This is a genomic window from Deinococcus planocerae, from assembly GCF_002869765.1.
In the GTDB taxonomy this organism is placed as follows: domain Bacteria; phylum Deinococcota; class Deinococci; order Deinococcales; family Deinococcaceae; genus Deinococcus; species Deinococcus planocerae.
This window is the reverse complement of the sequence record NZ_PNOR01000003.1, coordinates 55390-166486: the sequence shown is the minus strand read 5'-3', so window position 1 is coordinate 166486 and position 111097 is coordinate 55390. Positions and strand designations below refer to the sequence as shown.

Annotated in this window: 115 protein-coding genes and 1 riboswitch (2 of these 116 running past the window's edge); of the genes, 66 read left to right on the top strand and 49 right to left on the bottom strand. The window is 71.3% G+C overall.

Annotated elements, in window-relative coordinates; translation table 11 throughout:
• The 3 genes in view from A7B18_RS02785 to A7B18_RS02775 are tightly spaced (at most 9 nt apart) and all read right to left on the bottom strand, a layout consistent with a single transcriptional unit that may run on beyond the window.
• A protein-coding gene (locus A7B18_RS02785; RefSeq protein WP_102125137.1) for a DUF1999 domain-containing protein crosses the window boundary here: on the bottom strand, positions 1–48 show its 5' portion. 474 nt of this gene lie to the left of the window's left edge; the window shows 48 of its 522 coding nt (coding positions 1–48); the start codon lies at positions 46–48; its stop codon lies beyond the left edge, outside the window.
• 9 nt (positions 49–57) lie between these two features.
• On the bottom strand, positions 58–945 hold the full coding sequence (locus tag A7B18_RS02780) for a ribokinase (protein ID WP_102125136.1): 888 nt from the start codon (positions 943–945) through the stop codon (positions 58–60).
• The gene (locus A7B18_RS02775; protein ID WP_102125135.1) at positions 942–1490 is read right to left on the bottom strand and encodes a nucleoside deaminase; all 549 of its coding nucleotides are present in this window, start codon (positions 1488–1490) and stop codon (positions 942–944) included. The genes A7B18_RS02780 and A7B18_RS02775 overlap by 4 nt, the downstream gene beginning before the upstream one ends.
• A gap of 205 nt (positions 1491–1695) precedes the next feature.
• Here A7B18_RS02775 and A7B18_RS02770 point away from each other — a divergent pair, with 205 nt between their 5' ends.
• The 11 genes from A7B18_RS02770 (at position 1696) to A7B18_RS02720 (ending at position 14284) form a co-directional block, all read left to right on the top strand.
• Positions 1696–3396, top strand: coding sequence for a long-chain-fatty-acid--CoA ligase (locus tag A7B18_RS02770; protein ID WP_102125134.1), 1701 nt, complete (start codon positions 1696–1698; stop codon positions 3394–3396).
• A 101-nt stretch (positions 3397–3497) separates the two neighbouring features.
• The gene (locus A7B18_RS02765) at positions 3498–5303 is read left to right on the top strand and encodes an Ig-like domain-containing protein (protein WP_102125133.1); all 1806 of its coding nucleotides are present in this window, start codon (positions 3498–3500) and stop codon (positions 5301–5303) included.
• Between the two features lie 222 nt (positions 5304–5525).
• Complete coding sequence (locus tag A7B18_RS02760; protein ID WP_146009437.1) at positions 5526–7238, top strand: Ig-like domain-containing protein; 1713 nt, start codon at positions 5526–5528, stop codon at positions 7236–7238.
• 103 nt (positions 7239–7341) lie between these two features.
• A complete protein-coding gene (locus A7B18_RS02755) occupies positions 7342–7746 on the top strand; it encodes a response regulator (RefSeq protein WP_102125131.1) in 405 nt (134 codons plus the stop codon).
• A 10-nt stretch (positions 7747–7756) separates the two neighbouring features.
• The gene (locus A7B18_RS02750) at positions 7757–10132 is read left to right on the top strand and encodes a transglycosylase domain-containing protein (protein ID WP_102125130.1); all 2376 of its coding nucleotides are present in this window, start codon (positions 7757–7759) and stop codon (positions 10130–10132) included.
• A gap of 93 nt (positions 10133–10225) precedes the next feature.
• A complete protein-coding gene (locus tag A7B18_RS02745; protein ID WP_102125129.1) occupies positions 10226–10618 on the top strand; it encodes a penicillin-binding protein in 393 nt (130 codons plus the stop codon).
• A 64-nt stretch (positions 10619–10682) separates the two neighbouring features.
• Positions 10683–11033, top strand: coding sequence for a hypothetical protein (locus tag A7B18_RS02740; RefSeq protein WP_102125128.1), 351 nt, complete (start codon positions 10683–10685; stop codon positions 11031–11033).
• Between the two features lie 106 nt (positions 11034–11139).
• Positions 11140–11823: a cytochrome c biogenesis CcdA family protein gene (locus A7B18_RS02735; protein ID WP_102125127.1), complete on the top strand. Its 684-nt coding sequence runs from the start codon at positions 11140–11142 to the stop codon at positions 11821–11823.
• A 23-nt stretch (positions 11824–11846) separates the two neighbouring features.
• Positions 11847–12551, top strand: coding sequence for an ABC transporter ATP-binding protein (locus A7B18_RS02730; protein WP_102125126.1), 705 nt, complete (start codon positions 11847–11849; stop codon positions 12549–12551).
• Positions 12541–13302, top strand: coding sequence for a heme exporter protein CcmB (locus A7B18_RS02725; protein ID WP_102125125.1), 762 nt, complete (start codon positions 12541–12543; stop codon positions 13300–13302). Before A7B18_RS02730 ends, A7B18_RS02725 begins: the two co-directional genes overlap by 11 nt.
• Positions 13303–13321: 19 nt before the next feature.
• Positions 13322–14284, top strand: coding sequence for a leucine-rich repeat domain-containing protein (locus A7B18_RS02720; protein ID WP_102125124.1), 963 nt, complete (start codon positions 13322–13324; stop codon positions 14282–14284).
• A 3-nt stretch (positions 14285–14287) separates the two neighbouring features.
• On the opposite strand, the gene A7B18_RS02715 is transcribed toward A7B18_RS02720, so the two are convergent.
• Positions 14288–15004, bottom strand: a complete 717-nt coding sequence (locus A7B18_RS02715) for a hypothetical protein (protein WP_102125123.1) — start codon at positions 15002–15004, stop codon at positions 14288–14290.
• A 217-nt stretch (positions 15005–15221) separates the two neighbouring features.
• Between A7B18_RS02715 and ccsA the strand changes: the two genes are divergently transcribed.
• The 11 genes from ccsA (at position 15222) to A7B18_RS02660 (ending at position 23316) form a co-directional block, all read left to right on the top strand.
• On the top strand, positions 15222–15932 hold the full coding sequence (gene ccsA, locus A7B18_RS02710; protein ID WP_102125122.1) for a cytochrome c biogenesis protein CcsA: 711 nt from the start codon (positions 15222–15224) through the stop codon (positions 15930–15932).
• Positions 15925–16041 carry a heme exporter protein CcmD gene (ccmD, locus tag A7B18_RS02705; RefSeq protein WP_102125121.1) on the top strand — a complete coding sequence of 39 codons (117 nt, stop codon included), beginning with the start codon at positions 15925–15927 and terminating at the stop codon, positions 16039–16041. The genes ccsA and ccmD overlap by 8 nt, the downstream gene beginning before the upstream one ends.
• Complete coding sequence (gene ccmE, locus A7B18_RS02700) at positions 16038–16496, top strand: cytochrome c maturation protein CcmE (protein WP_102125120.1); 459 nt, start codon at positions 16038–16040, stop codon at positions 16494–16496. The genes ccmD and ccmE overlap by 4 nt, the downstream gene beginning before the upstream one ends.
• Before the next feature lie 13 nt (positions 16497–16509).
• The gene (locus A7B18_RS02695) at positions 16510–18492 is read left to right on the top strand and encodes a heme lyase CcmF/NrfE family subunit (protein ID WP_102125119.1); all 1983 of its coding nucleotides are present in this window, start codon (positions 16510–16512) and stop codon (positions 18490–18492) included.
• Positions 18493–18694: 202 nt separating this feature from the next.
• Entirely contained in the window at positions 18695–19279 is a 585-nt protein-coding gene (locus tag A7B18_RS02690; protein ID WP_102125118.1) for a TlpA family protein disulfide reductase, read from the top strand.
• A complete protein-coding gene (locus tag A7B18_RS02685) occupies positions 19276–19782 on the top strand; it encodes a cytochrome c-type biogenesis protein (protein ID WP_245872715.1) in 507 nt (168 codons plus the stop codon). The genes A7B18_RS02690 and A7B18_RS02685 overlap by 4 nt, the downstream gene beginning before the upstream one ends.
• Positions 19779–20837, top strand: a complete 1059-nt coding sequence (locus A7B18_RS02680; protein ID WP_102125117.1) for a c-type cytochrome — start codon at positions 19779–19781, stop codon at positions 20835–20837. The genes A7B18_RS02685 and A7B18_RS02680 overlap by 4 nt, the downstream gene beginning before the upstream one ends.
• Positions 20834–21412, top strand: coding sequence for a Rieske 2Fe-2S domain-containing protein (locus A7B18_RS02675; protein WP_102125116.1), 579 nt, complete (start codon positions 20834–20836; stop codon positions 21410–21412). Before A7B18_RS02680 ends, A7B18_RS02675 begins: the two co-directional genes overlap by 4 nt.
• Before the next feature lie 10 nt (positions 21413–21422).
• A complete protein-coding gene (locus A7B18_RS02670) occupies positions 21423–21902 on the top strand; it encodes a GNAT family N-acetyltransferase (RefSeq protein WP_102125115.1) in 480 nt (159 codons plus the stop codon).
• Between the two features lie 83 nt (positions 21903–21985).
• Positions 21986–22849 carry an HpcH/HpaI aldolase/citrate lyase family protein gene (locus A7B18_RS02665; protein WP_102125114.1) on the top strand — a complete coding sequence of 288 codons (864 nt, stop codon included), beginning with the start codon at positions 21986–21988 and terminating at the stop codon, positions 22847–22849.
• Entirely contained in the window at positions 22846–23316 is a 471-nt protein-coding gene (locus tag A7B18_RS02660) for a MaoC family dehydratase (protein ID WP_102125113.1), read from the top strand. Before A7B18_RS02665 ends, A7B18_RS02660 begins: the two co-directional genes overlap by 4 nt.
• A gap of 59 nt (positions 23317–23375) precedes the next feature.
• On the opposite strand, the gene A7B18_RS02655 is transcribed toward A7B18_RS02660, so the two are convergent.
• Positions 23376–24743 carry an MATE family efflux transporter gene (locus A7B18_RS02655; protein WP_102125112.1) on the bottom strand — a complete coding sequence of 456 codons (1368 nt, stop codon included), beginning with the start codon at positions 24741–24743 and terminating at the stop codon, positions 23376–23378.
• Between the two features lie 174 nt (positions 24744–24917).
• Between A7B18_RS02655 and A7B18_RS02650 the strand changes: the two genes are divergently transcribed.
• Positions 24918–26051 carry a Gfo/Idh/MocA family oxidoreductase gene (locus A7B18_RS02650; RefSeq protein ID WP_102125111.1) on the top strand — a complete coding sequence of 378 codons (1134 nt, stop codon included), beginning with the start codon at positions 24918–24920 and terminating at the stop codon, positions 26049–26051.
• A 207-nt stretch (positions 26052–26258) separates the two neighbouring features.
• Here A7B18_RS02650 and A7B18_RS02645 read toward each other — a convergent pair whose 3' ends face one another.
• Positions 26259–27233, bottom strand: a complete 975-nt coding sequence (locus A7B18_RS02645; RefSeq protein WP_102125159.1) for an aldo/keto reductase — start codon at positions 27231–27233, stop codon at positions 26259–26261.
• Positions 27234–27410: 177 nt separating this feature from the next.
• Between A7B18_RS02645 and lysS the strand changes: the two genes are divergently transcribed.
• The 3 genes from lysS to A7B18_RS02630 are packed head-to-tail and all read left to right on the top strand — an operon-like array spanning position 27411 to position 30625.
• On the top strand, positions 27411–28580 hold the full coding sequence (lysS, locus tag A7B18_RS02640; protein ID WP_102125110.1) for a homocitrate synthase: 1170 nt from the start codon (positions 27411–27413) through the stop codon (positions 28578–28580).
• Positions 28581–28637: 57 nt separating this feature from the next.
• The gene (locus A7B18_RS02635) at positions 28638–29450 is read left to right on the top strand and encodes a PhzF family phenazine biosynthesis protein (RefSeq protein WP_102125158.1); all 813 of its coding nucleotides are present in this window, start codon (positions 28638–28640) and stop codon (positions 29448–29450) included.
• Positions 29447–30625, top strand: coding sequence for a benzoate/H(+) symporter BenE family transporter (locus A7B18_RS02630; protein WP_102125109.1), 1179 nt, complete (start codon positions 29447–29449; stop codon positions 30623–30625). The genes A7B18_RS02635 and A7B18_RS02630 overlap by 4 nt, the downstream gene beginning before the upstream one ends.
• Positions 30626–30632: 7 nt before the next feature.
• On the opposite strand, the gene A7B18_RS02625 is transcribed toward A7B18_RS02630, so the two are convergent.
• A complete protein-coding gene (locus tag A7B18_RS02625) occupies positions 30633–31097 on the bottom strand; it encodes a hypothetical protein (protein ID WP_102125108.1) in 465 nt (154 codons plus the stop codon).
• A gap of 69 nt (positions 31098–31166) precedes the next feature.
• Positions 31167–31250, bottom strand: a riboswitch (cyclic di-GMP riboswitch).
• A 353-nt stretch (positions 31251–31603) separates the two neighbouring features.
• Here A7B18_RS02625 and A7B18_RS02620 point away from each other — a divergent pair.
• The 6 genes from A7B18_RS02620 to A7B18_RS21805 all read left to right on the top strand — a co-directional run bounded on the left by A7B18_RS02620 (position 31604) and on the right by A7B18_RS21805 (position 37110).
• The gene (locus tag A7B18_RS02620; protein ID WP_102125107.1) at positions 31604–32002 is read left to right on the top strand and encodes a prepilin-type N-terminal cleavage/methylation domain-containing protein; all 399 of its coding nucleotides are present in this window, start codon (positions 31604–31606) and stop codon (positions 32000–32002) included.
• Positions 32003–32098: 96 nt separating this feature from the next.
• Complete coding sequence (locus A7B18_RS22805; RefSeq protein WP_102125106.1) at positions 32099–32578, top strand: hypothetical protein; 480 nt, start codon at positions 32099–32101, stop codon at positions 32576–32578.
• A 69-nt stretch (positions 32579–32647) separates the two neighbouring features.
• Positions 32648–33142 (top strand): hypothetical protein, encoded by a 495-nt coding sequence (locus A7B18_RS02610; protein ID WP_146009436.1) that lies wholly within the window; start codon positions 32648–32650, stop codon positions 33140–33142.
• A 29-nt stretch (positions 33143–33171) separates the two neighbouring features.
• Positions 33172–33666 (top strand): hypothetical protein, encoded by a 495-nt coding sequence (locus tag A7B18_RS02605; protein ID WP_146009435.1) that lies wholly within the window; start codon positions 33172–33174, stop codon positions 33664–33666.
• A 23-nt stretch (positions 33667–33689) separates the two neighbouring features.
• Positions 33690–34493, top strand: coding sequence for a hypothetical protein (locus A7B18_RS02600; protein WP_102125103.1), 804 nt, complete (start codon positions 33690–33692; stop codon positions 34491–34493).
• A gap of 31 nt (positions 34494–34524) precedes the next feature.
• Positions 34525–37110, top strand: coding sequence for a carboxypeptidase regulatory-like domain-containing protein (locus A7B18_RS21805; protein WP_102125102.1), 2586 nt, complete (start codon positions 34525–34527; stop codon positions 37108–37110).
• Between the two features lie 67 nt (positions 37111–37177).
• Here the strand turns inward: A7B18_RS21805 and A7B18_RS02590 are convergent, their stop codons facing one another.
• Entirely contained in the window at positions 37178–38251 is a 1074-nt protein-coding gene (locus A7B18_RS02590; protein ID WP_102125101.1) for a PhoH family protein, read from the bottom strand.
• A 224-nt stretch (positions 38252–38475) separates the two neighbouring features.
• Here A7B18_RS02590 and aroE point away from each other — a divergent pair, with 224 nt between their 5' ends.
• From aroE to A7B18_RS02570, 4 genes are all read left to right on the top strand, one after another.
• Positions 38476–39294, top strand: coding sequence for a shikimate dehydrogenase (gene aroE, locus A7B18_RS02585; protein ID WP_245872714.1), 819 nt, complete (start codon positions 38476–38478; stop codon positions 39292–39294).
• Positions 39291–42560, top strand: coding sequence for a PAS domain S-box protein (locus A7B18_RS02580; RefSeq protein WP_180969988.1), 3270 nt, complete (start codon positions 39291–39293; stop codon positions 42558–42560). The genes aroE and A7B18_RS02580 overlap by 4 nt, the downstream gene beginning before the upstream one ends.
• Positions 42557–43792, top strand: coding sequence for an ATP-binding response regulator (locus tag A7B18_RS02575; protein ID WP_180969987.1), 1236 nt, complete (start codon positions 42557–42559; stop codon positions 43790–43792). Before A7B18_RS02580 ends, A7B18_RS02575 begins: the two co-directional genes overlap by 4 nt.
• 62 nt (positions 43793–43854) lie before the next feature.
• Positions 43855–44253 carry an OsmC family protein gene (locus A7B18_RS02570; protein ID WP_180969992.1) on the top strand — a complete coding sequence of 133 codons (399 nt, stop codon included), beginning with the start codon at positions 43855–43857 and terminating at the stop codon, positions 44251–44253.
• Positions 44254–44616: 363 nt separating this feature from the next.
• Here A7B18_RS02570 and A7B18_RS02565 read toward each other — a convergent pair whose 3' ends face one another.
• The 5 genes from A7B18_RS02565 to deoC are packed head-to-tail and all read right to left on the bottom strand — an operon-like array spanning position 44617 to position 49273.
• Positions 44617–46680 (bottom strand): peptidoglycan D,D-transpeptidase FtsI family protein, encoded by a 2064-nt coding sequence (locus A7B18_RS02565; RefSeq protein ID WP_102125098.1) that lies wholly within the window; start codon positions 46678–46680, stop codon positions 44617–44619.
• The gene (locus tag A7B18_RS02560; RefSeq protein WP_245872713.1) at positions 46677–47225 is read right to left on the bottom strand and encodes a Rod shape-determining protein MreD; all 549 of its coding nucleotides are present in this window, start codon (positions 47223–47225) and stop codon (positions 46677–46679) included. The genes A7B18_RS02565 and A7B18_RS02560 overlap by 4 nt, the downstream gene beginning before the upstream one ends.
• Complete coding sequence (mreC, locus tag A7B18_RS02555; protein ID WP_102125097.1) at positions 47222–48004, bottom strand: rod shape-determining protein MreC; 783 nt, start codon at positions 48002–48004, stop codon at positions 47222–47224. Before mreC ends, A7B18_RS02560 begins: the two co-directional genes overlap by 4 nt.
• Positions 48001–48609 carry a Maf family nucleotide pyrophosphatase gene (locus A7B18_RS02550; protein ID WP_245872712.1) on the bottom strand — a complete coding sequence of 203 codons (609 nt, stop codon included), beginning with the start codon at positions 48607–48609 and terminating at the stop codon, positions 48001–48003. Before A7B18_RS02550 ends, mreC begins: the two co-directional genes overlap by 4 nt.
• A 1-nt stretch (position 48610) precedes the next feature.
• Positions 48611–49273, bottom strand: coding sequence for a deoxyribose-phosphate aldolase (gene deoC, locus A7B18_RS02545; protein ID WP_102125096.1), 663 nt, complete (start codon positions 49271–49273; stop codon positions 48611–48613).
• 87 nt (positions 49274–49360) lie between these two features.
• On the opposite strand from deoC, the gene prxQ reads away from it, so the two are divergent.
• From prxQ to A7B18_RS02530, 3 genes are read left to right on the top strand one after another with little or no spacing between them, the layout of a single operon-like run.
• On the top strand, positions 49361–49855 hold the full coding sequence (gene prxQ, locus A7B18_RS02540; protein ID WP_102125153.1) for a thioredoxin-dependent peroxiredoxin PrxQ: 495 nt from the start codon (positions 49361–49363) through the stop codon (positions 49853–49855).
• Positions 49848–50534 (top strand): ribose 5-phosphate isomerase A, encoded by a 687-nt coding sequence (rpiA, locus tag A7B18_RS02535; RefSeq protein WP_102125095.1) that lies wholly within the window; start codon positions 49848–49850, stop codon positions 50532–50534. The genes prxQ and rpiA overlap by 8 nt, the downstream gene beginning before the upstream one ends.
• Positions 50531–51499, top strand: a complete 969-nt coding sequence (locus tag A7B18_RS02530) for a PIG-L deacetylase family protein (protein ID WP_219722085.1) — start codon at positions 50531–50533, stop codon at positions 51497–51499. The genes rpiA and A7B18_RS02530 overlap by 4 nt, the downstream gene beginning before the upstream one ends.
• 318 nt (positions 51500–51817) lie before the next feature.
• Here A7B18_RS02530 and A7B18_RS02525 read toward each other — a convergent pair whose 3' ends face one another.
• Positions 51818–53896, bottom strand: a complete 2079-nt coding sequence (locus tag A7B18_RS02525) for a thioredoxin domain-containing protein (protein WP_102125094.1) — start codon at positions 53894–53896, stop codon at positions 51818–51820.
• A gap of 110 nt (positions 53897–54006) precedes the next feature.
• On the opposite strand from A7B18_RS02525, the gene A7B18_RS02520 reads away from it, so the two are divergent.
• Positions 54007–54915 (top strand): transglutaminase-like domain-containing protein, encoded by a 909-nt coding sequence (locus tag A7B18_RS02520; RefSeq protein WP_102125093.1) that lies wholly within the window; start codon positions 54007–54009, stop codon positions 54913–54915.
• Between the two features lie 19 nt (positions 54916–54934).
• Here the strand turns inward: A7B18_RS02520 and A7B18_RS02515 are convergent, their stop codons facing one another.
• Entirely contained in the window at positions 54935–56143 is a 1209-nt protein-coding gene (locus A7B18_RS02515; RefSeq protein WP_102125092.1) for a cysteine desulfurase-like protein, read from the bottom strand.
• A 224-nt stretch (positions 56144–56367) separates the two neighbouring features.
• Here A7B18_RS02515 and ybeY point away from each other — a divergent pair, with 224 nt between their 5' ends.
• The 6 genes from ybeY to A7B18_RS02485 all read left to right on the top strand — a co-directional run bounded on the left by ybeY (position 56368) and on the right by A7B18_RS02485 (position 59910).
• Positions 56368–56835 carry an rRNA maturation RNase YbeY gene (ybeY, locus tag A7B18_RS02510; protein WP_180969986.1) on the top strand — a complete coding sequence of 156 codons (468 nt, stop codon included), beginning with the start codon at positions 56368–56370 and terminating at the stop codon, positions 56833–56835.
• Positions 56832–57209: a diacylglycerol kinase gene (locus A7B18_RS02505; protein WP_102125091.1), complete on the top strand. Its 378-nt coding sequence runs from the start codon at positions 56832–56834 to the stop codon at positions 57207–57209. The genes ybeY and A7B18_RS02505 overlap by 4 nt, the downstream gene beginning before the upstream one ends.
• A gap of 238 nt (positions 57210–57447) precedes the next feature.
• On the top strand, positions 57448–58794 hold the full coding sequence (locus A7B18_RS02500; protein ID WP_102125090.1) for a hemolysin family protein: 1347 nt from the start codon (positions 57448–57450) through the stop codon (positions 58792–58794).
• Positions 58787–59221, top strand: a complete 435-nt coding sequence (gene cdd / locus A7B18_RS02495) for a cytidine deaminase (protein WP_102125089.1) — start codon at positions 58787–58789, stop codon at positions 59219–59221. The genes A7B18_RS02500 and cdd overlap by 8 nt, the downstream gene beginning before the upstream one ends.
• Positions 59222–59233: 12 nt before the next feature.
• Positions 59234–59497 (top strand): AbrB/MazE/SpoVT family DNA-binding domain-containing protein, encoded by a 264-nt coding sequence (locus tag A7B18_RS02490; RefSeq protein WP_102125088.1) that lies wholly within the window; start codon positions 59234–59236, stop codon positions 59495–59497.
• Positions 59494–59910 (top strand): type II toxin-antitoxin system VapC family toxin, encoded by a 417-nt coding sequence (locus tag A7B18_RS02485; protein WP_102125087.1) that lies wholly within the window; start codon positions 59494–59496, stop codon positions 59908–59910. Before A7B18_RS02490 ends, A7B18_RS02485 begins: the two co-directional genes overlap by 4 nt.
• A gap of 64 nt (positions 59911–59974) precedes the next feature.
• Here the strand turns inward: A7B18_RS02485 and aceA are convergent, their stop codons facing one another.
• From aceA to A7B18_RS02470, 3 genes are all read right to left on the bottom strand, one after another.
• Positions 59975–61285 carry an isocitrate lyase gene (gene aceA, locus A7B18_RS02480; RefSeq protein WP_102125086.1) on the bottom strand — a complete coding sequence of 437 codons (1311 nt, stop codon included), beginning with the start codon at positions 61283–61285 and terminating at the stop codon, positions 59975–59977.
• Positions 61286–61537: 252 nt separating this feature from the next.
• Complete coding sequence (locus A7B18_RS02475; protein ID WP_102125085.1) at positions 61538–62167, bottom strand: HAD family hydrolase; 630 nt, start codon at positions 62165–62167, stop codon at positions 61538–61540.
• A gap of 57 nt (positions 62168–62224) precedes the next feature.
• The gene (locus tag A7B18_RS02470; protein WP_102125084.1) at positions 62225–62890 is read right to left on the bottom strand and encodes a hypothetical protein; all 666 of its coding nucleotides are present in this window, start codon (positions 62888–62890) and stop codon (positions 62225–62227) included.
• 75 nt (positions 62891–62965) lie between these two features.
• Here A7B18_RS02470 and A7B18_RS02465 point away from each other — a divergent pair, with 75 nt between their 5' ends.
• Positions 62966–63973 carry a DHH family phosphoesterase gene (locus A7B18_RS02465; protein ID WP_102125083.1) on the top strand — a complete coding sequence of 336 codons (1008 nt, stop codon included), beginning with the start codon at positions 62966–62968 and terminating at the stop codon, positions 63971–63973.
• A gap of 62 nt (positions 63974–64035) precedes the next feature.
• On the opposite strand, the gene A7B18_RS02460 is transcribed toward A7B18_RS02465, so the two are convergent.
• Complete coding sequence (locus tag A7B18_RS02460; RefSeq protein WP_102125082.1) at positions 64036–65256, bottom strand: saccharopine dehydrogenase family protein; 1221 nt, start codon at positions 65254–65256, stop codon at positions 64036–64038.
• 188 nt (positions 65257–65444) lie between these two features.
• Between A7B18_RS02460 and A7B18_RS02455 the strand changes: the two genes are divergently transcribed.
• Genes A7B18_RS02455 through A7B18_RS02450 form a run of 3 tightly spaced genes read left to right on the top strand, consistent with a single transcriptional unit; the run spans position 65445 to position 67203 of the window.
• Positions 65445–65732: a hypothetical protein gene (locus A7B18_RS02455; RefSeq protein ID WP_102125081.1), complete on the top strand. Its 288-nt coding sequence runs from the start codon at positions 65445–65447 to the stop codon at positions 65730–65732.
• A 35-nt stretch (positions 65733–65767) separates the two neighbouring features.
• The gene (locus tag A7B18_RS21210) at positions 65768–66631 is read left to right on the top strand and encodes a hypothetical protein (RefSeq protein ID WP_146009434.1); all 864 of its coding nucleotides are present in this window, start codon (positions 65768–65770) and stop codon (positions 66629–66631) included.
• Positions 66628–67203 (top strand): DUF1572 family protein, encoded by a 576-nt coding sequence (locus A7B18_RS02450; protein ID WP_102125080.1) that lies wholly within the window; start codon positions 66628–66630, stop codon positions 67201–67203. The genes A7B18_RS21210 and A7B18_RS02450 overlap by 4 nt, the downstream gene beginning before the upstream one ends.
• Here A7B18_RS02450 and A7B18_RS21205 read toward each other — a convergent pair.
• On the bottom strand, positions 67171–67476 hold the full coding sequence (locus A7B18_RS21205) for a hypothetical protein (protein ID WP_146009433.1): 306 nt from the start codon (positions 67474–67476) through the stop codon (positions 67171–67173). The two genes, A7B18_RS02450 and A7B18_RS21205, sit on opposite strands and share 33 nt — an antisense overlap.
• Before the next feature lie 115 nt (positions 67477–67591).
• Here A7B18_RS21205 and aroA point away from each other — a divergent pair, with 115 nt between their 5' ends.
• Positions 67592–68917, top strand: coding sequence for a 3-phosphoshikimate 1-carboxyvinyltransferase (aroA, locus tag A7B18_RS02445; protein ID WP_102125079.1), 1326 nt, complete (start codon positions 67592–67594; stop codon positions 68915–68917).
• Between the two features lie 88 nt (positions 68918–69005).
• Here aroA and A7B18_RS21200 read toward each other — a convergent pair whose 3' ends face one another.
• Complete coding sequence (locus A7B18_RS21200) at positions 69006–69218, bottom strand: hypothetical protein (protein WP_146009432.1); 213 nt, start codon at positions 69216–69218, stop codon at positions 69006–69008.
• On the opposite strand from A7B18_RS21200, the gene A7B18_RS02440 reads away from it, so the two are divergent.
• The gene (locus tag A7B18_RS02440; RefSeq protein WP_102125078.1) at positions 69217–70317 is read left to right on the top strand and encodes a PQQ-dependent sugar dehydrogenase; all 1101 of its coding nucleotides are present in this window, start codon (positions 69217–69219) and stop codon (positions 70315–70317) included. The two genes, A7B18_RS21200 and A7B18_RS02440, sit on opposite strands and share 2 nt — an antisense overlap.
• Positions 70318–70422: 105 nt before the next feature.
• A complete protein-coding gene (locus tag A7B18_RS02435) occupies positions 70423–71268 on the top strand; it encodes a DegV family protein (RefSeq protein WP_102125077.1) in 846 nt (281 codons plus the stop codon).
• Between the two features lie 126 nt (positions 71269–71394).
• Here the strand turns inward: A7B18_RS02435 and A7B18_RS02430 are convergent, their stop codons facing one another.
• Entirely contained in the window at positions 71395–72423 is a 1029-nt protein-coding gene (locus A7B18_RS02430; RefSeq protein ID WP_102125076.1) for a PIN/TRAM domain-containing protein, read from the bottom strand.
• A 119-nt stretch (positions 72424–72542) separates the two neighbouring features.
• On the opposite strand from A7B18_RS02430, the gene A7B18_RS02425 reads away from it, so the two are divergent.
• The 4 genes from A7B18_RS02425 to dxs all read left to right on the top strand — a co-directional run bounded on the left by A7B18_RS02425 (position 72543) and on the right by dxs (position 76973).
• Complete coding sequence (locus A7B18_RS02425; protein WP_102125075.1) at positions 72543–73358, top strand: hypothetical protein; 816 nt, start codon at positions 72543–72545, stop codon at positions 73356–73358.
• A 157-nt stretch (positions 73359–73515) separates the two neighbouring features.
• The gene (locus A7B18_RS02420; protein WP_102125074.1) at positions 73516–74193 is read left to right on the top strand and encodes a PspA/IM30 family protein; all 678 of its coding nucleotides are present in this window, start codon (positions 73516–73518) and stop codon (positions 74191–74193) included.
• A 128-nt stretch (positions 74194–74321) separates the two neighbouring features.
• Positions 74322–74993, top strand: coding sequence for a hypothetical protein (locus tag A7B18_RS02415; protein WP_245872711.1), 672 nt, complete (start codon positions 74322–74324; stop codon positions 74991–74993).
• Between the two features lie 72 nt (positions 74994–75065).
• A complete protein-coding gene (dxs, locus tag A7B18_RS02410; protein WP_102125072.1) occupies positions 75066–76973 on the top strand; it encodes a 1-deoxy-D-xylulose-5-phosphate synthase in 1908 nt (635 codons plus the stop codon).
• Positions 76974–77034: 61 nt separating this feature from the next.
• Here the strand turns inward: dxs and A7B18_RS02405 are convergent, their stop codons facing one another.
• The 5 genes from A7B18_RS02405 to proB all read right to left on the bottom strand — a co-directional run bounded on the left by A7B18_RS02405 (position 77035) and on the right by proB (position 82294).
• Positions 77035–77892: an SDR family oxidoreductase gene (locus tag A7B18_RS02405; RefSeq protein WP_102125071.1), complete on the bottom strand. Its 858-nt coding sequence runs from the start codon at positions 77890–77892 to the stop codon at positions 77035–77037.
• Positions 77893–77901: 9 nt separating this feature from the next.
• Positions 77902–78525: an MBL fold metallo-hydrolase gene (locus tag A7B18_RS02400; protein WP_102125070.1), complete on the bottom strand. Its 624-nt coding sequence runs from the start codon at positions 78523–78525 to the stop codon at positions 77902–77904.
• A complete protein-coding gene (locus A7B18_RS02395) occupies positions 78518–79435 on the bottom strand; it encodes an SDR family oxidoreductase (RefSeq protein WP_102125069.1) in 918 nt (305 codons plus the stop codon). Before A7B18_RS02395 ends, A7B18_RS02400 begins: the two co-directional genes overlap by 8 nt.
• A gap of 381 nt (positions 79436–79816) precedes the next feature.
• The gene (locus A7B18_RS02390; RefSeq protein WP_102125068.1) at positions 79817–81100 is read right to left on the bottom strand and encodes a glutamate-5-semialdehyde dehydrogenase; all 1284 of its coding nucleotides are present in this window, start codon (positions 81098–81100) and stop codon (positions 79817–79819) included.
• A gap of 102 nt (positions 81101–81202) precedes the next feature.
• The gene (gene proB, locus A7B18_RS02385; RefSeq protein ID WP_102125067.1) at positions 81203–82294 is read right to left on the bottom strand and encodes a glutamate 5-kinase; all 1092 of its coding nucleotides are present in this window, start codon (positions 82292–82294) and stop codon (positions 81203–81205) included.
• A 208-nt stretch (positions 82295–82502) separates the two neighbouring features.
• Here proB and A7B18_RS02380 point away from each other — a divergent pair, with 208 nt between their 5' ends.
• The gene (locus A7B18_RS02380) at positions 82503–82811 is read left to right on the top strand and encodes a hypothetical protein (protein WP_102125066.1); all 309 of its coding nucleotides are present in this window, start codon (positions 82503–82505) and stop codon (positions 82809–82811) included.
• Between the two features lie 9 nt (positions 82812–82820).
• On the opposite strand, the gene tilS is transcribed toward A7B18_RS02380, so the two are convergent.
• Complete coding sequence (gene tilS / locus A7B18_RS02375) at positions 82821–84299, bottom strand: tRNA lysidine(34) synthetase TilS (RefSeq protein WP_245872718.1); 1479 nt, start codon at positions 84297–84299, stop codon at positions 82821–82823.
• A 153-nt stretch (positions 84300–84452) separates the two neighbouring features.
• On the opposite strand from tilS, the gene A7B18_RS02370 reads away from it, so the two are divergent.
• Positions 84453–84932: a peroxiredoxin gene (locus A7B18_RS02370; RefSeq protein WP_102125064.1), complete on the top strand. Its 480-nt coding sequence runs from the start codon at positions 84453–84455 to the stop codon at positions 84930–84932.
• Here the strand turns inward: A7B18_RS02370 and A7B18_RS22395 are convergent.
• From A7B18_RS22395 to kamA, 4 genes are all read right to left on the bottom strand, one after another.
• Complete coding sequence (locus A7B18_RS22395) at positions 84919–85353, bottom strand: hypothetical protein (RefSeq protein WP_245872710.1); 435 nt, start codon at positions 85351–85353, stop codon at positions 84919–84921. The two genes, A7B18_RS02370 and A7B18_RS22395, sit on opposite strands and share 14 nt — an antisense overlap.
• A gap of 10 nt (positions 85354–85363) precedes the next feature.
• A complete protein-coding gene (locus tag A7B18_RS02360) occupies positions 85364–85852 on the bottom strand; it encodes a Panacea domain-containing protein (RefSeq protein WP_102125063.1) in 489 nt (162 codons plus the stop codon).
• Positions 85853–85961: 109 nt separating this feature from the next.
• The gene (locus A7B18_RS02355) at positions 85962–87320 is read right to left on the bottom strand and encodes an acetyl ornithine aminotransferase family protein (RefSeq protein WP_102125062.1); all 1359 of its coding nucleotides are present in this window, start codon (positions 87318–87320) and stop codon (positions 85962–85964) included.
• A gap of 166 nt (positions 87321–87486) precedes the next feature.
• Positions 87487–88914, bottom strand: coding sequence for a lysine 2,3-aminomutase (gene kamA, locus A7B18_RS02350; RefSeq protein WP_102125061.1), 1428 nt, complete (start codon positions 88912–88914; stop codon positions 87487–87489).
• 159 nt (positions 88915–89073) lie between these two features.
• On the opposite strand from kamA, the gene A7B18_RS02345 reads away from it, so the two are divergent.
• Complete coding sequence (locus A7B18_RS02345; RefSeq protein ID WP_102125060.1) at positions 89074–89535, top strand: Lrp/AsnC family transcriptional regulator; 462 nt, start codon at positions 89074–89076, stop codon at positions 89533–89535.
• Between the two features lie 20 nt (positions 89536–89555).
• Here A7B18_RS02345 and A7B18_RS02340 read toward each other — a convergent pair whose 3' ends face one another.
• The 10 genes from A7B18_RS02340 to hisB form a co-directional block, all read right to left on the bottom strand.
• The gene (locus A7B18_RS02340) at positions 89556–89846 is read right to left on the bottom strand and encodes a hypothetical protein (RefSeq protein ID WP_146009431.1); all 291 of its coding nucleotides are present in this window, start codon (positions 89844–89846) and stop codon (positions 89556–89558) included.
• 145 nt (positions 89847–89991) lie between these two features.
• Positions 89992–90999 (bottom strand): anthranilate phosphoribosyltransferase, encoded by a 1008-nt coding sequence (trpD, locus tag A7B18_RS02335; RefSeq protein WP_102125058.1) that lies wholly within the window; start codon positions 90997–90999, stop codon positions 89992–89994.
• The gene (locus A7B18_RS02330; protein ID WP_102125057.1) at positions 90999–91640 is read right to left on the bottom strand and encodes an anthranilate synthase component II; all 642 of its coding nucleotides are present in this window, start codon (positions 91638–91640) and stop codon (positions 90999–91001) included. The genes trpD and A7B18_RS02330 overlap by 1 nt, the downstream gene beginning before the upstream one ends.
• Positions 91637–92020 (bottom strand): four helix bundle protein, encoded by a 384-nt coding sequence (locus A7B18_RS02325; protein ID WP_281260134.1) that lies wholly within the window; start codon positions 92018–92020, stop codon positions 91637–91639. Before A7B18_RS02325 ends, A7B18_RS02330 begins: the two co-directional genes overlap by 4 nt.
• 17 nt (positions 92021–92037) lie before the next feature.
• Complete coding sequence (trpE, locus tag A7B18_RS02320; RefSeq protein WP_102125055.1) at positions 92038–93480, bottom strand: anthranilate synthase component I; 1443 nt, start codon at positions 93478–93480, stop codon at positions 92038–92040.
• A gap of 462 nt (positions 93481–93942) precedes the next feature.
• Positions 93943–94212, bottom strand: a complete 270-nt coding sequence (locus tag A7B18_RS02310; RefSeq protein WP_102125054.1) for a hypothetical protein — start codon at positions 94210–94212, stop codon at positions 93943–93945.
• Positions 94209–96251 carry a 1,4-alpha-glucan branching enzyme gene (locus tag A7B18_RS02305; protein ID WP_102125053.1) on the bottom strand — a complete coding sequence of 681 codons (2043 nt, stop codon included), beginning with the start codon at positions 96249–96251 and terminating at the stop codon, positions 94209–94211. The genes A7B18_RS02310 and A7B18_RS02305 overlap by 4 nt, the downstream gene beginning before the upstream one ends.
• Before the next feature lie 94 nt (positions 96252–96345).
• The gene (locus A7B18_RS02300) at positions 96346–96585 is read right to left on the bottom strand and encodes a hypothetical protein (RefSeq protein WP_102125052.1); all 240 of its coding nucleotides are present in this window, start codon (positions 96583–96585) and stop codon (positions 96346–96348) included.
• Between the two features lie 21 nt (positions 96586–96606).
• Positions 96607–97245: an imidazole glycerol phosphate synthase subunit HisH gene (hisH, locus tag A7B18_RS02295; protein ID WP_102125051.1), complete on the bottom strand. Its 639-nt coding sequence runs from the start codon at positions 97243–97245 to the stop codon at positions 96607–96609.
• Complete coding sequence (gene hisB, locus A7B18_RS02290) at positions 97242–97829, bottom strand: imidazoleglycerol-phosphate dehydratase HisB (protein ID WP_102125050.1); 588 nt, start codon at positions 97827–97829, stop codon at positions 97242–97244. The genes hisH and hisB overlap by 4 nt, the downstream gene beginning before the upstream one ends.
• A gap of 172 nt (positions 97830–98001) precedes the next feature.
• On the opposite strand from hisB, the gene ddrA reads away from it, so the two are divergent.
• Positions 98002–98607 carry a single-stranded DNA-binding protein DdrA gene (gene ddrA, locus A7B18_RS02285; RefSeq protein ID WP_102125049.1) on the top strand — a complete coding sequence of 202 codons (606 nt, stop codon included), beginning with the start codon at positions 98002–98004 and terminating at the stop codon, positions 98605–98607.
• A gap of 140 nt (positions 98608–98747) precedes the next feature.
• Here the strand turns inward: ddrA and hrpB are convergent, their stop codons facing one another.
• From hrpB to A7B18_RS02255, 6 genes are read right to left on the bottom strand one after another with little or no spacing between them, the layout of a single operon-like run.
• A complete protein-coding gene (hrpB, locus tag A7B18_RS02280; protein ID WP_102125048.1) occupies positions 98748–101252 on the bottom strand; it encodes an ATP-dependent helicase HrpB in 2505 nt (834 codons plus the stop codon).
• Between the two features lie 30 nt (positions 101253–101282).
• Positions 101283–101918 (bottom strand): HAD family hydrolase, encoded by a 636-nt coding sequence (locus A7B18_RS02275; protein ID WP_102125047.1) that lies wholly within the window; start codon positions 101916–101918, stop codon positions 101283–101285.
• A complete protein-coding gene (locus A7B18_RS02270; RefSeq protein ID WP_102125046.1) occupies positions 101915–102853 on the bottom strand; it encodes an NAD(P)/FAD-dependent oxidoreductase in 939 nt (312 codons plus the stop codon). Before A7B18_RS02270 ends, A7B18_RS02275 begins: the two co-directional genes overlap by 4 nt.
• Positions 102854–102861: 8 nt before the next feature.
• The gene (locus A7B18_RS02265) at positions 102862–103554 is read right to left on the bottom strand and encodes an SDR family oxidoreductase (protein ID WP_102125045.1); all 693 of its coding nucleotides are present in this window, start codon (positions 103552–103554) and stop codon (positions 102862–102864) included.
• A 10-nt stretch (positions 103555–103564) separates the two neighbouring features.
• Positions 103565–103867 carry an inorganic diphosphatase gene (locus tag A7B18_RS02260; RefSeq protein ID WP_245872708.1) on the bottom strand — a complete coding sequence of 101 codons (303 nt, stop codon included), beginning with the start codon at positions 103865–103867 and terminating at the stop codon, positions 103565–103567.
• A 38-nt stretch (positions 103868–103905) separates the two neighbouring features.
• Entirely contained in the window at positions 103906–104463 is a 558-nt protein-coding gene (locus tag A7B18_RS02255) for a hypothetical protein (protein ID WP_245872707.1), read from the bottom strand.
• A gap of 85 nt (positions 104464–104548) precedes the next feature.
• On the opposite strand from A7B18_RS02255, the gene A7B18_RS02250 reads away from it, so the two are divergent.
• Positions 104549–105736: a class I SAM-dependent rRNA methyltransferase gene (locus A7B18_RS02250; RefSeq protein WP_180969985.1), complete on the top strand. Its 1188-nt coding sequence runs from the start codon at positions 104549–104551 to the stop codon at positions 105734–105736.
• Positions 105737–105798: 62 nt separating this feature from the next.
• Here the strand turns inward: A7B18_RS02250 and A7B18_RS02245 are convergent, their stop codons facing one another.
• Complete coding sequence (locus A7B18_RS02245; protein ID WP_102125043.1) at positions 105799–106491, bottom strand: Crp/Fnr family transcriptional regulator; 693 nt, start codon at positions 106489–106491, stop codon at positions 105799–105801.
• Positions 106492–106695: 204 nt separating this feature from the next.
• Between A7B18_RS02245 and A7B18_RS02240 the strand changes: the two genes are divergently transcribed.
• The 4 genes from A7B18_RS02240 to A7B18_RS02225 form a co-directional block, all read left to right on the top strand.
• Positions 106696–108009: a S8 family peptidase gene (locus A7B18_RS02240; protein WP_102125042.1), complete on the top strand. Its 1314-nt coding sequence runs from the start codon at positions 106696–106698 to the stop codon at positions 108007–108009.
• A gap of 84 nt (positions 108010–108093) precedes the next feature.
• A complete protein-coding gene (locus A7B18_RS02235; RefSeq protein ID WP_146009430.1) occupies positions 108094–110106 on the top strand; it encodes an HD domain-containing phosphohydrolase in 2013 nt (670 codons plus the stop codon).
• 41 nt (positions 110107–110147) lie between these two features.
• Positions 110148–110876 (top strand): ABC transporter ATP-binding protein, encoded by a 729-nt coding sequence (locus tag A7B18_RS02230; RefSeq protein WP_102125040.1) that lies wholly within the window; start codon positions 110148–110150, stop codon positions 110874–110876.
• Positions 110866–111097 carry the 5' portion of a hypothetical protein gene (locus A7B18_RS02225; protein WP_146009429.1) on the top strand. It continues 11 nt past the right edge of the window, so 232 of the gene's 243 nt are visible here — the first part of the coding sequence; it begins with the start codon at positions 110866–110868; its stop codon lies beyond the right edge, outside the window. The genes A7B18_RS02230 and A7B18_RS02225 overlap by 11 nt, the downstream gene beginning before the upstream one ends.

Genomic DNA, 111097 nt, shown 5'->3' with positions numbered 1-111097 from the left:
GGCCGCCAGGGCGTCGTAGTCGGGTTCGGCGAAGGTGCGGTACCGCATGGGGGCAGCCTAGCGCGCGTGGGCGAGGGCGGCCCCGATCTCGGCCCGGCCCGGCACCGCGTCCTGCGCCCCCGGGCGGGTGCAGGCGAGGGCGGCGGCGACGGTGGCGGCCTGGAGAGCCTCGGGGAGGGCTTGACCTTCGGCGAGCCACGCGACGAGCACCCCGCAGAAGGTGTCGCCCGCGCCCGTCGTGTCCACGGGGGTGACCCGGTGGGCGGGGAGGCGGTGGGTGGCGTCCGGCGTCACCGTCAGGCTGCCTTGAGAACCGAGCGTGACGGTGACTGCCCCCGGTCCACGTTCGAGGAGGGAACGGGCGGTCTCCTCCCCAGCCCCACCCGCCAGCACCGCGAGTTCGTGCTCGTTCACGATCAGGTGATGGGTGTGCGCGAGGAGGCCAGGATCGGGCTCGCGGGCGGGCGCGGCGTTGAGCACCACGGTCAACCCGGCGGCGTGGGCACGGCGGGCGGCCTCGCGGGTCACCCCGGGCGGCAACTCACCTTGCAGGAGGAGGTGGGTGAAGCCCTCCCACTTCTGCGGCAGATGGTCGGAGGTGACGTGCGCGTTCGCCCCGCTCGCCACCGTGATCGCGTTCTCGCCCTCCGGGGAGACGGTGATCAGGGCGAGACCGGTGGGCGCGGCGAGGGTGTGGAGGTGGTCGAGCCCCACGCCCGCCCGGGTCAGACCCCGCAGGGCCGCCTCCCGGAAAGCGTCCTGTCCGACCGCACCGCACAGGGCCACCTTTGCCCCGGCCAGCGCGGCGGCCACCGCCTGATTTGCCCCTTTGCCGCCGGGCGAGACGGTGGCGTCCCCGCCGAGGACCGTCTCGCCGGGGGCCGGGATGCGCCCTGCCCGCACGGTGAGGTCGGCGTTCACGCTCCCCACGACGAGGACGCTCACTCCACGCCCGCCGTTTCCTCCGGGTAGTGCTCGCGCCACAGGGCCCAGCCCTCGTCGGGGAAGGCGCGCCTCGCCTCGGGGGCGAAGAGGCGGGCGCCCTCGCGCTCCAGCTCGGGGTCGGGGGTCGGGACGACCTCGGTCTCCTGCATGGCGGGGTGGCTGCTCCAGGCGATCAACCGGCCCGAGCCGCCCCAGGGATCGTTCGTGGCCCACACCACCCGGCCCACGCCGAGCAGGGCGCTCGCCCCGCCGCACATCAGGCAGGGCTCCAGGCTGGTGTAGAGGGTCAGCTCCCCCGCATCTTTGACCTTGCCCACCGCGAAGAACACGTCCATCTCGGCGTGGGCCACGCTCGCGGCCCCGACGTGCTCGGGCGTCTGGGCCTCGCCGACCCGGTTGCGGCCCCGGGCGATCACCTCGCCCCCCGCGTTCACGAGCACGGCACCGACCGGGGCGCTGCCCGCCTCCTGCGCCTCGCGGGCCAGCCGCAGGGCTTCTTCGAGGTGGGGACGGTGGGCCGCAGGGTCCGGTGCAGGGGTCGTCATGGGGCCCATCTTGCACGAGCCGCCCGCCCCGCTCCGTGGGGTCGCGGACAGGTCGGGGCGGGTTTGTGGACCGGCCACCCCCCGAAGGCACCCGCTGGGGGAGTGCAACGGAAGAGCTTTTGTGCTTATACTGAGTCCAACTTCCAACCCCTCTCGCCCGCCCGGTGGCCGCCGAGGCGTGGTCCCTAGGAGTGTGACGCGCCGCATGGAAAGACCCTGGCTGGCCCACTACGAACCCGGCGTTCCGCGCGACTTCACGCCGAGTGGCGACGTGCTGCCCGACCTGCTGCGCCGCAGCGCCGAGCGCTACCCCGACCGGGCGGCGCTGACCTTCCTGGGCCGGACGACCACGTACGGGCGGCTGTGGCAGGACGCGGGGCGCTTCGCGGCGGCCCTTCAGGGGCTGGGGGTGCGGCCCGGCGAGCGGGTCAGCGTGATGCTGCCCAACTGCCCGCAGTTCGTGGTGGCGTTTTACGGGGCGCTGCTCGCGGGCGGGGCAGTGGTGAACACGAGCCCGCTGTACGTGGCCTCCGAACTCGAACACCAGCTTCTCGACAGCGGGAGCGAGACGCTGATCTTGCTCGACGCCTTCTACCCACGTTATCAGGAGATCGCCGCGCGCGTGCCCGTCAAGCGGGTGATCGTGACCGGCATCCAGGACGCGCTGCCCTTCCCGAAGAACGTGCTCTATCCGCTCAAGGCGCGGCGGGAGGGCACCTGGGTGGACGTGAAGGCGGGGGGGACGGTCTTCCACTTCGGGTCGCTCGTGCGCTCGCACGCCCCGGCCCCGCAGCCCGTGACGATTCGCCCGGACGACGTGGCCTTGCTCCAGTACACGGGCGGCACGACGGGCGTGCCCAAGGGGGCGATGCTCACCCACGGCAACCTCGTGGCGAACGCCGAGCAGGCGCGGGCGTGGATGACCGACCTGCGCGAGGGGCAGGAGGTCACGCTGGCGGCGATCCCCTTCTTCCACGTGTACGGGATGACGGTCGCCATGAACCTCAGCCTCCTGATCGGCGCGACCATTGCCCTGGTGCCCAACCCGCGCGACGTGCGGATGGTGCTCTCGCAGATCAGCGCGAGCAAGGCGACCCTCTTTCCGGGGGTGCCCACCCTCTACAACGCGATCAACAACCACCCCGACACGGCCAAACACGACCTGACGACCATCCGCGCGTGCATCAGCGGCAGCGCGCCCCTCCTGCTCGAAACCGCGCGGAGGTTCCGGGCGCTGACGGGCGGGGCGAATCTGGTGGAGGGCTACGGCCTGACAGAAGCCGCGCCCATCACCCACACCAACCCGATCTTCGGGGATCAGCGCGACGGCAGCATCGGCCTCCCGATGCCGGGGGTGGACGCCCTCGTGGCGGGCGAGGACGGCGAGCCCGTCCCGAGCGGCGAGGTGGGCGAGCTGTGGGTCGCCGGGCCGAACGTGATGAAGGGCTACTGGGGGCGCGAGGACGAGACCGCGAAGACGCTGCGGGAGGCGCACGGGCGCACCTGGCTGCTGACGGGCGACCTCGCGACAATGGACGAGGACGGGTACTTCCGGATCGTGGACCGCAAGAAGGACCTGATCATCGCGGGGGGCTACAACGTCTACCCGCGCGAGGTCGAGGAAGTCCTGATGACCCACCCCGCCGTGCTGGAGGCCGCCGCCGTGGGCCTCCCCGACGCCTACCGCGGCGAGAGCGTCCACGCCGCCGTGGTGCTCAGGCCCGGGGCGCGCGCCACCGAGGCCGAGATCGTCGCGCACTGCCGGGCGGGCCTGAGCCCCTACAAGGTGCCGCGCAGCGTGGAGTTCCGCGCCGAACTTCCCAAGACGGCGGTGGGCAAGGTGCTGCGGCGCCAGCTCGCCGGGGAGGCCCGGGAGCGGGCGCAGGCGACCCCGGCGGCGAGCTGAGCCCTGCCCCCGGCGTTGGTTCGGCGCCCGGACGCTCCTTCCCGCAGGGTGACCCGCAGATGTGGGGCGGGCGAGGAGGATGAGAGTCCCCGGCCCCGCGCGTGGTACGGTGGGCCGATCACGGCGGCCTGACAGACGCGGACGCGGGGAGTGTGGACCCCGGCGCCCGGCGGGCCGCGGCGAACGGGGGGATCAGGATGACCGAGCGCGAGGGGTGGAAGGCGGGGAGAGGGCGGGCGCCGCGGGGCCGGGGCGCCGGAGTGCTGCTGGCGCTGAGCCTGGGGCTGGTGGGCTGTAGCCGAACGGGGGTCCCGGCTCCCGGCGTGGCCGCCCACCCGGGCGCGGGCGTGCGGCTTCAGGCCGAGGCGGGCACCGTGCGGGCCCGCCAGGCAGCCCAGACGGTCGCCGACCCCCGCTCGGGCGGGCGGATCATCAACGACCCTGACGCGGGCGGGGGTCAGGCCGTAGCCCTGCTGGGGACGAACGACAACGTGGAGTTCGTGGTGCCGTCCACCCTGGCGGCGGGGCGTTACACCGTCTCGGTGCGCGGGCGGGGCGAGGCCCACCAGGGCTGGCCCACCGTGGACCTCAACGACGCGGAGCAGCGGCGGCTGGGGGAGGCGACCCTCGACTCGGGCGCTTACGCGACGCGCCCCTTCGGGGAGTTCGACCTGATCCCCGGCGCGGTGCTCCAGGTGTCCTACCTCAACGACCTGTACGAGGGGCCGGGCCAGGACCGCAACGCCATCGTCGATTACCTGCTGATCGAGCCCGTGGGGGGAACCCCGCCCGCCGACGGCGCGCCGACGGTGACCCTGCGCCCACCCGACAACGGGGACCTGACCGGACGGGGCGGCTCGACCTTCGAGGACGAGCACAACGTCGTGCTGGAGGCCAGCGCCTCGGACCCAGGCGGCGCGGTGACGCGGGTCGAGTTCTTCCGTGAGGGCGTCAAGATCGGCGAGGCCACCTCCGCCCCCTACCGCCTCGTGCACAGCGAGGAGCGCGACCAGCCCCTCACCGGGCCCACCCCGGTCTCCTACTCGGCGCGGGTCACCGACGACCGGGGGGCCGTGGGGACCTCCGCGCCCGTCACGGTCACCTCCCGCTCGCGGGCCGACGACCCGGCGAGCCCGCTGCCCCTGCGCGCGATCAACTTCGGGGGCCCGCGGGCGGCGGTGAACAAGTTCCGCTGTCCCTTCTGCCTCAACGGCGTGTTCTTCGACGCGGGAGACGCGGGGGGCTGGACCACCAACGGCACCGTCCGGACGGCGAGTGCCCCGCTGGTGCCTCCGGTCCTGAGCCCGGAGCGCGAGGAGATCGTCCGGAGTGCCGTGTCGCGCGCGGGCGGGTTGGAGGTGGGCGTTTCCGTGCCGAACGCCCCCTACGAGGTCTACCTGTGGGTGCGCGCCGAGGACACGACCCCCTACGACCTCCAGATGGAGGGCCGCAGCGTCGCGCGTTTCGCGCCCCCGGAGGCGGGCTTCTGGAGCAAGCTCGGGCCCTTCCCCGTCACGGTGGGAGACGGCGTGCTGAATATCGCGAGCACCGGCAGCGCCCCCGCGAGCTTCTCGGCCCTCGAGGTCTGGCGGGTCAGGCAGCCTGGAGAGACCGCGCCGAGCGTCGCCTTCGACCCCGTGCCCGAATACGCCCCCTATCCCGGCGCCGCCCTCCCGCTGACGGTCACGGCCTCCTCCCCGAACGGGGCCGTCGAGCGGGTCGAGTTCTACGCCAAGGGTCCTTCCCCGTCGAGCCGCGCCCTGCGCCTGGGAGCGGACACGGGCGCCCCCTTCGAGTTCGCGTGGGAGAACGCCCCCGCCGGGTACTACTCGCTGATCGCGCGGGCCACCGACAGCGGCGGCCTCTCCTCCACGGCAGAGACGAGGGTGATCATCCAAGCCCCGTAGCACCGCCCGGCGTCCCCGTGCAGCCCTTCGCTCCCCACATGGCCCCCACCCCGCGTGGGGGTTCGTCCTGTGAGTCCGGGAAGCTGACCGCGGCTTTCATGAAGCCCCGTTTCTGTGAAGTTCTTCTCTCTTAGTGTAAGGTGAGTCCAGTTCCACGATAGATGAGTCCATGAGGGAGACCACTCGCCCTGCTCGACTTGTGGAGCGCGAAAGGGGAAGAAGATGACCCACGGAAGAGAACGTTCTGGACTTCGGATGCGCCGCCACGCCGGGCTGGTGCTGCTCAGCCTGACGCTGGCGGCGTGCAGTCAACAGGCCTCCACGCCGACGGCCTCCAACGACTTGCAGTTCGAGGCCGAGGCCGGCACGATCCAGGCCTTCACCACCCCGCAGACCGTCGCCGATCCCCGCAACGGTGGCCGGATCATCAACGATCCCAATGCCTCCGGCGGCAAGGCCGTCATTCTGCTGGGCACCAACGACAACGTGCGTTTCGTCGTCCCGGGCAGCGTCAAAGCCGGACGGTACACCGTCTCGGTCCGCGGGAAGGGTGAGAACTACAAGGGTTGGCCGACCGTGGACCTCAACGACGCGGCCCAGCGACGGCTGGCGGTGGCGACGTTGGATTCGGCGACGTATGTCAACCGGAAGTTCGGGGAGTTCGATCTGAAGCCAGGGCAGGTGTTCAACCTGTCGTTCATCAACGATCTGTACGAGGGTCGGGGCAAGGACCGCAACGCCATCGTCGATTACCTTGTCATCGAACCCGTCGGGACGACGCCACCTCCACCTCCGCCCGTCAATCAGGCGCCGACCGTCACCCTGAGTGTCGAGAATGGGGTTCTGCCCGCATTCGAGTCTGACACTTCCGGTCTCGAAGAATTTGAGGACGACAACAACATTATTTTGAACGCCGACGCTTCTGATTCAGACGGCAAGATAGTAAGAGTTGAATTTTATGCCGACAACACCAAAATCGGCGAGGACACGACTGCACCCTACAGCCTCGTGTTTGCACGCAGCAGCGATGTCGACACCACTTCCTCCACGAGATTCACGGCTCGGGCCATTGACGATCAAGGGTCCGTCACCGCCTCCGATTCGCGTCTGGCTATCTTTTACTCCGGCAACTCCACCATTCTGGCGTCGCCTGCGATCAACTTCGGCGGACCGGACGTTCAAATCCAGAGCTACGAGGGGTTGTTCCTCGGCCCGAACTTCTCGGCGGGCGACAAGAGGGGGATCACGACGAACGGCACCCCGACCGTCCTGCCTGCCAGCGCGCCCCTCTCGCCCACCCCCGAGCCCGCCCGCGACGCCCTGGTCCGCAGCGCCCTCTCGCGGCAGGGTGGTCTGGAAGTGAACGTGCCGCTGCCCGAAGCCTCCTATGCGGTTTACCTCTGGGTACGTGCCGAGGACGCGACCGACTACGGCATCCAGATGGAGGGTCAGGACGTGGCACGCTTCGAGCCCGGTGAGGCGGGCCAGTGGAAGCGGCTGGGACCCATCAACATCAGCGTGAGTGACGGCACACTGAACGTCGCCAGCACAGGCACGGCGACCGCCAACTTCTCGGCCATCGAGATCTACCGCAAGTCACAGGCAGGGGACACCGCACCCAAGGTGAGCTTGACCCAGCCGTCCTCCTCCTCTTCCGTCACCCCAGTTCCTGCCGGTCAGCCGCTAACATTGGCGGCAGAGGCTTCGGACCCGGAGGGCATCGCGCGGGTCGAGTTCTTCGCCTTCCCCTTCGGTGGCGGCACTCCAGTCCAGAAGATCGGCGAGGCCACGAGCGCGCCCTACACCGTCGTGTGGCAGAACACCCCGACTACCGGCCTCTATAACATTCTGGCCGTCGCTACTGACAACACGGGTGTTTCCTCCTTGCAGACACCCACCAGGCAGGGCGTTGTGGTGGCCTTCTCCTCTCCGTAACTTCGTAGCCATCCTTCCCCGGCCCCCACCCCGCGTGGGGGTCTTCCCTTGCCTGCCCTTCCTGCACGGCGGCACAGACGCTCTCACCCCACGCTGCCCTATCATGGAGGGTATGGCGTATACCATCCTCGTCGCGGACGACGACGCGGCCATCCGCACCATGCTGGAGGTGATCTTGTCGGCGGACGGGCACACCATCACGGCGGTGGCCGACGGGCGGGCGGCGCTGGAGTACCTCCAGACCCACACGCCCGACGCGCTGCTGCTCGACGTGGACATGCCCATGATGGACGGCTTCGAGATCTGCTCGCGCGTCAAGCGGGTCAAGCGGCTGCGGGGCACGCCCGTGCTGCTGATGACGGCCCTCGACGACGACCACACCCGCGACCAGGCCAAGCTCGTCGGCGCGGACGACCTCGTGTACAAGCCCCTGAGCGGCAAGAACCTGCGCGGGAGGCTTTCGCACCTGATCGAGGCCCGGCGCCCGCGCGAAACGGGCACGCCCTAGGAGAAGTCACGTGTTCCTGAGATTTGTCAAACTCACCACCTCCCTGCTCCTCGCGGGCGGCGTCGCGGCGGCGGGCGTCGGCGCCACCTACGCGACGAAGTGGGCGCGCGAGCTGCCCGACTACCGCACCCTCGACACCTTCACCTTCGGGGCCGAGACGCGCGTCTACGCCCGCGACGGCACGCCGCTGGGCACCCTCGTCCCCAAAATCGGCGAGCAGGCGGTCAGCCGCACCCTCGTCCGCCTCGACGAGATCAGCCCCTTCATGACGGCGGCCCTGATCGCCAACGAGGACCGCAGGTTCTTCGAGCACTACGGCCTGGACCCCTACGGCATCGGGCGGCAGTTCCAGCGGGTCGCGCAGGGCGAGGACGTGCAGGGCGGCTCGACGCTGACCAACCAGCTCATCAAGAACACCCTGCTCTTCGACGAGTACAAGCAGGCGCGCACCCCCGACCGCAAGGTCAAGGAGTGGATGCTCTCGGTGCAGGTCGAGCGGGCCTTCACCAAGGAGGAAATCCTCCAGAACTACCTCAACGCGATCTACTGGGGAGACGGCGGGCCGGTCGAGCTCTACGGCATCTATTCGGCGGCGCAGGCGTACTTCCGCAAGACGCCCAAGCAGCTCAGCCTGGCGGAGAGCGCCTACCTCACGATCCTGGTGCCGACCGCCAACCGCTACTTCGACTACGCGGCGGTGCGGCCCCTGATGAAGGTGCTCCTCAACCGCATGGTGGAGGACGGCTGGGTGACCCGCGCCCAGGCGGACGCGGCGTGGCGCGAGAAGTTGCAGCCGCGCGGCTGGAAGGTCGCCTACGCCGCCGACGGGACCCTCAAGGGCGCCAAGCTGGTCGACCGCTCGGCCAAGGAACTCAAGGCGGTGACGAGCACCCGCGCGCAGCACTTCGTGAGTCAGGTCGAGCAGGAACTCGTTCGCCGCTTCGGGCGCGACAAGGTGTACGGCTCGGGCGGGCTGCGGGTGTACACGACCCTCGACCCCAAGCTTCAGGACGCGGTGGAGACGGCCAGCCGCGAGGCGACGTCGCTGTCGTACCGGGGTTTCCCGCCGGGCGCGACGCTGGGCGCCACGATCCTCGACCCCTACACGGGCGAGGTACTCGGGATGATCGGGCAGCGCATCGTGCCGGGGCAGCCGCTTCCCGACTGGAACAACGCGGCGCAGGGCCAGCGGCAGATCGGCTCCACGATCAAGCCGCTGCTGTACACGACGGCACTCTCGACGGGGCTCGACCAGACCCACCGCGAGGAGGACAAGCCCGTCACCTTCCCCTGCGCCATCGGGTGCAAGGACGGCGTGTACAAGCCCCAGAACTTCGAGGGCGCGACGACCTTCCGCAATATGACGATCCGGGAGGCGCTCGACCGCTCGCTCAACCTCGTGACGGTGCGGCTGGCCGACCGGATCGGGCTCCAGACCTTTTTCGGGAAGATCCGGGACCTGGGCATTCCGCCGAACGACGGCACCGGGCTCGCGGCGGCGCTGGGGGCGGTGGAGACCACCCCGGTCAAGATGGCCGCCGCGTACGCGCCCTTCGTGAACGGCGGGCTCTACCGCGCGCCGCGCTACATCACCCGGGTGACGACCGCGCGGGGCGAGGTGCTGTACGACGCGGCGAACGAGGTGATCAAGGCCAAGCGGGTCTGGACGCCGCAGGTCGCCTTCCTGGGCCTCGACATGATCCGCGGCGTGGTGAACGACCTCAGCGAGCGCCAGGGCGGCCTCGCCACGCGGGCGAAGTTCGGCGAGTGGCCGGTGGCGGGCAAGACCGGCACCTCGAACGGGCCCAAGGACTTCTGGTTCATCGGAACCACGCCGCTCTACACGGGCGCGGTGTGGGTCGGCAAGCAGCAGGGCGGCGAGATGCCCACCTACTACTACTCGGGGTACGTGAACGCGCCGATCTGGCGCCGGATGATGGAGATCGCGCACGCGGGCAAGACGCCGACCGCCTTCGTGGAGCCGCCCGGCATCCTCTACGCGGAGGCACCCGACCCCGGCTACCTGCCCGGCGTGAAGATCGCCCGCGTCGATCCCCGGTTCAACACCTCGACCACTGCCATCGAGCGCGACGCCCCGCCGCCCACCGTGTACCGCGAGGCGACGTGGCAGCCCGCCCGCGACTCGCGCACGACCGTCATCAGCGTGGACCGCACGACGGGCCGCCTCGCCACCGAGTTCACGCCCCCCGACCGGATCGAGCGGCGCCGGGTGTACCTCGAAGAACTCCCCGCCTACGCCCCCGACCCCAATCCGCAGCCCCTGCGCGACGAGAAGCCCGACCCCGAGGCGCTGAAGGTGGTGCGGACCAAGCAGAGCACGCCCAGCCCCAAGGCTGCCGAGCCGGACGACACGACGGCGCCCTGAGGACGAGACGGAGAGGAGGCTCCCCCGAGTGCGGCGGGAGCCCTCTGCCTTCTCACGCCCCTGTCACGCGGCGGTGAGGCTTGGGGCGGCATCATGCGGCCCATGAGACGCGCTCCCCTGCTCACGCTGCTGCTGGCCCTCGGGATTTCGGACGCCGGGGCGCGGGTGCGGCTGGGGGAGGTGCTGCCCCCCCACCCCTGGACCTCCGGCGAGCGCGAGGTCGTCGTCGTGTACTCGCACGACTGCGGCGACCTGGGCGAACTGTGGGGGGCGGTGCTCGCGGCGGGGCTGCCCGTGCGGGCGGTGAACGCGGAGGACGTGCCCGCCCCGGCGCCGAAGGGGGTCAACGTGTGGCGCGGCCCGGAGGCGACCGCCTTCGCCCGCGCGCTGCGGGTCGGTGCCTATCCCACGGTGCTCCTCGTGCGGGAGGGCCGGGTGCTGAACGCGTGGGAGGGGAACTTCGGGGGGAATCTAGGGCTGAAGTGAGAAGATTTCCTCACTTCTCATCCCATTTAGGGAAACGATCAGCTTTAGAACTTAAAGTAAGGTCATGACCCCGCAATCTGTGCGCGTCCTGCTGGCCGTGGCCAGCCTCATGGTCCTCGCTCCTACCCCACTGGCGAAGGGGCGGGATGACTCGTCCTCGGGCCGTTCGAGCGTCGAGGGCATCATCCGTGCCTGGAATCCCGCCGCCCGCACCTTCCGCGTCACCGACGAGGGCCGGACCTACCTCGTGCGCGTCACGCGGGCGACGGTCTACACGGCGGAGCACCGCGCCGCCCGGCTCGCCGCCGGGCAATTCTGGGCCAGCAACCGCAGCGGCCAGAAGGTCGACGTGACTCCCGGGCGTGCCCCGAACGGCACCACCGTCGTCGCCACCCATATCCGGCTTGACGACTGAGGCCCACACGCTCTCTTCGGCCCCTGTCCCGCGTGGGGGCGTTCGTGTGCCCGGCAGTCCGCCTGCGGGGACAGCCCGCCCTATGGCCCTGGGCTAGACTCGCCCCATGTTCGTCTCTCCCGGTGCCCCGTCCGTCACGGTGGCCTTTCTCGCGGGGCTGATCTCGTTCCTGAGCCCCTGCGTGCTGCCGCTCGTGCCGAGTTACCTCGGCGTGTTGGGCGGGGCGCGGGCGCCGCTGGGGCGGGCGCTGGGCTTCATCCTGGGCTTCGGGCTCGTCTTCATCGCGCTGGGGGCGACGGCGAGCAGCCTGGGGGCCCTCCTGGCACCGCACAAGATCTTGCTCGGGCGGGTCGCCGCCGCCTTGATCATCTTCTTCGGGCTGGTGATGCTCGGCGTGATCCGGTTGCCCGTGCTGATGCGGGACACGCGGGCGCTGGCGGGCGCGGGAGGCTACGGGCCGGTCGCGCTGGGGGCCGCTTTCGCCTTCGGGTGGAGTCCGTGCCTGGGTCCGGCGCTGGGCAGCATCCTGGGGCTGGCCGCGAGCAGCGCCAGCCTGAGTACCGGGGTGGGGCTCCTCGCCGCGTACACGCTGGGGCTCGCCGTGCCTTTCCTCCTCGCCGCGCTGCTGTGGGACCGGCTGAACCTGCGGCGGCTGAACCGTTACGCGGGCGTGTTCGAGAAGGTGGGCGGCGTCGTGCTCGTCCTCGTCGGCGTTCTCATGCTGACGGGGCAGTTCACGCGGCTGGCGACCTTCTTCTACGAGGTGATGCCGGCGTGGCTGAGGGTGTAGGGGGTCAAGGGGGTCGGTGGGAAGTGGTCAGTGGGAAGTGGGAAAAGACGGGCGACCCATCCACTGACCACTCACCACTCACCACTCCCCCGCCCGCCCTCCAGCTCCGCGACCTCTGGCTGAGGCTGGGCCGCGAGGTCATCCTGCGCGGCGTGACCCTCGACGTGCCCGCCGGGGAGGGCGTCACCCTGCTCGGCGAGAACGGGGCGGGCAAGACGACGCTGCTGCGGGTCCTCGCGTCGGGGCTGCGGCCCACCCGGGGGGAGGGGCGGGTGCTGGGGTTCGACCTGCGCGACGGGCGGGCGGTGCGCGAGTGCGTCCACCTGATGCCGGTAGACGGGGGACTGTACCCCGACCTGACGTGTGCGGAGAACCTCGACTTCGCGCTGCGGATGCACGGCCAGACGGGGGACGCGGTGGGGGAGCTGCGGCGGGTGGGGCTGGAGCGGGCGGCCACCCGCCGCGTCCGGTTCCTCTCGGCGGGGATGCGCAAGAGGCTCGCCCTCGCCCGCGCGCACCTGCTCGCCCGGCCCGTGACTCTGGTGGACGAGCCCTTCGCCAACCTCGACGAGGCAGGGCGGGAACTCACCCTTGAACTGCTCGGCGACCTCGCTTCTGGGGGCGTGACGCTGGTGATCGCCGCGCACGAGCCGCATCTCGCGCGGCGGGTGGCCCCCCGGGCCGTGCGGCTGGTGGGCGGCAAGGTGGAGGAGGACCGTGGAGCGTAGCGGGTGGAAGGTGGAACAGAAGGGCAGGCCGACCGCGCCCCACGCTCCACCCTCCACGGTCCGCTCGGCCCTCACCCTCGCCGCCAAGGACCTGCGGGTGGCGGGGCGCACGCGGGACACGCTGCTCGCCACCACCTTTTTCGCGGGGCTGGTGCTCCTCGTGCTGGGGCTGGCGCTCGGCGGGGACGCCACGGCGCGGACGGTCGAGCAGACCGCCGGAGTCGCGGCGGGCGCGGTGTGGACGGCCCTCGCGCTCTCGGCGGCGGTGGGGGCGCAGCGGGCCTTCGCGCAGGAGCAGGAGGCGGGGGCGCTGGAGCAGCTTCTCCTCTACCCGGGGGCACACGGGGCGCTGTACGTGGGCAAGCTGCTCGGGGTGCTGGGGCCGCTCTTCCTCGTCGCGGCGTTCACCCTTCCGGCGGGCCTGATCCTCTTCGGGGCGGCGGGGGCGGGGCGGGCGGTGCCGTGGGGGGCGCTCGCGCTCCTGACCGCGCTGGGTGTGGTCGGCTTCGCGGCGGGGACGACCTTCTACGGCTCGATCACGGTGAACCTGCGGGCACGCGAGGCGCTGCTGCCCGCCCTCGCCTTCCCGATCCTCGTGCCCGTGGTGATCGCCAGCGTGAAGGCGACCTCCCTCCTGCTCACGGGCGGGTGGACGCCGGAGGTCACGACCTGGGTGGTGTTCCTCGCGGCCTTCGACCTGGGGACGGTCATCCTGGCGACGCTGCTGTTCGGCTTCGCGGTCGAGGGGTAGGGGCCCGGTACAGTGGCCCATGCCCACCGACGAGGACAGCGTGGTCGCCGAAGGCTTGAACCACCAGCACACGACGGGACCGCGCGCACAGGACCTGCTTGCCGTCCTCGAACGCGACCCCTCCGCCCGACCCGACCACCTGAATCTCAATGGCTGCCGCCTTCAAACCCTGCCCGAGAGCCTGAGACGTTGCACGGACGCCCGGGTCCTGAGCGTGTACGACAACGAGTTGACAGGGGTGCCGGAGTGGGTGTGGGAGATGACGGGGCTGAGCACGCTCAACCTCTCGGCGAACCGGCTGACCGAACTCTCCCCGGGGCTGGGCAGGCTGACCGGGCTGGAGATGCTCGACCTCGGCCATAACGGGTTAAGCACGCTGCCGGACGTGTTCGCCGGGTTGCAAGAATTGAGATTCCTGTACCTCAGCAACAACCGCCTGACCACGCTGCCCGACTCCCTGCGTTACCTGGGCTCGCTCGTCTACCTCAATGTCACCGACAACGCCTTGACGGCCCTTCCTGACTGGCTGGGCGAGTTGGCGAACCTCGTCGAGTTCCGCGCATACAACAACGCCCTCACGTCCCTGCCGGAATCGGTCGGAGCATTGAGCGACCTGCGGGAACTGCACGTCATGAACAACCGCCTGACCAGCCTGCCGCCCGAGTTGGGGAACTGCACCCGCCTGGGCAAGCTGATGGCGCAGGGCAACGCCCTCACGACAATGCCCGAGGAGATCGGCAAGCTCGGCGCCCTCACCGAACTGGACTTGAGGTTCAACCACCTGACGGAACTGCCCGCCTCGCTGGCCGAGCTGGAACACCTGCGCTTCCTCGACCTGCGGGCGAACGGGCTGACGGCGCTGCCGGAAGGGCTGGCCTTTCTCCCGAACCTGGAGCGGCTGGACCTGCGCTGGAACCGCTTGACCTCCTTGCCCGCGGCGTTCCGGCGGCTGGAGGAGCGGGGGTGCCTGATCTATACCTGAGACTTACGGACCCCCCGCCACCAGCAGCACCGCCCGTCCGTCGTGGTCTCCGGTCGTCTCGGTCGGGGTGTCGAGGCGCGAGCCCATGTCCACGTATCCGGCCCGCCTGAACCCGGTGTGGGTATTGAGCTTGTCGGCGAGGTCCTCGCGGGCGACCTGGAAGGAGCGGTAGGGGTGGCCGGGGCGAGGAAACAGGCGAATGCCCTCCAGGCTGAAGGCCCCCGTGAAGACGTACCCGTTTTCCACGGGAACCGGCCCGAAGATGCGCCCGTGGTTGTTCGGCACGAAGAAGGGGTCGTCGCTGAACGCCTCGCCCGGTCCGGTGGGCAGCATGGGGTAGAGCCTCCCGCCGACCTCCCCGAAGTAGCCGGTGGAGTGCCCCCCCTTGGGGCCATACCCGGCGGCGTTCATCGCGGCCAGGAGGCGGCCCGTGGCTTCCTCCGGGCTCTTCGCCGCGCGGTCGATCAGGAGCACGTTGACCGGCTCACGCGGGGTGCGCCCGCCGAGCTTCTCGCCGAGCCAGGTGGCGGGCACGAGGTCTTTCGTGATCATCCAGCGCCCGACCTCGCCTACGCCGGGGACAGATACGGGCGCGCCCTCGGGGCGGTAGGTGGCCGGGTCGGGGAGGGGGGCGGCGGGGGGAGAGGCCGAGGGGGCACAGGCGGTCAGGGTCAGGGCGGCGAGGGCCAGGGCAACGGTCAGGGGGCGGGCAAACTTCATAGGGCACCTCTTGGCTTTGCAGCTCCACGACTCTGGGGGAGGGCGGCGGGTTGAGAGCCTCACCGTACCCTATCCGCAAGGACACTCCCTCTCCATGCGCCGGGGGGACACTCGCACTTGTCCCTCCCGCGCCAGGACGCGATTCTGTGGGCACGAGAGCACGCCGCACCCCCGGTCACGGTGACCCTCACGGGCGCGGCTCAGAATGAGGTTTGACATGAGACAAGATCGAGTCACGACGGGGCTGGGCGCCGCGACCCTCCTCGCCCTGGGGGCGGCGGTGGTGCTGGGCCTGAGCGCGCCCCTGGATGTGAATCAGGGCTCGCTCGTCCGCCTGATGTTCGTGCACGTGCCCACCGCGTGGCTGAGTTACCTCGCCTACGGGGGCACCGGCCTCTTCGGGCTGCTGTACCTGATCACCCGCCAGCGCCGCTTCGACCGCCTCGCCCTGAGCAGCGCGGAGATCGGCGTGCTGTTCACCGTGGCGACCATCGTGGGCGGGATGCTGTGGGCCAAGCCGACCTGGGGCGTGTACTGGGTCTGGGACGCGCGGCTGACGACCACCGCCCTGAGCCTCGTCGTGTACGGCGGCTACCTGCTGATTCGCAGCCTGATCGACGACCCGGACCGCCGGGCGCGGGTGGCGGCGGTCGTGGGGCTGGTGGGCACCCTCTACGTGCCGATCAACTACATGGCCGTGGAGTGGTGGCGGGGCGTGCACCAGACGCAGACCCTCAAGCTGCTCGGCAAGATCCGCTTCGACGCCGCGCCCGTGTACGGCTGGGTGCTGCTCGCGGCGACCGTCGCCTTTACCCTGCTGTACTTCTACCTGCTGCGCGTGCGGGCGACCCTGGCCGCCCGTGAGGAAGAGCGCGAGGAGCGCGAGCTGATGGCCGACCTGACCCCGCTGGAGGTCGCCCGTGGATAAGTACGCCGCCTACGTGATCGTGGTGTATGTGGTGACCCTGCTGCTGCTCGCGGCCTACCTCGGCTGGGTCTGGTTGCGGCTGCGCGCGAACCGCGAGGAGCGGCGATGACCCTGCCCTCTCCCCTGCCGCAGGCCCGGCGGCGTAAGCGCAGCCCGCTGCCCACCCTCCTGGGCGTCGTGGCCCTCGTCGCGCTGACGGCCTTCATCGCCTTCGGGAACCTGGGCAAGAGCCTGGAATACTTCGTCACGCCGACCGAGTACGTGCAGCAGCGCACGGAGCTGGAGGGGCGGCCCCTGCGCATCGGCGGCCTCGTGCGGGCGGTGCAGTACAACCCGCAGACGCTGGACCTGAAGTTCGACGTGACGGACGGCGGCGCGAGTTTCCCGGTGCGGTACCGCGGGGCGGTGAGCGACCTCTTCAAGGAGAACCAGGGGGTCGTCGTGCGCGGCGAGTTTCAGGGCAACACCTTCCACGCCTCCGAACTCGTGGTGAAACACTCCGAGGAATACAACGTGCCGCAGACGCAGGCCGAGCTCAAAGACCTGCTGCGGCAGAGCGAGTGAGGACTCGCGCCCGATGCTGAACCTGATTTCCTTCAACCAAAGCGCGCTCGGGGCGCTGGGGCAACTGGCGCTGCTGGCGGCGCTGGCCTTCACGCTGGGCGGCACCTGGCTCGCGGTGGTCGGCGGGCTCAAGGCCGACACCCGGGCGACCGAGGCGGCGCGGCGGGCGGTGTGGGCGGTCTTCGCCCTCGTCACCTTAGCCACGCTGACGCTGATGACCGCCCTGCTGGGCGACGACTTCTCGGTGCGCTACGTGGCCGAGCACTCCATGCGGGCCTCGCCGACCTGGGTGAAGGTGACGAGCCTGTGGGGGGCGCTGGAGGGCTCGATCCTGCTGTGGGCGTGGCTGCTCGCGGGCTTCGCCTTCGTGCTGAGCCTGACCTTGCGGCGCGACGCCCTGCGGCCCTGGGCCCTGGGCGCGATGTTCGTCAACCTGCTCTTCTTCGTGGGCGTGTGCGCGACCGTCGCCAGCCCCTTCACGCCGGTCTCGCAGGTGCTGGCCGACGGGCGCGGCCCCAACCCCGCCCTGCAAAACCACTGGATGATGGCCGTCCACCCGGTCCTGCTGTACCTGGGTTTCGTGGGCCTGGCCGTGCCCTTCGCGTACGCGGTCGCGGCGCTCGTCACCGGGCGGCTGTCTGACCACTGGGTCGTTGCCACCCGGCGCTGGACGCTGACCGCCTGGGCCTTCCTGACCGCCGCCATCGTCGCGGGCGGGTGGTGGAGCTACGAGACGCTGGGCTGGGGCGGTTACTGGGCGTGGGACCCGGTGGAGAACGCGTCGCTGATCCCCTGGCTGCTCGCGACGGCCTTCCTGCACTCCGTCCAGATTCAGGAGCGGCGCGGGCTGATGCGGGCGTGGAACGTGTGGCTGATCGTGCTGGCGTACGCCTCGACGGTGCTCGGCACCTTCCTCAACCGCTCCGGCATCGTGCAGAGTGTGCACGCCTTCGCGGGCGGGCCGGTGGGGCCGGTGTTCCTGGGCTTTCTCGCCTTCCTGCTCGTCGCGGGGATCGGGCTCGCTGCGTGGCGTGCGCCCCACCTGCGGGACGAGGGCGAGGCCCCGGCGCCGCTGAGCCGTGAGGGGGCGTTTCTGGCGGGCAACTGGCTTTTCCTCGTCTTCGCGGTGATGGTGCTCGTCGGCACCCTCTTCCCCACCTTCGTGGAGGCGGTGCAGGGGCGGCGGGACGCGTCGGTGGGGCCTGCCTTCTACAACGCCTTCGCCATTCCGCTGGGGCTGGGCCTGCTGCTCCTGATGGGGGTGGGGCCGCTGCTCCCGTGGCGGCGGGCGGAAGGGCAGGGGCTGTGGCGGGCGCTGCGTCCCCTCCTGATCGCGGGCGTCGGGGCGGGAGTCATCGCCTTCGCGCTCGGGGTGCGCAGCCCCGGCGTGCTGGGGACGATCGCGCTGTCGGCCTACAACCTCGTCGGCCTCGGGCTGCTCACGGTCCGGGCGATGCGGCAGCGGGGCGGGGGCCTGATGACCCTCGTGCGCGAGCAGCCCCGGCGGTACGGTGCCTACCTCGCGCACGTTGGGCTCGTGGTGATGGCGCTCGGCATCGCCTTTTCGGGGGCGTACCGGCAGGACGCGCAGACGACCCTGAATGTCGGCGCGGCCCCGAAGAGCCTCCTTCACGAGACGCTGGCGCTGCAAGGCATCCGGCGGGAGGTCAAGCCCTACGGGCAGTCGCAGGTGGCCCGCGTCCTGATCGACGGGCAACCCTTCGAGGCGCGGCTGAACACCTACGTGCAGGGCGGCGACTCCGCCTTCGCCGCGCCCGCCGTGCGTTACGGGCTGCTGGGCGACACCTACCTCGTGGTGACGGCCTTCGACGCGGACGCCAAGTGGGCGAGCGTGCGATTGATCGAGAGCCCGCTGGTGTCGTGGATCTGGTGGGGCACGCTGGTGGTGGTGCTGGGGGCGGGCCTGACGCTCGTGACGCCCCGGCGGGTGGCGGTGCGGGTGCCCGTGACGCGGGCGGCCCCGGCGACGGATTGATGGGAAGGTGGGGATTGAAGGCTGCCTTTGCTTGGAGGCTCTACTCGCTCACCCCCTCTGCTCCGCAGCTCTGCGAGCCCCAGCCTCCCCCCTCTCCTGCGGAGCTTTGCAAGTCAAGGGGGAGGAGCAACAAGAAACCTAACGCGTCGGTCTGATCGCCCTTTTGATCACCCACGCTCTCAAAGAAACGGGACGGTACGTTGTGACTGACCTCTCTACGAAGACAAATTCGACCACCAAGGCGCCCGCTCCCCTGTGGCGGCGGCTGTTGCCGCCCGTCCTGGCCGCTGGCCTCGTCGGGGTGCTCGGCGCGGCGCTGCTGAGCCCGGCGCGCAACGCCACGGACGGCGGTCCGCTCGTTGGGAAGGCGGCGCCGAACTTCACCCTGGAGAGCCTCGACGACACGCGGGTCAGCCTCGCCTCGCTCAGGGGCCGCCCCGTCGTCGTGAACTTCTGGGCGTCGTGGTGCGGGCCGTGCCGGGAGGAGGCGCCGCTCTTCCGGGAACTCAGCGAGCGGCAGGGGGCGGGGCAGGGGCTGGCGGTCGTCGGCGTGCTGTTCCAGGAGACGAACGAGCAGAATGCGCGCGACTTCATCCGCGAGTACGCCCTCGCCTACCCCTCGCTGCGGGACCCGGGCATCAAGACGGGCATCAACTACGGCGTGGCGGGCATTCCCGAGACGTTTTTCATCGACCGGGCGGGCGTGGTGCAGCACGTGGACCGGGGCGGCCTGGACCGCGAGCGGCTGAACGTGGGGCTGGAGAAGATCGGGGTGACGGGGCTGTGAGGCGGTCGGTGGTCCGTGGCTCGTGGTCGGTGGTGCGGGGGCTGCTCGCCCTCGTCCTGGGTCTGCTGCTGTCCGTGTCGCTCGCCCTGACGCCGGAGCAGGAGGCGCGGGCGAAGTCCGTCGGGTCGAACCTGCGTTGCCCGATCTGCACGGGGGTGCCGATCACGGAGAGCACGAACGACATCAGCCGGGAGATGCTGCGCGACGTGCGCGAGCAGGTGGCGGCGGGGCGCAGCGACCGGGACATCTACGCCTACTTCTCGGCGCGGTACGGGAACTTCGTGCTTCTCGACCCGCCCAAGGAGGGGGCAGGCGCGCTCCTGTGGGGGGCGCCGCTGCTCGCGCTGGCCGGGGGCGGCGTGGTGCTGTGGGCCTTCTTGCGGAAGAGGAACGCTGCGACCACGCCCGCCCCGGAGCCCGTCGCTGAGGAGCCCTTCGACCCCTTCCTCGCGCAGGTGAGGCGCGACACGCGGCGGGACGACCGGGCGGGAGGTGGGGCGTGATCCTCGGCCTGACCGTCTTCGCCCTCTTCGTGCTCGCCGCGCTGTGGCTGGTGTTGCAGCCGCTCAGGGCAGGGGCCCCCGCCGATCCTGACGCCCCTGAGCGCGAGCGGCTGACCGCTGAGCAGGGCCGCCTGTACGGGGAACTGGCGAACCTGACGGACGAGGCCCGGCGCCCCGACCTCGAACGCCGCGCGGCGCTGACCCTGCGCTCACTGGACGCCCTGCCGCCCGCCCCGCCCTCCCGGGAACGGAGCGGGCGGACGCGCACCCTCGCGCTGACGGGGCTGACCGTGGCCGCGCTCGTGACCGTCGCCGGGGCGGTGACCCTCGTGCCGCGCTGGCAGCTCGCCTCGCTGGGGGCGGGCGAGGCGCAGGACGTGCGGGACGTGCTCGCGCTGCCGGGCCTGAGGAAGAGGGCCGAGGCCAGCGGGCATAAGGCGGCGTACCTCGCCTGGGGGCGGGCCGCCTTCGACTCCGCCCGGTACGCGCAGGCCGTCCTCGCGTACGGGAACGCGCTGAGGCTCGATCCCCGGCAGCCCGAGGCGTTGCGGCGGCTGGGCATCCTGCTCCTGACGCGGCCCGATCAGCAGGGGCAGAACGCGCAAGACCCTACGCCCGAGGAGGCGCAGCAGGCTTTCCGCCTCATCCAGGCGGCGGCGCAGCTCGCCCCGCAGGAGCCCGAGTCGCAGCTTCTCCTCGGCTTCGCGCTCGCCCGCTTCGGGCAGGACGCAGACGCGTTGACGGCGCTCGAACGCTACCGGACCCTCGACCCCAAGGGCCGCGACGCGGACGAGCTGATCACCGCCATCCGCGCCCGGCAAAACGAGGACGACCCCGGCCTCAAGGTCTACGCCGCGAACTGCGCGAGCTGCCACGGCCCGAACGGTCAGGGGGGCCTGGGGCCCAACCTCCGCGTGTCCACCCTCTCCCGCGAGGCGCTTAGAAGCGTGACCGTCAACGGCAAGGGCGCCATGCCCGCCTACCCGAACCTGAAGCCCGAAGAATTGAATGCCCTGCTCGACGTGCTGGAGCGGTGGCAGAGAGAAGGCCAGTGAGCCCCGGCTCCAGAACACTGACCCGGCGCGGCCTGCTCGAACGCTGGTGGGTGGTGCCGGTGGCGGGCACGCTGGGGGCGTTCGGGTATATGGGCTGGTACGCCTCGCGCGTGACCTTCGGGAAGGAGGGGGCGGGCGAGCCGGACTTCCAGCCGGGGGAGACAGTGCGGGTGGCCTCCCGTGCGGAGCTGGAAGGCGAGTGGGCGGAGGTGAACTTCACCTATGCCGGTCGTCCCTGCGTCCTGCTGCGGGTGCCCGAGCCCGTGCCCGGCGGCCTGAGCGCGGACGGGGCGCATTATGTCGCCTACTCGCGGATTTGCACCCACCTGGGCTGCGCGGTGAACCTCGTGCGCGACACCGAGGTCCTCGCCTTCGCGTACAACTACCGCCCGCCCGCGGGGGACCGGCACCCGCAGCTCGGCTGCCCGTGCCACTACAGCGTGTTCGACCCGTTGAAGGCCGGGGAGGCCGTCTTCGGCAAGGCGAACGGCCCGCTGCCCCGGGTGCGGCTGGAGGCGCGTGGCGAGGACCTGCACGCGACGGGCATCGAGCCCGCCCCGGCGCTGGGGGGCTAGGCTCGGACCTATGGACCTCACCTTCACCCGGGGGGACGTGGAGGCCGCCTCGGGCGTGCTCACGGCGACCGCCGCCCACCTCGCCGCGCTGGGGAGGTCGCTGTGGCCCGTCTCCAGCCTGACGCCGCAGCGGCTGGAGCGGCAGTACCCGGCCCCGACGTGGCGCGTCGCGTGGTTGGGAACCCGGCCCGTCGGCACCTTCAGCCTCCTGCCCGAGGACCCGCTCTTCTGGCCGGAGGCGGCACCTGGAGAGGCGCTCTATCTGCACAAGCTTGGCGTTCACCCGGACGCGCAGGGCCAGGGCCTCGCTTCCCTGCTGCTGGAGGAGGCCGTGCGGGAGACGCGGGAGGCCGGGGTCCCCCTCCTGCGCCTCGACACCGCGGCGACCCGGCCCAAACTCCGCGCCCTGTACGAGGCGGCGGGCTTCGGGGCGGTGGACGAGCGGCACGTCCGGGGCTTTCACGTCGTGCGGTACGAGCTGGGCGTGTAGGGACCGCCCGCCTTCCCGCCGCCGACTATGCTGTTGGGCGTGCCCAGTCCAGAATTCGCCGTCCAGACCGGGGAGGGAGTCACTTGACCCTCTCTCCCACCCCGCGCCCCCGCAGCGTGCTCTTCGCGCCGGGCAACCGCGCCGAATTGATCGCCAAGCTGCCCCGCGCCGAGCCGGATGCCGTCGTCCTCGACTTGGAGGACGCCGTGCCCAGTGACCCCGAGGCCAAGGCGACGGCCCGGACCGTCACGCGGGACGCAGCGCGTGAGCTGATCGCCGCCCACCCCCACCTCGCGGTGTTCGTGCGGGTGAACGCCGTGCACTCGCCCTTTTTCGAGGACGACCTGGGCGTGCTCACCCCCGAACTCGCGGGCGTGGTCGTCCCCAAGCTGGAGTCGGCGGCGGACGTGCGGCTCGTGGCGGGGGCACTCTCGGAGCGGGGCCTGAGCCTGCCCGTCATGGCGGGGCTGGAGACGGGCGCGGGGGTGTGGAACGCGCGGGAGATTCTGGTGCCGCCCGTGGCGTGGGCGTACTTCGGGGCGGAGGACTATACGACCGACCTGGGGGGGCAGCGCACACCGGGAAACCTGGAGGTGCTGTACGCCCGCTCGCGGGTGGCCCTCGCCGCCCGGCTGGCGGGGGTGCCCGCCCTCGACATCGTGGTCACGCGGCTGGGGGACGAGGCCGCCTTCCGCGAGGACGCCGCGCAGGGCCGGGCGCTGGGGTACGCGGGGAAGCTGTGCATCCACCCGGCGCAGGTGCCCCTGGCCCACGCCTACTTCGGGTCCACCGACGCCGAGGCCGCGCGGGCCCGCCGTCTGCTGGGCGCCGCTCACGAGGCGGCCCAATCGGGGCGCGGCGCCTTCGCCTTCGAGGGGCAGATGGTGGACGAGCCGATGCTGGCGCGGGCGCGGGCGATCCTGCACGCGCGGGGGGAGCATTCGTGAACGAGGACCTGAACCGCCCCCAGGGCCGCTACTTCGAGGAACTGCCGGTCGGCACCCTGATCCGCCACCGGATCACGCGGACGGTGACGGAGGCGGATAACGTCTTTTTCACCACGCTGACGATGAACCCGCAGCCGCTGCACCTCGACCACGAGTACGCCGCCACGACCGAGTTCGGGCGCCCGCTGGTGAACAGCCTCCTGACGCTGAGCCTGCTCGTGGGCCTGAGCGTCCACGAACTCACGCTGGGCACCCTCGTCGCCAACCTGGGGCTGACGGACGTGGTATTCCCGAAACCCGTCTTCCACGGAGACACCCTGCGCGCGGAGTCGGAGGTGCTGGAGGTGAGGCACAGCCGCAGCCGACCGGACGCCGGGATCGTCACCGTCGAGCACCGGGCAATCAACCAGCGGGGCGAGGTGGTGGCGCGCTGCAAACGGACGGCGCTGATGCAGCGCAGGCCGTGAAAGGGAGGGGGCCAGGGGCGGCACCCTCGCCGTGAACCCCTGGCCCCCTTGCGCCGTCCTCAGTTCGAGGCCGACGCTACCCCCGCCTGCTCGGCGATCACGCGCGGCCACGCGAGCTTTTTTGCCCGCCACGCGAAGATCAGCACCTTGGCGACCTCCTCCGCCACCCGGGCGAGGAGCACACCCCACACGCCGAGCCCCAGCCCGAAGGCGAGCGCCCAAGCCAGCGGCAGCCCGACCGCGAAGGCGCCCACGGCGTCCCCGATCAGGACGCCGCGCGTGTCGCTCCCCGAGGGGAGGATGCCCCCGCCGCGCACGAGGTTGGAGACCTTCACGACCTGAATGGCGGCGTTGACGAGGATGGCGCTCAGGGCGACCTGCCTGACCTCCTCCCCCACCGCCGGGTACAGCGCGGGCAGGGCCAGGGCCGAGAGGGCGAACAGCACGCCGAAGGCCACCCCGGTCACCAGCCCGAAGCGCTCGACCACCTGCGCCCGCTCGCGCGCCAGCCGGGCGTTCCCCTGCCCCACCGCCTGACCGATCAGCGCGGTGGCGGCGGGCACCAGCCCGGCGGACGCCACGATGAAGATACCCTCCAGCGTGTTGGCGATCTGGACCCCGGCCAGCACCGCCGTGCCCAGCCGCGCGAGAAAGAGGGCGTAGAGCAGATTGCCCCCGCTCCACGCGAGCTGCGTGGCGGCCAGGGGAAGCGAGAGGTGCAGCAGCTCGCCAACGAGGGCGCGCCCCCTGGCTCCCAGCCCCGACCAGCCCCAGGGCACGAGCCCGCGCGGCCCGTATAGAAAGGCGCCCAGCAGCACGACCCGCAGCGTCTGCCCGGCGAGAGCGCCCCACGCGGCGCCCACCAGCCCGAGCCGGGGAAACCCGGCGACGCCCCGCACCAGCGCGTACCCCACCGCCACGTTCACCGCCGCCGCGACGAGGGTGGCGAACATGGGCACACGCGGCTGCTCCAGCGAGCGCAGCACGCTCCCCGCCACGACGCTCAGCACGATCAGGGGCACCCCGAGGAGGGCGACCTGGAAAAAGGGCGTGGCGGTCTGCGCCAAATCGGCGGGGGCCCCCAGCCCCCCCAGCACGGGCCGGGCGAAGACACTCAGGACGAGGACGAGCGCGAGCGTCACGGCGGCGGCGAGGAGCAGGGCGGTGCCGGTCGTCCGCGCGACCGCCTCCCGGTCCCCCGCCCCCCGCGCCCGCGCGACGAGGATGCCCGCGCCCGTCCCCAGGGTGGCGAGCGTGAAGATCGCGATCAGGGTGACGTTGTTGGAAAAGCCGACGGCGGCCACGGCGGCGGCGCCGAGCGAAGCGACGATCAGTTGGGCCAGAAAATTGAACAGCAGTTGGATCACGGCCTCCGCGCTCGCGGGCAGGGCCAACCGCAGGATGTCTCGTAAGTGAGGGCTGAACAAGGGAAAAACCTCCGCCGGGCACTCTACGGAGGGGGGCGTCGGGACAGGTCCGAGGCGTCTTAAGCGCGGACCAAGGCCCCGCTCCGCGTCCCGCCACCGGGGACGACCCGACAGGCGGCGGAACCTGAAGGGAAGGCCAGCCCCCCCGCGCGTCCCAGGGTGTATTCCTGGGCCATGCCTGAATCCCTGCGCGTCGCCATCGTGGGCACCGCCGCCCGCTCCGACTCCCTGTACGGGCCCATCGTGAAGGCGCTCCCGGGGCACGTCACCCTCGTCGGGGTGTGGGGGCGGAGCGAGGCGTCGGCGCGGCGGCTGGGGGAAAGCCTGGGGGTCCCCCACTTCACCGACCTCAACCACCTGATCCGGGAGACGGGGGCACAGCTTGGCATCGTCTCCGTCGCCTACGGGGCGAACGGGCAGGTCGGGCGGATGGCGGTGGAACACGGCCTCCACGTCCTGCTCGAAACGCCCATCGCGCACGACCTGCGGGAGGCGGACGCGATCATCGGGGCGGCGCTGGAGCGGGGTCTCAAGGTCGAGGTGGCCGAGCAGTTCCACCGCCGTCCCTTGGAACAGATCAAGCTCAAGTTGATCGAATCCGGCGTATTTGGGCGCGTCCACTCCTCCTTCAGCGACTTCGCGGGGCACGGCTACCACGGGGTGAGCGTGATGCGCAGCTACCTGGGCTTCGATACCCGGCCCGTGCGGGTGGTCGGAATGGTGCGAGACTACCGCCTCGCCCCCCACTGGTCCTTCCTGGCCGACACGCGCGGGGAGCGCACCGAGACGCAAGAACACGCCCTCGTCGAATTCGAGGACGGGCGGCTAGGCGTCTTCCACTGGACGAGCGTGGGCTACGACTCGCCTCTGCGCTGGTGGCGGAGCAGCCGCTTCCTGGCGGAAAAGGGCATGGGCCTCACGGTCGGCATGGCCCACAGCCAGGACGAGCGCCTGACCCTGCTGACCCCCGACGGCGAGGCGCCGCAGTTCATCACCCTGGAGCGGAGGCTGGAGCGCAACGACGGCGGTGCCCTGCGCTCCATCGTCGCCCACACCGGGGACCCCGAACACCCCACCGTCATCTGGGAGAACCCTTTCGTCACCGCCCGCAAGGGTCACAATCCCCAGTGGCACGACGATGAGATCGCGGTGGCGGGTTGCCTGCTGAGCCTCGTGGATGCGGTGCGAACCGGGGGCGAGCCGACCTACGGCGGGGAACAGGCGCGGCTCGACCAGGAGATCGTGTTGGCGATGCAGCGGTCGTCGCGCGAGGGCGGACAGCCGGTTGAGTTGCCGCTGGAGCGGTGAAGGGAGCTGCGTTCAAAGCCGCTTTCCTCGCCTCTCGCCTCCTCCCCTTGACTCGCGGGACGGCCTGCCGGGGGGGTGGACGAACAGGGCATCTGGGCAAGTGGGGAGCCACCCGGCCTGGGCCCATTGCCCCTCGCCTTCCCGAAGCCTCTTGAGACACGACGAGGGGCGGCGGGACCTTCCCCACGCCGCCCCCCACCCTGCCCTTCAGTCCGCCGGGTTGTACCAGTTGCGGTCCCAGCGGTGCCCGTAGAGCCGCGCGACCTGCTCGGCGGGGAGGCCGCGCCCGTCGGCCAGCGCCGCGTTGCGCTCCACGTTGCGCACGCTGCGCATCCCCACGATCACGGTGCTCACCGCCGGGTGGCTGAGGACGAAGCGCAGGGCCGTCTCGGGAAGCTGATTCGTCGTGATCCCCAGTTCCTGCTCGATGGCCCGCAGGTGCGGCTGCAACTCCACCTTGCGGTCGCCGCCGAAGTAGTTGTTCCGCCAGTCCCCCTCCGGAAAGCTGGTGCCGGGGGTAATGGTGCCCGTCAGACTCCCTTCGTCAAGCGCGACGCGGACGATCACACCCACCCCGTTCGCGCGGCAGGCGTCGAGCAGGCGGTCCTGCGGCGACTGGTCGAAGACGTTGTAGATGACCTGCACCGTCTCGACCACGCCCTCCTCGACGGCGCGGACGGCGTTGTCCGGCTGGTGGTCGTTGATGGAGATGCCGAAGTGGCGGATCTTGCCGTCGCGCTTGAGCTGCGCCACCGCGTCTTGCCAGTCGCCCTGCCCCAGCCACGAGTCGTTCCACACGTGGAGCTGCTGCACGTCGATGGTGGGCAGGCCCAGCCGCTCCAGGCTGGCCTCGGTGCAGCGGATCACGTGATCGGCGGAAAAAGCCTGCTCGGCGGTCGTCTCCGGGGCGGCGGGCCACTGCCCGTTTTTGGGGCTGATCTTGGTGGCGACGTACACGCCCTCGTGCTCGCGGGCCACCTGGCCGACCAGCCGCTCGCTGTGGCCGTCGCCGTAGCCCATCGCCGTGTCGATGAAGTTGCCGCCCAGCTCGACGTAGCGCCGCAGCGCCTCCAGGCTCTCGTCGTCCTGCGCGCCCTTCCACGCGTCGGCGCCGATGCCCCACGCGCCGTACCCGATCTCCGTGATTTGCAGGCCCGTGCGGCCCAACGAACGCTTGTGCATCGTCATAACCCGAACCCTACGCCGCACGGAGAGCAGGGGGCGTGAGGACGAGGTTCAGCAAAGGGTCACCGTGCCTGCACCCCGGTTCCCCAATACCTTTCAAACGTCAAGAAAAGCTCGGTGTTTGGTTGACACTCATCAAGTCCCGGGGCAGAATGCCCGGACGAGAGGCGTTCTATGACGACAGACTTCCCGGCTCCCCCCATCCCCGCCCGGTCCTGGGCCATCATCGACTCCACCCTGCGGGAGGGCGAGCAGTTCGCGCGCGGGAACTTCAATCGGGGCGACAAGATCGAGATCGCGCGGGCGCTCGACGCTTTCGGGGCCGAATTCATCGAGGTCACCACGCCGATGGTGAGCGAGCAGACGGCCCAAGACATCCGCCTGCTCGCCGGGCTGGGGCTGAGGTCGAAGATTCTGACGCACGTCCGCTGCCACATGGAGGACGTGCGGCGGGCGGTGGACCTCGGCGTGGACGGGCTCGACCTGCTCTTCGGCACGAGTTCCTTCCTGCGCGAGTTCAGCCACGGCAAGAGCATCGAGCAGATCATCGACACGGCGTCCGAGGTCATCGGCTGGATCAAGGAGAATCACCCGGGGCTCCAGATCCGTTTCAGCGCGGAGGACACCTTCCGCTCCCAGGAGGCGGACCTGATGGCCGTCTATCGGGCCGTCTCCGACCTCGGGGTTCACCGCGTCGGTCTGGCGGACACGGTGGGGGTCGCCACGCCCCGGCAGGTGTACACGCTCGTGCGCGAGGTGCGCAAGGTCATCCACGCCGAGTGCGGCATCGAGTTCCACGGGCACAACGATACGGGCTGCGCGGTGTCGAACGCCTACGAGGCCATCGAGGCGGGCGCGACGCACATCGACACGACCATCCTGGGGATCGGCGAGCGCAACGGGATCACGCCGCTGGGGGGCTTCCTCGCGCGGATGTTCACCTTCGACCCGCAGGGCCTGATCGACAAGTACAATCTCGACCTCCTGCCCGAACTCGACCGCATGATCGCGCGGATGGTGGAGTTGCCGATCCCCTGGAACAACTACCTGACGGGCGAATTCGCCTACAACCACAAGGCGGGGATGCACCTCAAGGCGATCTACCTCAACCCCGGCGCCTACGAGGCCATCCCGCCCGGCGTCTTCGGGGTGGGCCGCCGCATCCAGGCCGCGAGCAAGGTGACGGGCAAGCACGCCATCGCGTACCGGGCGCGCGAGCTGGGCCTGCACTACGGCGACGAGGCGCTGCGGCGAGTGACCGACCACATCAAGGCGCTGGCCGAGCACGGCGAGCTGGACGACGCACATCTGGAACAGGTGCTGCGGGAGTGGGTGAGCGCGTAGCCGCCGGGGCAGGCAAGGGAGCCGCCCGCCGCCGCGCCGGATGCTGAAATGGTGACCATGACGGTCACCTCCGCACCAGCCCTCTACCGTGTCCTCTCCCCGCCCGGCTCAGAGGGCGGCAGAACGGTCGCCGTCTTCTCTGACGCCTCAGACAACCTCCAGACGAGGGCCACGAGTTCCGGCGCCCCCCTCTCCGTCTTCGTCGGGGCGGCGGACGTGGCGGGCGTGTCGCTGCGGGTCTTCACCCCGGACAAGGAGAAGGGCACTTCGGACTCCGGAGCGCTCGCGGCCCTCGCCTTCCTGCAACCCCGGGGCGTGCTCCTCGACGTGGTGGACGTGACGATGGGCGGGGAGGTGATGCCCGCGCAACTGTGCGGCGGCGAGTGGCTGTTGCGCCAGGGGGACGTGACGGCGCGGGAGGTGGAGACGGACTTCTCCTCCCTGGGCGTGACTGGAAAAACCGCGTGGGTCGCCTCGGCGGGCCGCCCGAATCTGGTCATGGAGGTTGCGGACGCGGCGGCGCTCGAAGGCTTCACGCCGGACGCGGACGCCATCTCGTCCCTCAACCGAGAGACGGACACGACGGGGTTGATCCTCTTCACGATGGGCGGGCCCAACCGGGCGGACGTGAGTTTCCGGGCCTTCGGGCCCTTGAAGGGCTTTCTGGAGGACGGCGCGAGCAGTCACATGTTCGCCTGTCTCGTGGGGGTGCTGGGAGGGACGGGCCGCCTGCCGACGACCACGAACATGATCCGAGGGGCGCAGCGGATGCCGGGGGCGCCCTCGCGGCTGACGGCGCAGTTCACCCCCGCCCCGGACGGCGCGGCGGACGTGTGGGTGGGCGGACGGGCAGAGCGGGTCCAACCTTGACGGCCATCGCGGACCTGCGGCGCGACGGCTCGGGGTCGGCGGTCACGGCGGGCTTCGTGGCGGTGGTGGTCGGGGCGGCGAGCAGCATCGGGCTGCTGGTGGGGGCGGCGCGCGACTTCGGGCTGACGCACGGGCAGACGGTGAGCTGGGTGCTGAGCTGCTACCTGGCGATCAGCGTGTCGGGCGGGGTGCTGACCTGGAGGTACCGCGCCCCCGTCAAGATGGCCTGGACGACGCCGGGGCTGGCCCTCGTCGCCTCGGTGGCCGCCGCGCGGGGCCTGGGCTACCCCGAGGTGCTCGGCGCCTACGTGCTGAGCGCCCTGATCATGACCGGCCTGGGGGTGACGGGGGCCTTCGAGAGCGTGACCCGCCGCATTCCGCCCGCGCTGGCGAACGCCCTGCTCGCGGGCGTGCTGCTGCCCTTCGTGCTGGGGGCCTTCCGGGCGCTCCCCGCCGCGCCGCTGCCCGTGGGCGGGATGATCGCCGTCTTCCTGCTGGGCCGGGTGTGGTTCCCCCGCTGGGCGGTCCTGGCGGCGCTGCTGGCCGGGGCGGGGCTGTCGCTCGCCTCGGGGGCGGTGGGTCCTCTGACCGGGGGCGGGCTGGGCACCCTGGTCTGGACCACGCCGGAGTTCAGCGGGCGGGCCGTGCTGACCCTCGCGCTGCCCATGACGGTGCTCACGCTCGCCTCCCAGCAGCTCCCGGGGGTGGCGGTGCTGCGGGCGTGCGGATTTTCCCGGGTGCCGACCTCGCCGCTGATCACGTGGTCGGGGGTGGCGAGCCTGCTCTCGGCCCCCTTCGGGGCGCACACCACCAACCTCGCGGCGATCACGGCGGCCATCGCGGCGGGCGAGGAGGCTCACCCCGACCCGGAGCGGCGTTGGGTGGCGGGACTGAGCGCGGCCTTCTTCTACCTGATGCTCGGCGTGTTCGCGGGCTGGGTGGTCGGCGCGGTGGGGGCCGTCCCCGCGCCCGTGGTCGCCGCGCTCGCCGGGCTCGCCCTCGTCTCGACCACGCTGAGCAGCGCCGCCTCCGCGCTGGGCACGGAGGACGGGCGGGAGGCGGCCTTCCTCACCCTGGCGGTCACGGCCAGCGGCGTGGCCTTCCTGGGGGTGGGAAGCGCGGTGTGGGGGCTGGGGCTGGGGGGAGGCCTGTGGGCGCTGTCCCGGCGGAGGTGAGGCCCGCTCAGGGGTCGAGGATGGTGAACACCACGGGAACGGCGGCAGCGCCCTCGGGGGCCCCGCCCAGCACGTAATCGAGGGCGAGCGAGCGGGTGCCCCCGGGCAGGAGGGCGGAGACCACCAGATCACCGTGGGCGTCGCCGAGCCGCACCGCTTTCCCCTCCCCGCGTAACCGGACCTCCAGCAGCCACCCGGTCGGGAGGGTCTGGGCCGCGCCCACGACGAGGCGCATCTCCCCGGTGCGCGTGTAGCCCAGCGTCCCGACACCCTGCGCCCGCAGGGGGGACATCTGCCCCTGACCACGCAGGGTTGGGGTCAGGGCCACCTGGGCCGCCTCCGGCCCTCCGCGGGTAAAGGCGTCGATCTTCACCCTGATCGTCTGGGTCGCGCTGCCCCCCGCCTGGGCCGTGCCGAGCACCGCCGCGAGCAGCAGGGCGAGCCCGCACCCCCCTCGTCTGAATGTCTTCATCGTTCCCCCTGGATCAGGAGAAACCGCACAGGACGGACCCGACCGGACCTTGACCGTCCGGATCGCCTTCGCCGTGAGGTCGGTCGCACCACTCGCTCCGCTCCCCCCAAGGTGCCCGGATCAGGGGGGAGGTTCATCGCTTCCTCAGCCGGGATTGGCGTCCCGGTTGGGGCGACTCTAGCGGCCCGGGCCGCCTCCCGGCCTTGTGGCGAGCTTCATGACGCCCGGCCCAAGACCGCCGCGCCTCGAAACGTTAAATGTAAGCCTTTTGTGAAGTCTCATGAGTATGTTCAGGGGGACGAGCGAAGAAGCGTCTGGTGTATTCGGGCACCTGCCAGACGTGGAGCCAGTGGTGCGACCTCCGTCAGGCACGACCCGCCTCCCGCGGCGTGCCAGATCAGCGCAAGACCAAGTGTGGAGGGCAAGTGCGGCGCGTGGCGTCTTCACCCTTCCCGACCCGCCCGGCGACCTCCGCGGCGTTGGTTTCGGCGCCAAGGAGGAAGCGTATGCATCAGCCACTCACCCAAGGCTTCACGCTGCTGGAACTGCTGATCGTCATCGCCATCATCGGGGTGCTCGCGGCGGTCCTGATTCCCAACCTGCTGGGAGCCCGCCGCGCGGCGAACGACATGGCGGCGCAAACGACGGTGCGCCGGGCCATCTTGCAGGCGGAGAGCGTGCGCGACCTGGGGGTTTTCGCCCCGGGGGCAGACGCGGCCACGAACGCGCGCAACTGTGACGCGAGCGGCATCGACCTGACCCTCGGCAGCAGCGTCAACCGCTGCCGGCTCAGCCAGGACGCCTCGGGCTCGTACGCCTACACCCGGTCCGTCACGGGCAACTGGTTTTACTACGACGGCCTGTCCGTGCGCGGCATGGGCTCCACCTGGACCGTGCCCTGGTAGGGCCCTCTCCCCGGTCCCCTTCACCCCCTTCACCCGGCTTTCCGGCCCCCGCCAGACGGCGTGAGCCCAAGCAACTTTCCTCAGGAGGAACTTCAGATGCGTAACGTCACCACCCTGTCCGTGCTCGCCCTCGCCGCCCTCACCGCCACCGCCGCCGCCGCCCCCAAGGACACCCAGACCCTCAAGTTCACCATCCCCGCGATCCGCGAGATCAGCTTCGACCACAGCGGCGCGAACGCGAGCGGCGTGCTCTTCAGCTTCACGAGCGCCGACTTCACGTACGGCAGCAACACCTCGGTGGAAAAGACCGCCGCCGACACGCTCTCGATCATGTCGAACAAGGCCGGGTACGTCGAGTTCTCCGCGACCGCCCTGCCTGCCAGCCTGGAGTACCTCAAGTTCAGCGTCTCCGGGCAGACCTTCACCTTCACCAACGCCCAGGGCAACCCCTTCAACACCCTGACCGTCACCCCCGGCTCGACCGTCAGCGCCGCGAGCTGGGCGACCCAGGCCAACCTCTCCGCCCCCCTCACGAACGACACCGTGACCGTCACGGCCACCCTGCTGCACAACTGAGCCCAGTTCCGGGAACCCACCTGAGCCCCGGCGGTGGGTTCCCACCTCGCGGAGGAAGCGGAGGAAGACGTGAAGCGTTTCGGAGTGTGCCCTGCAAGGTTCGGTCGCAGAAGTCTCCTCGCCCCGGCGCTGCTGCTGACGGGCCTCGCCGGGGCCGCCCCGAGCGGCACCCACACCGTCACGCTGTCGGTCGGGAACGTCAAGCAGCTCGCCCTGAGCAACGCCGCCGTCACCTTCAGCTTCACGGCGGCGGACTGGGCGGCGGGCGACACGCTCTCGGCCTTCCGGGCGGCGACGGGCGGCACCCTCAGCTACTCCACGAACACGACCTCGCGGGTCACCGCCTCGGTCGGGGCCCTGCCCGCCCAGCTCGGCACCCTGCGGGTCCAGGTGGGCGCGGGTGGGTTCGCCGACGTGCCCGCGGGCGGCAGCGTGAACGTCCTGAGCAGCCTGCCCGCCGGGGCGGCGCGGGACCTCCCGCTGAACTGGCAGGCCCAGGCCAACCTGCAAGGCCCGGTGAGCGGGGTGCAGTCCACCGTCACCTTCACCATCGTGGACAACTGACCGTGCCCCGCAAGCCGTCCCTCCGCTCCTTGCCCCGCCGTCTCCTCGCCGGGGCGGCTCCCCTGCTGCTGGGCACGGCCCTCGCCGCCCCCCCCAGCGTGACGCTGCTCTCTGCCCCCACGCCCTTCACGGTCACCTCCTCGACCGTGCAGGCGGGGGCTCAGCTCACGGTGCTCGACGGCGGCACCTTCGACGTGCTCCTTGACCCGGGCCGGTGCGGCTCGACGACCTACGCGGTCAGCGTCTCGCGCAGCAACCTGAACTGGCCCCCCGGGCTCACGCTGCTGGTGCGTGCCGAGGGGCTGGCCCCCGACGCGGGCTGCAAGACGCCCCCGCCCGCCCTGGGTCCCTGGGCGACCTACAGCGCCGTGCCCGCCGGGGCGAGCCTGAACACGCTCATCGTCGGCGGGCCGGTGCGCGCGACGCGGCGCTACCGCCTCGACTTCACGGGGCTGCCCAACCCCCTGGCGACCGCGCCGGGCGTCTACACCACCGCCGTCACGTACACGATCACGGCCCCCTGACCCCTCCCGGAGGACCCCTGCCCATGCGCCTGCTGCTCTCCTGCCTCACCGCCCTGCTCGCCCTCGCCCCCGCCGCCGGGGCGCGGGTGAACGTGCAAAGTTCGCTCTCCGAGTCCTACGTCATCGCCCCCGGCCAGACCGTGCAGGGCAAGCTGATCCTCGGCAACGAGGACACGGTTCCCGCGAAGGCGCGGCTCTACCTCACCGACTACTTCTTCCAGGCGGGCGGCGAGGTGAAGTTCGGCACGCCGGGGGGCCTGCCGCGCTCGAACGCGGGCTGGGTGAGCCTGCCGGGCGAGGTCGTGACCGTGCCGCCGGGAGGACAGCTCGAGGTGCCCTACACGATCAAGGTGCCGGGCACCCTGCCCCTGCCGGGCAGCTACTGGAGCGTCCTGATGGTCGAGCCGCTCGAGGAGGACGACCCCCTGGCGGGAGCGAAGCCCCAGGCCGGGCTGAGCATCCGCCAGGTCGTGCGCTACGGGGTGCAGCTCATCACCGAGCTGGGGAGCGGGGGCCGCGCGGCGGTGGCCTTCGGGCAGCCCGACTTGCGCCGGGGCGACGACGGGCGCTTCGGGCTGGCGGTCAACCTCGCCAACGACGGCGAGCGCGCGGTGCGGCCCAAGGTGTACGCAGAGGTCTACGACGAGGCGGGCGCCCTGCTGGGGCGCGTGGACGGGACCGACACCCGGCTCTACCCCGGCACGAGCACCCGCCAGCGCTTCGCCTTCCCCACCCTGCCCGCCGGACGCTACCAGGTCGTCGTGATGGCGGACGGGGGCGGCCAGGACGTGTTCGCGGTGCGCTACAACTTCGACGTTCCCAAGTAACGCGGGGAGGAGCCAGGGTGAGGAGGGCGGCTTGAGGACGGGGCGGGGCAGGGGGCGCAGGGGGCCCGCCGCGCCGACCGCGTGGTGGCTGCTCGCGCTCGGGCTCGCCTGCCTGGGGGGAGGGGGGGCCGCGCCCTTCGAGATTTACCCCCGCGCGGCGGTGCAGGACCCGGCGCGCAAGACGATCACCCTGGGCTACCGGGTGCGCAACGTGGGCTCGGGGCGCGGGGAGTTCACGCCGCAGGTCACCCTGCCCGCCGGGTGGCGGCTGCTGTTGCCGCCGGGGCCACTGACCCTCGCGCCCGGGGAGGAGGGCGGGGGACTCGTCGTCCTCCTCCCCGACGAGCGGGCGGGGGCGGGCGAGTACGTGGTCACGCTCGCGGACGGGGAGGGCCGCGTCACCCGGGCCCCGGTGAACGTCGCCCCCCAGCCCCGGCTGAGCGCGGCGGTGGCGGACTCGCCCTCCGTGGTCGTGGGCGAGCCCTACACCGCGCGCTTCACGGTGGTGAACACCGGGAACGTCGCGCAGGAGGTCACCTTCACGGCCACGAACAGCGGCGCCCTGCCCGTGGAGGTGACGCCGGGCCGCGCCTCACTCGGTCCCGGGGAGCGGGCCGAGGTCGCGGTGCGGGTCCTCGTGCCGCCGGACCTCGCCGCGTCGCAGACGGTATACACGCAGCTTCTCGCGCGCGGGCGCTCGGACGCGGGCGCGAGCGGGGCGACGGAGGTGCTGCCCGGGCGGGTGCCCCTCTCCGCCACCCACGTCACCCTGCCGCTCACCCTGAGCGCGGAGGCGGACGGGCTCGGCGTCTCCTGGCGGGTCGCCGGGCAGACGCGCCTGCCGGGGGGCGAGCGGGTGACCCTCGACCTGGGGAGCGTCAGCCCCCTCGTCTCGCTGGAACGCGGCCCCCTGACCCTCTCGGCGGGACGGCAGTGGTACGGGCAGACCCCGCCCGGGGAGGACGCCCCGGCGCCCGGAGTGCGCGTTCTGTACCGCCGGGGCGGTTGGGCCGCCGAGGGCGAGGTCTACCGGGCGGACCGTGAGACGGAGGCGGCCCCGGGGCCCCTCGCCTTCGGGGTGGGGGTGGGGTGGACGCCCGTCCCCGGCGCGGCCCTGGCGCTCGACCTGCGGCGCGAGGGGGACGTCTTGCGCTGGGCCGGACACGCGGGGGCGCAGGGGGCCCCGGGTGAGGTCACGGCGGCGGGCACCCTGGAGCGCCGCTGGTGGTGGCAGGCGGCGGCGGACGCGCGGGGCAGCTTCCCGGGCGGGTGGCGGGCGGGGGCGAGCGCCGCCTTCGGGGTGCGCGGGGCGCAGGCGCTCCTCGCCTTCGGGCGCGAGGTGCAGGGAGACGCGGACGCGTGGCGGCTGAGCGCGGGCGGGTCGTGGGCGGGGCCCGCCGTCACCCTGGGGGTGCGCGCCGCCGTGGGCCGGAGCCTGAAGGAGACGGCCCCCGAGGCGGAACTCGGCGCCTCGCTCGGCCACGGCGGGGAGTGGGGGTACGCCTCGCTGAACTACGCCTACCGCAGCGCCCCCGGGGAGGACGACCCCAGACGGCACCGCGCCCAGCTCCTCGCCGAGACGTTCTCGCCCCTGCACACCACCCACGAACTCGTCCTCGACGCCGACCCCGGCGCCCGGCTGGGGTACGCGGGGACCGTCGCCCTGCCGACGGAGGTGGGCACCTTCCAGGCCGCCGCCCACGCGACCTACGACTTCGGGGCGCGGGCGGGCACCCTGGGCGGCGGCCTGGCCTGGGAGGCCACCTGGCAGGGCGTGACGACCCTGGGGCTGGGCGTGGACACGGACGACGCCCGGGGCGGGGTGTGGCACCTCCAGGCGAGCGCGGCCCGCGTCTGGCCGGGGGGCGGGCGGCTGAGCGGCGCCGCCGGGGTGCGGCTCGGGGGGGGTGAGGCACCCGCGACCACCTTCAAGCTCGGCGTGAGCTGGCCGCTGGAGGTGCCCCTAGCCGCGCGGCGCGACGTGGGTTCGCTCTCGGGCCGGGTGACCGACGAGGCGGGCGCCCCCGTCGCGGGGCTGCTGCTGCGGCTCGGCGCGCTCGCCACCCGCACCGACGAGCGGGGCCTGTACACCTTCGCCGCCGTGCCGCCGGGCGCCCACTACCTCACCGCCGACGCCGCCGGGCTGGGGACGGCGCGGATCGCCCTGCCCGCCCTGCCCGCCCGGGTGGAGGTGAGGGCCGCCGCCGCGTCCACCCGCGACCTGCGCCTCGTGCGCCCCGCCGCGGTGGTGGGCCGCGTGCGCGTAGAGGGCGGGGGCCCGCGCTTCGGCGCCTCCGCCGGGTCGAACCTCACGGGCGGCCTCCTGCTCGAACTGCGCGGCGAGGGCGGCGAGGTCTTGCGCACGCTGACGGACGAGCGCGGAGACTTCGCCTTTCCGGGCCTCGCCCCCGGGGGCTGGACGCTCGGCCTCGCCGACGGGCCGCTGGGCCGGGACGCCCCGCGCCTCGGGGGGTACGCCCCACCGGGGGCCGCCGCCCTGACCCTCGCCAGCGGTGAGCGCGTAACCACGACCCTTTCCCTCGTCCCGCGCTCCCGGAGGGTCAGCGTTCAGGACGGCGGCAGCCTCACCCCGTCACCGGAGCCCGCGCCGAAGTAGGGCCCACACAGGGCGGGGGGGCGGGCACCCCTTCCCGGAAGCGCCCACCCCCCCCCCGCGTCCACCCTCACTCCCGCGCGTCGAGGGTCTCCTCGGACACGCTGGCGAGTTCGCCCCGGCGCGCGCCCCGCTTGTCCTGCTCGGCGTCCTCGGCCTTCTCGTAGGCCTTGATGATCCGGCCCACCAGGGGATGACGCACCACGTCCACGTCGGTGAACTCGTGCCAGGCGATGCCCTCGATGCTGCCCAGCACCCGCTTGGCGACCGCCAGCCCGCTCGTGATATGGCGCGGCAGGTCGATCTGGGTCACGTCGCCCGTCACCACGACCCGGGAGGAAAAGCCCATGCGGGTGAGGAACATCTTCATCTGCTCGCCGGTGGTGTTCTGCGCCTCGTCGAGGATGATGAAGGCGTCGTTAAGGGTCCTTCCCCGCATAAACGCCAGCGGCGCCACCTCGATCACCCCGCTCGTGAGGTACGACTCGAACTTCTCCTGGTCGAGCATGTCGTACAGGGCGTCGTACAGCGGGCGCAGGTAGGGGTCGATCTTGGCCTGGAGGTCGCCGGGCAAAAACCCCAGCCGCTCGCCCGCCTCGACCGCCGGGCGGGTCAGGATGATGCGCTTGACTTTCTTGCCCTTGAGGGCCTGCACCGCCATCGCCACCGCGAGGTAGGTCTTGCCCGTTCCGGCGGGGCCGACCCCGAAGGTGATGTCGCTCTTCTCGATCTTGTCGAGGTACACCTTCTGGCCGGGGGTCTTGGGCTTGAGGCCGCGCGGCAGGCTCAGGCCCGACACCTGCGTCTCCTGGGCGAGGCTGCGGCCCTCGCCGCTGAGGCGCGCGGAGCGCAGCAGGCTCTCGGGGGTGAGTTCGCCGCCCGATCTCACGACGTCGAGGGCGCCCTGGACCATGCGCTCGGCGGCCTGCACGTCGGCGCTCTCCCCGGTGATGGTGACGGTCTCCCCCCGCGCGATGATCCTCGCAGGAGTCAGCTCGCGCATCCGGCGCAAGTTCGCGTCCCCGGCGCCCAGCAGCGCGAAGGCCTCACGCTGGTTGGCGAGGTGCAGGGTCGCGGACGCGCCGCCCGTCTCGTTCGGGGTGCCGGGGGTGGGGGTGGGCTGGCCTGGGGTGCGGTCGCTCAACGTGGCTCCTGTCTTTGTGGCGTGCGGCAAAGCGCACTCTCCCCCCAGCGTCTTCGTCGGGGGGAGTCGGGAAACGTGGGATCATTTCGGACGCCCGCATTGTCCGGCGCCCGGGCAGAGGCTGACGTGTGGCGACCCACAATCCACCCGCGACCTGAGCGAAAGCTCAACCTGCCCCCTTCCCGCCTCGCCGGGCTCAGAAACCGGGCGCTAGACTACCGGGCGTGAGTTCCCCCGACGTCCTGCGCGCCTTCTTGTACGCCGACCCGGCGGCGCATTCCTTATCACCCGCCATGCACCGCGCCGCCTTCCGGCACGCAGGGCTGAGGGGCGAGTACACGGCGCTGCGGGTGCCCGCCGGGGAACTCGGGGAGGCGCTGGAGCGGCTGCGTGAACCCGGCGTTCTGGGAGCGAACCTCAGCCTCCCGCACAAGGAGACGGCGCTGCCGTTTCTGGACGACCTGTCGGGGGCGGCGCGAATGGTCGGGGCCGTGAACACGGTGGTCAACCGGGAGGGGCGGCTCGTCGGGGAGAACACGGACGCGCCGGGGTTGGGCGCGGCGCTGGAGGCAGCGGGAGCGCCTTCAGGGGGCGTCGTCGTGGTCCTCGGGGCAGGCGGGGCGGCGCGGGCCGCCGTCTGGGCGCTGCGGTTGCGCGGGGACAACGTGCGGGTGGTGAACCGGACGTTCGAGAAGGCCCAGACGCTCGCCGCCGAGTTGGGGGGCCTCGCCCAGTTCCGCGAGGAAGTGCTGTGGGGGGAGGTCTCCCTCCTCGTCAATGCCTCCAGCGCCGGGCTCGATGCTCCCGACGAGACGCCGCTCCCGGGCTTCGACTTCACCTCCCTCGCCCCGGGGGCCCTCGTCTACGACATGGTGTACAAGCCGCGCGAGACCCGCCTGCTGCGCGAGGCCCGCGCCGCCGGGGTGCGGGCCGAAAATGGCCTGTCCATGCTCGCCCACCAGGCGCGGCTGGCCTTCCTGGCGTGGACGGGGGCGGACGTCTCAGCCTCCGTCTTCCTGGGGGCGCTGGAGGTCGCGCGTTGACGCGGCTCCTCGGGGGGCTGCCGCGCCAGCGCAGCATTCCGCTCGCGGTGCTCGTGCTCGTGCTGCTGCTCACGGTGGCGGCGTCGGCGCTGCTCAACCGCTTCGTGCTCGACCAGCAGCAGGCGCGCTTCGAGCGTGAGGCGGGGGCGTACACCTTCGGGCTGCGCGACCGCCTGAGCGACTACGAGAACTTGCTGCGCGCCACGCGGTCGTTCTGGCTGGTGGAGGGCCCGGATGGACCCAGCCCGGCGCAGTTCGGGGCGTACGTGGGCACCCTGGGGCTGGGGGGCCGCTACCCGGGGGTGCAGGCGGTGGGCTTCGTCCGCTGGACGGTGAACCAGAGCGGGGACGTGTCGACCCCCATCGCGCTGATCTCGCCCCTGAACGCCACCAACCGCCGGGCGCTTGGCTTCGACATGATGACCGAGCCCCGGCGCCGCGCGGCGATCTTGCGGGCACGCGAGCGGGGCGCGGTGCAGACCACCCGGCCCCTCGACCTGGTGCAGACCGACGCCTCGGGGCGGCCCCTGCCGGGGCTGCTGCTGCTGCTGCCGGTCGAGCAGGGCAGCGACCTGCGCGGCTTCGTGTACCTCGCCGTCCGCACCGACGAGTTTCTCCAGGGGGTGATCCCCCCGGGCGAGGCGGGCGCCCTGAGCGTGCGCCCGCTGCTCGACGGCACGCCCCTGCGCGGCCTGCCCCCCACCCTGGCGGGGCCGGTCGGCTTCCGCGACGTCTCGCGGCTGGAGGTGGCGGGCGCGACCTGGGAGCTGCGCTTCGCCGCGCCCTTCAGCTTCGGGCGGGACGCGGCGTCGGGCGTGCCCGTGGGGGTGCTCGTCGCGGGGCTCCTCGTGGCGGGGCTGGCCTTTCTCCTCACCCAGGCGCAGGTGCACGCCCGCGAGCGCGCGGAGGTGGCGAGCCGACGCCTCGCCCAGTCGCAGGAGCGGCTGGAGCGGTCGCGCGCCGAGTTCGAGGCGATCTTCCAGGCGATGCAGGACGCGGCGGCCTTCACCGACTCCGGGGGACGTATCCGGCTCGTCAACCCGGCCCTCGCGCGGCAGTTCGGGTACGTGCCGGACGATCTGGCGGGAGAACCCCTCGCCCGGCTGCACCTCGACCCCCGGCTGGAGGAGCGGCGCACCTTCCACGGGGTCACCACCCCCTACCGCCGCTCGGACGGGAGCGTCTTTTCCGGCGAGACCGGGCGCAGCGAGGTCGTCGGCCCGGGGGGCGAGGTGCTCGGCCTCCTGGAGGTCGTGCGCGACGTGACCGAGCGCCTGGAGGCCGAGCGGGCCCTCCAGGCCGGGGAGCGGCGCTACCGGGGGGTGCTCGACGCCATTCCCCACATCCTGTGGGTGAGCGACCCGCGCGGAGAGACGACCTACGTCAACGCCCAGCACCGCGAGCGGCTGGGGGGTGACCCCGTGCGCGCGCGCGTGCCCCCGGAAGACCGCCCCGCCTACGCCCGGCTGTGGGAGGAGGCGCAGGGGGGCGAGACGCGCACCCAGGCGGAGGTGCGGCTCGCACTCGCGGGCACCCACCGCTGGTTCGTGCTGCGGGTCTCCCCGGTGCGGGGCCGCCAGGGCGAGGTCACCGAGTGGGTGGCCTCGGCGACCGACATCCACGACCGGGTGAGCGCCGAGCGGCTCGCCCAGCGCAACGAGGAACGCTCGCGCGGGGTGCTCGAGGGGCTGCCGCAGATCGTGTGGCTCACCGACCCCGCGGGACAACCCACCTACTTCAACCGCCGCTGGGCGGAGTACGTGGGCCCGGCGCGCGCGGGAGACGGCTTCCTGACCCTGCTGCACCCGGGAGACCGCGCCGAGTACCAGGCCCGCTGGGGGGCGGCGGTGCGCGCCGGGCGCCCCTTCGAGGCCGAGCACCGCCTGCTGGGCCAGGAGGGCCGCTACCGCACCTTCGTCACCCGCGGCCTCCCGGTGCGGGACGCGGGCGGCGGGATCATCGAGTGGGTGGGCACGAGCACCGACGTGGACGACCAGGTGCACGCGGAAGCCGCCGCCCGGCTCCTCGCCGACGTGTCCGAGCGGCTCTCGGCGCGGGCGGAGGACCCGCTGGGGGCGAGGTCCGAGCACTACCGCGCGGCGCTCGACCGCATCACCCTGCAACTCGCCGAGAGCGCGGCGCTGTGGGGCTCGCCGCCGGGGGGCCGCACCCTCGCCACCTCGCGGGTGGGGCAGGCGTGGACCCGGCCCGAGGTGCAGGAGGCCCTGGGCGAATTGATCGCGGAGGCGGCGCAGGACGGCGAGGAGCGCCTGCTGCGCTCGCACCCCCTCCTCCACGACGTCGGCGCGAGCGGGGCCGGGCTCTACCCCCTGATCGGGCGCGACGGCTCGGTGCGCGGGGTGCTGGGGCTGACCTTCCGGCAAGAACCCCTCGACCGCGACCACGACCTCGCCTTAGAGCTCGCCAAACGCTTTGCCACCGCCCTCGACAACGACGCCCTGCGCGCCCAGGCGGAGGCCGCCCGCGCCGACCTGGAAGCCCTCAACCTCTCGCTGGAGGAGCGGGTGCGGCAGCGGACCCTGGAACTTCAGGAGGCCAACCGCGAGCTGGAGGCCTTTTCCTACTCGGTCTCGCACGACCTGCGCACGCCGCTGCGGCACATCGTGGGCTTCGGGGACCTGCTGCGCAAGGAGGTGGGAGAAGGCCTCTCGCCCAAGGGGGAGCGCTACCTCGGCGTGATCACCGACGCGGCGGCGCGGATGAGCCGCCTGATCGACGACCTGCTCGCCTTCTCGCGCATGGGGCGCCAGGAGCTGCGCCGGGGACCCGTGGACCTGAATGCGGTCCTCGCCGAGGTCTGGGCGGGGCTGGAGCCCGACCGCTCGGGGCGCGAGGTCTCGGCCCGCTTCGCGCCGCTGCCCACCGTGCAGGGGGACGGGGCGCTGCTCGCGCAGGTCTTTTCCAACCTGCTCGGCAACGCGCTGAAGTACACCCGCACCCGCGAGCGGGCGTTGGTCGAGGTGTCGAGCGAGGTGCAGGGCCGCGAACTCACCGTGACGGTGCGGGACAACGGGGTGGGCTTCGACCCCCGCTACACGGATAAACTGTTCGGCGTGTTCCAACGCCTGCACCGCGCCGAGGAGTTCGAGGGGACCGGCATCGGCCTCGCCAACGTCCGCCGCATCGTCACCCGCCACGGGGGCCGGGTCCGCGCCGAAGGGCAGCCCGGCGAGGGCGCGGCCTTCCACGTCACCCTCCCGCTGGAGGCCCCCGCCCCGGCGCCCGAACTGGAGCGCACCCCATGACGGCGCCCGACCGCTCGCTGCCCACCCCCGGCCAGCCGCTGAGAATCCTGCACCTGGAAGACAACGAACTCGACCACGAACTTGTGATCTTGCACCTGGAGGGCGACCTCCCCTGGCCGGTGGAGGTCGAGCGCGCCGAGGACGAGCCGGGCTTCTTGGAGGCGCTGCGCGGTCACCGCCCGCACCTCGTGCTCAGCGACTACGCCCTGCCGAGTTACGACGGCCTCTCGGCCTTCCACGCCACGCACGCCTTCGATCCGCACCTGCCCTTCATCATCGTGACGGGCGCGATGGGGGAAGAGGTCGCGGTGGACACCCTGCGGCAGGGGGTCACCGACTACATCCTCAAGCAGCGGCTCGAACGCCTCGCCCCGAGCGTGAAGCGCGCCATCGCCGAGGCCGACGCCCGCGAGCGCAGAGAGCGGGCCGAGCAGGAGGTCCGCGAACTCAACCTCTCCTTGCAGGCGCGGCTGGAGGAGGTCGAGCGGCTGCGCCGGATCGCCGAGGCCCAGCGCCAGCGGCTGGAGGTGCAAGCCCGGCAACTGGAAGAGGCCCTCAACCTCCAGAAGACCTTCCTCGCGGAGACGAGCCACGAGTTGCGCACACCGCTCACCGCGCTGCTGGGATATCTCCGCCGCGCCGAGCGTGAGGCCGGGGGCAGTCAGACCCTCCAGGACGCCCAGCGGGTCGCCGAGAACATGACCCGGCTGGTGAACGACCTGCTGCAACTCTCGCGCGGGGAACTCGTGCAGGGGATCGAGATGCACTTCATCAACGTGGGTAACCTCGTGCGGCAGGTCGGGCGCGACTACGGGGTCAAGGCCCAGGCCCCCGACGTGGAGATCATCGGCGACCCCGGGCGCCTGACGCAGGTCTTCGTGAACCTCGTGAGCAACGCGATCCGGGTCTGCGGAAGCCCGGGCCTCGTCCAGATCGACGCGGACGTGCGGGGGGGCCACGTCGAGATCTGCGTGGTGGACCACGGGCCCGGCATCCCCGACCACATCAAGCCGCGCATCTTCGACAAGTTCTACCGCGGCAAGGAGGCGGGCTCGGCGGGGCTCGGGCTCACCATCGCCCAGCAGGTCACCCACGCGCACGGCGGCAGCATCGACGTGCTCGACACGCCGGGCGGGGGCGCCACCTTCCGCGTCAACCTCCCCCTCCCCGACGAGGACGAGGACGACGTGGACGACCTCCAGACCGTCGGGACGGGCGACCTGCGGGCCTGAGGGTGGGCGGGGGGAGGGCGGCACCCCCCCGCTCGCGCTACCCTGCCCGTATGGCCGACCTTCTGAAAAAGACCATGCACGTCACCTGGCTCGGCGAGCAGCGCTACGTCGGCGTCAGCGAGAGCGGGCACCAGCTCCTGATCGACAACAGCCCCGTCAAGGTGGGCGTCTCGCCGATGGAGGCCCTGCTTGGCGCCCTCGCCACCTGCACCGCCTACGACGTGGTGGAGGTGATGAAGAAAAAGCGCGTCCCCCTGACGAGCTACCGCATCGAGGTGGAGGGCGAGCGGGCCGAGACCCACCCGAGGCGCTACACCCGCATCACCGTGCGCCACATCGCCAGCGGCGAGGGCCTGACCGAGGACGCGCTGAGCCGCGCCGCGCACCTCAGCCACGAGAAATACTGCTCGGTGGCGGCGAGCCTGAACAGCGAGATCATGCTGGAGACGCGGGTGGAGTAGGGCAGGGGGTGAGGGATGGAGGCGGGGTTGGCTGTGGGCTGCCTCGCCCGTTTGTTGGAGACTTTTTGTTTCCTGTGGTTCGGGGAGGGATTGGGCGGTTGCCCCCCCTCCCGGCCTCTCGCGGTGCGAGCTGTGCCAGTCCCCCACAAGGGGGGAGGAGGAATAGAAAGCCCCAGCGCCTCTAGCCTGCTATCAGGAAAGCTGGAAAAGCTCGCCTCTTCCGGGCCACGGTAAGGGCGCTTTCTTTTCGGTCGACGTGCAGGTGACACACCCCCTCACGCCCTATGTTTTTAGCTCCTCCCCCCTTGTGGGGGAGGCTGGGAGGGGGGTAGCCGCCCAACGCCTCCCAGCCCCCTCTCCGCCCTACTCTTCCTCCGCCGCCGCCTTCGCCTTCTGCGCCGCCTCCCGCTGGGCCCGAACCTTGTAGACCTTGTGCATCTGGTCCAGCTCGCCCATGCAGGGCTGCTGGGCGTCCAGCGGCAGGGCACTCCCCCGCTCGTCCAGCGTGACGCACCAGCGCGCGGCGAACATCTTCTTGGCGGCCTTGAGCGCCGGGCCCGAACCCTCCCCGCCGTTCTGGAAAAAGGTGACGACGGCGAAGTTGGGGTTTTCCAGCGGCCCGTAGCCCTCGTACCAGGCGTGGGTGTAGGCGTAGTTGTAGCGGCGCGACAGACCGTTTTCCGCCGTGCCCGTCTTGCCGCCGGTGCGGACCGGGAAGAGCTGGGGGCCGACCTCGTGGCGGGCGGTGCCCGTGCGGATGCTCGTCACCCAGGACATGCCCTCCTTGACGAACTCGAAAATCTCGGTGTTGCCGTTCTTCACCACGCTGACGGCGGGCTTGCGGGCGACGGGCTCGTCTCCGACCGCCTTGAGGACGGTGAGGGGCCGCTTCATCCCGTCGTTGATGATGGTGGACATCACCGAGACGAGCTGGGCGGGCGTGACGAGCACGTCCCCCTGGCCGATGCTCATGTTCAGGCCCGAGCCCTCGTACCAGGGGTGCTCGTTGCTGGTGTAGTCGTCCCGGTCGGGCACGTCGCCCAGCTTCTCGCCGACGAGTTCGAGGCCCGTGGGCGAGCGGAAGCCGAGTTCGGTGGCGCGCGCCTTGAGCTGCCGGGAGTACCCGGTCGGGCCCGCCTTCACCGCCGAGGTGTAAAACCACGGGTTGCAGGAAAAGGCGATGGCCTTGCGCCCGTCCACCGGGCCCAGGCTGTAGGAGGCCCAGTTGCGGAAGGCCGCCCGCCCGAAGTAGTAGACCGGGGCGCAGCCCGTCGTGAAGTTGCCCCACTTCTCGACGAAGGCGATGGTCGAGGTGAGTTTGAAGACGCTCCCGGGGTTGTACGCCTGCACCACCCGGTTGCTCGTCACGGCGTCGAGGGCGGCGTCCTTGCGGTTGGGATCGACCGCCCAGCGTTTCGCCACCGGGTCGGGGCCGGGCACCCGCGAGAACCAGTTGGGGTCGAAGGTGGGGCTGCTCGCCATCGCCAGCACCTCGTTCGTGCGCGGGTCGATGGCGATGACGGCCCCGCGCGCGTAGGGATCGGGGCGGCCCCCGTGCGCGGCGCGGCCCCGGTTCACGTCGGCGAGCCCCTCGCGCAGCACCCGTTCGGCGGCCCGCTGGAGGGTGCTGTCGATGGTGAGGGTGAGGTCTTGGCCCTGACGCCCCGGGTCGATCACCCGCTCGGTAAGGGGGCGCCCGTTCGCGGTCACCTCGCGGCGGCGCAGGCCGTTCACGCCCGCCAGGACCGATTGCTGGCTGTACTCCAGCCCGGAGACGCCCACCATGTCGCCGACCGTGTAGCCCTCCTCCTCGACCTGGCGCCGGTTCGCCTCCAGCACGTAGCCCAGGAGGTGCGCGGCCATCTTGCCCTCGGGGTAGACGCGTTCGACGCGCTCGCGCAGCTCCAGGCTGGGGATGAGGACCGTGTACTCGTACAGGGCGGCGAGGCGGTCTTGCGGCACGTTGCGGGCGAGGACGGTCTCGGTCTCCTTCTCGGGATCGGGCTCGCGCGGCTGCCCGTTCACGAGGTCGCCCGGCTTGACCCCGGCGAGGGCCTGAATCCGGTCCCAGGCGGGGATGGCCTGGGCGGGGTCCCCGGGGTCGCGCCTGCCGGTGTACACCAGATCGACGGCGAGGCGGTTGGTGGCGAGGAGCACGCCGTCGCGCGTGCGGATCTCGCCGCGCAGGGCGCGCACCACCTCGTCGCGCTGGAAGTTGCTCGCCGACTGCACCGCGAACTCGTCGTGCCGCGTGACCTGAAGCTGAAAGAGCCGCCCGCCGAGCACCGCGAGCCCCAGGCTGAAGCCCAGCGCGATCAGCCGGACGGGAAGCGCCCCGGCGGCGGAGTGCTCGCCCGCCCGCCTGCGCCCGCCCGCCCTTCTGCGCAGCCGCGAGCGGCGGTCGAAGCTGTCCCCGGCCCGGCTCACCCGAGCCCCCGCTGCGACCCGGCGCGCGGGCCGAGAGCCCAGTTCACCACGCGCTCCCACAGGGGGGAGGCGAGCAGGGTCGTCAGGAAGGCGAGGGGCACGGTACGAACCAGTGTATCGGTCGTCACGAGGTCCGATCTGAGCCAGTACGTCAGGAACAGGAAGGCGAGCCACTGCCCCGCCGTGGCCGCGAGCACCGTCACCACCGCCTGGATCACCCCCGAGTCCACCACCAGGCGCCGGACCATCAGCACGAGGAGCACCCCGCCCGCCACCCCCGCCGCGTGCAGGCCCAGCGCCCCACCGCCGAGCACGTCCTGGGCGAGCCCCACCCCGTACGCCCCCAGGAGCGCCGCCGCGGGCCGCAGCCGCCACACCAGCGCCACGCCGGTGAGCAGGAAGAGGTTGGGCGGCGGCACGGGCGAGCCGTCGAGCAGCCGGGAGAGGACGCCCTGCACCGTGATCAGAATGAGGGCGTAGAGGACGTACAGCACCGGGCGCCCCGGGGTGCCGACGGCGAGCGCGGGCAGACGGAGGCGCGTCACAGCCCCTCCAGCAGGGTCACGTCCTCCACGGCACCCACGTCTACGGCGGGCTTGACGACGACCGTGCGGTTCACGTCGTTGGGCCCGAGCGGCAGCACCCGCTCGACGGTGCCCACCCGGATGCCGACCGGGTACACGCCGCCCAGGCTGCTCGTGACGAGCACGTCCCCCGGCCTCACGGGCACGCTGCGCGAGAACTGCGCGCGCAACCTATCGGGCGGCAACCCCACGGCGAGGCCGCGCCCGCCCCGGTTTCCTTCCAGGGTGACGCCGACGCTGCTCTCGGGGTCCACCAGGCCGATCACCGTCGCCCGGCGCCCGCTGACGCCCACGACCTGCCCGACGAGCCCGGCGGGAACGATCACGGGCATCCGCACCCGCACCCCGTCCCCGCTCCCGCGGTTGAGGGTCAGCCGGGCGAGCAGCGGGCTGGGGTCCACGGCGACGACCTGCGCGAGGCCGACCGCGTTGGGCGCCAGGGTCGAGCGAATCTGCACGACCTGCCGCAGCCGGGCGACCTCGCGGGCGAGGAGTTCGTTGCGCTGGGCCAGCGCGTCGTTCTGGCGGCGCAGGGACTGGACCTCCCCCGCCAGATTGCGTTCCTGCACCACGTTCGTGTAGGCCCGCCGCACGTTGTCGGTGGCGGCGAGCGCGACGCGGGTGACGGGGGCGGTCGCCGCACTCAGCGCCGTCGGCGCGACGACCTGAAAGCGGGTGGCGACCATGCTCACGAGCAGGAGCGCCGCGTACAGCAGCAGCAGTTCCCGGAAGCTCCTCACGGCGCCCCGCGCACCTCTCTGACCCCGGCGGCCTCGCCCCACACGGGCACGCCCGCCCCGCGCAGCAGCCCCACCACCAGCCCGAGCGGAAAGCCCACCACGTTCGAGTAGTCCCCGTCGATCCGCGCCACGAGCGCCATCCCGACCCCCTGGATGCCGTACCCGCCCGCCTTGTCGAGCCCCTCCCCGGTGCGGGCGTAGTGAAAGACCTCCCCGTCCGTCAGCTCCCGGAAGGTCACGTCCGTGCGCTCGACCCCGCCCGCCGTCCCACCCGGGAAGGCGACCGTGACCCCGGTGTAGACCTGATGGGGACGCCCCGAGAGCCGCCGGAGGAAGGCCCGGTTCTCCGCCTCGTCCACCGGCTTGCCAAGGAGGGCGCCGTCCGCCGCGACCACGGTATCGGCGGCGATCACGACCGCGCCGGGGTGCTCGCGCGAGACGGAGGCCGCCTTGAGCGCCGCGAGGTCCGCCGCCAGCCGGGCCGGGTCGGCCTCGGGGCTCTCCTCGTCCACGCCGCTCACGACGACCCGGAAGGTCACGCCGAGGTTCGAGAGGAGTTCGCGCCGCCGGGGGCTGCCGGAAGCGAGGATCACGTCGGGCGTCACGCTAGTACCCCGCCCCCGTCCGCTCGCCCGCCACCAGGGCCACCCCCCCCGAGGTGCCCAGCCGGGTCGCGCCCGCCTCGATCATCCGCCGGGCATCCTCGGGGGTCCTCACACCGCCCGCCGCCTTGATCGCCGCCCGGCCCGCGATCACCTCGGCCATCAGGCGCACGTCCTCCACGGTCGCCCCGCCGGTTCCGAAGCCCGTCGAGGTCTTCACGAAGTCGGCCCCGCCCAGGACCGCCGCCTCGGTCGCCGCGCGCTTTTGCTCGTCGTCCAGGTAGCACGTCTCGACGATCACCTTGAGCACGGAGTCGGGAATCGCCCGCCGCACCGCCCGCACGTCGGCCTCCACGGCGTCCCAGTCGCCCTCCAGCGCCGCGCCGATGTGGATCACCATGTCCACCTCGTCGGCACCCGCCTCGGCGCTCAGCCGGGCCTCGACCGCCTTCTGCCCGCTGAGGACCGCGCCCAGCGGGAAGCCGCACACCGTCGCCACCTTCACGCCCGAGCCCGCCAGCTCGGCGGCGGCCAGGGGCACGTAGACCGGATTGATGCAGACGGCGTAAAACCCATGCTCGCGTGCCTCGGCACACAGCAGGCGGATGTCGGCGGGTGTGGTGGTCGCCTTGAGCAGCGTGTGGTCGATGTAGGGGGCGAGCTTCACGCGCCCAGGATACGCGCTGGGAGCTAAGAAACGTAAACGGGACTTCACGTGGGGGACCCCCGCCCCGCCTTCCGTTACCCTCTGGGCATGACCCAGGCTGCCCCCACCCTTACCCCCGGCGAGCCCTTCCCCGATTTCGCTCTCCCCGACGCCGAGGGCCGCACCCACCGCCTCGCCGACTACTCGGGCCGCTACGTGGTGCTCTACGCCTACCCCAAGGACGACACCCCCGGCTGCACGAAGGAGGCGTGCGACTTCCGCGACAGCGCCCTGCTGAAAGCCCACGGCGCCGCCATCCTGGGCGTGAGCCGCGACGACGCGGAGAGCCACCGCGCCTTCGGGGAGAAGTACGGGCTGCCCTTCCCCCTGCTGACCGACGAGGACGCCGCCTTCCTGAGGACGGTGGGCGCCTACGGCCCGAAAAACGTCTTCGGCAAGGTCACCGAGGGCGTGCGGCGGGCCACCTTCCTGATCGGCCCGGACGGGCGGCTCGTGCAGGCGTGGCCCTCCGTGCAGGTCGAGGGGCACGCGGACGCGGTGGCCGCCGCCATCGACGCCGACCGGCAGGGGCGCGATGCCTGACCTGGAGGCCTTGAAAGAGCAGGCCGCCGTCCGCGCCGCCCAGCTCGTCGAGAGCGGGATGCGGGTCGGGCTGGGCACGGGCAGCACCGCGAAGTACGCGATCCAGGAGATCGGGCGGCGGCTCGCGGCGGGCGAGGTCGGGAACATCGTGGGCGTGGCGACGAGCGAGGCTTCGGAGGCGCTGGCCCGCGACCTCGGTCTCCCGGTCGAGCCCCTCGACCCCCGGCCCCTTGACCTCGCCATCGACGGGGCGGACGAGATCGACCCCGATCTCAACCTGATCAAGGGGCTGGGCGGGGCCCTCCTGCGCGAGAAGCTGACCGAGGTGCAGGCGCATAGATTGGTGATCATCGCCGACCACACCAAGGTCGTCTCGCGGCTGGGGGAGAAAGCCCCTCTTCCCGTCGAGATCGCGCGTTTCGGCTTCCTGTCCACCATCGAGCGGCTGCGGGCCCTGGGGCTGGGCGGGCGGCTGCGGCAACCCGGCGCCCAGCCTTACGTCACCGACAACGGCAACTACATCTTCGACGCGGCGCTGCCGCGGGATTTCGACCCCGCCACGCTGGAGCGGCAGATCAAGGGCACGCTGGGCGTCGTGGAGACGGGCTTTTTCCTGGGGATGGCGAAGCTGGCGTTCGTCGCCTCGCCGGAGGGGGTGCGGGAGGTGCGTGGGCGTTGAGCCGACTGCTGGGGAGGCCACGGCGCCGCCACCTCTGGGTGGGGGCCGTCCTCCTCGCGGCCCTGCTCGCCGCCTTCGCCATCAACTCGCCCGCCGCCCTCAGACTCCTCTACCCGCGCGCCGTCGCCGAGGTCGCCGCGCTGCCCCCCGCGCCCGGCTACCGCGCAGGCCAGCGGGTCCTGATGGTCAGCCCCCACCCCGACGACGAGTCGCTGTGCTGCGCGGGGAACATCCAGCACGCCCTCGCCGCCGGGGCCGAGGTCTACATCGTGTGGCTGACGAGCGGCGACGGCTTCGAGCTGGACGCCGCCCTCCTCGAACATACGCCCAGGCCGCGTGGCCGCGCCTCCGAGTCGCTCGGCGCCGTCCGCATCCGGGAAGCGACCCGCGCCGCCGCCGCGCTGGGGGTGCCCGCCAGCCACCTGTTTTTCCTGGGCTACCCGGACGGGGCCCTGTTGAGAATGCTGCGGGCCGACTCGGACACCCCCACCGCCTCCCCACACACCCGGGCGACCCGGGTCCCCTACCCCCAGGCCCTCTCGCCCGGCGCCCCCTACACCGCCGCCAGCCTGCGGCGCGACCTGAGCACGGTCCTGGGGCGGGTGCGGCCCGACGTGGTGCTGCTGCCCTCCACCCACGATTTCCACCACGACCACGTGGCGACCAGCCTCGTCACCGCCGACCTCCTGGCCCAGCGCGGCGAGACGGGCCGCGAACGCCTCTGGATCGTCCACGGCGGCGCCGAGTGGCCCGTCCCCAAGGGCCTGCACGCGGGCTTCCCCCTGTTGATCCCCCCCCGCGGACGCCACCTCGCCTGGACGCGCCTCGACCTCACCGCCGCCCAGCAGGACACCAAACTCCGCGCCCTCCAGGCCCACGCCAGCCAGATGGAGGTCATGCCCCGCTTTCTCAAAGCCTTCGTGCGAGAGAACGAACTGATCACGCTGCCGGAGGAGGGGAAGTAGAGGGAGGACGTTGGTCATGCCTCTTTTGCAAGCAGCTCGGCGAGTCAAGGGAGAGGGCTAAAAAGAGCGAAGGCTTTTGCGTTGTTCAAAGCGTCAATCCGGACGCCCGATGAGTGGCCGAGACTGGACGGTCCTGGCCCACGGCCCCGCCTTGCTCGCGCAGCGAGACGGTGGGCACGCCGATGGGACGCGACAAGATCAGACATTCCGCACAGTAAGACCCGACCACCCGCGCCGCCCGTTTGTCCTTGCCCAGCGCAGCGCCACTCCCCCAGCCCCCTCTGGGGGGAGGGGGCTGGGGGGTGGGGGCAAGCCGCATCAAGTCACCCTGCCCCCCTTCTCACCCCCCAACTGCCGAAGCTGCTCCTCCAGCCCCCCCGGGTCCTGCGTCGGCAGGTCACAAGCGCGCCCCACGCACACATACGCCGTCCCCCCCCCAGGCCGTCCCTCCAACACCGGCAACCCCTCCCCCCGCTCGGCAGGCGCCAAAGCCGCGAACGGCAGCGGATGCCGAGCGACCACCCGCTCCAGCGGCGCCCGCTCCTCCGCCGTCCCGATCAAGGCCACCTCGACGTGCGGCGCCTCCAGGAAGGCGGCGGCCTGCCAGAGCCCGCCGAAACCGCTCGCCGCCGCCAGCATGTCGCTCCGGTAGGTCAGCACCGCGCGCCGCGCCAGCCGCTCGGCCTCCTCGTCCCCGAAGTAGCGCCCCACCCACAGCCCCAGCAGGGCGGCGGCGGCGTTGTCGCTGAGGACGGCGGAGTCGAACCCCTGCGCCTGACGGGTAAGCAGCGCCTCGGCCCGGCCCCCGGTCGAGCGGAACAGGCCCGCCTCCTCGTCCCAGAAGTCGCGGCGGACAATTTCCCACAGCTCCCGCGCCCAGTTCAGGTGCGCGAGGTCGCCGCCCGCCTGGTACAGCGCGATGAGCCCCAGGCCATACAGCGCGTGATCCTCCAGCAACCCCTCGACCCGCGCCACGCCGTCCTTGAAGGTATGGAAGAGGGTCCCGTCTTCGAGCCGCAGCCTCTCCCGCACGAAGTCGGCGTTGCGGCGGGCGATCTCCAGGAAATGCCCCTCGCCCAGGATGCGCCCCGCGTCCGCGAAAGCGGCGAGCGCGAGGCCGTTCCACGAGGTGAGGACCTTGGTGTCGGTGCCAGGCTGGGGCCGGGCCTGCCGCGCGGCGAGGAGGCGGGCGCGGGCGGCGTCCAGGCGGGCGGTGAGCTGTTCTTCAGACTCCCCCAGGTCGCGGGCCAGGGCGGCAGGCGGTGTGGGCACGTGCAGCACGCTGCGCCGCCCGGCATCCGGACGGTGCGGGTCCTCGAAGTTGCCCTCCTCGGTCACGCCGTACACCCGCAGCACGAGGTCGGCCTCCGGCCCCTCGCTCAGCCCCCCCTCAGTCAACACAGCCCGAATCTCGGCGGGCGTCCAGGTGAAGGTCAGGCCCTCGACGCCCTGGGTGTCGGCGTCCTGGGCGGAGGAGAATCCGCCTTCGGGGGACAGCATCTCGCGCTCCAGATACGCCAGGGTCTCGCGGGCCAGGCGGGCGAACTCCCCGTCCCCGGTGGACTGGTAGGCGCGCAGCAGCGTGCGGGTGAGCTGCGCGTTGTCGTAGAGCATCTTCTCGAAGTGGGGCACCAGCCAGCGGTCGTCCACGGAATAGCGGTGAAAACCGCCGCCGAGCTGGTCGTAAATGCCGCCGCGCCCCATCATCCGCAGGGTGTGGAGGGCCATGTCGCGCCCGCCGGGTTGGGTCAGCAGGAAGTCGAGGGTCGTCGGCGCGGGGAACTTGGGCGCCCGCCCGAAGCCCCCCCGGTCGGCGTCGAACACGCGGCGCAGGTTCTCCACCCCCCGGCGCAGGAAGTCGGCGGGCAGCTCGGCCTCCCCCTGATCCGGGCGGGGACGGCTCGCCTCGCGGACGTGTTCGGTGAGCGCCTGGGCGTTGCCGACGATCTTTTCGCGGCCCTCCTGCCAGGTGTGGGCGACGCTGGCGAGGAGACGGGGGAAGCCCGGCATCCCGTAGCGGTCCGCGGGCGGGAAGTAGGTGCCCGCGTAGAAGGGCTCGCCGTCCGGCGTCAGGAAGACGGTCATCGGCCAGCCCCCCTGCCCGGTCATCAGTTGGGTGGCCGTCATGTACACCGCGTCCACGTCGGGGCGCTCCTCGCGGTCCACCTTGATGTTCACGAAGTGCTCGTTCATCAGGGCGGCGGTCCGGTCGTCCTCGAAGCTCTCGTGGGCCATCACGTGGCACCAGTGGCAGGTCGAGTAGCCGATGCTCAGCAAGACGGGCACGTCGCGCCGCCTCGCCTCGGCAAAGGCTTCCGGGCCCCACGGCCACCAGTCCACCGGATTCTCGGCGTGCTGGAGGAGGTACGGGCTGGACTCCCGGGCGAGGCGGTTCATGGGGGCAGGCTAGCGGGCCGGGGGCGGCGTGTGGCTGGCCCGAGTCTCAAGGGGCTGTGGAATAGACCACACATCCGGCTCATGTCCCCGGCACGGCACAATGTCCCCGTATGGCCCAGCTCGATGCCCAGAATGACCCTGCCACCGCCCCCATCGAGCAGCCTCTCCTGATCCGCGCCGGTTTTTCCCTGACGTTCGACGTGAAGTACCCCACGCCGATGCTCTTTGTGGTGCAGCCCCAGCACCGCCTGGGAGCGACGGGCACCCGCCAGCGCCTCCTGGGTGAGCGGCCCATCGGTGCGGCGCAGGATATCCACACCTACACCGACACGCACGGCAACCTGATCTGGCGCACGCTCGCCCAGCCCGGCGAGTTCGTGATCGGCCACGACCTGATCGCAGAGGTGACCCGCCGCCCCGACCCGGTGTTGCCTGCTCTGCGCAAGCACCTCGTCGAGGAGTTGCCCGACGAGACGATCACCTACCTGCTGCCGAGCCGCTACGTGGACAGCGACCTGATCAGCGGCGAGGCGTGGGAGAGGTTCGGGCACATCCAGGGCGGGTGGGCGCAGGTGCAGGCGATCAGCGACTTCTTGCAAGACGAGTGCGTGTACGGCTACGGCAGCAACTCGACCACCACCGCCAAGCAGGCCTTCGACAGCAAGCGCGCCGTGTGCCGCGACTTCGCCCACATGGGCGTGGCCTTTTGCCGGGCGCTGAACATCCCCGCCCGCTACGTGTGCGGCTACCTCCCCGACATCGACTTCGACTCGGGCGGCGTGCCGATGGACTTCCACGCCTGGTTCGAGGCCTTCCTGGACGGCGAGTGGCGCACCTTCGACGCCCGCCACAACCAGCCGCGCATCGGGCGGGTCCTGATCGCCCAGGGCCGCGACGCCAGCGACGTGGCCTTTACCACCACCTTCGGCAACGCCCGCCTCACCCGCATGCTGGTCTGGGCCGACGAGGCCCGCCCCGGCGAGACGCTCGACGACGAGCCCGCGCCGCGCGCCGGTTGAGAAGGCCAGGGCGCAGCCCTCAGCCCCCGCGTAACCCCGCCAGCAGCCGCTCCACGTCCTCCAGGCCCGTGTAGTGGGCGATGCTCGCCCGCACCACCCCCTCCGGGTAGAGGCCCAGGTCCCTCAGGGGCTGCACGGCGTAGAAGTGCCCCGCCGCCACGTCCACCCCCCGCCGGGTGAGGCGGTCGGCGGTGGCCTCCGGCGTCTCCCCGTCCACCCGGAAGGCGAAGGCCCCCAGTCGGCCCTCCATCGTCCGGGGGCCGTAGACCGTCACGCCAGGCATCTCCAGCAGGCCCGCGAGCAGCCGCCCCGCCACGGGCCGCTCCAGCTCCTCGATGCGGGCCGAGGCCGCCTCCAGCGCCGCGCGGGTCAGCGCCTCCCCCCCGCCGAGTTCGCGCAGGTAGTCGAGGGTGCCCAGCCACCCGGCGAGCAGCTCGAACTGCGGGGTGCCGTACTCCAGCCCGGTGATGTCGCCCTCCGGCACGAAGTTCAGGCGCGGCCAGGGCAGGCCGTCCCGCAACTCCGGGTTGACCCACAGCGCCCCCAGATGTGGCCCCCAGACCTTGTAGGGGCTGAAGGTCACGAAGTCCGCCCCCCACGCCCGCACGTCGGGGAAGCGGTGGGGGGCCGTGTGCACCGCGTCCACGACCGTCCACGCCCCCGCCGCCCGAGCCTGCGCCGCGACGGCGGGCACGTCCACGGCCACGCCGAGCACGTTGCTCGCCCCGGTGACCGCCACCAGCCGGGTGCGGGGGGAGAGCAGCGCGGCGAGGTCGCCTTGGTGCAGGCGCATCTCGGGTTGCCGGGCGTGCCACACCTTCACGGTCACGCCCACCCGTTCCAGCTCGCGCCAGGGGCTCGCGTTCGCCTCGTGCTCCAGGCCGCTGAGGATCACCTCGTCGCCGGGTCCCCACAGCCGGGCGAAGGCCGCCGAGAGCCGGAAGGCGAGGGCGGTCGCGCTGGGGCCGAGGGCCACGTCCTCGGGGTTCGCGTTCAGGAAGAGGGCAGTCCCCTCCCGGGCCCTCCTTCTCAGGGCCAGCACCTCGCGGCCCGGGGCGTGGCCCGGCAGGGCGTTCGTGGCGCCGTAGCGGGTCAGGTGATCCGTGATCGCCGCGATGGACCGGGTGGGCAGGAGTCCGCCCGCCGCGTTGTCGAGGTACGCGCGGCCCGAGGCGAGGGGCGGGAACTGTGCCCGGAGGGCCGCGAGGTCGGGAACGGTCAGGGTCATGGGGGGAGTGTATTGCTCGGCGGGGGCACCCTTCACGCCGGGGGACCGATCCACCGTCCAGCCGCCTGAGACACGGGAGGCCCTCGGAACAGGCACGCCACCCTCACCGCTCGCAAGCGGCGCGCCTCGCTCCCGCGCGCTGCCGGAGGGGGCCTCCGGCCCTCGGCCCGGCCCCCCTGCGCGGAGGACGACCCCCCGCTTCCGTCTGCATTACTCTGGTCCCCGTGATCGACCTCATCGCCCGCAAGACCCCGCCCGCCGGGCTGCGGCCCGCCCTGCGCGCCTCGCTCGCGGCGGCGATGCGGCATTTCGGGGTGGAGGACCGCGAGGTGACGGTCGTGCTCGTGGGTGACCGGGCGATCCAGGCCCTCAAGCGCGAGCACTGGGGCGAGGACGCGCCGACCGACGTGCTGAGCTTCCCCACCTGGGAGCCGGGCGACCCCTTCATGCCGCCGCACCTCGGGGACATCATCATCAGCCTGGACACGGCGGGGCGGCAGGCACAGGCGCGCGGGCACTCGCTCACGCGGGAAGTGGCGCTCCTCGCCAGCCACGGCCTGACCCACCTCGTCGGGTTTGATCACCCCCACGCGCAGGGCCTGGGCTTCGAGGAGGGGGCGACCGGGGAGGAGTGGCAGGTCTTCCACGACGCCTGGGAGGCCGCCCGGTCGGCCCTGCCCGCGGACGCGTGAGGCAAGGCGGCTCGGCCCTCTCGCTGCGGCGCTGGTGGCACTCGGCGGGCTTCGCGTGGGCGGGGGTCGTCCACAGCTACCGGGTGCAGGCCAACTTCCGCATCGAGGTCTGGGCGGGGATGCTGGCGGTCGGGCTCGCCGTGTTCCTGCACGCGCCTCTGGCCCCCATCCTGCTCGCGTGCGCGCTCGTCCTCAGCCTCGAACTCCTGAACACGGCGTTGGAGGCGGTCGTGGACCTCGCCAGCCCTGGCCTGCATCCCCTCGCCAAGGTCGCCAAGGACGCCGCGGCGGGCGCGGTGCTCGTGGCGAGCGGGGGGGCGCTGCTCGTCGGCGTGGCCGTCCTCGGGCCGCCGCTCCTGGCCCTGATTCGTTAGCCTGCCGGAGGGGGAGCAAGACGCATTCTGTCCCCGCCGAAGTGGTATACTCTCCTTTGCTTATGGAGCCTCCCAGTCCTGGCTCTGGTCTGACGCCCGGTGAACTCTGCCTGCGGGCGGCGTTTTTGCTGTGGCTCCCCCTACCGGCGACCGACGCCTCGGCCTTGCCCCATGAGGCAGGCGAGGTGGGCAGCTTGTGCCGCGCGGAACGCCGGGGCGCGATGGAGCGCGCCCATTCATGAATGATCTCCTCGGCATCGCCTTGCTGTTCGTTCTCGTGCTCGTGAACGGATTTTTCGTCGCGGCGGAGTTCGCGCTCGTCAGTGTTCGGCGCACCCGCATCGACCAGCTCGCCGACGAGGGCAACAAGACGGCCCGGGCGACCCAGCGCGCCCTGCAAAACCTCGACCTGTACATCGCCGCGACCCAGCTCGGGATCACGATGGCTTCCTTAGGCATCGGCTTCGTGGCCGAGCCCGCCATCGAGCACCTGATCCACCCGCTGCTCGGCGACACCACCCTCAGCGAGGGGCAGATCACGGCGATCTCGTTCGGCATCGCCTTCGCGGTAAGCACGGTCCTGCACATCGTCTTCGGGGAACTCGCACCCAAGAGCTGGGCCCTCCAGCGCAGCGAGCAGGTGTCCCTGTGGGTGACCCGGCCCCTGTTGATCTTCACGACGGTCTTCAAGTGGGCGATTCGGGGCCTGAACGCGATGGGCAACGGCGTGGTCCGCCTCTTCGGGCTGCGGGGCGTGGCCGGGCACCACACGGCCTACTCGGAAGAGGAAATCCGCATGATCGTCAGCGCGTCGAGCCAGGAGGGCGTGCTCGAAGACGACGAGAAAGAGCTCGTCTACAACGTCTTCGACCTCTCCGACACGACGGTGCGCGAGATCATGACCCCGCGCATCGACATGGTGGTCGTGGACGGGGCGAGCCCGCTGCGAAGGTTGCTGGAGGTGAACACCGAGCACGGCTACTCGCGCGTGCCCGTGTATCAGGACACCGCCGACAACATCGTCGGGATCGCGCACACCTCGGACATGCTGCGGCACCTGAACGAGCTCGACGAGACGACCATCGCCGACATCATGCGCCCGGTCTTTTTCGTTCCCGAGGGCATGAAGATCAAGGACCTCCTCACCAAGATGCGCGAGAAGAAGTCGCACCTGAGCATCGTGGTGGACGAGTTCGGCGGGACCTCGGGTTTGGTGACGCTGGAGGACGCCCTGGAGGAGATCGTCGGCGAGATCTACGACGAGACCGACGAGGACGAGGCGCCCCTGATCGAGGTGCTCGGCGAGGGGCTGTACCTGATGGACGCGAGCCTCACGGTCGGCGAGGTCGAGGAGCGGCTGGGCAGCAACCTGGAGGACGGCGACGGCGAGTACGACACCCTGTCGGGCTTCATGACGAGCCACTTCGGGGACATCCCGGAGGTGGGCCAGAACTTCGTCCACGAGGGCTGGAGCTTCACCGTCGAGGAGGCCGACCAGCGCCGTGTGGTGCGGGTGCGGGTCGAGCGCGCGCCGTACGTGGACGCCCTGGAGCCCCAGATGCAGGAGGAGAGTCTCCGTGAGTGACGGTCAACCGACCCCCGACCCGCAACTGCTGGAGGCGGCCCAGGCCGCGTTCCGGCAGGCCTACGCCCCCTACAGCCGGTTCCGGGTGGGCGCGGCGCTGCGGACGCCCGACGGACGGGTCTTTTTCGGTGCCAACGTCGAGAACGCCTCGTACGGCCTGGGCCGCTGCGCCGAGCAGAGCGCCGTGCAGGCGATGGCGACCGCCGGGGCGCGCGAGTTCACCGACCTCGTGGTGTACTCGGAGGCCCGCCCACCCGCCAGTCCGTGCGGGGCGTGCCGCCAGATTCTGTTCGAGTTCGCCCCGGATGCCCGCGTGGTGTGCGTCAACCAGCACGGCGAGGTGGTAATCGGCCTGGTCCGCGACTTCCTGCCGCACGGTTTCCGGCTGGAGCACAGAGACGACGGGCACGAGGTGGGGACGGAGTAGCTACACTGGGACATGACCGCCCACCTTCAGATGGATGAGCAGGGCCGGGTCCTGATTCCGCAGGAACTCCGGGAAGCGTTGGGCCTGCGCCCCGGTGAGACGCTGGACGCCGAGGTGGAGGGGGGGCGGCTGGTCTTGCGTCCCCAGGCTGCCGAGGCAGAATTGGTCGAGTTCGAGGGCCGTTTGGTCATCAAGACCGCGCAGCCGGTTAAGGCGGACACCGATTTCGTCGAGGAGATGCGCCAGCAGCGACTCAGGGACCTTCTCGACCTGTGATCACCGTCTTTGATACCAGTGCTATCGTTGCCGCCAACACCTTAACCCATGAGCAGTTCGGGTGGGCCTCCCAACAGCTTGCACGGGCAGAGCACCCCGCACTTTGTGCTCACAGCCTCGCGGAGTGTTACGCGATTATCACGGTCAGCCCGCAGATTCGCCTGCCACCGGTACAGGCTGTTCGCCTTCTGTCCACCCTCGAGCAGAGCTGGACCGTCCTTCCGCTGACCCCAGCCCATTACCTCCGCGCCGCCGAGCGATGCCGGGACCTGGCCTTGCAGGGCGGCGCCATCTATGACACCTTGCTCGCCGAAGCGGCCCTTGAGTCGGGTGCGACAGCCCTCGTTACCTTGAATCCCAGGCACTTCCGGCGACTTGGGGCAGATGTAGAGCGGCTGGTCGTCGCGCCCTGAAACGCCAAAGGGGGGAGAACCTGTTTCGGCCCTCCCCTCCGCCGTCACGGCTGGCTGCTCCCCCTCAGCCGTGCGCCGCCGCGAACTGCTGCGCCTCCGTGCTCCCCGCCAGCGCCGTCGTGCTGCTCTGGCCGCCGCCCGCCGCGTTGGCGACGAGGTCGAAGTACCCGGTCCCCACCTCGCGCTGGTGCTTGACGGCGGTAAAGCCTCGGTCCTGCGCGGCGAACTCCTTTTCCTGAAGCTCGACGAAGGCGCTCATCTGCTGGCGGGCGTAGCCGTGGGCCAGTTCGAACATCGAGTAATTGAGGCTGTGGAACCCCGCCAGCGTGATGAACTGAAACTTGTACCCCATCGCCCCGAGTTCGCGCTGAAAACGGGCGATGGTCTCGTCGTCGAGGTTCTTACGCCAGTTGAAGGACGGCGAGCAGTTGTAGGCGAGGAGCTTGCCCGGGAACCTCGCGTGGACGGCCTCGGCGAAGCGGCGGGCGTCTTCGAGGTTGGGCACCGAGGTCTCGCACCAGATCACGTCGGCGTAGGGGGCGTAGGCCAGCGCGCGGCTGATCGCCTGCTCGATGCCGGGGCGGACATAGTAGAAGCCCTCCGGGGTGCGCTCGCCGGTGCAAAAGGGCTTGTCGTTGTCGTCCACGTCGCTCGTGAGCAGGTTGGCCGCGTCCGCGTCGGTGCGGGCGATCAGGACGGTGGGCACGCCGGACACGTCGGCGGCGAGGCGGGCGGCGTTCAGGGTGCGGATGAACTGGGAGGTGGGCACCAGAACCTTGCCGCCCAGGTGGCCGCACTTCTTCTCGGAGGCAAGCTGGTCCTCGAAGTGAACGCCCGCCGCGCCCGCCTCGATCATCGCCTTCATCAGCTCGAAGGCGTTCAGGGGGCCGCCGAAGCCCGCCTCCGCGTCGGCGACGATAGGGACGAAGTAGTCCACGTCGCCCTTGCCCTCGGCGTGCTGAATCTGGTCGGCCCGCCGCAGGGTGTGGTTGATTCGCCGCACCACGTCCGGCACCGAGGAGGCCGGGTAGAGGCTCTGGTCGGGGTACATCTGCCCGGCGTTGTTCGCGTCGGCGGCGACCTGCCAGCCGCTGAGGTAAATGGCTTTGAGGCCCGCCTTCACCTGCTGCATCGCCTGGTTCCCTGTCAGCGCGCCGAGGGCGTTCACGAAGGGCTCTTCCCGCATCAGGCGCCACAGCTTCTGCGCCCCGTGCTTGGCCAGGGTGTGTTCGATGGGCAGGCTGCCACGCAACTTCACCACCTCGTCGGCGGAGTAGTTGCGGCGGATGCCCTGCCAACGGTCCTCGGTGCGCCAGGTCTTCTCCAGAATCTCCGCGTGGGTGCGGGGGCCGTGCTGGTTGGGAATGGGGGTCATGGTGGTCCTCCTGTGCAGGGGTGTACGGGGCGGCCCTCGCCGTCTTGGGCGAAGGAGCGGACCGCTGAGGGGCGGGCGTGGGGCCGGGGGCTCCCGGGTGGGATGACGGCATTGTGCCCGCCTCCAGGCTGCCCTGGACGTGGTGTACCCGGCGCACGGGGAGGTACACCACTTCGGCAGGTACACCACCGGGGGGCCAACACGGCGAACGCCCCACCTCGCCGGGGAGATGGGGCGTGGGGAGGGAGGGGTTCAGACTTTGACGCTCACGCCCAGCCAGGCCTCCAACTCCCGCTCGAACTCGGCGTGCCGGTCGTGGTGGTAGAGCAGGCCGTGGAAACCCGCGACCCGCGCGGCGTCGATGTTCTCCCCCACGTCGTCCACGAAGGCGACTTGCGAAGCGGGCACCCCCATCGCGTCCGCGAGGGCCGCGAAGGCGTCCGGATGGGGCTTTTTCTGCCGCAGCTCGTTGCTGAAGACGAGGGCGTCGAAACGGGCGAAGCGCGGATCACGGCGCAGGTGGTCGCTGACGACGGGGTAGTTGTTGCTCAGCAGACCGACCCGCACCGAGCGGGGCAGCGCGGCGAGGGTGGCGTACATGGGGAGGTTGTCGTGCACGCTGCCGAGGTAGAGGGCCTCGAACTCGTCGTAGGGCAACTTGACGCCCGTCTCCTCCTGCATGACGGCCCAGAACTGGGGCAGGGTCCACTCGCCCACCTCCAGTTGGCGGACGTGCCGGAAGTAACTCTCCCGCACGCGCTCGACAGGCACGCCGCTCCGGTCGGCTATGTTCTGGGTCGAGCGCCCGTCGAAGGTGCCGATGGTGAAGACGCCGCCCCAGTCGAAGGCGACGTGGCGGGGGGCCGGGGTCGAATCGGTCATGGGGCGATTGTGGCGCAGCGGTCCCGGAGTGGGCGGGCGGCTGTGCAGACGGAGAAGCTACCAATCCGTCAACAACAAGCCCCGGCGCGTCCAGGCGGCGACGTTCAGGGCGTGGAGTTCCTGCCAGGCACGCACCCAGCCGCCCTCGCCCGCCAGCCTGCCACCGCGCCCGTGACGCAGCACCCCCGCGCGGTGGGCGGGGAGGAGTGCGCTCGGGCCGACTCCGGGCAGGGCGCGCACGTCCACCTCCTCGCTGAGGGCGGGGGCAGAGGGCTCGGCGTTCGTACTCAGGACGCAGGCGACGCCGCTGGCCCGGTCGCGCAGCCAGGTCACGGCCTGCACGAGCGGGGGGGCCGGGCGGGGCGAATCGGGCGTCTCGCTCCAGCGCAGGGCGAGGGCCACGTCGGGCCCCCACAGGTAAGCGCGCAGGTGGCGCAGGTCGGGGAGGGTGGGCGCGTAGTACACGCCGAGAGGTTCGGCGCCTTCTGAGCGCAGTTCGGCGTCGAGGGCGGCAAGCGTCCGGGCCTGTTCGGGGCTGGAGCCCCAGGCGCGTTCTTCGAGGGCCTCGAAGGTCATGGCGGTGTGGACGGGGGGACCGGGCAGCGGACGGCCCTCCAGGCGGGCGCGGTTCACGTCGGGGAGCCTGCCCTGCGCGGCCCCCTCGCCGAGCAGCGTCTCCAGCTCGTCGGCGGTCAGGGCACAGAGGTTGAGCCGGGCGGGCATCCCGGCAGCATAACGCGGCCCCCGCCTGGGGAGATGCCCACGGCCACGTTTGATCCTCCCGCCTATACTCCCGCCATGACCGGCATCAACAGCGCCACCCCGACCTACGCCCAGGATGTGGCGGCGGTGGCGGACAAACTCAGGAACCACCCCGGCCCCATCGTCGTCCTCAGCCACGAAAACCCCGACGGCGACGCGCTGGGCAGCGTCCTCGGCCTCGCGCGGGCGCTGCGGGCCATCGGCAAGACAGTGATCGCCCCGATGGACGTGCCCCGCTTTCTGCGCTTCCTGCCCGGGCCGGGAGAGTTAAGCGCGCCGCTGATCAACTGGCCCGAGAATGCCCTCGCCGCCGTCCTCGACGTGGACAACAACGACCCGGCGCGGGTGGCGGGCGCCGACCTGACCACCTTCACGGGCGAGGTCGTCAACGTGGACCACCACGGCACCAACCGCAGGCAGGCGACGGCCCTGATGGTGGACCCCGCCCAGCCTGCCACCGCAATGATGATCGCCGACCTCGTGGACGCGCTGGGGGCGCCGTGGTCGGAGGCGATGGCCACACCGTTGATGCTCGGGATGATCACCGACACCGGTTCGTTCCGCTTCTCCAGCGTGACCCCGGCGACCTTCGAGACCGCCGCCCGGCTCCTTTCCCACGGGGCGCGGCTGGGCTGGCTGAATGACCAGCTCGGGCAGAACCCGCGCACCTACTACCTCCTGCTGCGCGAGGTGCTGGGCACCCTGGAGTTCCTGCACGGCGGGCGGGTGGTCCTCGCGCGGGTGGACGACGCCATGCTGGAGCGGGCGGGCGCGACCTGGGAGGACGTGGAGTCGTACGCGGGCTTGCTGCGCAGCGCGGAGGGGGCCGAACTCGCCGTCATCGCCAAGGACTACGGCGACCGGGTGAAGCTCTCCCTGCGCTCGCGGGGGCCCGTCAGCGCGCAGAACATCGCCGTCGCGCTGGGCGGAGGCGGCCACGTCCCGGCGGCGGGGGCGACGGTGCCCCTCCCCTACCCGGAGGTGCGGGAGAAGCTGGACGAGGCGATCAGCGCCGAACTCGCGCGGGTGGACGCGGCGGGATAACCCCCTCCCTCCGGAGAAAGGGGGCGGACCCACGCGGCCACGCCCCCTCTTGACATCCGGCTTCAACCCAGCACGAGCTGGATGCCGCCCAGTTCGTCCACCGGCAGGCCCCAGCGGTTCATCCCGGCGATGAAAGGGTCGGGGTCGAACTCCTCGACGTTGTGGACGCCGGGCTTGAACCACGTCTTTTGCAGCATCAGCATCGCGCCGATCATGGCGGGCACGCCGGTCGTGTACGAGACGCCCTGCGCCTGCACCTCGCGGTAGCACTCGGCGTGGTCCTTGACGTTGTAGACGAAGTGAACCTTGCCCTGCTCGCCGTCCTTGCCGATGCCGCGCGCCTGCACGCCGATGCAGGTCTGCCCGGTATAGTTCGCCGCCAGCGACTCGGGGGCGGGGAGCACCGCCTTGAGGAACTCGATGGGCGCGATTCTCTGTCCGCGGAAGTTGATGGGCTCGATGCTCGTCATGCCCACCGCCTCCAGCACGGTGAGGTGCTTGATGTAGGCTTCCCCGAAGGTCATCCAGAAGCGGGCCCGTTTGATGGTGGGGAAGTTGACGACGAGCGATTCGAGTTCCTCGTGGTAGAGGACGAAGCTCTTGCGGGTCGCCACGTTGGGGTAGTAGATGTCCTGCGAGATTTCGAGGGGCTGGGTCTCGACCCAATCGCCGTCTTCCCAGTACCGCCCGTTCGCGGTGATCTCGCGGATGTTGATTTCGGGGTTGAAGTTGGTGGCGAACGCCTTGCCGTGGTTGCCGTTGTTGCAGTCCACGATGTCGAGGTAGTGGATTTCGGAGAAGTGGTGCTTGGCGTGGTGCGCCGTGAAGACGTTCGTGGCGCCGGGGTCGAAGCCGCAGCCCAGGAGGGCCATCAGCCCCGCCCGCTCGAAGCGTTCGCGGTAGGCCCACTGCCACTTGTACTCGAACTTCGCCTCGTCGCGCGGCTCGTAGTTGGCGGTGTCGAGGTAGTGCACGCCCGTCTCTAGGCAGGCGTCCATGATCGTGAGGTCCTGGTAGGGCAGGGCCACGTTGACGACCATCTCGGGCTGGAACCCGCGGATCAGCGCCACCAGCTCCGGTACGTTGTCGGCGTCCACGGCGGCGGTTGTGAATTTCGTGCGGCTCTGGGGGAAGTGCTCGTGAATCTCGGCGACGATCTTGTCGCACTTGCTCACCGTGCGGCTGGCGAGGAGGACCTCGGTGAACACTTCGTCGTTCTGGGCGCACTTCTTGGCGACGACGTTGCCCACGCCGCCCGCCCCTATGATGATGACTCGGCTCATGTCGGGAGCCAGTGTACCCCGTGCCCCGCGCCCCGGCCCGGTCACGCCCGCGTCAGGTTCGGCGCCCAGAATGACGGTCGAGCGGTTCCGGGCCCCCCCGAGCCTCCCGCTCGTGTCCCCGGGCCGCGCCGTCCCCCTCCTCCTGGCGCGGCCCTTCGTCGTGTGGCACCTGCGGTAGCCTGCCTGCCATGCGCACCTTCCTGTGGATTCTCGTGGCTTTTCTTGCGCTGGTCGGAAGCCTGGTGGCCTCCTTCGCCTGGCAGGGACGGGCAGCACGCGAGTACGGGCTGGGGGCGGTGCGGGCGGCGCAGCAACGGGGCCTGTCGCCGACCACCCCCGCCGGGTTGAACTGTGCCGGTCTGGTGAACCGTCCACCTCCCGGGCCCGTCGAACGGTGCGTGGTGCGGGTGGAAAATGATCGGCTGGCGGCGATTCTGACGCTGGAGGGGGGGCGGGTGTTTCGCGTATCGCCGTAGAGGGTAAGAGGTTGTCTCTCGTGGCAGGATCAACCATGCAGAAGGCCAGAGGACCCGACTACACCCCACCTGCACCGGCGCGGGTGTGGGTGCTGCTGGCGAGCGAGGCGAGCACCGCAGTGGTCTTTCGTCGCGGCCCCTCGCGCTGGACACGGCTTTACCTGTGGGACACCCGCACAGACACCTTCGCGCCCGGCTCGTGGTTCGCAGGGCGGCTGTACGAGCTGATGAGCGACCTGTCCCCGGACGGCAGGCATTTGGTCTACGTGGCCCGCAACGAGTCCAGGCGGCGGCAGGAGCGAGCGCAAGCGGAACTTGGCGTGGACTCCTTCTTCTTCTGGACGGCGGTATGCCAGCCGCCCCGAGTCGAGGCGCTCGGTCTGTGGAATTCGAGCGGGCTCCTCGTCGCCGGTGGTGTCTTCGCGGACAGCGACAAGCTGTGGCTCAATCACGATTGGAGGTTGGCCAGGATGAAGACCTTGCGTGCCCCTCCCGGTCTCAAAGTCGCGTTCAACCCAAGAGGTCACCAAGCCATCTGGATAGAGGCGATGAAGCGGACAGGATGGCGTGTTCTTCAGATGCCTGAACGGGGAGACTGGAACACCTTCAAACCTCCGCTGATCCTGCGCAAGAAGAGCCTCGAACTTCGTGTCCTGGGCCGTCGAATGCGCCTTGCAGGCTTTCTCCAGGAGTACGAGTGGCACGGTCCACACCCCCAGCCTGGTCTTCGAGGTGTCTCATGGGCCGACCTGGATCAACAGGGCCGCCTCGTCTATGCCCGCGAAGGCCGTCTCTACGCAGCCACCGCCGAAGGCGAAAGAGAACTCATGGACCTGAACGCGGATCAGCCGCCGGAGCGTCCGGCTCGGACACTCGAATCGAGGAGTTCCCACCCATGACCCCCTCCGAGCTGTTCTTGTCCGACCTCTACCTCTCCGACGTGCGGGAGCGGATGCGCGGCGTGAAGGCGCTGGGTGAGGGGGCACTCGCCCAACTCACGGACGGGGAAGCGGACACGGCCCTCTCGCCGGGTGGCAACAGCGCCGGGGTCCTCGTGCGTCACCTCGCCGGAAACATGCGCTCCCGCTGGGGCGGCTTGCGGTCGGGCTTCACGGCGGGCGTGGAAGGCGAGACGGGCACCCGCGACCGTGACGCCGAGTTCGAGGAACGCGGCCTGAGTCTGGCGGAGTTGCGGGCCGAGTGGGAGGACGGCTGGGCCGTCTTTCTGGACGCGCTCGACCACCTGACGCCCGCCGACCTCACCCGGACGCTGACCATCCGGAGCGAGCCACATACCGTGCTGGCGGCCATCCAACGTCAGGTGGCGCACTACAGCGGGCACGTCTACCAACTTGTTTTTCTGATCAAGACTTTGAGAGGGGAAGAGTGGGAGACGCTGAGCATCGCACGGGGTGGGTCGGCGGCGTACAACGCGGGGCTACAGAAGAGCACGTCCGAAAGTGAGATCTAACCCCTGACAGCCCTCATGCTCTTCCTCGGCACCGCTCAATTCCCGAATGGTTCGTCTCTGCACCTGCCTTCCCGCAACTTCATATTTGCCCATGCTCACCGCCCTCTTCGTGTAACGAAGAAGCCACCTCAAAAAGGGAATCAGATACACGAACGCCAACAGGCGTCGATACACATTCCACCCTTCATCGTTGAGGATAACCGTGCTCAGGCCATAGATCAAAACAAGGGAATTGACCAAAGCGAGGACGGTGTAAAGGGCGGCCTCAAACATTCGATGTGAATTGTAGCTGTATATCTGCAAAGGAGATGTTGAAAAACGTACCAGGAATGCGCCTGTCTTGCTCCACGCAAGGCTTCGGCTCTGTCCAGGCGCTAGCCTCCTCCCCATGACCCCTGACGGCCTGCCCGAGCGTTTCGACGTGATCGTTCACCCCGCCCGCGAGTTGCGCGGGGAGTTGCGGGCGCAGCCGAGCAAGAACTACACGACCCGGTATCTGCTCGCGGCGGCGCTCGCCCCGGGCGAAACCCGCGTGGTCGGCGTAGCCACGAGCGAGGACGCGGAGGCGATGATTCGCTGCCTGCGCGACTGGGGCGCGGGTGTGGAGCGGGTTGGGGACGACGCGGTGGTGCGCGGTTTCGGCGCCCACCCTCGCCCGGGCGTGACCCTCAACCCCGGCAACGCGGGTGCGGTCGCCCGGTTCCTGATGGGGGTCGCGGCGCTGACCGGAGGCACGACCTTCGTGACCGACTATGCCGACTCGCTGGGGCGGCGACCGCAGGGCGACTTGCTGGAGGCGCTGGAACGGCTGGGGGCACGGGTGACCAGCCGGGACGGCAGGCTCCCCATCTCCATCAGCGGCCCGGTGCGCGGCGGGCTCGTGCAGGTCGGCGCCGAGCGGTCCAGCCAGTACGCCTCGGCGCTGATGTTCCTCGCGCCGCTGCTGCAAGGCGGGCTCGACCTGCGGCTGACGGGCGAGATCAAGAGCCACGCACCGCTGCGGCAGACCCTCGACACGCTCGCGGCGTTCGGGGTCACGGCGAGTGCCCCCGACGACCTGAGCCGCGTCACGATTCCAGGTGGGCAGACGTACCGGGCGGGCCGGGTGCTCGTCCCCGGCGACTACCCCGGCAGCGCGGCGATCCTGACGGCGGCGGCCCTCCTTCCCGGCGAGGTGACGGTGACGAACCTGCGGGCGAACGACCTCCAGGGCGAGCGCGAGGCGGTGGACGTCCTGCGCGAGATGGGAGCCGACCTCGCGCGCGAGGGGGACCGGGTGACGGTGCGCGGTGGGCGCCCTCTGCACGCGGTCACCCGCGACGGGGACGGCTTCACCGACGCCGTGCAGGCCCTCACCGCCGCCGCCGCCTCTGCCGAGGGCACGACGACCTGGGAGAACGTGGAAACGCTGAGGCTCAAGGAGTGCGACCGCATCAGCGACACGCGGCGGGAACTGGAGCGGTTGGGGCTAACGGCGGGCGAGACGCAAGACAGCCTCACGGTGACGGGCACACCCCGCATTGCCGGTGGCGTCACCGCCGACGGGCACGGCGACCACCGGATGATCATGCTGCTCACCCTGCTGGGCCTGCGGGCGGAGGCGCCCCTCCGCATCACGGGCGCGCACCACATCCGCAAGAGCTACCCGGGCTTCTTCCGGCACCTGGAGGAGCTGGGGGCGCGGTTCGAGTATGTGGAGACGGACACGCACTGAGGCGGGTACGTTGGGGCGTACTTCCGTCCCACGACACTCCCCCGACGCCCGGCCAGCACCTCGTGCTGCCGGTGCTGACGCTGTTTTTTCACTTCTGCTGCTGGTGTGGGCGCTGGGGTTCTCCTGGTTCCGCGACATTCACCCGCAGCAGGCGTGGGGCTGACTTTATCTGCAAGGCGTCCTGCTCACGGCCCTGATCGCCGTCCTCGTTCAGCTCGCCGCCGGGATGCTCGGACGGTGCTGACCTCCCCTCATCCGCCTCCCGGTCTGTTCTCACCCCGCCATGCTCGACTTTTTTCATGCTGAGCAGAACGAAAGGGTGGCTGGTCGCGGCTGGCCTGCTCCTCGCGGGCGGGGCGGGGGCGCAGACGCCCGACCTCAAGGCGCCGGACGGGTTCAAGGTGACGGTCTTCGCCGAGGGCTTCGAGCAGCCGCGCTTCATGGCGGTCGCGCCGAACGGGGACGTGTTCGTGTCCGACCCGCGCGCCGGAACGGTCGTCGTGCTGCCCGACCGCGACGGGAATGGGCGGGCGGACGGCAAGACGGTCTTCGCCTCGGGGCTCAACCGCCCGCACGGCCTCGCCTTCCAGAACGGTTTCCTGTATGTGGCGAATACGGACGGGGTGGTGCGCTTCGCGTACAAGACGGGCGACACGAGGGCGAGCGGCGCGGCGCGACGGATCGTCAGCCTGCCTCCCAACGGCGGGCACTGGACGCGCACGGTCGTCTTCGGGCCGGACGGGAAGATGTACGTCTCGACCGGAAGCACCTGCAACGTCTGCGTGGAGGAGGACGGGCGCCGCGCCGCCGTGTGGGTCTACGACGCGGACGGGAAGAACGGCAAGCCCTACGCCACGGGGCTGCGCAACGCGGTCGGGCTGGAGTGGTACGGCGGCGCCCTGTACGCGACGAACAACGGGCGCGACATGCTCGGCGACGACCTTCCCCCCGAGGGCTTTTACAAGACGAGGGCGGGCGGCTTCTACGGCTGGCCGTACTGCTACACGACGCGGCCCGGGCAGCCCCAGGTGTGGGACCAGGACTTCGGGCGGAGGAATGCCGGCGTCTGCCGGGCGGCCACGCCCGCCTTCGCCCTGACGACCGCGCACTCGGCGCCGTTGGGGATGGCCTTCTACGACGGCAAGACCTTCCCGAGCGCGTACCGGGGGCGGATGTTCGCCGCCCTGCACGGCTCATGGAACCGCAGCACCAAGAGCGGCTACAAGGTCGTGACGGTGGACCCGCGGACGGGCAGGGTCAGCGACTTCCTGACGGGCTTCCTGCGCGGGCAGAGCGTGCTGGGCCGCCCGGTGGACCTCGCCGTGGCGCGCGACGGCTCGCTGCTGCTCACCGACGACGGCGAGGGGCGGGTCTACCGCATCCAGTACACCGGGAACTGATGGATAGCGGCGGGACGGACGGGGCCACCCTCACCCCCGTCCCTGGCCGTGGAGGACGGGCCCCCGCGTCAGGGAAGGCGGCGAGCTCCGCTGTAAGATCGGGGCATGACCATCGCCATCGTGACGGACTCGACGAGCGACCTCGCCCCCGACGTGTGCGCCCAGCACGGCATCCGGAGCGTGCCGCTGTACGTGCTGTTCGACGGCAAGATGCACAAAGACGGCATCGAGATCACGCCCGCCGACCTCTTCCGGGGCCTGAAGGAGGGCAAGAAGACGCCCAGCACCTCGCAGCCCAGCCCCGCCGAGTTCGCCGCCGTCTACCGCGAGGCCCTGGAAAGCGCCGACGAGGTGATCAGCGTCCACATCAGCGGGCAGCTTTCGGGCACGGTGGGCAGCGCGCGGCTGGCGGCTGCGGACTTCGGGGGCCGGGTGACGGTCGTGGACAGCCGCTCGGCGAGCCTGACCCTGGGGATGCAGGCCCTGCGCGCCGCCGACCGGGCCCGGGAAGGCCGAAGCAGCGCCGAGATCGTCGCCGAACTCGACCGCATCGCGGCGGTCGCCAACATCCGCTTCACGGTGGACACGCTCGACTTCCTGCGGATCAACGGGCGAATCGGGGGCGCGCAGGCGCTGCTCGGCAGCCTCCTGAACATCAAGCCGATCCTGACGGTCAAAGAAGGACGGGTCGAGTCCGCCGGGCGGGTGCGCGGGCACAAGAAGGCGGTCGCGGACATCGTGGATCACGTTCGCAAGTACGCCGCCGACCACGGCGAGGTGCGGGTGGCCTTCCTGGCGACCCTGGGCGGCGAGGAATACGTCCGGGAAATCCGCGCCGGACTGAGTGGCGTGACCTTCACCGACCTCGGCGACCACCAGATCGGGGCCGTGATCGCCACCCACACCGGACCCGGCACGATGGGCGTGACGGTCGAGCCCGTGACCGTGTGAGGAAGGGGGCTCCTCGGCCCGCCTCCGTCCCCTGCCTCACGGGCGAATGACCTTCGGCGCAGGCCACAGAAAGCGGGCGTCGCCTCGACGGAGGCGGCGGGTCTTTTCAGCAGACGAAGGGCTCCCTCACGCCGCGCCCTGCTTCTCCGCCCGCGCGAAGATCATGCGGCCCACGTTCGTCTGGACATTGTTCACCACGAGGACGCGGGTGGGCTTGCCCCGGTACTTCAGGCCGTCTTCCACGACGACCATCGTGCCGTCTTCCAGGTAACCGACGCCCTGGCCCTGCTGCTGCCCGTTTTTCGTGACCGTGACGGTGAGGTAGTCCCCGGCCTGGACCTGGGGTTTCAGGGCCACGGCGAGCGCGTGCAGACTCAGGACGGTGACCCCGTGCAGCCGGGCGATCTTGGCGAGGTTGCCGTCGTTGGAGAGCAGGGCAGCCCCCGTCTGGCGGGCGAGCCGCACGAGCTTGTCGTCCACGGTGGGTAAGGAGGGGTCGTCCCAGTCCTCGACGCGCAGGGGGCGAAGCTCACGCAACTCTTCGAGCACGCCCAGGCCTCGCTTGCCGCGCGTGCGCCTCTGCGGGTCCGCGTGGTCGGCGAGGAGCTGCAACTCGCGCAGCACGAAGGCGGGCACGATGAGGTCGCCCTCCAGAAAGCCGGAGCGGGCGAGGTCGAGGACGCGCCCGTCGATGATGACGTTCGTGTCGAGAAGCTTGCCCCCGGCGGGGCGCCGGGCGGGCGGCAGGGCCAGCGGCGCGAAGGCGCCCTCGTGGCGCAGGGCGAAGGGCACGAAAAAGGCCGCGAGCAGCAGGGTGACGAGCACGCTCCACAGCCAGGTGGAAAACGGCAGACCGCGCAGGAGACTCCCGAGCAAGACGCTCAGCAGCAGGGCGACCATCAGCCCGAAGGTGGCCGCCGCGACCCGGCGCGGGGAGAGCCCGGCGTACCAGCGCCCCAGCCCGCCCGCCCACCCGGCGGCGAGACGTTCGGCGCGCGGAGCGAGGAGCAGGGCAGCGAGGGCGCCCGCCAGCCCCAGGCTGAGGGTGTTCACCCGGGCCAGGTCGGGGGCGCCGCTGCCCCCCTCCAGCGCCCGGCCCACCCCCAGACCGGCGATCAATCCGAGCAAAATGAGAACGAGCCGCAGCCAGAGCACGCCCCCGAGTCTACCGCGGCCCGGTCCCGGGGCAGGCCGCTTTCGCGGTGGCCGGGCCGGGGCAGAGGCGATGAGAAACTCAAAGTCGACGCTCATGGGAGGCGGGTAGGATGGGCGCCATGCCCCAAATTTCCCAAACGCTTCGCGCCGCGGGCCTGCTCCTGGCGGGCTTCTCCGGGGTGGTTGCCGCCCAGGGCACGGCCACGCCCGCCCGCCCCGCCACCCCGGCGGCTCCCGCCCGGCCTGCCGCCACCATCTCCGCCGCGACCGCGAGGGCGGCGAGCAGCCTCGCCGTCGAGGTCAGCGGCACCGTCCGGGGCCAGATCGTGTCCTGCCCGGCGGCGCTGCGGGTCAGCCCCTCCGCCGTGTGCCTGTACGTGCAAAACGCCCCCGCCGCCCTGCGCCCGCTCGTGCGCGGCAAGCTCGGCGCCCGGGCGCTCGGTGACTGGCGGAACACCCCGAGCGGCAAGGCCAGCTCGCTGCTGGTGTCGGCCACCCCGAACGGCCCGGTGGGCGCCTACGTGCTGCTCTCGGCCCTGAGCGACCGCGAGACCCTGGTCGTCGTGGACGCGGCGAACCCGGCGGTCGCCCAGGCGGCCTCGCCCACCACCGCGCCCACGGGGGTCGTGAAGGGCCAGCCCTACGTCCTGGGGCGCGACCTCGTGGGCGTGGTGAACGTGACCTCGCTGGGCGCCGGGAAGTTCCGCCTCGCGCGCGGCACCGACGCGCCCTTGACCGTCACGGTGGGGCAGAAGACGGCCCAGCTCGGGAGCGGCAACGTGGAGCTGCCCCTCGTTCCGGCCACCGACGGGCGCAACCTGATCTTCCCGCTCGCCGGGCTGCGCTCGCTGGGCTGCACCCTCACCCCGGCGGGCTCGAACGTCACGGTCGCGTGCGGGACGGCGAGCGTGGGGCTGCGGCCCATCGTGTTCTGAGACCCGTCGCCAGCAGGAGGGGGAGGCGTCCGGGAGTGGGCGCCTCCTTCTTTTTGGAGCCTAGAGCCGACGTTCACCTCGCCTTGAGGGTCGCGCTTGGGGGCAACTCCGGGCGGGCGGGGTGCGTAATCATAGCCGCCAAGGAGGCACACCCCACATGAGTATTCTCGACCGACTGTCCAGACTGCTGCGCGCCAACGTGAACGACATGATCAGCCGCGCCGAAGACCCCGCCAAGATCATCGACCAGGCCCTGCGCGACATGCGGGCCGCCTACGGCGAGGCGCGGGCCGAGGTGGCCGACGCGATGAGCCAGAACGCCAAGCTCGAGCGCGAGTCGAACACCAACCGCCGCCTCGCCGAGGAGTACGAGAAGAAGGCGGAAGAAGCCCTGCGCGGCGGCAGCGAGGAGCTCGCCCGCGAGGCGCTGCGCCGCTCGCAAAACCACAAAGACCTCGCCAGGGGGTTCGAGGAGCAGCTCGGGGTGCAGGGCAGCACCGTCGATCAGCTCAAGACGCAACTGCGCGCCCTGGAGGCCAAGATCGACGAGCTCGAATCCCGCAAGTCGCTGCTCGCCGCCCGGCAGAAGACCGCCCAGGCGGGGGCGACCCTCGACCGGGTGAGCGGCTTCGATCAGGCGGGCAGCGCGATGGGCGCTTTCGAGGAGATGGAGCGCAAGGTCGCCGGGATGGAGGACCGCAACCGGGCGATGACCGAGCTGCGCGAGGAGAACGACATCGACGCGCAGCTCCGCGACCTGGGCCGCGACCGCGAACTCGACGACGCCTTCGCCGCCCTCAAGGCCCGCGTGCAGGGCGGGGACAAGCAGGGTTGAGGCCAGGGGTCTTGACGGGGAAGGGGCGTGCCCAGCGCCCTTTCTTCCTTTTTTCGTGTGGCCTCGGTCAGCCTGACTTCAGGAATGCTGACAGAATGGGACCGATGCCCTGCCTTACCCTCCTCCATATGCGAGGCCGTGCCCGCTTCCTCGCCCTTCCGCTGCTGGCGGCGCTGGGGGCCTGCGCGCCTGCTCCCCAGACGGGCGCCCCCGCCGTTCAGGCCAGCACCCCGGTCAGCCGCGTGTCGTTCTACCCCCAGGAGACGGGGCTCACCTGGACCTACCTCCCCGAGGGCGAGGCGGCGGGCGGCGCGCCGTACACGTTGCGCTCACTCGGGCCCACCGTCTTCGCCGGGCAGACGGTCCTCGCCTCGCAGCTCACCGGGCGCGGCGCCGAGCAGACGTGGTACCGGCAGGTGGATCAGGGCGGCGCGCGGTTGCTCGGCTTCCGCAAGCCGGGCGTCACCGTCGGGCTCGACCCCGCCTGGCTGGAGGCCCCCGCCGAGGGCGCGTGGCGGGTGGGCCTGTCCTGGCAGGGCGAGAGCCGCGTGACGATCACGAGCGACGACGGCAAGGTCCAGGCGCAGGGCACCTTGCGCTACCGCTACGACGTGCAGGATCGCCGCCGGGTCACCGTCCCGGGCGGAAGTTTCGACGTGTGGGTCGTCACCCGCCAGATCACCGACGACGTGGGCGGGCTCTTCCCGCAGGCGCAGCAACTGTGGTTCGCGCCCTTCGTGGGGGACGTGCGGACGCCCGAGGGCCTGCTCCTCACCGGGAGGAACTTCAATGCGCGCTGAGGGGCGGGGCTTCCCGGGCGGGACATTCGGGGCGCGCTCCATCCTTAAGCTCAACCCCAAGGGAGGCCAGCCATGAGCGAGCCGACGACCACCTCCAGCCTGTCCCCGGCGAGCCGAACCCCACTCCTCGACCGGGTGACCAGCCCGGAAGACCTCAAGACCCTCACGCGCGACCAGCTCCCCCTCCTCGCGGAGGAACTGCGGGGCGAGATCGTGCGGGTGTGCTCGGTGGGCGGCCTGCATCTGGCGAGCTCTCTCGGCGCCACCGACCTGATCGTGGCGCTGCACTACGTCCTGAACTCGCCGCGCGACCGCATCCTCTTCGACGTGGGGCACCAGGCCTACGCCCACAAGATGCTGACCGGGCGCCGCTCGGGGATGTCGTCCGTGAAAAAGGAGGGCGGCCTCAGCGGCTTTACCAAGGTCAGCGAGTCCGAGCACGACGCGATCACGGTAGGACACGCGAGCACCTCCCTGGCAAACGCGCTCGGCATGGCGCTCGCCCGCGACTCGCTGGGGCAGGACCACAAGGTCGCCGCCGTAATCGGGGACGGGTCGCTGACGGGCGGGATGGCCCTCGCCGCGCTGAACACCATCGGCGACATGAACCGCAAGATGCTGATCATCCTCAACGACAACGAGATGAGCATCTCGGAAAACGTCGGCGCCCTGAACAAGTTCATGCGCGGCCTCCAGGTCCAGAAATGGTTCCAGGAGGGCGAGGGCGCCGGGAAGAAGGCGATGCAGGCCGTCAGCAAGCCCCTCGCCGACTTCATGAGCCGCGCCAAGAGCAGCACGCGCCACTTCTTCGACCCCGCGAGCGTGAACCCCTTCGCGGCGATGGGCGTGCGGTACGTCGGGCCAGTGGACGGCCACAACGTGCAGGAACTCGTGTGGTTGATCGAGCGGCTCGTGGACCTCGACGGGCCGACCATCCTCCACGTCGTCACGAAGAAGGGCAAGGGCCTGAGCTACGCGGAGGCCGATCCGATCTATTGGCACGGGCCGGGCAAGTTCGACCCGGCGACCGGGGAGTTCAAGCCCAGCGACGCCTACTCGTGGAGCGCGGCCTTCGGGGACGCGGTGACGGAACTCGCCAAGGCGGACCCGCGCACCTTCGTCATCACGCCCGCGATGCGCGAGGGCAGCGGCCTCGTGAAATACAGCCAGGTCCACCCGCACCGTTACCTCGACGTGGGGATCGCCGAGGACGTGGCGGTGACGACCGCCGCCGGGATGGCGCTCCAGGGGATGCGGCCCATCGTGGCGATCTACTCGACCTTCCTGCAACGGGCCTACGATCAGGTGCTGCACGACGTCGCCATCGAGAACCTGAACGTCACCTTCGCCATCGACCGGGGCGGCATCGTGGGGGCGGACGGGGCGACCCACAACGGCGTGTTCGACCTGAGTTACCTGCGCTCGATCCCGAACGTCCGCGTCGGCCTGCCGAAAGACGCCGCCGAGCTGCGGGGGATGCTCAAGGCCGCGCAGGAGAGCCCCGGCCCCTTCGCCATCCGCTACCCGCGCGGCAACACCGAGCGCGTGCCGGAGGGGACGTGGCCGACTCTCGTGTGGGGCACCTGGGAGCGGCTGCGCGACGGGGACGACGTGGTGATCCTGGCGGGCGGCAAGGCGCTGGAGTACGCGCTGCGGGCGAGTGCCGACCTCCCCGGCGTCGGCGTGGTGAACGCCCGCTTCGTGAAGCCGCTCGACGAGGCGATGCTGCGCGAGGTGGCCGGGAAAGCCCGCGCGCTGATCACGGTCGAGGACAACACCGTCGTGGGCGGCTTCGGGAGCGCGGTGTTAGAGGCGCTCAGCGGGATGGGACTGCGGACCCCCGTGCGGGTGCTCGGCATCCCCGACGAGTTCCAGGACCACGCGACCGTCGAGAGCGTCCACGCGCGGGCGGGCATCGACGCACAGGCCATCCGCACGGTGCTGGCGGAACTGGGTGTGAACGTGCCTATCGAGGTGTAGGGCTGGACAAAGAGGGTGGGGGACGGGGCGTGAACCTGTCCCCCACCCTCTTTGTCTCCGCTCAGGCCGCCGGGAATGCCCCGCGCAGATACTCCTCCACGCCCGTCGCGGGCCGCCCCGTCATCCGCTCCACCACGTTCGTCACCCGGTCGAAGTGCCCGGCGGCGATGGCGGCGTAGATGCCGCCGACCCCGGCGACGGCGGGGGGTGGAAACCCGGCGGCGGCGAGGCCCGCCCGGAACTCCTCCAGCGAGACCGGCTCATACCGCACCTCGCGCCCGATCACCCGCCCGAGACGTTCAGCGATCTCGGCCTGGGTCAGCGACTCCGGCCCGGTGATTTCCAGCACCTCGTCCTCGTGGCCGCCCCCTTTGAGGAGGGCGGCAGCCACCGCGGCGATGTCGTCGCGCGAGACGTAGGTGGCCCGTGCTTCCCCCGTGGGGGCGCGGTGGACGCCGCTCCCCGCCGCCTGCCGCAGAGTCATCCCCAGGCTGTCGAGGTACAGGCTGGGCCGCAGGACCGTGTAGCGGGCGCCGCTCTGGCGGAGGGCCTGCTCGGTCGCCGCGTGGGTCGCCGCCGCCCGGAAGGGTGAGGCCGGGTCCACGTCCAGGAAGGAGGTGTAGGAGACGCGCTCCACCCCGGCCTCGCGGGCGGCCTCGATGGCCCGGAGGTGCTGGCGCACGCGCACCGCCTCGTCGTGGGCGGGCGTCGAGAGCAGCAGGAGGTGGCTGCTTCCCCGCACGGCGTCCGCGAAGTTGGGCGCCTCGTAGTCGGTCGCCACGACCTCCACGCCGCGCCCGGTGAGCCAGGCGACCCGACCCGGATCGCGGGTGGAGGCGCGGAAGGGGACGCCCCGGTCGAGCAGAAGGCGCGCGATGCGGCCCGACAGCTCGCCGGACACTCCGGTCAGAAAGATCATGCGGTCTCCTTAAACTCCGAGCTTGTCGGCCAGCGCCCGCACCGATTCGGCGGTCGTGACGGGGCCGTGCCCCACGTACACCTCACGCGGGGCGAGGTCGGCGATCTTGCGAACGGTGCGTTGGGCCTGCGCCATGTCGGCGGTGAAAAAGGGAGGTCCCATCACGGCCTGCCCCCGACGTGAGCCGAGGGCGTCCGCCGCGACGAGCACCCCATCCCGCATCAGCCCGATCTGCCCCGGCGTGTGTCCGGGGAGGTGGACGACCTGCCAGCCCATCAGCGTGTCGCCCTCCTCCAGCGTCTGGAGCGCGGCCCGCGGCACGGGGGACACCGGGAAATTGAGGAACCGCCCGATCACGGGCACGGGCAAGGTGGGGCGCGGCGTTTCCCCCGTCAGGTAGGGCAGGTCGAGCGGGTGGGCGTACGTGGGCAGGCCCAGCGACTCCCACAGGAAGCGTGCACCCCCCGCGTGGTCGGGGTGGTGGTGGGTGAGGAGGACGGCCCGGACCCCCGCCCCCCGCGCCCAGCCGAGGACCTTCTCACGCGTTCCGGCGAGGCCGCTGTCCACCAGGAGGGGGCCCTCGTCCGTCTGAAGCAGATACGTGTTGGCCCCGAAGGTGCGGTACTCAAGCATGGGGCCGGGCCACCTCTCCGGCTCCGAAGGCGTCCGCGTGCTCCCGCACCCAGTCCTCCAAAGTGGTGAGGGTCACGGGCATCTTTTGCAGGGCCGAGTCCACATCCACGTCGCTCGACATGCTGGGCGGGTCGGTGAAGGCCCGCTGGTACGCCATCGCGGCGAAGCGGCCCATGCCGGGGTAGATCGTGTCCATCCTCTCCCCGAAGACCTCGGGGCTCTGGGGCTCGAAACGGATGGGGCGGCCCAGGGCGCGGCTGAAGCGTTCGGCGACCTCCTCGGCGCTCAGGCGTTCGGGGCCCGCCACCTTGAGGTTGAGGGGGGCCAGCTCGGGATGCGCGAAGGCGTAGGCGACGAACTTGCCCAGGTCGTCGGACGCGATCCACTGCATCCGCACCTCGTTGGGGACCGGATAGGTGAAGACGTCCCGTGAGGCGACCTCGGGGGCCGTCCACGGGCCCAGGAAGTTCTCCATGTACCCGGTGGGCTGCAAGACGACGTACGGCACGCCGCTCGCCTGGATGACCTCCAGCACGTCGAGGCGCACGTCCAGCCCCGGGTTGCCTGTCCTTTCGGGGGCGATTTCACCGCTCGCGTTCCACACGAGGAGCCGCACGCCCGCCTCCCGCGCCGCGTCGATCACGTTGCGCGCCTGCATCGGGCGGTCCATCGGGTTCCCGCCCGCGAAGGGCAGGTGGAAGACCACGCCGTCCGCGCCCGTGCTCGCCCGGCGGGTGGCCTCGGCGTCGCTCAGGTCGCCCTGCATCACCTCGGCGCCCAGCGCCCGCAGGTCCCCGGCCCGCTCGGGCTGGCGCACCAGAATCCTCACCCGGTGCCCCGCCTCCAGCAGGCGGCGCGCGACCGGCTCGCCCTGTGATCCCGTGGCCCCGTACACCAGAATCGTGTTCATACTTCGCCCTCCAGACGTCAGACGTACCGGGAGTCTGCCCGCTGGGTCTGGAGCGGGGGCGAGAGGAAGGTCAACGGGGGTTGAGGCTCAGGACCGGGGAGGACGCTTCGAGAGGCCAGCCCGCAAGAGCGAAAAGCGGTGGTCGGCCCGTCTCCCCTCGTCGTACGTGGCTGAGTCGTCCTCCGGGTCGAACGGCAGGTCGGTCAGCAGGTTCCAGTCATACACCGAGCGAACCCTTTCTCCGCTCGTCGGTGTAGCCGGTGCCGTCGCGCAGCGGGATACGGACCTGTCGGGAGGGATATTCCCCGCCGTATTCGACCAACTCTTCGGTTTCCTCTTTCCCCGTGTCCCCGTGCATTCGGAAGTAGCGCGACTCCCGGCTCACCCTCGCACCTGCCCCTCCCCCACCACGACCCACTTCGTCGTCGTCAGCTCGCGCAAACCCATCGGGCCCCGGGCGTGGAGCTTCTGGGTGCTGATGGCGACCTCCGCGCCGAGGCCGAGCTGGCCGCCGTCGTTGAAACGGGGGCTGGCGTTCACCATCACGGCGGCGCTGTCCACGTCCGTCACGAAGCGCTCAGCCTGCGAGAGGTCGCGCGTCAGGATCACGTCGGTGTGATTGCCGTGCGCGGCGATGTGGTCGAGGGCCTCGTCCAACCCGGAGACGGTGCGGAGGCTGGCGGTGAGGGCCAGGAACTCGGTGCCGTAGTCGGAGTCTCGGGCGGGCTCGGCCTCGATTCCGGCCTCCTCCAGCACCCGCAGGGAGGGAGGGTCGGCGCGCAGGGTGACGCCGTGGGATGCGAGATCGCGGGCGATGGCGGGCAGGGCGGGCAGCGCCCCCTCGTGAATGAGCAGGGTGTCGAGGGCGTTGCAGGCGCTGGGTTTTTGCACCTTGGCGTTGCGAATGAGCTGGACGGCGCGCCCCACGTCCGCCGAGTCGCGGGTGAAGCTCTCGTCGAGGTAGACATGCACCACGCCGATGCCGCCCACGATGACGGGGACGGTGGCGTTTTCGACGCAGTAGCGGTGCAGCCCGGCGCCGCCGCGCGGAATAATCGCGTCCACGAGGTCGTCGAGCCGCAGAAGTTCGAGCATCCGCTCGCGGGCGGGGTCGCGGATGACCTGCACGGCGTCGCCCGGCAGCCCCTCGGAGGCGAGGGCGGCGCGAATGGCCTCCTCTAAGGCGGCGTTGCTGTCCACCGTCTCCTTGCCGCCGCGCAGGATGGCCGCGTTCCCGCTCATCAGAGCGAGGGCGGCCACGTCTACGGTGACATTCGGGCGGCTCTCGTAGATCACGCCCAGGACACCGAGGGGCACCCGGCGGCGCGAGACGCGAAGGCCGTTCGGGCGGACCTCCTCGGAGGTGGTCTCCCCCACGGGGTCGGGCAGCCCCGCGACCGCCTCCACGTCGGCGGCGATGGCCGCGAGTGAGGGGGCGTCCAGCCGCAAGCGGGCGACCATGTGCCCCGGCAAACCCGCCGCCTGCGCCGCCGCCACGTCCCGCGCGTTCGCGGCGAGGATGTCTTGCCCGCGTGCCCGCAGTTCCCGCGCGACGGCGTGCAGGGCCGCCGCCTTGCGCGTGGTGGGCAGCGAGCGCAGCACCCGCGCCGCCCGCCGCGCCCGCACGCCGAGGTCCCGGACGGAGAGGGTCCCGGTGGTCGTCATGAGGGCAGGGTAGCAGGGAGGCGGGACGCCGGACGCGGTGCGCGGGAGGCAGGGCTCCTCCTTTTCCCACCTCCCGCTCCCCGCACACCGCGTCCTCCCGTCCTACAGCCTCACCAGATCGTCCCGGTGCACCGCCTCCGGCCCGTAGGTGAAGCCCAGCACGCCCTCGATGTCGCGCGAGTGGTGTCCCGCGATCCGGGCGAGGTCGGCGGCGCGGTAGCGGGTCAGGCCCCGGGCGACCTCGGAGCCGTCGGGCGCGAGGAGGCGCACGGTGTGGCCGCGCTCGAAGGGACCGTGGACGGCGGCGATCCCGGCGGGCAGCAGGCTTCCGCCCCGCTCGCGCACCGCCCGGGCGGCGCCGTCGTCGAGGGTGACCCGGCCCGTGGCGACCTCGGCGAGAATCCAGCGTTTGCGGGCCTCCAAGCGCGAGCCGTGCGCGAGAAAGCGCGTGCCGATCTCCTCGCCGCCCACGAGCCGGGTCAGCGCGCTCCCCGCGTCGCCGGGCGCGATCACGACGGGCGTTCCGGCGCGGGTGGCGATCTCGGCGGCCTGGATCTTGGTGTGCATCCCGCCCGTGCCGCGGTGGCTGCCCGCCCCTCCCGCCAGGGCCCAGACCTCGGGCGTGACCCGCTCGACCACGGGAATCAGGGTCGCCCCCGGGTGGGTGCGCGGGTCGGCGGTGTAGAGCCCCGGCGCGTCGGTGAGGATCACGAGGAGGTCGGCCTCCACGAGGTTCGCCACGAAGGCCGAGAGGGTGTCGTTGTCCCCGACCTTGAGCTGCCCGGTCGCCACGGCGTCGTTCTCGTTGATGACCGGCAGGACGCCGCGGGTGAGGCAGCCCTCCAGGGTGGTGCGCGCGTTGAGATAGCGGGTGCGGTCGCGGAAGTCGTCGGCGGTGAGGAGCACCTGCGCGACGCTGATCCCGTACAGGTCGGCGAGGGTCGCGTAGGTGTGCATCAGCCGTCCCTGCCCGACCGCCGCGAGGAGCTGCTTTTCGGCCAGCGTCCGGTCGCGCGGCGCAAAGCCCAGCGCCTCCCAGCCCGCGAGCACGGCGCCGCTCGTGACGAGGACGACCTCGTGCCCGGCCCCCCTCACCGCCGCCACGTCGCGGATCAGGTCCACCAGCCGGGGGCGGTGCAATCGGTCGGTGCCCGCCGTGAGGACGCTGGTGCCGAGCTTGAGGACGACGCGCATGGGGCACAGGATAGGGGCAGCGGGCAGACAGGATGCCCTTTCCCCGTGGGGGCGGCCCAGCCTCCTCACCGTACAGGGCGCGGCCCCGATCCGGATGACACCGAGGCCGAGGTGGCCTTGGCCCCGCGCTGACGGTCGGCTGACGGCGCGGGCGGACGCTGGGGGCAGGAATCCTCATCCCCAGACGCCCCACCCAACGGAGGTCCACATGCGAACCCAGCCGCGCCGCACCGCCTCTCCCCTCACGCTCCTTGTGGTCACGCTCGGGCTGCTCTCCACCCTGATGATCCTTTCCGCCGGGTGGGTGGCGGGGGCGGTGGTCCTCGTGCTCGCCCTGCTCCTTCTCACCACGGCCTACGGGCGCGAGCGGGAGCGGCGGGGAGACCGGAGCAGATCGGGCGGGACGGACGGCGGGTTCTGGGGGTTCGGGGACTCCGGCGGGAGTGACGGGGGGTGCGACGCCGGGGGTGACGGTGGGGGCGGAGGTGACGGCGGGGGGGGCGGCGGCGGCGAGTGACGGCCTCCCCTATCCGCCCCGCAGCGCCCGGAAGGTGTCACGCAGCAGCCGGGCGGCCTCCCGCTCCCGGACGCCGCCCGTCACGCGCGGCGTGTGACCCCAGGGGTGGGCGAGGAGGTCGGTCACGCCGCCCAGCGCTCCCGCCTTCAGATTCCGGGCCCCGAAGACGACGTGCCCCACCCGGGCCTCGACCGCCGCCCCCAGGCACATCGGGCAGGGTTCGAGCGTGACGACGAGGGTGCAGGCCGTCAGGTAGGGGGTGCCGAGGGTGCGGGCCGCCTCCCGCAGCGCCTCCACCTCGGCGTGGCGGGTCATGTCGCCCATCTCCCGGCTGAGGTTGTGTCCACGCCCAACGACCGCCCCGTCCGGCCCGAGGACGACTGCGCCGACCGGGACCTCGCCCGCAGAGGCGGCCTCGCGGGCCAGGGCGAGCGCCTCCCCCATCGCGGCGGGGAGGGGGTCTTCGGGCTGACCCGCCTCCTCCCGCGCCCCGACCGCCCAGAGGGGAGGACGCAGGCCCACCCACCGCACGTCCCCCCCCTCCGCGAGGAGCGGCACCCGGTCGCGCTCCTCCCTCGGGATATGCGCGTCGGTGAGCACGTCGCTGAGCTTGCGCGTGCCGCCGGAAAGGCGAATCCGGTCGCCGTCCCGCCGGGTGCGCCGGGTCCAGCCCTCGGGGAGCGGGAAGGTGGGGACAGGCCAGGATTGCGGCGCGAGGTGCAGCCTGCCACCCGTCGCCGTCACGTCCCGCGCGCCGGGAAGGGTGACGTGGGCCGTCTCTCCTCCAGAGAGAGCGTGCGTGAGCGTCACGACGTGTTCGGCGTGGTACGGCAGGCCAGCCCCCCTCAGCGCCCGAACGACGAAGCGCCGCAGCACGGCGGGCGGCTGGGCGGCGAGGGGCGCGTGATCGCCGAGCCGCGAGGCCCACTCCCCCAACGCCGCGTCGTCCTCGCGGGCGAAGGTGGCGACCCGGGCGAGGGCGCCTTCGACCTCGGGGAAGCGGGCGGCGAGGGTGGGAAGCACGACCGTCCGCAGCCAGGCGCGGGTCCGGGCAGGGTCGGCGTTCGTGGGGTCCTCGCGCCAGCCCTGCCCGAGAGTGCGCAGGAAGCCTTCGATCTCGGCGCGGGGCACGTCCAGCCAGGGGCGGCGCACCCGGCCCCGGGCGGGCGGGATGCCGCTCGGGAGGGCCTCGCCGCGCAGCAGGCTCATCAGGACCGTCTCCGCCTGGTCGCGGCGGGTGTGGGCGGTCAGCACCGCCTCCGCGCCGTGCCGCTTCGCCACCCGGCCCAGGAACTCGTAGCGCACCCGGCGGGCCGCGTCCTCCACGTTCCAGCCGCGCCGCTCGGCCACCGCCGCCACGTCCACGCGCGTCTCCTCGACGGGCACGCCCAGGCCCTCCGCGAGGTCCCGCACCCAGTCGGCATCCCCCCCCGACCCCTCGCGCAGGGCGTGGTCGAGGTGGGCCGCGACGGGCCGCGCGCCGACCATCAGGAGGGCCCGCAGCAGCGCCACGCTGTCCGCGCCGCCCGAGACGCCGAGGACAACCACGCGCCCCGCGAAGGGCAGCAGCGGCGTGGTGAGGGCGGGGACCGTGGGGCGGGGCACGCGGGCATTGTAGGCGGGGGCCTTAAAATCGGTTCCATGAGTCCCTCTGTCGGTCAACCCGCCCCCAGCTTCGACGCGCGCAGCGACGACGGGCGCCCCGTCCGGCTCGCCGAGTTGCGCGGGTCCTGGGTGGTCTTGTACTTCTACCCCCGCGCGAACACCCCCGGCTGCTCGATCGAGGCCCGGCGCTTCGAGGCGGCCCTCCCCGAGTTTGAGCGCCTGAACGCGCAGGTCGTCGGCGTGAGCACCGACACCGAGGCCCGGCAGGCGAACTTCCGCGACTCCTGCTCGCTGTCGTTCCCCCTGATCCCCGACGGCGACCGCAGCGTCAGCCGCGCCTACGGGGTGATCGGCGGGCTGGGCGGGCTGCTCGGCCTGGCGGCGCGCGAGACGTTCCTGATCGACCCAGGGGGCAAGGTCGCCCACCACTGGCGAGGCGTGAACCCGGCCACCCACGCCGCCGACGTGCTGCGCGTGCTGGAGGAGCGGGCGCAGACCGGCGTCAGCGCGTCCTAGGGTCCGGCGTCGGGACCACCCGCTCCGGTTCCTGCGGGTAGAGCCAGCGCAGGAAGACGAGGAACAGGCCGATCACGGTCGCCGTGCTCGTCGTCAGAAAGGCGATGATCACCCCCGCCTCCAGCCGGAAGGGGCGGCCCAGCAGGGTGCCCCACCCGACCGCGACGGTCAGGATCACGTCGGCGACGAGCCAGAGGGTCGCCAGGGTAAAGACCGCAAAACCCGCCCAGCCGCGCCACCGCTGCTGGGCCCGGGCCTCGCTCAGCGATAAGGCCTGCCGCTGCCGGAGGTAGTCCTCGTCGGCCCGCTGGCGGCGCTCGCTCTCCAGGCCGCCCTCCACCCGGGCCTGGATCGCGCTCATCTGGATGGAGCTGATGGGGGTAGCGGGGGGAACAAGCGGGTCGGGCCGGGGCTCGGTCATGCGCTCCCGCTCAGGCGCTGCGGGAGAGCGCCGTGTAGTACTCGCGGGTGACCTCGTTGGGAATCAGGTCGTTCCGGCTCCCGAACACCTGCATCCAGGGGGTGCCCTGGAGGTGCGTCAGCCGCGAGAGTTCCTCGCCGTCCATCTGCCCGTAGGTCATCCACACGCTGCGGATCACCTCCAGCGCGGCGGGGTCCCGGCTGAGGTCGGGTTCGCCCGGCGACACGTCGAGTGGCTCGGCGATGGGCGTGCGGCCCCGGCCCCCCCAGTGGTCCCACAACCGGCGGACGACCGGGCCGCGTTGCCACGCGTGGACCGTGTTGTAGATCAGGGGCCGCCCCAGCAGCGCCAGCGTCCACCCGTGCGCGATGTACACCAGTTTGTGAACCTGCATCTGCGTGAGGGTCCGTCCCTCCGCCCGCGCGAGGTCGAGGAAGGCGTTCGCCACCACCTCGGCGGCGTACCCGGTCTTGGTCGGATCGTCGATGGTGACGGTCAACGTCGGCCTCCTTTCTGATCACAGCGTAACACGCCCGGAGGAGTGTGAACTGTGGAAGGTGGACCGTGAAGTTTTGCACATCACGGCCCACCCTGACCCCTGTCCCGACCTACAACGCCGCCAGCGCCTCCCGCATGATCTGTAACCCGGTCGCGGCCTCCTCGCGCGTCAGGATCAGCGGCGGGCTGATGCGGATGACGGCCTCACCGCAGTCGAGGTTCAGGAGGCCGCGGCGAAACACCTCCAGGCTGGCGCGGTCACGCAGTTTCCCGTCGGGGCTCCCGTCCGGCCCCACGAACTCCAAGCCGATGAACAGGCCCTCACCGCGCACGTCGCCCAGGAAGGGGAAGTCCGACTGCATCTTCCGCAGCTCGGCCAGGATGTACGTGCCGACCTCGCGGGCGTTCTCCATCAGGCTCTCGCCGCAGCCGGGGTGCTTCTCCACGCCTTCGAGCAGGTCGAGGGTGGCGTGCGCCGCCGCCGCCGCGACCGGGTTGCCGCCGAAGGTGGAGCCGTGCGAGCCGACGGGCCAGGTCATGACCGACTCCCGGGCGAGCATCGCGCTGATGGGCAGACCCGAGGCGATGCCCTTCGCCAGCGTCACGATGTCGGGCTGCACGTCGAAATGCTGGAACGAGAACATCTTCCCCGTGCGCCCCATCCCCGCCTGCACCTCGTCGAAGATCAGGAGGATGCCGTGTCGGTCGCACAACTCGCGGAGTTGCGGCAGGAAGTCTGCGGGCGGCACGATGTACCCCCCCTCGCCCTGCATGGGCTCGATGATGAAGGCGGCCACCTCGTCGGCGGGAATGACCGTCTGGAACAGCAGTTCGATGTGGTCGAGAACCGCCTGCCCGCAGGTCTCCGACGTGCTGCCCAGCGGTGGACGGAAGGGATTGGGATACGGCACGTGCGAGACGTTGGGCAGCAGCGGGCCGAAGCCGCGCTTGTACTTCGTCTTGGAGCCCGTCAGGGTGATCGCGCCGTAGGTCCGCCCGTGGAAGGAGCCCAGCGTGGAGATGATGTGCGTGCGCCCGGTGTGATTCCGCGCGAGCTTCACCGCCGCCTCGACTGCCTCCGCGCCGGAGTTACCGAAGAATACGCGCCACTTCTCGCCGGGACGCTCGATGTGGGCGACCAGCCGCTCGGCGAGGCTCGTCGTGATCTCCTGCGGGTAGTCGGTGAGGCAGACGTGGGTAAACCGCGTCATCTGCTCCCCCACGGCCTTCACCACATGCGGGTGGGCGTGCCCGGTCGTGCTCACCGCGATGCCCGCGAAGAAGTCGAGCATGGTGTTGCCGTCCACGTCGGTCAGCCACACGCCCTCGCCGTGGTCCGGCACGAAGGGATAGGGCCGCATGTAGGAGGTGGAGAGGTGCTGTTGGTCGCGCGCCATGATCTCGGCGGTCTTGGGGCCGGGGAGGGCGGTGCGGAGGAGGGGTTGGCGGGGTTTGGGGAGGGTGGTCATGGGGACTCCTGAATAAATTGCGTGAATAGGGAGGGACTTGGGCGATGGCGTCGCGTGTAACCCCTCCGGCCCTACGGGCCACCTCCCCTCAAGGGGAGGCAAGGTGTCACCCTGGCTCCCCTTGAGGGGAGCTGTCAGCGAAGCTGACTGAGGGGTTTTACGCAGCTCAATCCCCGCTCACCGTCTCCGCCACCTGCGACATCCCGTCCGGCGCCGTGTCGGTCACGGTCGCACTCCCCACCCCGTACGCCGCCCACTTGTCCTCGCGGCTATTGAGGCGGTGGACAGTAGCGCCCGGGCGATTGCGACTCTCGCTGAACTCCTTGGGCTCGATGGAGATGCGCTCGCCCTCCATCAGGCCGTAGATGCCGCTCTGGCCGGGCTCGCGGCGCTGCCAGTCGTCGGGAACGGCCATGTCGGGGCCGGTGTAGTCGGTCGGCTCGGAGTAGGCGGCGATGTAGCCCTCGAAGTTGCGCAGGATCAACTTTTCGGGGGAGTGAGACAGGACGTAATTGGGCGCGACCGGAATCTTGCCGCCGCCGCCGGGCGCATCCACCACGTAGGTCGGCACCGAGTAGCCGCTCGTGTGCCCGCGCAGGCTCTCCATGATCTCCAGGCCCTTGCTCACCGTGGTCCGCAGGTGCCCCGCCCCATGCACGAGGTCGCACTGGTAGATGTAGTAGGGCCGCACCCGAATCTTGACGAGTTCGCGCAGGAGCTTCTGCATGATGACCGGGTGATCGTTCACGCCGCGCAGGAGGACGCTCTGGTTACCGAGGGGCACACCAGCCCGAGTGAGACGGTCACACGCCTCCGCCACCTCCGGCGTGATCTCCTTGGGGTGGTTGACGTGGATGTTCATCCACAGCGGGTGATTCTCGGCGAGCACGTCGCACAGTTCCTGGGTCACGCGCATGGGCATGAAGACCGGGACGCGCGTGCCGATACGGATGATCTCGATGTGCTCGATCTTGCGCAGTTCGGAGAGCAGGCGGCCCAGCACCTTCGGGGCGAGGGTCAGGGGATCACCGCCCGAGAGCAGCACGTCGCGCACCTGGGGCGTGTTGCGCAGATAGTTGAGCTGCGCCTCGTACTCGGCGGGATTGAAGGTCTCGCTAGGGTCGCCCACGATGCGCGAGCGGGTGCAGTAGCGGCAGTACGAGGCGCACTGGGTCGTCACCAGCATCAGCACCCGGTCGGGATAGCGGTGGACGAGGCCGGGTACGGGGCTGTGCTTGTCCTCGGCGAGCGAGTCCTCCATCATCGCCGTGAAGGGCTCCAGTTCGTGGTGGGTAGGGATCACTTGCCGCCGCACCGGGCAGGTGGGGTCCTCGGGGTCCATCAGCGAGGCGAAGTACGGGGTGATGTCGAGGCGGAAGATGCCCTTGGCACTCGCCCCGGCCCGCTCAGACTCGGTGAGGCGGATGACCTCTTCGAGTTCCTCGACGGAGTTGATGCGGTTCTTGAGCTGCCACTTCCAGTCGTACCACTGCTCGTCGGGCACGCCCTCCCACTTCGGGGCGCGGTGGTTGCGGGGCAGCATCTGCTGGGACCGGACGGTCGCCTGCGGGTGCAGTGTCGTTACACGGGTCATGGGGTCCTCCTGAGCTGGAATGAAATGTGATCTCTTCGCGTTCATTGTTGGGCTTGGCGGGGGCTTTTGGAAGGCGCGCCGCCCATTCAGGTGACACGCCGGAGCGCCACGTCGGCTGTCAAACGCCATTCACCACCTTCCAATTGATAAGATGCCCCCATGAAGCAGCACGGCGGCCACCTCGACCCCCTCGATCACCGCATCCTCGAAGAACTCCAGACCGACTCGCGGCTGAGCATGAGGGAACTGGGGCGGCGGGTGGGGCTCTCGGCCCCGGCGGTCACCGAGCGGGTGCGGCGGCTGGAGGACGCGGGCGTGATCCTGGGGTACGGGGTGCGGGTAGCGAGTAGGCCCCTGGGGCGAACGATCACGGCCTTCATCGGGGTGCAGGACTCGGGGCGCAACGACCCGGCGCTCGTGCGGTGGGCGAAAAAGCACGACGGCGTGCTGGAGTGCCACAGCGTGACCGGGGACAACTCCTGCATCCTCAAGGTGGCCGTGCCCGACGTGGGGGCGCTGGAGACGATGCTGGGCGACCTGATCGGGATGGGCTTCACCTGCGACACGAGCATCGTGCTGAGTTCGCCGCTAGAGGGGAAGGTCTTGTTGCCGCCGAGGTGAGAGGGGAGCGACTGTTCCTCTCAAAGCTCGGCAGCCAACCCGTCGAGCAACGACCGGACAAGCCATACCACACCAATGGATACAACGGCAGCCGCAAACCAATCGCCCTCGATGGCGAATTGAAGGGGCACGAGCCACACCACCGCAAGCGTGACATACAGGGCAACCGTCAGGAAAACGGCACTCGGCCTGGAGCGGAAACGCCGATGGGCAGCGAAGGTGATGCCTAGGGTCAAGAAAGATAGGCTCACTACCCCTCGCAAATACTTCAGGTTTTCAACGTGTAACCATTCAAGAACCTCGTCCCACACGCAAATGCGCTCCTCTCGCCGTACCGCCGTCACGATACGACTTAAGGAATTGCAAATCTGGGAAAATTAAGCATCGGGTCGCCATCTAGCCGTTCTTAGGGATCAAATGGTCACCATTCGACACTGGCCTACAGCCCTCCTGGACTCAACCCGTCCGCCGCGTGTGCGCCGCGTACCGCTCCAGCAACTCCCAAGCCGCCCCGCTCGCCATGACCGCGCGGGCCTGCTCGACCCCCTCGCGGATGCTTCCCACCCGCTCCGCCGTTCGCAGGGCCGCCCCGACGTTGAGCGCCACGATGTCGCGCTGGGCGGGGGTGCCGCCGCCCGTCAGCAGGGCGCGGGTGATCTCGGCGTTCTCGGCGGGGGTGCCGCCCACGATGGCCTCGCGGGGGTGCAGGCCGACGCCCGCCTCCTCGGGATGCAGGGTACGGTCGATCACCTCGCCGTCACGCAGGCCCGTGACGGTGTTCTCGCCGCAGACGGTGAACTCGTCAAGGCCGCTGCCGTGGACGACCGTCGCCCCACGTGCTCCCAGCAGGCGCAACACCTCGGCCAGCGTGCGGGTCAGGTCCGGTTTGAACACGCCCACGACGAGGTGGGTGGCCCCGGCGGGGTTGGAGAGCGGCCCCAGGATGTTGAAGACCGTGCGGGCGGCGAGGTCGGCGCGGACGGGGGCGGCGTGCCGCAACGCCGGGTGGTAGTTGCGCGCGAACATGAAGCCGATGCCGAGACGGTTGATGCCCTCCGCCACCACCTCGGGGGGGGCGTCGAGGTTCACGCCGAGGGATTCGAGCACGTCGGCGCTGCCCGCCCGGCTGCTCGCGGCGCGGTTGCCGTGCTTGGCGACCGACACGCCCGCCGCCGCCACCACGAAGGCGGTCGTCGTGGAGATGTTGAAGGTGTGCGCCCCGTCGCCGCCCGTCCCCACCACGTCGAGAAGCACGTCGCGCGGCTCGACCTCGACCCGCACCGCGTGTTCGCGCATGGCCTGGGCGAAGCCCGCGATCTCCTGGGGCGTCTCGCCCCGCACCCGCAGGGCTGCCAGGGCCGCCGCGAGGCGCACGCCGCTCACGTCGCCGTCCATGACCTCACGCATGAAGGCGGCGGCCTCGGGTTGGGTCAGGATTTCGCCGTTCATCAGGCGGGCGTGCATCACGCGGGCTCCTTCTGCACCCGGTGCTCGCGGACCACGTTCAGGAAGTTGCCCAGCATCGTCTTACCGTCCTCGGTGGCGATGGATTCGGGGTGGAACTGGACACCGAAGACGGGGTAGTCGCGGTGGCGCAGGGCCATCAGCACCTCCTCGCCGGGGTCGCTCGTCCACGCGACGGGCACGAGTTCGGGCGGCAGGTCGCGCACCACGAGGGAGTGGTAACGGGTCACGCGCACGTCGCCCTCGATCCCCGCGAAGAGGCCCGAGCCGTCGTGCCGCACGGGGCTCGTCTTGCCGTGGACGGGTTGGAGGGCCCGCCCCACCCGCGCCCCGAAGGCCTCGCCAATGCTCTGGTGGCCCAGGCAGACGCCGAGCGTGGGGAACTCGGGCCCCAGTTCGCGGACGACCTGCACGCTCATCCCCGCTTCGAGCGGCGTGCAGGGACCGGGAGAGACGACGATGGCGTCGGGGTTCAATCCCCGCACGTCGTCGAGGGTGAACTGATCGTTGCGCCAGACGATGAGGTCGCAGCCCAACTCGCCGAGGTATTGGACGAGGTTGTAGGTGAAGGAGTCGTAGTTGTCGATGAGGAGGACGGTGAGTGGGAAGTGGGAAGTGGTCAGTGGGTCGTCGGGGATCATCTCTTGGCCTCCTGATATTGGATGAAGCGGTTGAGGCGCTTGGTGAGGATGTTCAGGGTGTCGAGAAGTGTGGGAGCGGTGGAAACAGGTGTCAACTGGAGCCGTATGCTCAGCTCTATCAAGGTATGAAGTTCGTAGGCGGAACCAAGCGCGATGCGACAGAAGCGGACCAGTTCTGCGGGCGATCCTCGGCCCACGCCTTCGGCGATATTGGCAGGGATAGAAACGGCGGCCCTGCGGGCTCGTGAGGTCAAACCGTAAACTTCCACCTTCGGCCACTGCGCCGTCAACCGATGGGCATGTTCCACCACGTCCATTCCTTCCTGCCAAATCCGTAAGTCCCGAACGCTGCCCGGCCCCTGCCCACCTTCCCCACTCACCACTGACCACTTCCCACTTACAGGCCACCTGCGGCCATCTCCACCGCCCGCATCAAGGCCGCCGCCTTGTTCCGCGTCTCCAGCTCCTCGCTCGCCGGGTCGCTGTCCGCCACGATGCCCGCCCCCGCCTGGATGTGGACCCTCCCGTGAGCGATGACCATCGTCCGCAGGGTCAGGGCCATGTCGAGGCTGCCGTCGAAGGCGATGTAGCCGAAGGCGCCGCCGTAGGGGCCGCGGCGGACGGGTTCGAGTTCGTCGATGATCTCCATCGCGCGAATCTTGGGGGCGCCGGAAACCGTGCCCATCGGCAGGACGGAGGCGAGGGCGTGCAGGGGCGTCTGCCCTTCCCGCAGCTCGCCCGTCACCGTAGAGACGATGTGCATCACGTGGCTGTAACGCTCGACCGAAAAGGCGTCGCGCACCCGCACCGTCCCGTACCCGCTCACCCGCCCGAGGTCGTTGCGGCCCAGGTCCACGAGCATCAGGTGCTCGGCCCGCTCCTTCTCGTCGGCGAGGAGTTCGGCGGCGAGGGCGTCGTCGGTCTCGGGGTCCGAGCCGCGCGGGCGGGTCCCGGCGATGGGGCGGGTGATCACCGTATGCCCGTCGCTCCGCAGCAGGCTCTCGGGGCTGGATGCGACGAGGGTCACGTCCCCCAGGGCGAGGTAGCCGAGGTAGGGGCTGGGATTGACCCGCCGCAGGGCGCGGTACAGGGCGAAGGGGTGCGTGGTGAGGTCGGCGCTGAAGCGCTGCGAGGGCACGACCTGGAAGACGTCCCCGGCGCGGATGTACTCCAGGCTGCGCTCCACGGCGTCCATGTAGCCCCGCGGCGTGAAGTTGCTCACGAAGTGGGGCGCGGGGGTGGGCTCGCGTCCGGGCACTTCTTCAGGGAGAGGGCCGCGCAGCCGGGTGGTCAGGTCCTCGACCGTCGCGTCCGCCCGCTCCTGGGTGTCGGCGGTGGCGACGGCGATCAGTCGGTGTTTGAGGTGGTCGTAGACGACCATGCCCTCCGGCACGATGAAGAGCGCGTCGGGAACGTCCAGCTCGTCGGGGTTGGCGTCGGGGAGGCGTTCATAAGCGCGGATGAGGTCGTAGGCGGCGTATCCAACGGCCCCGCCGACGAAGGCGGGCAGGCCGGGCGGCAGGGCGACCGGGCGGGTCGTCGCGTGGTACAGCCGGGCGAGGGGGTCGGGCTCGGGCCCGTCGAAGCTCCCGAAGGTGCCCGTCGCCGTCACCCGCCCGGCGCGGAAGGTCAAGCGGCCCGATTCGCCCACGCCGATGAAGGAGTAGCGGCCCAGCCGCTCGCCCGCCTCCACACTTTCGAGCAGGAAGCTCACCGCGTGCCCCCGCGCGACCTTGAGATAGGCGGTAACGGGTGTGTCGAGGTCGGCGTTCAGCTCTTGGACGGCGATGGCGGCGGGGGCCTTGGGAGTTGGAGCGGGGTGCGGCGTGGGCTGGGTCATGGGGCTCCTGGGCTGGGTCGCTGGGTGCTGTGTCGTCGGGTGCTGTACCGTCGCGTGGCTGGGCAACAGAAAACGCGCCCGGTGGAGGGGAGTCCACCTGGGCGCGTCCGGTCTGCTTCGATGAAAACGGCGCGGGTTAGGCCCAGGCGAAGCCAGGCCACCACCACGCGCCGTTGACGGTCATGGGAGGAGCATAGCGCGGCCCGTGCCGGGCGCTCAAGCCTCCCCCAGCGGATGGCGAGCCGGGCGAGCACGAGGACGAGCACCCCCGCCCCGAGCACGGCGGCCAGAGCCTTCACCCGCGTCTTTCTCAGGTACAGCAGGATGCCGAGACCCGGGAGGAACACGCCGCTGAGGCCGACCAGCCACGCCCGCCCAGGCGCCGCGCGCGGGGGCCAGGAGAGACCACCGGACGGACGACACCCAGAGTTCTGCCGCTCGCCGTCGAAGGTTTGTCGAAGCTCAGCGGGGCGGCTGGTTGGAGGCCGCGTAGAACAGCAACCCAATCAGGATGAGGTCGAGGGCCCAGCTCGCCGGGCGCCGGAGGGTGGGGTCACGCCGCGTGCGCAGGAACTGCACCCCCAGCCGCGCCAGGAGGAGCACGGCCACGAGGTACGGGCTGGGGAGCGGACCGCCCAGCAGCGGCAGGAGAAGCAGGACGGCCACCACCGCCAACAGCGCGAAACTGAGGGCGGTCAGCGTGTCTACGCGGGGGCGTTCGGGCGGCGTCAACGTTCCTCGCTGTTCCCGGCCCCACGGTCTCCGGTGGGCAGCGTCACGGGCGGGGCCGTCTCCTTCAACTCGGGGTCGGCCACGTCCTCCCGGGCGCCCGCCTCCGTCGTCCGCGTCTCGACCTGGGGCCCCGCGGGCACGGCCTGACCCGTCTCCCCCGCGTATTCGAGCACGAGCACGCTGGTGGGCGGGAGGTTCAGCCGCAGGTGGCAGGGCTGACCGTGCCACCCCTCGTCCTTGGTCGTCAGGTCGGGCTGCTGGGTGCCGAAGCCGCCGTATTCGCCGTCGTCGGTGGAGAGAAGCACCCGGTACTCGCCCCCCTGCGGCACGCCGATGGGATAGAGGTCGCGGTACACCGGGGTCAGGTTGGCGACGACGAGGCTCCACGCACTCCCCTGGGAATCGCGGCGGAGATAGGCGTACACGCTGTTGTCGGCGTCGTCGCCGCTCACCCACACCTGCCCCTCCGAGCCCACGTCGCCGACGTGCCAATCGGGGCGCTCGCGGTAGAGGGCATTGAGCCGCCGCACGAGGTTCATGATCCCGCGGTGGTCGGGAATGTCGGCGAGGTGCCACGGGAGCTGGCCTTCCTGGCTCCACTCGGTCGTCTGGGCGAACTCCTGCCCCATGAAGAGGAGCTTCTTGCCCGGCGTGCTCCACATCAGGGCCAGGAAGGCGCGGTAGTTCGCGCGCTGGGCGTACCAGTCGCCCGGCATCTTCATGACCATCGACTTCTTCATGTGGACCACCTCGTCGTGGCTGATCGCCAGGACGTAGTTCTCGGTGGCGCGGTACACGTTGAAGAAGGTCAGCGCGTGGTGGTGGTACTTGCGCCAGAGGGGGTCTTCCTCGAAGTAGCGCAGGGTGTCGTTCATCCAGCCCATCGCCCACTTGTAGTCGAAGCCCAGGCCGCCCGGCGTCGGCTTGGTCACGCCCGAAAAGGCCGTGCTCTCCTCGGCGATGGTCACGCTGCCGGGCGCCATGTGGTGCGTCACCTCGTTCAGCCGCTTGAGAAAGGCGATGGCCTCCAGGTTCTCTCGCCCGCCGTGGACGTTGGGCACCCACTCGGTGCGCGAGAAGTCGAGGTAGAGCATGGAGGCCACCGCGTCCACCCGCAGCCCGTCGATGTGGAAGTCCTGAAGCCATTTGAGCGCCGAGCCGATCAGGAACATCACGACCTCGTTGCGCCCGTAGTCGAAGATGTAGGTGTTCCAGTCGTTGTGGAAGCCCTTGCGGGGGTCCGAATACTCGAAGAGCGGCGAGCCGTCGAAGTGCGCCAGGCCCACCTCGTCGGTCGGAAAATGGCCGGGCACCCAGTCGAGGTAGACGCCTATTCCGCGCTCGTGGAGGTGGTTGACGAGGTACTTGAAGTCCTCGGGGCTGCCCATCCGGCTCGTCGGGGCGTAGTAGCCGGTGACCTGATAGCCCCACGAGCCGTCGAAGGGGTGCTCCATCACGCCCATCAGCTCGACGTGGGTGTAGCCGAGGTAGGTCACGTATTCGGCGAGGCGGTGGGCGAGGTCGCGGTAATTGAGGAACCAGCCGTCGTCGCGCCGCGCCCAGGACTCGACGTGGACCTCGTACACGGAGATGGGGCGGTCGTACCCGGCCCGGCGCTCCCGCATCCAGGTGTCGTCCGTCCAGGTGAAGGGCTGGTCCCAGACGATGCTGGCGGTGAGGGGCCGCACCTCGAAAAAGGTGCCGTAGGGGTCCAGCTTGTCCACCGTGCGCCCGTCCGCGCCCGTGACCCGGAACTTGTACCGCTGGCCGTGCCGCGCCGAGGGCACGAACGCGCCCCAGAAGCCGAAGTCGAGCCTCTGCATGGCGTTGTCGAAGCCGTTCCAGCCGTTGAAGTCCCCCACCACGCTGACGTGCTGGGCGTTCGGCGCCCACACCGCGAACCGCACGCCCTCCACCCCGTCTTCCGTGACCGGATGCGCCCCGAGCAGGTGGTCGGGCCGCACGAGGTCGGCGGTGGCGAGCTTTTGCAGGTGGCCGTGGTCGAGGGGCAGCACACCCGGGGGAAGCACGTTGGTCATGGGGCGAGTCTACCGGGTGGGGTTGGACGGAGACGGGGAGAATCCAGACCGGGCGGAGCCGGTGAAGGAACTCCGGAGTCCGGGGCCGGGGAGGTCAGAGGGAGTCGTCTGACCCGAGCAAGTCTTCCCTGGCCTGACGGAGCATCAGTTCATACTCCGGGGCCAGGACTTCCGTGAGGGCTTTTTCGAGTTTGCCCTCAAACATCCAGACGGCCTTTTGCTCCGCCGGATGATCGAAGGGGAAGATCCCGGCCTCATCGAAACGGGCGAGCCACTCGAAGAGGACGAGGGCCTCTGCCCGGCTCAGGCTCAACGCCACGTCGTCATCCAGCACGGATGCCCCTCCAAGAAAACCTCAAGCCTCCCGACCCTCCAGCACGTGCCGCCGAAAGCGTTCGAGGATGGCGAGGCCCACCGCCCCGCTCTTTTCCGGGTGGAACTGGGTGGCGTGGACATTGCCGTGGCTGAAGGCTGCCCAGAAGGGCACCCCGTACTCGGTGACGGCACCCGCCGCCACGTCCACCTCCAGCGGCACGTAGTACGAGTGAACGAAGTAGGCATAGGCGGGGCACGCGAGCCCGCGCAAGAGGGGCGAGTCGCCCACCGGGTCGAGGCTGTTCCAGCCCATCTGCGGGACCTTGCGCGCGGGGACGGCCTCGAACTTGCGGACTGTGCCGGGGACGAGGTTCAGGCCCGGGGTGCCGGGCGCCTCCTCGGAGTCGGTGAGGAGCATCTGCATCCCCACGCAGATGCCCAGGAGGGGCGTGCCCGCGCGGGCGGCGTCCATGACCGGGCCGTGGAAGCCCCCCCGGTCGAACGCCTCCATGACCTGCCGGAAGTGGCCCTGCCCGGGCACGACGAGGGCGGGCGCGTGGGGCACGTCGGCGGGGGAGTCGGAGACACGCACCGTCATTCCCGCGCGTTCCAATGCTTTCGCGGCGCTGCGGACATTCCCGGCGCCGTAGTCGAGGAGGAGAACCTCAGGGGCGCTCACAGGACTCCCTTCGTGCTCGCCAACTCGTCCGAGGTCAGCCGCACCGCGTCCCGCAGCGCCCGCGCGAACGCCTTCACGACCGCCTCGATGACGTGGTGCGCCTCACGCCCGGCGAGGAGGCGGACGTGTAGGGTCACCCCGGCGTGGTTACACAATCCCCGCAGAAACTCGCGCAGATGGTAGTGGGTCAGGCCGCCCGCGTCCCCCCACACGTCCAGTTTCTCCGGCTCGAAGGCGAGGTGCGCGCGGCCCGAGAGGTCGAGAACGACGTGGGCGAGCGTCTCGTCCATCGGCACGAAGGCGCTGCCGTAGCGCTCGATGCCCCGGCGGTCGCCGAGCGCCTGCGTGAGCGCCTGCCCCAGCGTGATCCCCACGTCCTCGACGAGGTGGTGCGGCTCGATGTGGAGGTCCCCCCGCGCCTTCACGCTCAGGCCCACCCGGGCGTGTCGCGCGAGGGCGTCGAGCATGTGGTCGAGGAAGCCGTGCCCGGTCGCGGGCGGCTCGTGGCTAGCGGAGTCGAGGTCGAGCACGACGGTCACGTCGGTCTCGCTGGTCGCGCGGTGAACGGTGGCGGTGCGGGCCATGCGGGGCATGGTACGGCGTGAGGCGGAGGGCAATCGTGCGGCGCTCTAGGACGCACCGCCTCCCAGACGATCTGCGGCAGCCCCCCCGTCGCTCCTCATTTCACCCAAAGCCCCACTTCACGCCCCATGATTACGCCTTGACCGTAATTGTGTTCTGTTATAGACTAAATCCATGAAGTTGAGCGATGTTCAGAAACGACTCCAGGCTCCGTTTCCCGCTCACCTGGTGGGCTGGAAACCCCAGTCCTTCACCAAGGATCGCAGCCGCGCGCTGCTGCTCGCCTACGTGGACGCCCGCGCCGTGCAGGACCGCCTGGACGCCATCTGCCCCGATGCGTGGTCCTTCGAGATCGAGGTGATCCCGGGCACCGCCACGCCGACCGTCAAGGGCCGCCTGACCGTGCTCGGCGTGACCCGCGAGGACATCGGCGAGGCGGGCGAGGGCGAGTACGGCACCCTGAAGGCCGCCTCCTCGGACGCGCTGAAGCGGTGCGCGGTGCAGTTCGGCATCGGGCGCTACCTGTACGACCTGCCCAAGCAGTGGGTGGACTGGAACGACGCGCGGCGCGAGCCCGCCGTCACGCCCGAGCTGCCCGAGTGGGCGCGGCCCGACCACGAGCGCAGCCCCGGCGGCGCGCACATCGTGCAGGCGATGGAGCAGCTCAAGTACGAGTTGCCCGAGGACCTCGAACTCCAGCGCGAGGTGTACAAGCACCTCAAGGCCGCGCTGGGCAGCATCCACCCCACCTCGCAGGGTGGGCAGGGGCGGGCCGCGTGAACCCCGTCACCCCCACCCGCACCCTCGCCGTGATGGCCGCCGTCCTCGCCATCACATTGATCGGCGGGGCGCTCGCCCGGCTGTTCTGACCTCCGCTCCTTTGACGGCCCGCCCGCGCCTGGGCGGGTTTTCCCTTGCCCCTACTCGCCCCGCCGCTTCGTCCCGCGCATCGGCGCGTGGGTCCACGGGTCGTCCGGCCAGGGGTGCTTGGGGTAACGGCCCCGCAGGTCCTTGCGCACCTCGAAATACGAGGAATTCCAGAACGATTTCAGGTCCTGCGTCACCTGCACGGGCCGCCCGGCGGGGCTGAGGAGGTGCAGCAGCACGGGTGTCCGGCCCCCGTTCACGGTCGGCGTCTCGGCGAGGCCGAACAGTTCCTGCAACTTGACGGCGAGGACGGGGGGGCTGCCGTCGGGGGAGTACGTGAGCCGGATACGCGAGCCCGTCGGCACGGTGAGGTGGGTGGGCGCCAGCTCATCGAGCCTCTGCGAGAGGGGCCAGGGGAGGAGGGCGCTCAGGGCCGGGACGAGGTTCACCCGCTTCAGGTCGTCACGGGTGCGGACGCCTTCCAGGGAAGGTCCCAGCCAGTCTTCCAGGGTGGCGAGCAACGCCTGATCGGAGAGGTCGGGCCACCCGGTCTCCTTGGGCCGCCAGCGGCGCAGGGACTCGACTCGGGCACGCAGGGCCTCGGCCTCCGGGGTCCAGTTCAGGAGGTGCAGACCCTCCGAGCGGACGGCCCCGGCGAGGGCCTCCACCCGCGCCCCGTGCGGCAGGTCGCGCAGGGGCCGGGCGTCCAGCACGAGGGCGCCGACGTGCCGCTCCCGCTGGGCGACGAGGGTCCCGGTGCGGGCGTCCCAGCGCACCACGTCCCGGGTCCGCGCCCGCTCCTCCAGCACGGCGGGGTCGAGGGGCGCGGCGAGGTGGATGCGGCCCTCCCCCGTCCCCCTCCAGCTCACGGCGTCGAGGTGGGCGACGGCGAGGGCGGGGCTGCCCGCGAGCGGGTCCCCCTCCGCCAGCCGCGCCCCCTGCCCGCCCGCGAGCAGGTAGCGGCCCCCTCCCCCCTCCCGGCCCAGGGCCACCCGCTCGGGGTAGGCGAGGGCCACCAGCCGCCCCACCGCGAAGGCGTCGGGGGGCGTGTCGTCGGGCCGGACGCGTAGAGCCGAGCGCCACTGGCGGGACAGTCGCTCGGTCCGCTCCAGAACGGCGGCCTCTCCCCCGCCCCGTTCCCCCCGCCGCCACGCCCGCAGCGCCGCCACCCGGTCCGCGAGGTCCGCCCCAGCTCCGCTGCCGAGGGGGTCACGTTCCTCGAGCAGCGCGGCCACATCGGCGGCCAGGGCTCCCAGACCCAGGGCCGAGCCGTCGTGCAGGAGGTGGGCGAGGCGCGGATGGGTGGGCAATTCGAGGAGGGCCGCGCCGCGCGAGGTGATGCGGCCCGCGTCGTCCAGGGCGTCGAGGTCGTGCAGCAGATCACGGGCGACGGCCACACGGGGCCCCGGCGGCGGGTCGAGCCAGGCGAGGGCCTGCGGATCGGGCGCGCCCCACCCGGCGAGTTCGAGGGTGAGGGGCGCGAGGTCGGCCTCCTGGATTTCGGGCGGGCGGGCGGCGGAGAGCAGGGCGTGCGTCCGCTCGCTCCAGAGGCGGTAGGCGGTGCCGGGGGCCGTGCGTCCCGCCCTTCCCGCCCGCTGCTCGGCGGCGTCGCGCGTGACCCGCTCGGTCACCATGCGGGTGAGGCCGGTGCCGGGGTCGAAGCGCTGGGTGCGGCTCAGGCCACCGTCCACCACCACCCGCACGCCCGCCAGCGTCAGGCTCGTCTCCGCGATGGAGGTCGCCAGCACGACCTTGCGCCGCCCGGCAGGGTCGGGGACGAGGGCGCGGCGCTGCTCGGCGAGGGGCAGGTCGCCGTAGAGGGGCAGCACGACCGCACCCACGTCCGACAACGCCCCTTGTGCCCCGCGAATCTCCCGCACCCCGGGCAGGAAGGCGAGGATGTCCCCCTGGGGATGGGCCGCCAACGCCTCCCGCACCGCCCGGGCCACGGTGTCCTCCACCCGGCCCGTGGGGTCAGCGTTCAGATACCGCACCTCGACCGGGTAGGCCCGTCCCGCGCTCTGCACCAGGGGCGCGTCCAGCCGTTCGGGGAGGGCCGGGTCGAGGGTCGCGCTCATCACCAGGACGCGCAGGTCGTCTCTCAGGGCGCCTTGCACCTCGCGCAGCAGGGCGAGGGCGAGGTCGGCGTTCAGCGACCGCTCGTGGAACTCGTCGAGGATGACGAGGCCGACGCCGTGCAGTTCCGGGTCGTGTTGCAGGCGGCGGGTGAGGATGCCTTCCGTGACGACCTCGATGCGGGTGCGCCCCGACACGCGCGACTCGAAGCGGACGCGGTAGCCCACCGCCCCCCCCACCTCCTCGCCCAGGCCCTCGGCGAGCCGGGCCGCCACCGCCCGCGCCGCCACCCGCCGGGGCTGGAGGATCACGATGGAACGGCCAGCCAGCCAGGGTTCTTGCAGCAGTTCGAGCGGCAGGCCGGTACTCTTCCCCGCCCCGGGCGGCGCCTGGAGGACCACCAGCGGGTGCCGCTCCAGGACCGCCCGCAACTCGGGCAGCACCTCGAAGACGGGCAGGGGCTCGGCGGTCACGCGGGGCATGGTAGCAGGGGGCTTGTGGAGGAGCTGGGCTCACCGTCCCGGCAGGCTCAGCACGTCCCGCAGGTCGCCCAGTACCGCGTCGGGTACCTCCCCCTTCAGCGCGTGCCCGGTGGGAAGGTAGGCCGCGCGTAAGCCCACCTGTTGCGGTCCCCACACGTCGTTGCGGGGCGAGTCGCCGACGAACCAGGCGTCCGCCGCGCTCACGCCTAGCCGGGAGAGGGCGAGCGTGTAGATGGCGGGGTCGGGTTTGCTCAGGCCCACTCCCTGACTGATCACCACGTCGTCCACGAGGGGGGCGAGGGCGCTGCGCTCCAGGCAGGCGGTCTGCGCCTCCACCCAGCCGTTTGTCACGACGCCGACCTGGACGCCGCGCCACCGCAACTCGCGCAGCACATCGTGGGCGTGGGGCATGGGCACGGGGGCGGCGAGCGAGTGCGCCGAGAAGTCGTCGAGGAGCACCTGCGGGTCGCGCGTCAGGGCAAATTCATGCACGAGGAGCGGCATCACCTCGCGCTTGGGGCGGTAGCCGAGGTCGTCGAGGACCGTGAACCGCTCGGCGTACCCGTCCGGCAATCCATACCGCGCTACATGCCCGGCGAGCCAGCCTCGCAGGGTCGCGGCGCGGTCGTGCAGGGTTCCGTCAAGGTCGAAGAGGACGGCCTTCAAGCTCCGCCCTTGTGGCTGTTGCCTTTGTGGAAGGCCGCGCCCAGCGCCTCCACCTCCTCGTGGATCAAGGTGGTGTTGATCCCCACGGCGGCGGTCATACCGCTCGCGGCGGCGTTCACGACGTACTGCGGCGCCCCAGCGAGGTCGCCCGCCGCGAAGACGCCCGGCACGCTGGTCTCGCCTCGCTCGTCCACGGTCACCCGGCCCTTGGCGTTCATTGCGCAGCCGAGGGAGGTAGGCAGGCTGCTTCCCGGCGTCTGCTCCGGGCTCAGGAAGAGGGCGTCGAGGAGGCGGGCCTCCCGGGGGCGCAGGTGGAGGCACAGCCGGTCTTTTCCGGTCAGGCGGGCGAGCGGCGCCCTCACGATGGTGACGCCCAGCCGCGCGAGGTCCCGGCGCTGCGCGCCCGTCATCCCGTCCGGCCCGTCGGTGAAGAGGGTGACCCGATCCGACCACGCGCGAATGTTGAGGGCGAGGTGGTGCCCGGCGTCCCCGCTTCCGAGCACCCCGAGCGGGCGGCCCCGGTACTCCCAGCCGTCGCAGTACGGGCAGTGGTGGACGAGGTGCCCCCAGCGCTCACGCAGCCCCGCGACCGGCGGCAACACGTCCCGCACCCCGGCGGCGAGGAGCAGGCGTCGGCCCAGGGCCCACCCGCCGTCGTGCCGCACCGCGAAGCCCTGCGGCAGACGCCTCACCTCCCGCGCCACCGCCGCGCACACCGTCACCGGATAGGGGGCGAGGTCGGCGAGCGCCCGCTCCTTGAGGTCCAGAGGGCGAATGCCGTCGCGCGTGAGCAGGCCGTGCGCCTCCCCCGCCGGGGCGTTGCGGGGCGGGCCGCCGTCGAGGAGCAGCACCCGGCGCCGGGCCCGCCCCAGCACGAGCGCCGCGTTCACCCCCGCCGCCCCGGCCCCCACCACGATCACGTCGAAGGTGTCCATACCCGGCCTCAACGCGGCCCGGGCCGAACGCTCACGTCGGGCAGGGTGGCGTCGCGCGGCGTCTCCAGCACAAAGCGGATCGTGGAGGCGACGGTGGCCGGGTCGATGAATTCGCCGGGGTCGTACACTCCGCCCTCCTGGGTCCGCACCTTCTGCTGCATCGGGGTCGCGGTGCGGCCCGGATAGACGGTCGTGACCCGCACGCCGTGGCGGGCCTCCTCGTCGCGCAGGGCGTCGGCGAGGGCCTTGAGGGCGAACTTGCTTGCCGCGTAGCTGCTCCACTCCGGGTTGGCCCGCAACCCGGCCCCGCTGTTCACGAAGACGACCGTGCCCCGCTCCGCCCGCACCCGTGGCAGAAGGAGCCGGGTCAGCTCGGCGGGGGCGACCACGTTCACCGCGAGGGTGTGCGTCCAGACCGCGTGCCCCTGTTCGGCGACCGCGCCCAGTTCGACGACGCCCGCGTTGTGGACGACGTTCGTGACCCGCCCGACGCCCGAGAGCGCCGCCTCGAAGGTCTCCGGGCCGGTGAGGTCGAGCGGCAGGCTCACCCCGCCCACCTCGGCAGCCAGGGACGCGAGCCGCTCCGGGTCCCGCCCCTGCAAGATCAGGTCATGTCTGCCCGCGAGTTCCCGCGCGAGGGCCGTCCCGATCCCGCCCGTCGCCCCGGTGATCAGCGTCACGGGTCTGTCTGGAGCCGTCATGCGGGGAAGGCTAACGCACGACGCGCGAGTCGAAATACCGCTCCTGAAACGATGCGGTCTTCATGATCTCCCCATCCGTCAGGGTCACCCCGCCTGGCACCACGACGAGTTTGTCCTCCGCATCGTCCGCACGCAGGATCAGGGCCATCACGACCCCTTGCGCCTCTAGGACGGGCTCGGCCCAGCCCAGGAGGTAGGCGTCGAGAGGCTCGCCGTCGCCGCCGACCGTTCCCGGCACCTCGCCGGAGTTCACCTCGTACACGAGGCCCGGCCAGCGCGGGTGGACGCTCCCCAGCGGGCGGTCCACGACCACGCGCACCCGCCTGCCCTGGAAGGGGGTGAGGTCGGGCCTCAGAATCTCGCGCGGGCCTGGAGGTCGGTCAGCCGGACCTGCTCGCCCGCGAGGCTCTCGCCTTCCACCGCGCGCACCCCGAAGTAGCCCTTCCCGGCCCGCGCGGCGGCGTCGAGGGCCGGGCCGGAGAGGGTGAACCGCGTGCTCGCCTCCAGGTCGAGCGCGAGGGTCCCGACCGCCTGGGCCGCCTCCCCCGCCGCCTCGCACACCACGACGACGACGAGCGACGTGCAGGTCGGCGGCAGGTTGTCGAGGCTGGAACGCACGTAGACGCCCCCCTGCCGCAGGGTCCCGCCGTTCGCCCGGTAGGTCGCCGTGCCCGTGAGGCTGGGCCGTTGCAGGGCGGAGGGCAGGGAGGCGCCCGCGAACGCGTCCTGGCGCAAGTAGACCACGCGGCCCTGCGCCGCCGCGCTCGCCGGGAGGTCGAGCGTCACGTCGGGGAGGGCGACGGGGGGCGTGGGGATCACCCCGCAGGACGTGACGGCGAGCGCGGCCCCGATCAGGGCGGGCCCCAGACGACCGCCCATTCTTCTTCCTGCATCTTCGCGTCGTGTCATGGGCGGAGTCTAGAGCGTGGCGGGGCCGGGCGGGTCCCCTCCCCCCATTCCAGAAGGCGCCGCCTGCCCCTGCTACCCTGCCCGGATGACGAAGGCGAGCAGACAGGCGGGCGTGACCCTCAAGCCGGGGGCAGTGCGGCGAATAGCGGGCCGCTATCCCTTCGGACACGCCGGGGACATCGAGGCATCGGACGCGGGGGTCACCCCGGGGCAGGTCGTGGACGTGCGCGGGCCGGACGGCAAGGTCATCGGGCGCGGGTACTTCAACCCCGAGGGCGCGACCCCCCTGCGGATGCTGACCTGGACCCGGGAGGAGATCGACCTCAACTTCTACCGCTCGCGGGTGCGGGCGGCCCTCGCTCGCCGGGCCGGGCGGATTCAGGGCACCGACGCCCTGCGGGTGCTGCACGCCGAGGCCGACGGGCTGCCCGGCGTGATCGCCGACCGCTTCGGGGACGTGCTGGGGGTGCAGTTTCGCAACGCGGGCGTGGAGCGCCACCGCGACCTGATCCTGCGGGCCCTGCGCGAGGAGACGGGGGCCGCCTCCGCCTACGAGCGCAGCGACACGGGCGAGCGCCGCCGGGAAGGGCTCGACCTGCGCGCGGGCCCTCTCTGGGGCGACGTGCCGGGGCGCGTGACCTTTTTTGAAGACGACCTCTCGCTGCATTTCCATCCCCTCGACGCGCAGAAGACGGGCTTTTTCCTCGATCAGCGCGACAACCGCCGCCTGATGCGGTCGCTGGTCAAGAGCGGCGAGGGGTTTCTCGACGTGTACTCGTACACCGGGGGCTTCAGCCTGCACGCGGCGCGGGCGGGGGCGCGGCCCGTGGCGCTCGACAGGGACGAGCAGGCCCTCGGGGTGCTGGAGCGCGAGGCCCGCGAGAACGGGGTGGAGGTCGGCGTGCGCTGGGGAGACGCGCTGGAGACCCTGACGGCCCTGGAGCGCGCGAGGCGGACCTTCGGCGCGGCGGTGTTCGACCCCCCCACCCTCGCCAAACGCAAGGAGGACGTGCCGCGCACCAAGCGCATCTTCACCGACGGGGCCGAGCGCGTCCTGCGGATGCTGCGGCCCGGCGGGCACCTCCTCGTGAGCACCTGCGCGCACTACATCGGGGTGAGTGACCTCCTCGACGCCGCCCGCGTCGCCGCCGGGGAAGCGGGGTGCGACGCCGAGGTCGTCACCGTGACCTACCAGCCCGCCGACCACCCCCACCTGCTGAGCGTGCCCGAAAGCCTCTACCTCAAGAGCCTGCTCCTGCGCAAGGAGGCGTAGCGGGGGCAAACAGGGGGAGGGGCCCCGCGCGGCCCCGCTCCATCTCTGCCACCCATTCGCCCTCAAACGGGGTCGGCCTCCTCGATGGAGACGGCCTCCAGGGCGCCGGGGTCGAGGAGGGTAACCGCGTGGGCGGTGGCGCGCAGGACGCCGCGGTCCTCCAGCCGCCTCAGGACGCGGGCGACGGTCTCGCGGCTGCTGCTCACGCGCTGCATGATGTCGTGGGTCGTGAGCGGCAGCTCTTCCGGGTGGGGCACGCCCGCCCGGACGCGCACGCGGTGGAGGTGGGTCAGGACGTGCGCGAGCGCCGCCTCGGTGTTTTGCCCGAAGGCGATCAGCTCGTCGTTGAGGAAGGTCACCCGCTCGGCGAGCAGGGCGGCGAGGTTCCACAGCACGCGCGGGTGGCGCCTGAGGATCTGCTCGAAGTGCTCGCGGTAGAGCATCAGGGTGCGCGCCTCGGTCAGGGCCCGCACGGTCGCGCTGCGCTCCTGGCGCGAGAGCACGGCGGTCTCGCCCACCACCCCGGGCGCGTAGAGGTCGCCCATCACGCGCTCGCGGGTGCCCAGGCTGACCCGGCTCACCCGCACCACCCCGTGCGTGATCAGGTGCAGCGCCTCGCCGGGAGCGTCTTGCTCGATCAGGACGCCGCCGGGCCGGAAGGTCCGCTCGGTAACCGCCCGGGCGGCCTCCCGCACGGCGTCGCCGGGGACGTTCTGGAAGAGCGGCGAGCGTTGAAGATCGTCCAGGCGCGACATCCGCGACATGCTAGAGCATTCGACCGGGAGGGTCTGGAAGGCGGGGCAGCTTCCGCTCCCGGGGTTCTCGGATCGGCGCGACGGACCTCTTTATTCGTTAAAAAGTCTTCATGTAAGAAATCTTTCAAAGGCCGACGGCGACCATGCCCGTGGGGGGGTCTGCCGCCGTGTGGGCGGCTGTGCCCTTTGCCCGAAAGGAGCAGCATGAAGCCAAGCAAGATGTTGCAAACGGCCCTGGGCCTGTGCACGGCGGCGCTGATCGTGGGATGCAACCAGTCCTCCACCGCCCCGACCGCGCAGGCGGAGTCGAAGCGGCCCGAGTACGTCATGAGCGTGCCCGTCACGGCGGGAGACACGCCGCAGACGTTGGAAGCTCGCTACGGGGGCCGGGTCGTCGAGTTCAACGCCGAGGCGGGAGTCGCAATCATGGGGACGGGCGACGGGCAGACGCAGGCCCTGAACATGCAGGCCCTGAGCCTGAGCGGGGTGCGCGCCGAGCCGAACCGCAAACAGTTCCGGGGGGGCGGGGTGGCGATGATGAGCGGCAGCCGCAGCATGTGGGCTGGCGGCAGCCGCAGCATGTGGGCCGGCGGCAGCCGCAGCATGTGGGCCGGCGGTGTCTACGCTTCGGTCGCGGAGAACACGGTTTCCTTCCAGCAGGTCAAGCTGGAAAGAGCCCACGCCCTCGCCCCCAATCTCGGCGCGGGAGTGAAGGTCGCCGTGATCGACACCGGCCTCGACCTGGGCCACGCCGCCTTCGCGGGCAGCCTGGCTCCCGTGACCGAGTGGAAGGACTACGTGGGGGGCGACGCCGTGCCGCAGGAGGAGGGCACCCTCGGCGTCGGCGGGTACGGCCACGGCACGGCGGTCGCCAGCATCGTCTTGCAGGTCGCGCCCCTGGCGACCATCCTGCCGATCCGTGTGCTGGACTCCGACGGCGCGGGCGACACGGACCACGTGGCGAGCGCCATCTACTACGCGGCGGAGCAGGGCGCCCGGGTGATCAACCTCAGCCTGGGGAGCGTCACCAGGTCCGACGTGATCGAGCAGGCGGTGAAGTACGTCACCGAGAAGAAAAACATCCTCGTCGTCTCCTCGGCGGGCAACGAGAACACCAACGCCATCACCTACCCCGCCGCTCACGCCTTCGACGGCGCGGACGGGGACCGCAGCCTGAGCGTGGGCAGCGTGAACGCGCGAGACCTCAAGTCCTCCTTTTCCAACTACCAGAAAGACAAGCTCGAACTCATGGCGCCCGGCGAGAACATCTTCGCCGCCGGGCCGGGCGGCCTGCTGGTGTCGTGGAGCGGCACGTCGATGGCGGCCCCCATCGTGACGGGCGGGCTGGCCCTCGCGCTGGGGCAGACCCTCTCCGTCGGCCTCAAGGACGTGACCAAGAAGATGACCGAGAACGGCCAGGACCTTTACACGGGCGGCCTGAACTCGGCCTACAAGGACATGCTCGGCAAGGGACGACTCAACCTGGAAAGGTTCTTGACCAACGCCGTCAAGTACTAGAGGACGTGGCGAGAGACGGGGGGCTTTCCCCCGTCTTCTTGTGTTGTAAGACCGCGGACAGGCGCAGCGGAACACTATGCACCCGTGTCGAGGCCCCAGGAAAGTCCGGAGAACACGGGGGGTGCCGACCTCCGGGCGAGGGTGGATTCGCTCAACGAGGCCGCGACCGCACTCCTGGGGGTCGACGACGGACGCGCTCTGGAACTGGCCGGGCTGGCCCTCGAGCTCACCGGAGAGCAGACGTACACGCCGGGAGCCGCCCGCGCCGCCTACCTTCAGGGGCTGGCCCACACCGAACGCGGGGACGGCGAACGTGCCCTCCTTTGCCTGCAAACGGCCCTGAGCGGGTTCGAGCAACTCCAAGAACCCCTGGGCGTCTGCGAGACCAGGGAAGCCTTGGGCAGGCTTTCGCTTCAACTCGGCGCCATGCCCGTCGCCGAACAACACCTGCAAGAAGCCCTGAGCCTGGCCCGCACCTGTGGCGACGCCGAGGCCGAGGCACGGGTCCTGAACCTGCTGGGCGGCGTCTTCCACCGCAACGGACTGTATCTTCCCTGTCTCGAACTGCTCCTCAAGGCGCTGGAGCTTCACCGGCGACTGGGCAACACCCAGGAGGAGGCCAACCTTTTGTGCAACGTCGGGGTGCTGCAAATCAGCCTCGGACGGTATCCCGACGCCCTGGACAGCCTCTCTCAGTCTTACCAGTTGCTGAAAAACGAGGTCAAAAACGAGCGGACCAAGGGCATCGTACTGATCAACCTCGCCCACCTCTATCTCAGCATCGACGAGCCGCAGAGTGCGCTTGCCTACTGTGAGGAGGCGCTTCAAACGTCGGCGGAGCGGCAAGACCGGCTGATGGAGGCGAACGCCATCCTCAACACCGGGATGGCGCAGGAGAAACTGGGCTGGGACCGGCAGGCCGAGCATTCGTTTCGCGCGGCGCTGGCGCTCTCCAGAGACATCCCGTACCGTCAGGGCGAACTCTCGGCCCTCGACGGCCTGGGCAACGTCTTCGCGGGGCGCGGGCAGTGGCCCCAGGCCGCCGCCGCCCACGCCGAGGCCGTGACCATCGCCCAGGAGACCCAGGACCTGGAGGGCGAGCTCGACGCCCTCAAGCACCTGGGGGAGGTGCAGGCCGAACTGGGAAATCTGCCCGGGGCGCTCGCCTCCCTGGGGCGGGCGCTGGCCCTGGCGCAGGAGGCCGACCACAAGAAGACCGTGTACGAGGTCCACCGGGCCCTGGCGGGCGTGTACAAGCGGGCGGGCGACTTCGAGCGGGCCCTGCGCCACCACGAGCGCTACCACGAGGCCGAGCGCGCCCTGTTCAACGAGGAGAGCGACCGGAAGACGAGCGAATTGACGGCCCGCTTCGACCTGGAGCGCGCCCGGCACGACGCCGAGATGCAGCGCCTGGAGCGCGAGATGGCCGAGACGGCGCGGGGGAAGGCCGAGGCCCTCGTGCGCGAGCGCACCCGTGAGCTGGAGCAGGCGCAGGTCGAGATCGTGACCCGGCTGGCCCTGGCCGCCGAGTACCGCGACGACCTGACGGGCGAGCACACCTGGCGGGTGGGGCACGTCTCGGCCCTGATCGCCCAGGAACTGGGCCTGCCCGAGGAGGACGTGGCCCTCTTGCGCATCGCCGCGCGGCTGCACGACGTGGGCAAGATCGGCATTCCCGACGCGATCCTCCTCAAGCCTGGCAGGTTCACCCCCGAGGAGTTCGAGCGGATGAAGGCGCACACCCTCATCGGCGCGCGCATCCTCTCGGGCGGGCACTCCCGGCTGCTGCGCATGGCCGAGGAGATCGCGGAGTCGCACCACGAGCGCTGGGACGGCGCGGGCTACCCGCTCGGCAAGGCCGGGACGAGCATCCCGGTCACGGGCCGCATCGTCTCGGTCGCGGACGTCTACGACGCCCTGACGAGCGAGCGCCCCTACAAGAAGGCCTGGTCGCGCGAGGAGGCGCTGGCCGAGTTGCAAAGGCAGGCGGGCACCCAGTTCGACCCCGAGGTCGTGGAGGCGGGCATCCGGGTCTTCACCCGGACCGACGTCGCCCGCCCGCCCGCCGCGCACGCTGGGGCCGTCGCCCGGCGCTAGGCTCCCCGCACGCCGGGGCGCGCTGCGCTACAGTTCCCCGCGTGACGTTCCCGGCCCCCGGCGCGCCCCCCGCCCTCCTCGCCCGCGACCTGCGCCACGGCTTCGGCGGGGTCGAGGTGCTGCACGGCGTCACGCTGGCGGTGGCCGCCGGGGAGGTCGTCGCCGTGACCGGGCCGAGCGGCAGCGGCAAGAGCACCCTGCTCCACCTCGTGGGCGGGCTCGACACCCCCCGCGGCGGCGAGGTGTGGTGGGCGGGCGAGCGGGTGGACACCCTCGGCACCCAGGCCCGCGCCGTGCGGAGGGCGGGGCGGGTCGGGCTGGTCTTCCAGCACCACTACCTCCTCGAAGACCTCAGCGTGCTGCAAAACGTCCTCGTGCCCGCGCTGCTGACCGGGCAGGACGGCGCCGCCCGCGCCCGGGACCTGCTCGCGCGGGTGGGGCTTTCTGGCCGCGAGCGTGACCTCCCGGGGGTGCTCAGCGGCGGAGAGCGTCAGCGGGTGGCGGTCGCCCGCGCGCTCGCCTCGCGCCCCGCCGTCGTCCTCGCCGACGAACCCACCGGCAGCCTCGACCGCGCCAACGCGGAGGTGATCGCCCGGCTCTTGACCCACCTCGCCCGCGAGGACGGCGCCGGGGTCCTCCTCGTCACCCACGACGAACGGCTGGCGGCGCGGGCCGACCGGGCGCTGCACCTCCTCGACGGGCGGATCGTGGAGGGGGAAGCCAGTTCGCTTTCCCCCGTGCCGGGTGGCGAGGCCGGGCATGGCCTCTGACAACACGGCGCCAGTCAACGTGCAAGTCATCCTGGACACTGACCGACCCGAGCAGCGGCGCACGTTCGAAGCCTGGGCGGAGTGGGCGGGGGTGAATATTGAGGCCCTGGTGCACGGGGGCTGTGGCTGCTGCGTCGATCTCTACACCCTGGCCGTGTCGCCTGCCGCGGCAGCCGCATTGGCTGCCCGCCTGGAGGCGGTGGGCTCGGGTGTCGCAATCC

Bases quoted from the DNA above. Each gene is read 5' to 3' on its own strand.
- A7B18_RS02775 (WP_102125135.1), bottom strand. From the start codon at position 1,490: ATGACGACCCCTGCACCGGACCCTGCGGCCCACCGTCCCCACCTCGAA.
- A7B18_RS02770 (WP_102125134.1), top strand. From the start codon at position 1,696: ATGGAAAGACCCTGGCTGGCCCACTACGAACCCGGCGTTCCGCGCGAC.
- A7B18_RS02760 (WP_146009437.1), top strand. From the start codon at position 5,526: ATGACCCACGGAAGAGAACGTTCTGGACTTCGGATGCGCCGCCACGCC.
- A7B18_RS02755 (WP_102125131.1), top strand. From the start codon at position 7,342: ATGGAGGGTATGGCGTATACCATCCTCGTCGCGGACGACGACGCGGCC.
- A7B18_RS02745 (WP_102125129.1), top strand. From the start codon at position 10,226: ATGCGGCCCATGAGACGCGCTCCCCTGCTCACGCTGCTGCTGGCCCTC.
- A7B18_RS02740 (WP_102125128.1), top strand. From the start codon at position 10,683: ATGACCCCGCAATCTGTGCGCGTCCTGCTGGCCGTGGCCAGCCTCATG.
- A7B18_RS02735 (WP_102125127.1), top strand. From the start codon at position 11,140: ATGTTCGTCTCTCCCGGTGCCCCGTCCGTCACGGTGGCCTTTCTCGCG.
- A7B18_RS02720 (WP_102125124.1), top strand. From the start codon at position 13,322: ATGCCCACCGACGAGGACAGCGTGGTCGCCGAAGGCTTGAACCACCAG.
- A7B18_RS02715 (WP_102125123.1), bottom strand. From the start codon at position 15,004: ATGAAGTTTGCCCGCCCCCTGACCGTTGCCCTGGCCCTCGCCGCCCTG.
- ccsA (WP_102125122.1), top strand. From the start codon at position 15,222: ATGAGACAAGATCGAGTCACGACGGGGCTGGGCGCCGCGACCCTCCTC.
- ccmE (WP_102125120.1), top strand. From the start codon at position 16,038: ATGACCCTGCCCTCTCCCCTGCCGCAGGCCCGGCGGCGTAAGCGCAGC.
- A7B18_RS02695 (WP_102125119.1), top strand. From the start codon at position 16,510: ATGCTGAACCTGATTTCCTTCAACCAAAGCGCGCTCGGGGCGCTGGGG.
- A7B18_RS02670 (WP_102125115.1), top strand. From the start codon at position 21,423: ATGGACCTCACCTTCACCCGGGGGGACGTGGAGGCCGCCTCGGGCGTG.
- A7B18_RS02650 (WP_102125111.1), top strand. From the start codon at position 24,918: ATGCCTGAATCCCTGCGCGTCGCCATCGTGGGCACCGCCGCCCGCTCC.
- A7B18_RS02645 (WP_102125159.1), bottom strand. From the start codon at position 27,233: ATGCACAAGCGTTCGTTGGGCCGCACGGGCCTGCAAATCACGGAGATC.
- lysS (WP_102125110.1), top strand. From the start codon at position 27,411: ATGACGACAGACTTCCCGGCTCCCCCCATCCCCGCCCGGTCCTGGGCC.
- A7B18_RS02635 (WP_102125158.1), top strand. From the start codon at position 28,638: ATGACGGTCACCTCCGCACCAGCCCTCTACCGTGTCCTCTCCCCGCCC.
- A7B18_RS02625 (WP_102125108.1), bottom strand. From the start codon at position 31,097: ATGAAGACATTCAGACGAGGGGGGTGCGGGCTCGCCCTGCTGCTCGCG.
- A7B18_RS02620 (WP_102125107.1), top strand. From the start codon at position 31,604: ATGCATCAGCCACTCACCCAAGGCTTCACGCTGCTGGAACTGCTGATC.
- A7B18_RS22805 (WP_102125106.1), top strand. From the start codon at position 32,099: ATGCGTAACGTCACCACCCTGTCCGTGCTCGCCCTCGCCGCCCTCACC.
- A7B18_RS02600 (WP_102125103.1), top strand. From the start codon at position 33,690: ATGCGCCTGCTGCTCTCCTGCCTCACCGCCCTGCTCGCCCTCGCCCCC.
- A7B18_RS02575 (WP_180969987.1), top strand. From the start codon at position 42,557: ATGACGGCGCCCGACCGCTCGCTGCCCACCCCCGGCCAGCCGCTGAGA.
- prxQ (WP_102125153.1), top strand. From the start codon at position 49,361: ATGACCCAGGCTGCCCCCACCCTTACCCCCGGCGAGCCCTTCCCCGAT.
- rpiA (WP_102125095.1), top strand. From the start codon at position 49,848: ATGCCTGACCTGGAGGCCTTGAAAGAGCAGGCCGCCGTCCGCGCCGCC.
- A7B18_RS02525 (WP_102125094.1), bottom strand. From the start codon at position 53,896: ATGAACCGCCTCGCCCGGGAGTCCAGCCCGTACCTCCTCCAGCACGCC.
- A7B18_RS02520 (WP_102125093.1), top strand. From the start codon at position 54,007: ATGGCCCAGCTCGATGCCCAGAATGACCCTGCCACCGCCCCCATCGAG.
- A7B18_RS02515 (WP_102125092.1), bottom strand. From the start codon at position 56,143: ATGACCCTGACCGTTCCCGACCTCGCGGCCCTCCGGGCACAGTTCCCG.
- A7B18_RS02500 (WP_102125090.1), top strand. From the start codon at position 57,448: ATGAATGATCTCCTCGGCATCGCCTTGCTGTTCGTTCTCGTGCTCGTG.
- A7B18_RS02490 (WP_102125088.1), top strand. From the start codon at position 59,234: ATGACCGCCCACCTTCAGATGGATGAGCAGGGCCGGGTCCTGATTCCG.
- aceA (WP_102125086.1), bottom strand. From the start codon at position 61,285: ATGACCCCCATTCCCAACCAGCACGGCCCCCGCACCCACGCGGAGATT.
- A7B18_RS02475 (WP_102125085.1), bottom strand. From the start codon at position 62,167: ATGACCGATTCGACCCCGGCCCCCCGCCACGTCGCCTTCGACTGGGGC.
- A7B18_RS02470 (WP_102125084.1), bottom strand. From the start codon at position 62,890: ATGCCCGCCCGGCTCAACCTCTGTGCCCTGACCGCCGACGAGCTGGAG.
- A7B18_RS02465 (WP_102125083.1), top strand. From the start codon at position 62,966: ATGACCGGCATCAACAGCGCCACCCCGACCTACGCCCAGGATGTGGCG.
- A7B18_RS02460 (WP_102125082.1), bottom strand. From the start codon at position 65,256: ATGAGCCGAGTCATCATCATAGGGGCGGGCGGCGTGGGCAACGTCGTC.
- A7B18_RS02455 (WP_102125081.1), top strand. From the start codon at position 65,445: ATGCGCACCTTCCTGTGGATTCTCGTGGCTTTTCTTGCGCTGGTCGGA.
- A7B18_RS21210 (WP_146009434.1), top strand. From the start codon at position 65,768: ATGCAGAAGGCCAGAGGACCCGACTACACCCCACCTGCACCGGCGCGG.
- A7B18_RS02450 (WP_102125080.1), top strand. From the start codon at position 66,628: ATGACCCCCTCCGAGCTGTTCTTGTCCGACCTCTACCTCTCCGACGTG.
- A7B18_RS21205 (WP_146009433.1), bottom strand. From the start codon at position 67,476: ATGTTTGAGGCCGCCCTTTACACCGTCCTCGCTTTGGTCAATTCCCTT.
- aroA (WP_102125079.1), top strand. From the start codon at position 67,592: ATGACCCCTGACGGCCTGCCCGAGCGTTTCGACGTGATCGTTCACCCC.
- A7B18_RS02440 (WP_102125078.1), top strand. From the start codon at position 69,217: ATGCTGAGCAGAACGAAAGGGTGGCTGGTCGCGGCTGGCCTGCTCCTC.
- A7B18_RS21200 (WP_146009432.1), bottom strand. From the start codon at position 69,218: ATGAAAAAAGTCGAGCATGGCGGGGTGAGAACAGACCGGGAGGCGGAT.
- A7B18_RS02435 (WP_102125077.1), top strand. From the start codon at position 70,423: ATGACCATCGCCATCGTGACGGACTCGACGAGCGACCTCGCCCCCGAC.
- A7B18_RS02425 (WP_102125075.1), top strand. From the start codon at position 72,543: ATGCCCCAAATTTCCCAAACGCTTCGCGCCGCGGGCCTGCTCCTGGCG.
- A7B18_RS02420 (WP_102125074.1), top strand. From the start codon at position 73,516: ATGAGTATTCTCGACCGACTGTCCAGACTGCTGCGCGCCAACGTGAAC.
- A7B18_RS02415 (WP_245872711.1), top strand. From the start codon at position 74,322: ATGCGAGGCCGTGCCCGCTTCCTCGCCCTTCCGCTGCTGGCGGCGCTG.
- dxs (WP_102125072.1), top strand. From the start codon at position 75,066: ATGAGCGAGCCGACGACCACCTCCAGCCTGTCCCCGGCGAGCCGAACC.
- A7B18_RS02405 (WP_102125071.1), bottom strand. From the start codon at position 77,892: ATGATCTTTCTGACCGGAGTGTCCGGCGAGCTGTCGGGCCGCATCGCG.
- A7B18_RS02400 (WP_102125070.1), bottom strand. From the start codon at position 78,525: ATGCTTGAGTACCGCACCTTCGGGGCCAACACGTATCTGCTTCAGACG.
- A7B18_RS02395 (WP_102125069.1), bottom strand. From the start codon at position 79,435: ATGAACACGATTCTGGTGTACGGGGCCACGGGATCACAGGGCGAGCCG.
- A7B18_RS02390 (WP_102125068.1), bottom strand. From the start codon at position 81,100: ATGACGACCACCGGGACCCTCTCCGTCCGGGACCTCGGCGTGCGGGCG.
- proB (WP_102125067.1), bottom strand. From the start codon at position 82,294: ATGCGCGTCGTCCTCAAGCTCGGCACCAGCGTCCTCACGGCGGGCACC.
- A7B18_RS02380 (WP_102125066.1), top strand. From the start codon at position 82,503: ATGCGAACCCAGCCGCGCCGCACCGCCTCTCCCCTCACGCTCCTTGTG.
- tilS (WP_245872718.1), bottom strand. From the start codon at position 84,299: ATGGTCGGCGCGCGGCCCGTCGCGGCCCACCTCGACCACGCCCTGCGC.
- A7B18_RS02370 (WP_102125064.1), top strand. From the start codon at position 84,453: ATGAGTCCCTCTGTCGGTCAACCCGCCCCCAGCTTCGACGCGCGCAGC.
- A7B18_RS22395 (WP_245872710.1), bottom strand. From the start codon at position 85,353: ATGACCGAGCCCCGGCCCGACCCGCTTGTTCCCCCCGCTACCCCCATC.
- A7B18_RS02355 (WP_102125062.1), bottom strand. From the start codon at position 87,320: ATGACCACCCTCCCCAAACCCCGCCAACCCCTCCTCCGCACCGCCCTC.
- kamA (WP_102125061.1), bottom strand. From the start codon at position 88,914: ATGACCCGTGTAACGACACTGCACCCGCAGGCGACCGTCCGGTCCCAG.
- A7B18_RS02345 (WP_102125060.1), top strand. From the start codon at position 89,074: ATGAAGCAGCACGGCGGCCACCTCGACCCCCTCGATCACCGCATCCTC.
- trpD (WP_102125058.1), bottom strand. From the start codon at position 90,999: ATGCACGCCCGCCTGATGAACGGCGAAATCCTGACCCAACCCGAGGCC.
- A7B18_RS02330 (WP_102125057.1), bottom strand. From the start codon at position 91,640: ATGATCCCCGACGACCCACTGACCACTTCCCACTTCCCACTCACCGTC.
- trpE (WP_102125055.1), bottom strand. From the start codon at position 93,480: ATGACCCAGCCCACGCCGCACCCCGCTCCAACTCCCAAGGCCCCCGCC.
- A7B18_RS02305 (WP_102125053.1), bottom strand. From the start codon at position 96,251: ATGACCAACGTGCTTCCCCCGGGTGTGCTGCCCCTCGACCACGGCCAC.
- hisB (WP_102125050.1), bottom strand. From the start codon at position 97,829: ATGGCCCGCACCGCCACCGTTCACCGCGCGACCAGCGAGACCGACGTG.
- ddrA (WP_102125049.1), top strand. From the start codon at position 98,002: ATGAAGTTGAGCGATGTTCAGAAACGACTCCAGGCTCCGTTTCCCGCT.
- hrpB (WP_102125048.1), bottom strand. From the start codon at position 101,252: ATGCCCCGCGTGACCGCCGAGCCCCTGCCCGTCTTCGAGGTGCTGCCC.
- A7B18_RS02270 (WP_102125046.1), bottom strand. From the start codon at position 102,853: ATGGACACCTTCGACGTGATCGTGGTGGGGGCCGGGGCGGCGGGGGTG.
- A7B18_RS02265 (WP_102125045.1), bottom strand. From the start codon at position 103,554: ATGACGGCTCCAGACAGACCCGTGACGCTGATCACCGGGGCGACGGGC.
- A7B18_RS02255 (WP_245872707.1), bottom strand. From the start codon at position 104,463: ATGACACGACGCGAAGATGCAGGAAGAAGAATGGGCGGTCGTCTGGGG.
- A7B18_RS02250 (WP_180969985.1), top strand. From the start codon at position 104,549: ATGACGAAGGCGAGCAGACAGGCGGGCGTGACCCTCAAGCCGGGGGCA.
- A7B18_RS02245 (WP_102125043.1), bottom strand. From the start codon at position 106,491: ATGTCGCGCCTGGACGATCTTCAACGCTCGCCGCTCTTCCAGAACGTC.
- A7B18_RS02240 (WP_102125042.1), top strand. From the start codon at position 106,696: ATGAAGCCAAGCAAGATGTTGCAAACGGCCCTGGGCCTGTGCACGGCG.